Below are 109261 nucleotides of genomic sequence, written 5' to 3' on the forward strand. Positions count from 1 at the left end.
GGGAACGTGTCAGCCTGAAAGCGTGTGGGGCTGATGCCGGCATCCGCGAACGGGAAATGCAGGTGATTGTTGAGGTTCTTGAGGCGGATGCGCAGAGATTGCGGCCCGGGGTCGCCCTTGGCAAACTCGGGGTCGAAGTTGAGATGGGTGTCGTCGGCGAGGTGATAGAGTTCGCAATAGATCGCCAGGCGCGCCTGGGGCCAGACGTCGCGCAGGAACATCGATTCGCCCCAGCCGGGGTGGGCGAGGATGAGATCCGGCTCGAACCCTTTTTCCTTGAGCTGCCGCGCGGCGCGGTAGCACGCGTCGCCGCGGGTGACCTTGGTATCGAGGTCGACCAGCCAGGGGTGCAGGCGTTGGCCGTCGCGCTTGGGCAGCTTGTACGGCAGGATGCGGACGCCGTTCCAGTTGGCGGGTTTGTCGACCTTGAGTGTCAGCGCCACGCATTGGTGCCCGCGCGAGGCCAGAAGCGGCGCAAGGTGTTTGTACTGGCCGGGAAAATTCTGATGGATGAAGAGGATTTTCATGCAAATGCCTGCGCGTTTTTCCGGCTTATAGCTGCGGGGCGGAATTTTGCAAAATTCCGCGTCGGAAAATTTGAATTTTCCGGTCCGATTTCTTGCAAGAAACAGGTGGCGTTCGATTTTTGCCTGCTGCGCACTGGACCCTGCGGGCGCGGGGCCCTATCACGCTTTGGAGTTTGAGAAACGAGGGGCCGATCGGGTCATGTCGCGTTATTCCGCCGCTGATATCGAAGCAAGATGGCAAAAGGCCTGGGACGAGGCCGGGATTTTCCGGGCCGCGCGGTCGCAGGAGAAGCCGAAATACTACGTGCTGGAGATGTTCCCCTATCCCTCGGGGCGCATCCACATGGGGCACGTGCGCAACTATACAATGGGCGACGTGATCGCGCGCTACAAGCTGGCGACCGGGCACAGCGTGCTGCACCCGATGGGATGGGACGCCTTCGGGATGCCCGCCGAGAACGCCGCGATGGCGAGCGGGGGGCATCCCAAGGACTGGACCTATGGCAACATCGCCGACATGCGCGGGCAGATGAAGCCATTGGGCCTCAGCCTTGACTGGAGCCGGGAGTTCGCCACTTGTGACCCGGAATACTATGGCCAGCAGCAGGCGCTGTTCCTGGATTTCCTGGAAAAGGGGCTGGTTTACCGCAAGAACGCGGTCGTGAACTGGGACCCGGTGGACATGACCGTGCTGGCCAACGAGCAGGTGATCGACGGCAAGGGCTGGCGGTCTGGTGTCGAGGTCGAGAAGCGTGAGCTGACGCAATGGTTCTTCAAGATCTCCGATTTTTCGGGCGAGTTGCTCGAGGCGCTGGACGGGCTGGAGAACTGGCCCGCGAAGGTGCGGCTGATGCAGGAGAACTGGATCGGCAAGTCGCGCGGCATCGAGATTCCGTTCGCGCGGACGGATGCGGGCGACCCGATCATCTGTTACTCGACCCGGCCCGACACGATGCGCGGGGCGAGTTTCATCGCGATTTCGCCGGAGCATCCGGTGAGCCGTGAGCTGGCGAAGGACAATCCGGAACTGGCGGCGTTCATTGCCGAGACGCGCAAGATGGACACCACAGAGGCCGCGATGGAGAAGGCCGAGAAGAAGGGCATCGACACCGGGATCACGGTGCGTCATCCGGTCTGGCCCGACAAGGAACTGCCCGTCTGGGTCGGGAATTTCGTGTTGATGGATTATGGCACCGGCGCGGTCTTCGGCTGTCCGGCGCATGACCAGCGGGACCTTGATTTCGCGCGCAAGTATGGGCTTGAGGTGCGCAATGCCTTTTACCTGCCCGGGCAGGAAAAGGATGTCGAGACCGAGGCGCTGGTGCCCGCCAAGACCGAGACGGTGGTGTATATCGACCATTTCGCAGGTGTGGGTGAGGCCACCAGCCAGGAAGGCATCGACGCCACGATCGACTGGTTCGAGGAAAACGGGCTTGGCACGGGGCAGGTGAAGTACCGCCTGCGCGACTGGGGGCTGAGCCGCCAGCGGTATTGGGGCTGTCCCATTCCGGTTGTGCATTGCGAGGCCTGCGGCGTGGTGCCGGAGAAGAAAGCAAACCTGCCGGTCGAGCTGCCCTATGATGAGGGTGGCACGCCGATTGATTTTTCGATTCCGGGCAACCCGCTGGACCGGCATCCGACGTGGCGGGAGTGCAAATGCCCGAGCTGCGGCGCGGATGCGCGGCGCGAGACGGACACGATGGACACGTTCGTGGACAGCAGCTGGTATTTCGCGCGGTTCACGGCCCCGGATGCGGACACGCCGACGCGGATGGAGGATGCCGAGTACTGGATGAACGTGGACCAGTATATCGGCGGCATCGAGCACGCGATCCTGCACCTGCTGTATAGCCGGTTCTTCGCGCGGGCGATGCATATCTGCGGGCACCTGCCGGAAAAGGCGATCGAGCCGTTTGACGCGCTGTTCACGCAAGGGATGGTGACGCACGAGATCTACCAGACGAAGGACGCCAACGGCCGCCCGGTCTATCACCTGCCGGAGGACGTGACCGACGGCAAGCTGGCCGATGGCACCGAGGTTCAGATCATCCCCTCGGCCAAGATGTCGAAGTCGAAGAAGAATGTGGTCGACCCTGTCAACATCATCGAGGCCTTCGGTGCCGACACCGCGCGCTGGTTCGTGCTGTCGGATAGCCCGCCGGAGCGAGACGTGGAATGGACCGCCGCCGGGGCCGAGGCGACTTACAAACACCTGGCGCGGGTGTACCGGATCGTGTCGGAGATTGCCGGGGATACCAGCCCGGCCAATGCGTCCGAGGATGAGGCACTGGCAAAAGAAATGCACCGGGCGATTCATGACGTGACGGGCGGCGTGGAAAGCTTTGGCTTCAACGCGGCGATTGCCAAGCTTTACGGCTTTACCAATACGCTGGCCAAGTCCGGCGCGGGTGCGGAGGCGAAGAAGGAAGCGGCGAAAGTTCTGGCGCAGCTGATGTCGCCGATGACGCCGCACCTGTCCGAAGAGCTTTGGTCCGCGCTGGGCGGCGAGGGGCTGGTGGCGCAGGCGCCGTGGCCGGTGGCCGACGAGGCGATGCTGACCGATGACAACGTGACCCTGCCGATCCAGATCAACGGCAAGCGCCGGGCCGAGATCAGCGTGCCCAAGGACATGGACAAGGCAGAGGTTGAAAAAATTGCTCTGTCGCACGAAGCTGTGGCAAGGTCGCTGGATGGGGCCCAGCCCAAGAAGGTCATCGTCGTCCCCGGGCGGATCGTGAATGTCGTCGTTTAACCGTCGTTTCGTGTTGCTGGGCCTGCCCGCCGGGCTGGCCGCCTGCGGCTTTGCGCCAGCTTATGGCCCGGGGGGTGCGGCGCAGGGGTTGCAGGATGCCGTTCTGGTGGATGCGCCGGACAGTCGGCCGGGCTATCTGCTGACCCGCCACATCGAGGAACGGCTGGGGCGCGGCGAGCGGCAGGTTTACGGGCTGGGCTATTCAATCAATCTGACGGAAGAGGCCGTGGCGATCTCGCGCAGCAACGTGACGACTCGCTATAACCTGCTGGGCAACGTGAAATACGCGCTGCGCGATCTTCGCAGCAATGCGGTCGTCCTGAGCGGGCAGGCGGACAGCTTTACCTCGTACTCGGCCTCGGGCACCACCGTGGCGACGCAGGCGGCGCAGCGCGATGCCGAGGCGCGGCTGATGGTGATCCTGGCGGACCAGATCCTGAACCGGCTGACGGCCGAGGCCGGCAAGCTGCCGGCATGAAGCTGTCGCCCCGCGATGCGCCGGCCTATTTCGCACGGCCCGATCCCGACAAGACCGGCCTGCTGATTTATGGCACCGACGCGATGCGCGTGGCGCTGAAGCGGCAGGAGGTGATTGCGGCCCTTATCGGACCGCAGGGCGAGGAAGAGATGCGGCTGACGCGTATCCCGGCGGGCGATTTGCGCAAGGACCCGGCGATGCTGATGGATGCCGTCAAGGCGCAGGGGTTCTTTCCCGGCCCGCGCGTGGCCTTTGTCGAGGACGCCAACGAGACCGTGGCGCCGGTGGTGACGGCGGCGCTGGAGGATTGGCAGCCGGGGGATGCGCAGGTGGTGGTGACCGCCGGGAGCCTGAAGGCGACATCGAAGCTGCGCAAGCTGTTCGAGGGGCACAGGAACGCCTATGCGGCAGCCATCTATGACGAGCCGCCGGGCCGGGCCGAGATCGAGGCGATCCTGTCGAAGGCGGGTTTGCGGGATATCCCGCGCGAGGCGATGGCGGACCTGAATGCGCTGGCCCGCGCGCTGGACCCGGGCGATTTCCGCCAGACGATGGACAAGCTGGCGCTGTACAAGCGGGGCGATGACACGCCCTTGAGCGCCGCAGACATCGCCGCCTGTGCGCCGGTGTCGGTCGAGGCGGATCTGGATGACGTGCTGCATCTTGTGGCCGAGGCCAAGCCGGGCGAGATCGGGCCGGTGATGAAGCGGCTGCGGGCGCAGGGGGTGCAGCCGGTCGGCCTGTGCATGGCGGCGAACCGTCATTTCCGAACGCTGTTCGCGGCGGCCAGCGATCCGGGTGGGCCGGGGCAGGGCATCGCGCGGGTGCGCCCGCCGGTCTTTGGCCCCCGGCGTGACCGGATGCAACGGCAGGCGGCGCATTGGGGCGCGGCCAAGCTTGAAGAGGCGCTGGGCGTGCTGACCGACACGGACCTGCGCCTGCGCTCGGCGGGGCAGACGGCGCCGGACATGGCGCTGGTGGAGCGCGCGCTTATCCGGCTGGCGACGCTGGCGCAGCGGTAGGTTGGTTCAGGAGATCTCTGCGAACATGGCCAGCGTTTCGGCCTCGGTCATGCGCTTGTGGTCGCCCGCCAGCGCGTAGGCGTCGGGCTTGCGGTCGATGAAGATTTCCTCGGACAGGCTGATGCCGGAGGGATCGTCCAGAAGGCCAAGACCCACATGCATATCACCCTGCATCGGGCCCGGTGCGGTGACGCGGTAGAAGAGGTTCGTACCGCAGGTGGCACAAAAGCAGCGCTCGGCCCAGTCGGACGAGGTGTAGGCGGTGATGTTGTCCGCGCCGGTGATCGTGGCATCGCCTGCCTTGACGTGCAGTCCCAGGTAGACGCCGCCGGACCATTTGCGGCACATCCCGCAATGGCAGGCGCCGGTCGCGTCGGGGGCGTTGGCGATGTCGAGGGTCACGGCACCGCAAAGGCAGGTTCCGGATTTGTGCATGATGGGTCTCCACTCCAGGCTGGGGCAAGATAGGCGATCAGTATGACAGCAAATGTCAGCAGTGGAGTGGAATTTCGTTGCGCAGAGCCTGAACGCGGGCGAGCGTGAGGCAACATACGAGGGAGACGCGAGATGTACGAAGTGATCGGATCGAAGGCCAGCCGGGCGTTCCGCGTGCTGTGGATGCTGGAGGAGTTGGGCGTCGATTACGACCACACGCCTGCCGGGCCGCGCAGCGCCGAGGCGGTGGCGGCGAACCCGTCGGGCAAGATCCCCGCGTTGCGGGTGGACGGGGCGGTCGTGACCGAGTCGGTGGCGATCATGACGTATCTGGCCGACCGGCACGGGGCGCTGACCCATCCGGCGGGCACGCTGGAGCGGGCGCGGCAGGATGCGCTGACGCACCAGATCCTCGATGACGTTGATTGCAGCCTGTGGATGGCGGCGCGGCATACGTTTGTCCTGCCCGAGGACAAGCGGGTGGCGGCGGTCAAGGATACGCTGAAATGGGAGTACGCGGCCAATATCGCGCGACTGTCCGAGGCACTGGAGGGACCGTTTTTGATGGGCGGGGAGATGACGGTGCCGGATATTCTGCTGGTACACTGTTTGCGCTGGGCGGAGATCGCGAAGTTTCCCGGCCCCGGCGAGCTGCTTGGGGCGTATCGGGCGCGGCTGGAAGCGCGTGAGGCGTTCCGCAAGGTTTCGGAGATGGGGTAAGAGAGCGGCCGGTTCGAGTGGTGGGTTTCACCCACCCTACGGGCCGTGGAGCGCAATGTTGCGGGGGGGGGGGATCACAGGCCGCCGCCTTGCAGGTCTCGGGGGATGGGCGTAAGTGCGGATCATGCCCGGTTAGGAAACCCCGCGCCATGCAACTTTACCTGCCTATCGCCGAGGTCTCGGTCAATGGCCCGCTGCTCTTGTCGGTCGGTCTTGTCGTGGGGCTGCTGTCGGGAATTTTCGGAGTGGGCGGCGGGTTCCTGATCACGCCGCTTCTGTTCTTCCTGGGCATTCCGCCCGCGGTCGCGGTCGCGACATCCGCCAATCAGATCGTCGCCTCGTCGTTTTCGGGCATCTTCGCGCATATGCGACGCCGCACCGTCGATTTCCGCATGGGAAGCGCGCTTATGGCCGGGGGGCTCGTGGGGTCGACCGTGGGGGTCTATATTTTCAGCCTGCTGCGGCAGCTGGGTCAGGTCGATCTGCTGGTCAACCTGTTCTACGTCGTCTTCCTGGGCCTGATCGGAACGCTAATGTTCATCGAAAGCCTGCGCGCCATGCGCAGCGCCAAGGTCCAGGGGCCGAAGCGACGGCCGCAGCGCACGCGGCGCGACTGGGTGCATTCCATGCCGCTGCGCGTGCGGTTCCGGACCTCGGGCCTTTATATCTCGGTCTTCCCGCCGCTCATGGTCGGGTGCGGCGTCGGCGTTCTGTCGGCGATCATGGGGGTCGGTGGCGGTTTCGTCGTGGTGCCGGCGATGATCTATATCCTGGGAATGCCGACGAAGGTGGTGATCGGCACCTCGCTGTTTCAGATCATCTTCGTGTCGGCTTATACGACGATGATGCACGCCTATACCACGCAGACGGTGGACACGGTGCTGGCCGCGCTGCTGATCGTCGGTGGCGTGGTCGGCGCGCAGTTCGGCAGCATGATCGGGCAGGCCCTGAAGGCGGAACAATTGCGCATTCTTTTGGCCCTGCTGGTGCTGGCCGTCGGTCTGAAGCTGGGCCTTGATCTGGTGCTGGAGCCGTCGAACGTTTTCTCGATCGCCAGCGTGCGCGAGGGCTGAGCGCCGTGGAGACGCGGCTGGCCTAAGAACCGGTTACGCCTTCTGCGAAGCGTGCGGCGGCGCGGCCCGCCCAAAGCCCTGTCGCCAGGCACGCGGTCAGTAGGTAGCCGCCGGTGGGTGCTTCCCAGTCCAGCATTTCACCGGCGGCGAAGGTGCCGGGGCGGGATGTCAGCATCAGATCTTCGGTAACGGCGTCGAAGCGCAGGCCGCCGGCGGTCGAGATCGCCTCGTCCATGGGGCGTGGGGTCTTGAGCGGGACCGGCAGGGCCTTGATCAGCGGGGCGAGGTCGTCGGGCAGGGGCCGGGCGCATTCGTTCAGGAGGGCTTGTTCCACGGGTGCGAGGCGCAGGGTTTTGCGCAGGTGGTTCGACAGGCTGGCTTTGCCGCGCGGACGGCTCAGGCGTTTTCGGAGAGCTTCTAGTGATAGATCCGGGCGCAGGTCGATCGTGAGTGCCGCGCCTTCGCGTAGCGGGCGGGAGAGGGCGTAGAGTCCGCCGCCTTCGATGCCCTTGGCGGACAGGACGATCTCGCCGCGCGAGATATGCGTGCCGGCGTGAAGCGCGATGTTCTTCAATGGCTGGCCGAAATGGCGCTGCATGTGGGACGACCAGTCGACGGTGAAGCCCATGTTGGCGGGTTGGAATGCGGCGGTCTGGGCCGGCAGACGGGCCGCCCACGCGCCATCGGAGCCGAGGCGCGCCCAGCTGGCGCCACCGCAGGCCAGCACGGTGACCGTGGGTGTCAGCCGGTGCGGACCATCCGGCGTGTCGAACTCTACCGCATCGCCATTCCAGCCTGTCCAGCGCCAGCGGCGGTGCAGCGTCACACCCAGCCCTTCGAGGCGGGAGAGCCACGCGCGCAGGAGCGGCGAGGCTTTCATCGTGGTGGGAAAGACGCGGCCGGTTGTGCCGGTGAAGGTGGGCTGGCCCAGCGCCTCGGCCCAGCGGATGACATCGTCCGGCCCGAAGGCAGTAAGCATCGGGCGCAGGTGTGGCGCGGCTTCGGCATAGGCGGCGCGGCAGGTTTCCATATCCTCGGCCTTGGTGAGGTTGAGGCCGGATTTGCCGGCCATGAGAAATTTGCGGGCCGGGGACGGCTTGGCCTCGGCCACGGTGACGGGAACACCGGCCGAGGCGAGTGCGTCGGCGGCCATGAGACCGGCCGGCCCCGCTCCGATGACCAGCGCGTCGGTCATGCGCGGGTGGGTGTCGCCGTGCCGAGCCCCATGTCATGCACGACCAGCTGCGGGAAGGGGATTTCGATGTCATGTGCCTTGAGCGCGTTCCAGATGGCGGAAAGGACCTTCAGGGTGAAGCGGTTCTTACCGTCGTCAATGCCTTGCGCGACAAACGCGGGCGGGTTGTCCCAATCCATGGCAGCTCCCTTGCCATTCTTCGTGGTGCCTCCATCCTCTTGCCTGTCGTGGCAAAAAGATCAAGGAAAAGCGATGGACGACCCGGTTTGTCCGCTGTGTGGGCGGTCCATCCCGCCCGAGGCCAAGCAGAGCCTGCATCACCTGGTTCCCAAGCTGAAAGGCGGCAAGGGCGGGCCGGTCGTGCTGTTGCACCAGATCTGCCATAACGAGATCCACGGCACGCTGACAGAGGCGGAGCTGGCGCGGGACTATGCCACGGTCGAGGCGTTGCGGGCACATCCGCGCTTGGAGAAGTTCATCCGCTGGGTCGCCAAGCGCCCGCCCGGGTTTCATTCGAAAACACCGGGTGGGCGACGGAAACGTTGATCCTGCGCAAGGCGGGCGTGCCGGGATGCGGAATGCTTGGTGCGGGAGGATTTCACCATGACAGTCAAATATATCGAAGATGCCGATACGAAGACCGTCGAGTTGACGGTGTCGGGAATGGTCACGCGGGAGGATTACGACCGGATCGTCGACCGGATGCAGGGCTTTATCGACGCCCATGGGACGGTGAAGCTGATCGAGGTGATCGAGAGCCTCGACGGGTTCGAGCCCTCGGTGATCTGGCCGGGGATCAAGTTCGATTTCAGGAACCTGCGCCATATCAGCCATGTGGCGGTGGTGTCGGATATCGGCTGGATCGGGCCGGTCTCCAAGGCGGCGGGGGCGCTGATGTCGACCAAGCTGCGGACCTATGATCTGGACGATCTGGACGAGGCGCGGGAATGGATCGCGGCAGAGTGACTTGACCACGGGGCGGGATGGGCCACTCTTGCGGGCGTGGCAAACTGCGAGGGCAAGATGGATCTGACACGGCGGGAGGTGTTGGCGCTGGCGGGCGGACTGGCCGGGGCGCAGGTGGTGCCGGGGCCGGTGTGGGCCGGTGAGCCGGGTCGCGTTCTGACCGCGGCGCCCGCCGAAGTGCAGTTGGCGCCCGGTGATTTCCCGAAGACGCGCGTATGGTCCTACGGCGGGCAGGTGCCGGGGCCGGTGTTGCGCCAGCGGCAGGGTGAGATGTTCGAGGCTCGGCTGGTCAACGGGTTGAAGCAGGAAACGACCGTGCATTGGCACGGGGTGCGCCTGCCCAACGAAATGGACGGTGTGCCGGGCATGACGCAGGCGGCGGTGCGACGCGGCGAGAGCTTCGACTATCGCTTTGCCCTGCGGGATGCCGGGACGTTCTGGTACCATCCGCACGCCAATTCGCTGGAGCAGATCTCGCGCGGGCTGGCCGGGGTGCTGGTGGTGGACGAGGCAGAGCCGCCAGAGGTGGATGCCGAGGAGATCCTGGTGCTGGACGACTGGCGGCTGACCGAGGACGCGCAACTGCATCCCGAATTCGGCAACCGGCACGACATGTCCCATGCCGGGCGGCTGGGGAATTATATCACCGTGAACGGCGCGGGCGAGTTGCGCCGCAGCTATCCGAAGGGCGCGCGGCTGCGGGTGCGGCTGGTGAATGCGGCGACGGCACGGGTGTTCCGGCTGGTGTTCCAGGGGATGAACGCCTCGGTGGTGGCGCTGGACGCGATGCCACTCGAGGCGCCGGAGCGGATCGAACAGGTCGAGATCGGGCCGGCGCAGCGGGTGGACCTGATCGTCGATATCACTGCCGAGACGGGCGAAGAGGCGATCATCGGATCGGTGGAGCGGGACGGCACCTATGCGACGGTGTCCGTGTCGGTCGACGGCGCGGAACAGGCCGTGCGGGAGGCGCCGCAAGCATTGCCCCCCAACGACCTGCCCGTGCTTGAGGCCGAGGGCGCGCGGCAGGTGCCGCTCGTCATGGAGGGCGGCGCGATGCGGGGCCTGCCAGAGCGCGTCATGTGGCAAGGATCGAAGATGGAGGCGCGGCCGCTCTATGAGGCGGGGCAGTTCTGGGCCTTTAACGGGCAGGCCGGGATGGACGGGGAGCCGCTGATCCAGGCTGCATTGGGCGAAACGGTGCGGGTGCCGATGGAAAACCGGACAGCTTTCTCCCATTCGATGCATCTGCATGGGCAGCATTTCCGCGAAGTACTGCCTGAGGGCCGTGTGGGTCCGTGGCGTGATACGTTGGTGATCCATCCAGACGAGACACGCGAGATCGCCTTTGTCGCCGAGAACCCGGGCGACTGGATGTTTCATTGCCACATGGCCGCGCACCAGATGTCGGGCATGATGAATTGGATCCGGATCACGTAGGTGCCGTTTTCCACGCGGAAAACGGGATAGAAAATACGTATTTTCTAACCCGGAATTTACGTAAATTCCGGCCCGATCAGGAGCGGCAGAGGTGCTTTATGCCTGCCGTGTGGTCGGGGGCTGCGCCGAGCACGTCGGCGGCCAGGGTGCGCGCGGTGTCGAGCAGGGCATCGGGCTCGGTCACCTCGTCGATGAGGCCCCAGTGATGCGCGGTTTCCGTGTCGATCTTCTGTCCCGCCATCAGGATCATCTTGGCCCGCGACGGGCCGATCAGCCGCGTCAGCCGCCCCGGATCGGAAGGTTGCGGCAGGAAACCCAGTTTCATCACCGGATAGAACATCCTGGTGCCCGGCACGGCGATGCGCAGATCGCAGGCCAGCACCATGCCCATGGCCCCGCCCGCGACGGTGCCGTTGAGCGCGGCAATGGTCAGGCAGGGCAGCGCCGAGAGGGCGGCAGACAGGCGTTCCCACACCGGGTCGGTCGGCAGGCCGGACTTGGCGGCCTCGAGATCCATGCCCGCCGAGAACGCCTTGCCGCGGCCGGTCAGGACCAGTGCGCGGGCCTCGGTGGCGCCCTCGGCGATATCGGCCAACTCGGTCAGCATGGCGTAGGTCAGGGAATTGGCCTTGTCGGGCCGGTTCAGGGTGACGGTCCAGAGGCCGTCGTCGGATTTGTCGAGCTCGATCATTTGAGCCCTACCGCGAGACGGATATCCTCGTTGCGCAGGCTTATGTCTTGGCCGAGCCACCCATCGGCCTCCGCCGTGCACATCCAGGCCAGCGCCCGGGCGGGCCAGTCGGGCGGGATATGGTCGGACCAGTCGAGCTGAGCCACGGGGTTCATGCCGCTGGCCTTGATCTGGTGTTGCATGTCGGTGGCCACCGTGCCGGGCGACAGGCCCATGACGCGAATGCCGTGATCGCGGTTTTCCTTGTCGGCGGCGCGGGTCAGCATCAGTGCCGCGGCCTTGGACGCGCAGTAGTGGCTCCAGCCTTCGAGCGCGCTGGTTGCGGCGCCGGAACTGATGGTGATGATGGTGCCCGATCCGGCCTGTTTCATGACCGGCAGGGCGGCGCGCATGCCGTGGAAAACGCCCTTGAGATTGATGTCGATCACCTCGTCCCATGCGTCGGGATCGACGTCGGCGAGATGGGCTATGGGCTCGATCACGCCGGCGTTGCCGATCAGCACGTCGAGCCCGCCGAAGCGGTCGCGGGCGGCGGCCACGGCGGCGCTGACGTCGTCGTAGCGGCTGACGTCGCAGGTCACGGCCAGCGCACGATCACCGATTTCCGAGGCGATCTCCTGTATCGCGTCGGCGCTGCGGGCGGCGAGCACCACATTGGCCCCCAGCGACGCGAAATGGCGGGCGGCGGCGGCGCCGATGCCGCGGCTGGCACCGGTGACGAGGACAGTCTTGTCTTGCATGGGATTGAACCTTTTTCAGCTCTGCAGTGACGTATGTTCACGCCAGAGCTATCGCCTTGAACTGGCGAGGTCCAGCGCAAGGCCGGGATTCCCCCCCTTGACCCCGATTGCGCGACGGCGGAAGCTGGAGCAAAGCTGGGAATTTGAACACGAAAGGATTCTGCATGAAAGTTTTTGGCATGACGGGCGGCGCACGGTTTGGAACCGCGACGGCGATCGGGCTTGCGCTTGCGGCAGGCAGCGCGCAGGCGGATGTGACGCCGGCGGATGTCTGGGCGGACTGGCAAGGATATCTGGCCGCATCGGGTTACGAGGTCAGCGGCGAAGAAAACCAGTCCGGCGACGCGCTGACGGTGTCCAATATCACGATGTCGATGGCGATCCCCGAGGAAGACACGACGATTTCGGTCAACATGGGCGAGCTGACGTTTACCGATAACGGCGATGGCACGGTTTCGATCGCATTGCCGGCGTCGATGCCGATGAACGTGATGGTCTCGTCGCCCGATGCGGAAGATTTCAGCGTTGGTATGCAATACGACACGACAAGTCTGGAAATGACGGCGTCCGGCAACCCCGACGACCTGCTTTACAATTACACGGCAGATGAAGTCGCCGTGATCCTGAACGACGTTACGGTCGAAGGCGAGACGATGGACCTTGGCACTGTCGAGTTCCGGATCGCCGACGTCAGCGGCACGACGACGATGAAAATCGGCGACCTGCGCACCTCCGAACAGAAGATGACCACGGGGCCGGTGACCTATACCGTCGATATCGACGAGCCCGAAGGCGGTGGCGGCGAGATGATGCTGAAAGGTCAGTTCGCCGGCATGACGGTCGCGGCCAACGGGGCGCTGCCGCTGGAAATGGACCCCGCCAACATGGGGGCGTCGATCGAGAACGGCTTCGACGTGGACGCGACGGTCACCTATTCCGAGGGGTCGAGCGAGTTCACGTTCGTCGATCCGCCGCAAACCACCGAAGGCACCACCAGTTCGGACGGGGGCGAGATTACCGTTGCGCTGGGCGCCGATGGGCTGACCTATGACCTGTCGGCCAGCAACATGAACTTGAACATGGCCGGGGGCGACATCCCGCTGCCGGTCGAGGTCGCCTTTGGCACCGCCGCGTTCAACCTGACCATGCCTGTCGCCAAGAGCGAGGACGAACAGGATTTCGCCATGGGCCTGACGCTGGGCGATTTCACCATGTCGGACATGATCTGGGGCATTTTCGACCCCGCCGGCCAGTTGCCGCATGACCCGGCGACGATCGACCTCGATCTGACCGGGACGGCCAAGCTGTTCTTCGACCTGTTCGACCCCGAGCAGATGGAAGCGGCGGAAACCGGCGAGCTGGGTGTGCCGGGCGAGCTTAACACGCTGGACATCAACACCCTGACGGTCAGCGCCGCAGGTGCGGAATTGACCGGTGAAGGCGCGTTCACCTTCGACAATTCCGATCTGGAGACTTTCAACGGGATGCCGGCGCCGGAGGGGTCGGTCGACCTGAGTCTGACAGGCGCGAACGGGCTTCTGGACCAGCTGATCGCCATGGGCCTTGTCCCCGAGGAACAGGCTATGGGCGTGCGTATGATGATGGGCATGTTCGCGGTTCCCGGCGAGGGAGAGGACGCGCTGAACTCGACGATCGAGGTCAAGAGCGACGGACAGGTCCTGGCGAATGGGCAGCGTCTGCGCTGAACCCGACCGAGGCGAAGACATTTGCGGGGGCCGGATGATCCGGCCCTTCGTGCTTTTGACGATTGAGCTCTGATGAAAGGTGAGCCTGATGACGTATTCCCGTGTTTTCCCCGTGATCCTGAGTGCTTCGGCCGTCGCGCCGGTGGCGGCGTTGGCCGACGTGACGGCCGAGGACGTGCTGACCAACATGATGGCCCCGGCCCGGGCCTTTGGCTTCGAGGTCACTGCCGAGCCGGTGCGCGAAGGCGACAGCCTGCGGGTCGACAGCATGGTCATGACCTATGCGCTGCCGATGGATGCGGGTGTGGCGCGGCTGAGCACGGACGGGTTCACCTTGACCGAACAGGGCGACGGCAGCGTCGCGTTGAACTATTCCGACGGGATGACGGCCGAGGTCACCTTCACTTTGCCCGACGAGGGCAAGGTGATGTCCGCGACGCTGTCCTACGAAGGCTTCGACACGCCAACCGTTGCGACCGGAACACCGGGCCAGGTGACCTATGACGGGTCGTTCGAGAATGCGCGGTTCGCCTTGACCGACTTCACCGTGCCGGACGAAGGCGTGCTGGACGTGTCGGTCGAAGGCACTTTGACCGGGACCAGCCAATACGAGATCATCGAGGGGGATATCGTGAAGGTGTCGATGTCCACCACGTCGGACAGCATGACCTTCGATACGAAATTCAGCGATCCGCAAGGCGCGGTGTCGAGCGGGCAGCAAAAGATGACGGGCGGGACTTCGGAAGTGGAAATGGCGATCCCGGCCGGGCAGGTTGACCTGCTGAACCTGGACGACGCGCTGCGCGCCGGGCTGATGCTTGTGGCCAAGACCGGCGGCGTGCAGGTGGACGGCACCACCGTGACGACGGTCGAGGACATGGAGATGCGCCAGACCACCGCCTATACCATGGAGAGCAGCGATGTCGCGCTGAGCGAAGACGGGCTGTCGGTGGGCGGCGTCTATACCGATTTCGGGTTCGAGTTCGTGATGCCATCGGAGATGCCCTTTCCCATCGCGGGCCAGATCGCACGCAGTGAAGGCCAGATCACCGCGCCGGTGACCGAAACCGATGGCGCAGTGCCGGTGGAACTGCGCATGACGCTGGAAGAGGTGACGCTGGACGAGGCGATCTGGGCCCTGTTCGATGCGCAGGAACAACTGCCACGTGACCCGATGACGGTGGTGCTGGATCTGTCTGGCGAAGCCGCGCTGAGCCGCGATCCGCTGGATATCATGCGGATGATGGAAGTGTCCCCGACCGAGGAGACACTGGGGCGGATCGAGAACGTTCAGCTGAACGAACTGGCGGTGCGCGCCGTGGGCGCGGAGGTCACCGGCAGCGGTGCTTTCGAGATCGATAACGAGGATTACGAGACCTTCCCCGGCATGCCCGCGCCGAATGGCAGCGTCGATTTGCGCGTCGACGGTGCCAATGGCCTGATCGACACGCTGGTCGCGATGGGCCTTGTCCCCGAGGAGCAGGCCATGGGCACCCGCATGATGCTGGGCATGTTCGGCACGCCGGGCGAGGGCGAGGACGTGATCACCTCGACCATCGAGGTGACCGAGGATGGCCAGGTGCTTGCCAACGGCCAGCGGCTGCGGTGAGCCGATGAGGATGCGGCAGGTCCTTGCGGTGGCGGCGCTGTGTGCGCCGCAGGCCGCGCTTGCCGAGTTGACGGTCGAGGAGGCGTGGGGTGTCTGGACGGCCCAGTTCGAGGCTCTGGGCCTCGACTGGGAGGCCGAAGCGGTGCCCGAGGGCGATGCGCTGGCGGTGGGGCCGATCTTTCTGTCGATGCAGTTTCCGGGGCTTCCGCTGGAGATGAACCTGCAACTGCCCGGCCCGCGTTTCGTGCCCGATGCCGGGGAGGTAGCGGTGCAGTTGCCCACCTCCGAGGCCATGCCCTTCAGCGTGACCGCGATTGGCGACGCGGAAGAGGGATTCACCTCGTCCGGTGCGTTCGCCTGGCGGATGGAGGATGTCGGCGTGCGGATGCGGCAGACCGACGCCGGCGTTGAGACCCGCTGGAGCGGGACAAGCTTCGAGATCGACATGACCGAGTTCGGTATTGGCGGTCAGCCTTTTCCGGCTGAGTACCGGTACGTTCAATCCGGTTTCGACATCACGCAGACCAGCCGGATCGACGATGCTTGGCTGGACTTCACGCGCCGCGGCGTGGCCGGGCAGGTGGTGATCGATTACGGATATGGAGATGACACCAGCACGGAGGGCCTCGCCGGTACGTTGAGACGCGACGAGGTCGAAACCCTGACCGAGCTGCGGCTGCCGCGTGGCGGGCCTACGCTGGACGGCCTGCCGGAGCTTGCAGAGGCCGGCATGATGTTCCGGCACGAGGCAGCGGCCAAGTCAGGACACGACGAAGACGACGAATGGTATGCCGGCGAGTTGATCTCTTCCGGTGAGACCCGGTGGACCAACATCACGGGCATCTTCACGCTATCGGGCGATGGTTTGCGTGTCGTTTCGGATTCGGACGCGGCCGAGATGCAGATAACGGACGAACTGTTGGGACTGACAGTGGATGTGGAAGCGGCAAGGGTCCTGATGGATTTGGCGGTGCCGGTCTTGCGCGCGATCGAACCGCAGGATTACGCGCTGCGATTCGAGTTGGACGGGCTGAGTTTGTCCGAAGAAACCTGGTCCGCTTTCTTCATATCCGACGCGCTTTCGCGGCAGACGGCGGACCTGAAGGTCGATCTGGGCGGCAAGGCGATTCTTCTGGAGACTTTGTTCGACCTTGCCGCGTTGGGCCAATCATTCAACGGGCCCTTGCCGGTGTCGATCGAAACGCTGGACCTCAGGGCGCTGGAAGCCCGGTTCTGGGATGCGGAACTGACGGGAAAGGCTGCGGTGCGGTTCGATCACGGCGCGCGACGCACCTTCGACGGGTTCCCGGCGACCGAAGGGGACGCCACGTTCGAACTGACCGGCGTCCAGGGGTTGCTTGACCGTCTGACAGAGGCCGGCGTTCTGACGACCGATGACGCGATGTCGGCGCGGATGATGATGGGCATGTTCACCGCACCGGTGGATGGCGAGGACGACGCGGTGCGTGCCGAATTCGAGATCAAGCCGGACGGACAGGTGACTGTGAACGGCCAGCGCTTGCGCTGAACGCCTTGCGCCCATGGCTTGCGCCCGTTTCGGCAGCGCAGTAGATCGGACCCTGACAAAAATCCACACGCCTGCGCGGCGCCAGACCCGCGCAGCACACAGGAGAGCTTTATGCCCGTGACACCGGAAAATCTGACCGAAGCGCTTTTGGCGGCGGCGCACAAGGCCGGGGCCGACGCGGCGGATACGGTGGCCGTCGAGCGGCGATCCCAGAGCATCGGTGTCCGGGCCGGAACCTTGGAACAGGCGGAGCGGTCGGAAAGCGTCGAAGTCGGACTGCGTGTCTTCGTAGGGCAGCGGCAGGCCTGCGTCGGTGCGTCGGACACGCGGGAGGAAACCCTCGTGATGCTGGCGGAGCGCGCGGTGGCCATGGCCCGCGAGGCACCCCAGGATCCGTTCGCCGGGCTGGCGGACCCGGACCAGCTGGCGCAGAGCTGGGACGTCGCGGCGCTGGAACTGCACGACCCCGGTTCGGAACCGGCAGCGCCCGACATGCAGGAGGCCGCGTTGGCGCTGGAGGCCGTCGCGATGGCCGTGGATGGCGTGACCCAGGTTCAGGCGTCGGCCGATCACGAGGTCGAGCATATGCACATGGCGGCGACCAACGGCTTTTCCGGCGGGTTCACCAGCAGCGCCCGCAGCCTGAGCGCGGTTGCGATCGCGGGGCAGGGCACGGGGATGCAGCGCGACTATGACGCGGATACGCGCGTGTTCGCCGCCGACCTGCGGACGCCAGAGGAGATCGGGACGCGGGCGGGGGAACGTGCCGCTGCGATGCTGGACGCCAAGAAGCCTTATACCGGGTCCTATCCGGTGCTGTATGACGAGCGCGTGGCCGCGAGCCTGATCGGACACCTTCTGGCGGCGATCAACGGCGGCGCGGTGTCGCGCGGGGCGTCGTGGCTGATGAACCGGATGGGCGAGCCCGTGCTGCCCGAGGCGCTGTCGCTGATCGACGATCCGCTGCGCCCGCGCGCGCTTGGCTCGCAGCCTTTCGATGCCGAAGGGTTGCCGGTGGCAAAACGGGCGCTGGTCGAGAACGGCGTGCTGAAATCCTGGATTCTCGATCTGTCGACGGGGCGCAAGCTGGGGCTGCCGTCCACGGGTCATGCGCGGCGGGCGCCGTCCTCGGTGCCGTCGCCGCTGTCGACCAACGTGGCGCTGACGCAGGGCGACAAGAGCCGCGAAGAGTTGATGGCGGAGATGGGCACGGGCCTGTTGGTGACGTCGATGATCGGCTCGACGATCAATCCCAACACGGGCGACTATTCGCGCGGGGCGTCGGGGTTCTGGGTCGAGAACGGCGAGATCGCGTTCCCGGTGAACGAATGCACCATCGCGGGCAGCCTGCCGGACATGCTGCGCGGGATTATCCCGGCGAACGACGCGCGTCCCTGGAAGTCGCGTGTGGTGCCGTCGCTGCTGGTCGAAGGGTTGACCCTTGCCGGCAACTGAGCTGGATCTTCTGATCGCGGCGGCGCGGGCGGCGGGCGAGGTCGCCTGCCGTTATACCGGGCCCGAGGCGCGGGTCTGGGACAAGCCGGGGGGCGCGGGGCCTGTGACCGAGGCCGACCTGGCCGTGAACGAGGTGCTGGCCGAGCAGTTGCGCGGCGCCCGGCCCGAGTATGGCTGGCTGTCGGAGGAAAGCGCCGACACGCCCGAGCGGCTGTCGCGCGACCGGGTTTTCATCATCGACCCCATCGACGGCACGCGCAGTTTCATCGAAGGCACGCGGACCTGGGCGCACGCGCTGGCGGTGGTCGAGCGGGGCGAGGTGGTGGCGGGCGTGGTCTACCTGCCGATGCGGGACATGATGTATGCCGCCGCGGCCGGGCAGGGGGCGACACTGAACGGCAAACGCCTGAAAGTCAGTGATGCCGGGGCGCTGGACGGCAGCAGCATGTTGGCGGCGAAACCGAATTTCGACGCGCGGCACTGGCGCGCGGGACAGCCGCCCGGGATGGATCGAGGGTTCCGCCCGTCGCTGGCGTACCGGCTGGCGCTGGTGGCCGAGGGGCGGTTCGACGCGATGATGACCCTGCGCGGCGCGTGGGAATGGGACATCGCCGCGGGTGACTTGATCCTGCGCGAAGCGGGTGCCGTGACGTCGGACCGCGCGGGGCGGCCGCTGCGGTTCAACAACCCGATGCCGAAGCTCGACGGTGTTCTGGCGGCCAACCCGGTGGTGCATGGTGCGCTTCTGGAGGCGCTGGCGCCCGGGGCTGCGATCTGATCCGAGTGTGCGGCTGCGCCGCGCAGGTTTGGTTTTGTTCGAGTATTTTTGGAACGATGAAACGCCAGCTGAGCGACAGATTGGCGCGTTTCGCCGCTTGCAATCGAACCGCGCTCGGCACGACCTAGGTTCCCGTTTCCAAGATGGGAGACGGGATATGGACGGACAGACGATCGAGCACGACGCGCGGAACGCGGAATACCTGCGTCAGAAGGAGATTTACGAGCGCAGCATGGCGGGCCTGCGGCTGGAGCGGCGCAGGCGAGAGGCGGGGGGGCATGCGGTTATGGCCGTGGCCTACAGCCTTGAGGGTGCGAGCCGGAAGGAGACCCGGCTGGGCAAGGCCGTGACGGCGTCGAAATATGCACTCATCACCTTCGTGGCGGTGTTGCCGAACCTGGCGATGATCCTGATGCTGGCGGACTGACGCGCTTGGCGCTTGTACCGGGTGCGGCGCCGGTCTAGAGCCGGGGTATGACCCGTTCCGACAACCTGACCGGCGCCCTGTTGATGATGGCGTCGATGGCGTGTTTCACGTTCAACGACACCGCGATGAAGGCGATGGCGGGGGACGTGCCGCTGTTTCAACTGCTGCTGCTGCGCGGGATGGTCACGACGGTGCTGGTGGCCTGTATCGCGTGGCGCATGGGCGCGTTGCGCGCCCGCCTGCCGCGCCGGGACTGGGGGTTGATGGGCCTGCGCACAGGGGCCGAGGTGGGCGCGGCCTATTTCTTTCTGACGGCGCTGTTCAACATGCCGTTGGCCAACGTGACGGCGATATTGCAGGCCCTGCCACTGACCATCACGCTGGCCGCCGCGCTGTTCCTGCGCGAGCCGGTGGGATGGCGGCGGATGGTGGCGATCCTGATAGGCTTTGCCGGTGTGCTGCTGATCGTGCGGCCCGGGACGGACGACTTCAACTTCTATGCGGTCTACGCGCTGCTGGCGGTGGGCTGTGTCACTGTGCGGGACCTGTCGACGCGGCGGCTGTCGAAGGACACACCGTCGATGTTCGTCACGTTGCTGACATCCATCGCGACGATGACGATCTTCGGGCTTTTGAGCCTTGGCGTCGACTGGGCGCCGATGGGAATGCGAGAAGCCGGGCTGGTCGGAACCGCCTCGTTGTTCATCATCGGCGGGTATCTCTTTTCGATCATGGTGATGCGTGTGGGCGAGATCAGTTTCGTCGCCCCGTTTCGCTATACCGGCCTGCTGTGGGCGATGCTGCTGGGCTTCGTGGTGTTCGGGGAATGGCCCGCGACGCTGACCCTGCTGGGGGCTGCGATCGTGGTGGGCAGCGGGCTGTTCACGCTTTACCGGGAATCGCAGCTGGGGCGGAAAAGGCCGCTTGCACAGCCGCCTCGTCGACATTGAACCGTTCCTTGAAAAAGGCGCGCTGATCCGCGGTCAGGGGGGCAAGGCCCTTGGTGCTGGTGCGCGCATGGCTGTCGTTGTCGTCGTGCAGGGCGCGCAGGTACATGTGGGTCTCGGGCTCGATCAGGGTCGGCATGGAATGGTGCAGCTTGTGATGGCCGTAATTCATCACCGTCTTGGGGTCACCGGGGCGGAAGAGCACGGCCAGACCGCAGGCCAGGAACTGGCCCTGGATCTCGCGGGCGAGGATGCCGTCCGGGGTCAGCTTGACCGAATAGCCGCGGGAATATTCGATCACCATGTTCTGCCACCCGGCGCGTAGCTTGCCGGCCAGCCGGGCAGTGCGGCGGATGCCGCGAATGAAGTTGGTGCCGACGGCGTCGTCGTCATCGAGGCGGAACTGCAGGGATTCGTCGTCGTCGCCCTGGGCAAGCTCGTGCTGGATCGCCAGTTGCATGGCCGTGCGGTGCTTCATCGGTTCGGCCGTGACGATCTTGATCTGCTCGACGGGGGCGCAGATGTCGTTGAGCCGGTCCCACCAGGGCTTGGGCATCCGCTCTCCGGTCAGGACGATGAAGGTGAACCGCTTGTCCTTCTGCGCCGCTATGGAGGGCAGGGTGAGCGTCTCGAAGTGGCGAAAGCGCAGCTCCATCCGCTCGGGCGCGTAAAGGTAGGCCTCGCGCTCCTCGACGGTGTCGTGCATGCGTTTGAAGCCGCCGAGCGCGGGATAGGAAAAGCGGCATATACCGATTGCGCGCATGAAGCGGGGCACCTTCGAGACGTGGTGGCCGCATGGTTGCAAATGCGCGTGAGGCGGGCAAGCGCGAAACCGGGGTTGCCCGAGGCGGTGCCGGGCGTTAGGCCGAGGCGGCGGCGGGGTGACAGGTTTCCTGTTCCGCGCATCCGGGCTTTTCTGTCAGGGGTATACCGCGTCGTCATCCCGGGCGGATGGGAGTGTTGACAGCCGTCCCGACTCCCCCTATACGCCGCTCATCTCGACCTCGGGGGCCGCCCTGAATGTCGAACTCAAAATTCTAGTGGACAAGATCCGGGCCGTTTGAGTGCCCCGATCCTCTGGGAACCCGCCGCGTCGTTTACCTCGGAATGGAAACGATTGCGGTATTTGCGCATTGCGGACGCGTGATGTGCGAGGAACTGAAACCGCGCGGGGGTGACCCGGTGCAAACACATGTGTTGAGAGACGGGAAAGAGACCCTATGCCAACGATCCAACAGCTGATCCGCAAGCCGCGGCAGCCGAAAACAAGAAGCCAGAAGTCGATGCACCTGCAAGGGTGCCCGCAGAAGCGCGGCGTTTGCACGCGCGTCTACACCACCACGCCCAAGAAGCCGAACTCGGCCATGCGGAAGGTTGCCAAGGTGCGCCTGACCAATGGTTTCGAGGTCATCAGCTATATCCCCGGCGAAAGCCACAACCTTCAGGAGCACTCGGTGGTCCTGATCCGTGGCGGCCGTGTGAAAGACCTTCCCGGTGTGCGTTACCACATCCTGCGCGGTGTCCTGGATACCCAAGGCGTCAAGGACCGCAAGCAGCGTCGTTCGAAATACGGCGCCAAGCGTCCCAAGTAAGAGGAATTCGAGATGTCTCGTCGTCACGCCGCTGAAAAACGTGAAATTCTGCCCGACGCCAAGTATGGCGACCGGGTTCTGACCAAGTTCATGAACAACCTGATGATCGACGGCAAGAAGTCGGTCGCGGAGAAAATCGTCTACAACGCGCTCGATCGCGTCGAAGACAAGGTCAAGCGCGCCCCCGTGGAAATCTTCCACGAAGCGCTGGACAACATCAAACCGTCGGTCGAGGTCCGCTCGCGCCGTGTCGGTGGTGCCACCTACCAGGTGCCGGTCGAAGTTCGCCCCGAGCGCCGCGAAGCGCTGGCGATCCGCTGGCTGATCACCGCTTGCCGTGGCCGCAACGAGAACACGATGGAAGAACGCCTGGCCGGCGAACTTCTGGACGCCGTGAACTCGCGCGGGACCGCCGTCAAGAAACGTGAAGACACCCACAAGATGGCCGAGGCGAACAAAGCCTTCAGCCATTACCGCTGGTAAAACCCTAGAGGCATTTGCATCATGGCACGCGATTATCCGCTCGAACGCTACCGCAACTTCGGCATCATGGCCCATATCGACGCAGGCAAGACCACCTGCTCGGAACGGATCCTGTTTTACACCGGCAAATCCCACAACATCGGTGAGGTGCACGATGGTGCAGCCACCATGGACTGGATGGAGCAGGAGCAGGAACGCGGGATCACCATCACGTCGGCGGCTACCACTACCTTCTGGCAGTGGCAGGAAGACCCGACGAAAGAGGGCACCGACGACACCAAGTTCCGGATGAACATCATCGACACGCCCGGTCACGTCGACTTCACCATCGAAGTCGAGCGTTCGCTGGCGGTGCTTGACGGTGCGATCTGCGTGCTGGACGCCAACGCGGGTGTCGAGCCCCAGACCGAGACCGTCTGGCGCCAGGCCGACCGCTACAAGGTGCCGCGCATCGTCTTCGTCAACAAGATGGACAAGATCGGTGCCGACTTCTTCAACTGTGTCGCGATGATCGAAGACCGCACCGGCGCGAAAGCCGTGCCGATCGCCATGCCGATCGGTGCCGAGAACGAGCTGGAAGGCATCATCGACCTGGTGACCATGGAAGAATGGACCTGGAAAGGTGAAGACCTGGGCGCGTCCTGGACCCGTCAGCCCATTCGCGACGATCTCAAGCAGCTGGCCGACGACTGGCGCGCCAAGCTGATCGAGAACGCCGTCGAAATGGACGACGACGCGATGATGGAATACCTCGAGGGCAACGAGCCCGACATCCCGACCCTGCGGCAACTGATCCGCAAGGGCACCCTGTCGCTGAGCTTTGTTCCGGTCCTGGGCGGTTCCGCGTTCAAGAACAAGGGTGTGCAGCCGCTGCTGAACGCCGTGGTCGATTACCTGCCGAGCCCTCTCGACGTTGTGGACTACATGGGCTTTGCCCCCGATGACGAGACCGAGACCCGGAACATCGCCCGCCGCGCGGACGATTCCATGCCGTTCTCCGGCCTGGCGTTCAAGATCATGAACGACCCGTTCGTCGGTTCGCTGACCTTCACGCGCATCTATTCGGGTGTGCTGAACAAGGGCGACACGATCCAGAACTCGACCAAGGGCAAGAAAGAGCGCATCGGCCGCATGATGATGATGCACTCGAACAACCGCGAAGAGATCGAAGAGGCATTTGCCGGCGACATCATCGCGCTGGCCGGTCTGAAGGACACCACCACGGGTGACACGCTGAGCGATCCCAAGGAACTGGTGGTTCTGGAAACCATGACCTTCCCCGATCCGGTGATCGAGATCGCGGTCGAGCCGAAGACCAAGAACGACCAGGAAAAGATGAGCCAGGGCCTGGCCCGTCTGGCCGCCGAGGACCCGTCCTTCCGCGTCGAAACCGACATGGAGAGCGGTCAGACCATCATGAAGGGCATGGGCGAACTTCACCTCGACATCCTGGTCGACCGTCTGAAGCGCGAATTCAAGGTTGAAGCCAACATCGGTGCGCCGCAGGTGGCCTATCGCGAGACCATCAGCCACGAAATCGAACACACCTACACCCACAAGAAACAGTCGGGTGGTTCGGGTCAGTTCGCCGAGGTCAAGATGATCATCTCGCCGACCGAGCCGGGCGAAGGCTATTCGTTCGAAAGCCGCATCGTCGGTGGTGCCGTGCCGAAGGAATACATCCCCGGCGTCGAGAAAGGCATCGAGAGCGTGATGGACAGCGGCCCGCTGGCCGGCTTCCCGGTCATCGACTTCAAGGTCGCGCTGATCGACGGCAAGTTCCACGACGTGGACTCCTCGGTCATGGCGTTTGAGATCGCGGCACGGATGGGCATGCGCGAAGGTTTGCGCAAGGCCGGCGCGAAACTGCTGGAGCCGGTCATGAAGGTCGAAGTGATCTCGCCGGAAGAATACACCGGCAACGTGATCGGCGATCTGACCTCGCGTCGTGGGCAGGTTTCGGGACAAGAACCGCGCGGCAACGCCATCGCGATCAACGCGAACGTGCCACTGGCCAACATGTTCGGCTACATCAACACGCTGCGTTCGATGTCGTCGGGCCGCGCCCAGTTCACCATGCAGTTCTCGCATTACGAACCCGTCCCGTCGAACATCTCGGAAGAGATCCAGGCAAAATACGCATAACCCGGGTGGCGGGGTGAACCCCGCCCTACCCATCATCGTAGGGTGGGTGATAACCCACCATCCGCAAAGGAACAGGAGGCCATCATGGCAAAGGAAAAGTTTGACCGTTCGAAACCGCACGTGAACATCGGGACCGTTGGTCACGTTGACCACGGCAAGACGACGCTGACGGCGGCGATCACGAAGTATTTCGGTGACTTCCGCGCGTATGACCAGATCGACGGTGCGCCGGAAGAGAAAGCGCGCGGGATCACGATCTCGACCGCGCACGTTGAATACGAGACCGAGAACCGTCACTACGCGCACGTGGACTGCCCCGGCCACGCCGACTACGTGAAGAACATGATCACGGGCGCCGCCCAGATGGACGGCGCGATCCTGGTGGTGAACGCGGCCGACGGCCCGATGCCGCAGACCCGCGAGCACATCCTGCTGGCGCGTCAGGTGGGCGTGCCCGCGCTGGTGGTGTTCATGAACAAGGTCGACCAGGTCGATGACGAGGAACTGCTGGAGCTGGTCGAGATGGAAATCCGCGAGCTTCTGAGCTCGTACGACTTCCCCGGCGACGACATTCCGATCATCGCGGGCTCGGCGCTGGCGGCGATGGAAGGCAACAACCCGGAGATCGGCGAAGAGAAGATCCGCGAGCTGATGGCGGCTGTCGACGACTACATCCCGACGCCCGAGCGCGCCGTGGACCAGCCGTTCCTGATGCCGGTCGAGGACGTGTTCTCGATCTCTGGCCGCGGCACGGTTGCCACGGGCCGGATCGAGCGTGGCCTGATCAAGGTCGGCGAAGAGATGGAGATCGTGGGCCTGAACAAGAACAAGAAGACGACCTGCACCGGCGTCGAGATGTTCCGCAAGCTTCTGGACCAGGGCGAGGCCGGCGACAACGTTGGTCTGCTGCTGCGCGGTATCGAGCGTGACGGTGTGGAGCGCGGCCAGGTGCTGTGCAAGCCCGGTTCGGTTAACCCGCACACGAAGTTCGAGGCCGAGGCGTACATCCTGACGAAGGAAGAGGGTGGCCGTCACACGCCGTTCTTCGCCAACTACCGTCCGCAGTTCTACTTCCGCACGACGGACGTGACGGGCACGGTGACGCTGCCCGAGGGCACGGAGATGGTGATGCCGGGTGACAACCTGAAGTTCGAGGTCGAGCTGATCGCGCCGATCGCGATGGAAGACGGCCTGCGCTTCGCCATCCGCGAAGGCGGCCGCACCGTCGGCGCCGGCGTCGTGTCGAAGATCGTCGAGTGATCTGAGGCAAAGCGTCATCCCGGGCGCAACCCGGGGTGATACAGAATATCCGGGTGCTGACCTAGGTCGGCACCCGGCCCCACTTTAGGCGCGAAGAAGGGCGGCAATTCCGCTTCTCTTCCTCTCCGCTGGAACCCTGTTAGGGATAAGAAAAATGGCCGTAGCTAGCCAAAACATCCGTATCCGCCTGAAGGCGTTCGACTACCGTGTGCTGGACGCCAGCACGCAGGAGATCGTGAACACCGCCAAGCGGACCGGCGCAGACGTACGCGGGCCCATCCCGCTGCCGAACAAGATCGAGAAATTCACCGTTCTGCGTGGCCCCCACGTGAACAAGAAATCGCGCGATCAGTTCGAGATCCGGACGCACAAGCGTCTCTTGGACATCGTTGATCCCACGCCCCAGACCGTCGACGCGCTGATGAAGCTCGACCTGGCTGCCGGCGTGGACGTGCAAATCTCGGTTTAAGGAGGGCAGGACATGTTGCGCTCTGGTGTAATCGCAAAGAAAGTCGGCATGACCCGGCTTTTCATGGAAGACGGCAAGCAGGTTCCTGTGACCGTTCTTCAACTGGACAAACTGCAGGTCGTCGCCCAGCGTACGCCCGAAGAGCACGGCTATGCCGCTGTTCAGCTGGGTGCAGGGACCGCCAAGGCGAAACGGACGTCGAAGGCCCTGCGTGGCCACTTCGCCGTCGCCAAGGTGGAACCCAAGCGCAAGGTCGCGGAATTCCGCGTGGCGCCCGAGAACATGATCGACGTGGGCGAGGAAATCACCGCGAACCACTATTTCGAAGGTCAGTTCGTGGACGTTTCCGGCACCTCGATCGGTAAAGGCTTTGCCGGTGCGATGAAGCGGCACAACTTCGGCGGTCTGCGGGCCAGCCACGGTGTGTCGATCAGCCACCGCTCGCATGGCTCCACCGGCCAGTGTCAGGACCCCGGCAAGGTGTTCAAGGGCAAGAAAATGGCCGGTCACATGGGCGCCGCCCGCGTGACGACGCAGAACCTGCAAGTGGTGAAAACCGACGCCGACCGTGGCCTGATCATGGTCAAGGGCGCGGTTCCCGGCTCCAAGGGTGGCTGGGTGACGATCAAGGACGCGGTGAAGAAGCCGTTCCCGGAAAGCGCCATTCTGCCCGCCGCTCTGAAATCGGCCGCGGCCGAAGCAGAGAAAGCCGCTGAAGAAGCCGCAGCCGCCGCTGCCGCGGAGGCCGAGGCCGAAGCACAGCGCCTGGCCGAAGAGCAGGCAGCCCAGGAAGCGGCCGCCCTGCAGGAAGCCGAAGCCGAAATCGAGGCCGACAAGTCCGATGATGCCGGCGAAGAGAAGAAGGACGGTGAGGAATGAAACTCGACGTGATCAAACTGGACGGCGGCAAGGCTGGTTCGGTCGAGCTCTCGGGCGAGATCTTCGATCTCGATCCGCGTGCCGACATCCTGCACCGTGTCGTCCGCTGGCAGCGCAACAAGGCGCAGCAGGGCACCCACAAGGTCAAGACCCGGTCCGAGACCAGCTATTCGACCAAGAAGATCTACCGCCAGAAGGGCACCGGCGGCGCACGCCACGGTGACCGCAATGCGCCGATCTTCCGTAAGGGCGGCATCTACAAGGGTCCGGTCCCGCGCAGCCACGCGCATGACCTGCCCAAGAAGGTGCGTCAGCTGGGCCTGAAACACGCGCTGTCGGCCAAGGCCAAGGCGGGTGAGCTGGTCGTGATCGAGGCCGCCGAGGGTGCCGCCAAGACCAAGGAACTGGCCAAGCAGGTCAAGGACCTGGGCTGGAAGCGCGCACTGATCATCGACGGCGCCGAGGTGAACGAGGGCTTTGCCCGCGCCGCGGCCAACATCGACGGTCTGGACGTGCTGCCCAGCATGGGCGCGAACGTATACGACATCCTCAAGCGCGACACGCTCGTGCTGACCAAGGCGGGTGTCGAAGCACTGGAGGCTCGGTTGAAATGAGCGCGAAAGCAGAACATTACGATGTGATCCGCAAGCCGGTGATCACCGAGAAGGCCACGATGGCGTCGGAAGCGAACGCCGTTGTCTTCGAGGTGGCGATGGACGCCGCGAAACCCCAGATCAAGGAGGCCGTCGAGGCGCTCTTTGGTGTGAAGGTGAAAGCGGTCAACACGTCCATCACCAAGGGTAAGCAGAAGCGGTTCCGTGGCATCATGGGCCGCCGCAAGGACGTCAAGAAAGCTTACGTGACGCTCGAAGAGGGCAACACGATCGATGTGACGACCGGCCTCTGAGCCATGGTGGGTTGAAAACCCACCCTACGAGATTGGCCCCCGTCGAGAGATCGGCGGGGGTTTTCCGTTTGGCGCGCCGCGGCGTTTTATCGCCTTAAATCAGTGCGCGGACATGGGACTCCAGTGATTTTCATTGACGTGAATCACCTGAGCGCCCATATGGGCAGTGCTACGTTACTACCTATCGACCCTTTCTCCTTTACGGCGACTGGCTTTCGATCTTGTCATGACGCCGCCAAGCTGCCGCATACTGCGGGCAGCAACATCTAAAGGAGACACGGAAATGGCCAACGGCACCGTGAAATGGTTCAACACCACCAAAGGCTACGGCTTTATCGCACCGGAATCGGGCGGCAAGGACGTCTTCGTTCACATCTCGGCCGTCGAGCGTTCGGGCCTGACCGGCCTGGCCGACGATCAGAAGGTCACCTATGACCTGGAATCCGGCCGTGACGGACGCGAAAGCGCCGTCAACATCGCGCTGGCATAAGGCGCCTGGCGGCAACACCGCCGGCCTTTGAAAATCGTGAACCCCGGGCGCAGGCGTGGCCGGGGTTTTTCTTTGGGGGAAAGGCTTGACCCGAGGGGTGGTCTTTCGTAAACGACCCCATCCGCAAGGCCCCGGATTCGTCCGGGGCTTTGCCGTTGTTCGCAAGAACACCTGAACCGGGCACCTAAGGGGGCCTATAACCACGGTGGGTTTGAAACCCACCCTACATAGGTGGAGCTGGACATTCCGGTTTCGCCGTTTGCTAAACGGAAGACAGAAAGCATGGCACTCAAGTCGTACAAGCCGACGACGCCGGGCCAGCGCGGGCTGGTGCTGATCGACCGTTCGGAGCTGTGGAAAGGACGTCCCGTCAAAGCCCTCACCGAGGGTCTGACGAAATCGGGCGGCCGGAACAACACCGGGCGGATTACCTCGCGTCGTCGCGGGGGTGGCGCCAAACGCCTTTACCGGATCGTTGATTTCAAACGCAACAAGATCGACGTGGCCGCAACCGTCGAGCGGATCGAATACGACCCGAACCGGACGGCCTTTATCGCGCTGATCAAATACGAAGATGGCGAGCAAGCCTACATCCTTGCGCCGCAGCGCCTGGCCGTGGGTGACAGCGTCGTCGCCTCGCCGAAGGCAGACATCAAGCCCGGCAACGCGATGCCGTTCCAGGGCATGCCGATCGGCACGATCGTTCACAACATCGAGCTGAAGCCCGGCAAGGGCGGCCAGATCGCACGTGCCGCCGGCACCTATGCCCAGTTCGTGGGCCGCGACGGTGGCTATGCCCAGATCCGCCTGTCCTCGGGCGAGCTGCGCATGGTGCGTCAGGAGTGCATGGCGACCGTTGGTGCCGTGTCGAACCCCGACAACAGCAACCAGAACTACGGCAAGGCCGGCCGCATGCGCCACAAGGGCATTCGCCCGTCCGTGCGTGGTGTCGTCATGAACCCGATCGACCACCCCCATGGTGGTGGTGAGGGCCGGACCTCGGGTGGTCGTCACCCGGTGACGCCCTGGGGCAAGCCGACGAAGGGTGCGCGCACCCGTAACAAGAACAAGGCGTCGCAGAAGCTGATCATCCGCTCGCGTCACGCCAGGAAGAAGGGCCGTTAACACATGAGCCGCTCTGTATGGAAAGGCCCCTTCGTCGATGCCTACGTCCTGAAAAAGGCCGAAGCATCGCGCGAGTCGGGGCGCAACGAAGTCATCAAGATCTGGTCGCGCCGTTCGACGATCCTGCCCCAGTTCGTGGGCCTGACGTTTGGCGTGTACAATGGTCACAAGCATATCCCCGTCAACGTGTCGGAAGATATGATCGGTCAGAAATTCGGTGAATACGCGCCGACCCGTACCTATTACGGGCACGCCGCCGATAAAAAAGCGAAGCGGAAGTAAGTCATGGGCAAGGAAAAGAACCCCCGCCGCGTGGCTGACAACGAAGCGATGGCAAAACTGCGCATGCTTCGCACCAGCCCGCAGAAACTCAACCTGGTGGCCGCGATGATCCGTGGCAAGAAGGTGGACAAGGCGCTGAACGATCTGACCTTCTCGAAGAAGCGGATCGCGCAGGACGTGAAGAAATGTCTTCAGTCCGCCGTGGCCAACGCCGAGAACAACCACAACCTGGATGTCGACGATCTGATCGTGGCCGAGGCCTATGTGGGCAAGAACCTGATCATGAAACGCGGTCGCCCGCGTGCGCGTGGACGGTTCGGCCGCATTCTGAAGCCGTTCTCAGAGATCACCATCAAGGTGCGTGAAGTCGAGGAGCAAGCCTAATGGGTAACAAAGTCAATCCGATCGGCATGCGCCTGCAGGTGAACCGCACCTGGGACAGCCGCTGGTACGCCGACACCAAGGATTACGGTGATCTTCTGCTGGAAGACATCGCGATCCGTGATTTCATCAAGAAAGAGTGCAAGCAGGCCGGCATCAGCCGCGTGATCATCGAGCGTCCGCACAAGAAGTGCCGCGTTACGGTGCACACCGCGCGCCCCGGCGTGATCATCGGCAAGAAAGGCGCCGATATCGAGACCCTGCGCAAGAAGCTGGCGGCGATGACCGACAGCGAACTGCACCTGAACATCGTCGAGGTTCGCAAGCCGGAACTGGACGCGGCCCTGGTGGGTGAAAGCATCGCCCAGCAGCTTGAGCGTCGTGTGTCGTTCCGCCGCGCGATGAAACGTGCCGTGCAGAACGCCATGCGCATGGGGGCCCTGGGTATCCGGGTCAACGTCGCGGGCCGCCTGGGCGGTGCCGAGATCGCACGGACCGAATGGTACCGCGAGGGCCGGGTTCCGCTGCACACGCTGCGTGCCGACATCGATTACGCCAATATCGAGGCCAGCACACCCTACGGGATCATCGGCATCAAGGTCTGGATCTTCAAGGGCGAGATCATGGAACATGATCCGGCAGCCCGGGATCGCAAGGCGCAGGAACTTCAGGACGGCCCGGCACCTCGTGGTGCTGGTGGCGGCCGCCGCTGAGGAGGATGAGAAATGCTTCAACCAAAGCGCACTAAATTCCGTAAGATGTTCAAGGGCCGGATCAAGGGCGAGGCCAAGGGCGGCTCTGATCTGAACTTTGGCACTTACGGCCTGAAAGCGACCACGCCCGAGCGCGTGACCGCCCGTCAGATCGAGGCAGCCCGTCGTGCCATGACGCGTCACATGAAGCGTCAGGGCCGCGTCTGGATCCGGATCTTCCCGGACACGCCCGTGACCTCCAAACCCGTCGAAGTTCGGATGGGTAAAGGTAAGGGCTCGGTCGATTTCTGGGCCTGCAAGGTCAAGCCCGGCCGCGTGATGTTCGAGATCGACGGTGTCGGTGAGGCAGTTGCCATGGAGGCCCTGCGCCTCGCGGCGATGAAGCTGCCGGTCAAGACCCGCGTCGTGGTCCGCGAGGATTGGTAATCCAATCCTCACGAGTGCGGGAAAGCGATTGACGCAGTCACTTGCAGCCGCACCGCGGTAGAGAAAAAACACCCCCGTCGAGAGATCGGCGGGGGTTTCCATTTGGCAGGTATGGTGGGTTTCACCCACCCTACGGGAGGTCCCGGGTCAGGCCCGGGACGGGGGGGGGCGCGATGTGATATCACCCGCCCAGTATGCCGCGCACCTGGTGCGCGTAGGCCTCGTAGGTCATCGTCGCCTTGTTTCCCGCGACCCCGTCGTAATAGCTGCGGCCCGAGGGGATGGGCAGGCCGGCCCAGATCTTGGCGAGGTTCAGCATGAACGTGTCCACGGTCATTTCGCCCGCCTTGACCTTCATCAGCCCTGCGTCCCCCAGCAGCAGGTCGGCAAGCCGGTCCTGCACCGCAGGGCTGAACCGGGCGCTGGCGGGCAGATCGAGGCGCGCGGCGGAGTGGCGCAGCGTCGGTGGGATAAACTGGTACCGGCCGATGGCGTGGGGCTGGTCGGGGGTGGCCTCGATCCAGTCGTAGATGTCCTGCAGGGTCATGTCGGTGGGGCGGCGCGGTGGCTTGACGCGCGCGCCGTGCTGGACCGCATCATAGCCCGCGCGCCCGGCCTCGGCCCGCGCGATCAGGTCGCGCAGACGGGTGGCCTTGGTCCCGCCGTGGCGCAGGGGCGCATCGAGGCGGCCGGGCAGGGCGGCGAAGAGACCGCCGTCGGCCCTGTCGACAAAGAGGCTGGCGGAGGATAGGGCATCACGGGTGTCCGTTTGCATCGAGAAAAGCGGCTGACGCGCGGCGAAGAGGCTGCCGGTGGCTGGGTCCGCCGTAACGGGGCCGGCAAGGCCCAGGCCGACGCAGAGGCCGGACGCCGCGATGGTTCGGTTCATGCTTGCCCCCTTCTTGTGCTGGGGGCGTTATGGGGCAAAGACCTGAAGAAATCCTTGCCTTCGGCAGGACGCGCGATAAGACGCGGGCATGGCTGATATCAAATCTCTCTTCGTGACCCGCCTTTACCGTGCCGCCCTGTCGGAGCAGGGCCCCCGCATTGACCCGGATGAAATGGAGGCGTCGTGCTATGCCATCGCCGAAGATGACGAGGCGGGGCAGGAATGGTGCGAGGAGAACGGGTATCCGGGCTATACGTCCTATGCCTCGCTGACCGACCTGCCGTGGCGGTTTCCGATTTTCGCGGACCTCGTCAAATCGCTGGATGCGCATGTGGCGGCTTTTGCGGAAGACCTGGAGTTCGACCTGGACGGGCGGGAGCTGAAGCTGGAGGATATCTGGATCAACATCCTGCCCGAGGGCGGGACGCATTCGTCGCATCTGCACCCGCATTCGGTGATTTCCGGGACGACCTACGTGGCGATGCCGGACGGCGCCAGCGCGTTGAAGCTGGAAGACCCGCGTTCCGCCCGGATGATGGCGGCGCCCGGGCGAAAGAAGGACGCGCGGGAAGAGTTGCGGACCTTCATCTATGCCAAACCCAATGTGGGCGACGTGCTGCTTTGGGAAAGCTGGCTGCGGCACGAGGTGCCGATGAACATGTCCGAGGATGAACGGATCAGCGTGAGTTTCAACTACGCCTGGGGGTAGGCCCCGCCGATCGCGCGGCAGGGCCAGACAGTCAGGCCGCAGGCTGCGGCCAGCTGAATTCCGGTCGCAGGCCGTCATAGACGGGGCGGCCATCGTCGGGCTTGGCGTAGCCTTTGCTTTCGTCCCAGAACGCGTGATACGTCGCATCAGGGAAGGCCGCGTCGTCATAGCCCATGACGTTGGGCACGGCCACGCGGATACGCTTTTGCTTGTCATCCAGCATCAGCGCGGCTCCGCAATCGGCGCAGGTGCAGAGCTCCAGCGGGCCGTCGGGGTTGTCGGCGTTGAAGGGCTGGCGCTTCATCTCGCCGCCCTCGGCCTTGAGGTCGCCCCAGTTGAAGAAGGCCACGTGGGTCGTGTGCTGACCGGTGACGTTCTTGCAGACGTTGCAATGGCACTCGTGGTTGTCGATCGGTTCGGCGCTGGCGGTCACCTTGACGTGATCGCAGCCTCCTGAATACGGGCTGGACATAATATTCTCCTCCTCTGTTGTCCGGCGCAGGTGTTGCGCCGCGTGCACATCTCACGCTTTGAGAGGCCGACCTGACAAGTTAGACATAGGTGTCACGTGGAACTGTCGGCGCGGTCGGTTTGGCAGCGCGAAGCCGTTTCCGCAGTTATGTCAAACTTTCCCTTGCCCTGATGGGGAACCTCCCTTATACGGCCCCAATCCACGGGTCCCCGCGTTTCGCGGGGATTCGTTTTTGACATTCATCCACCGGGGAAACCGTGTGACCCTGAGCCATCGAGCAGGGGCCGGCCGGTGTTTTGAGAAGGGACGATGGCCATGAACGCCACCGAATTGCGTGACAAGACGCCGGACCAGCTTCGCGAGGAGTTGTCCAACCTGAAGAAAGAGCAGTTCAACCTGCGCTTTCAGGCAGCGACAGGGTCGCTGGAAAACCCTGCGCGGATCAGAACGGTCCGTCGCGATGTGGCACGTGTGAAAACCGTGCTGAACGAAAAAGCCGCCTCGGCTGCTGAATAAGGAGAGCCACCATGCCCAAGCGCATCCTGCAAGGCGTCGTGACCTCCGACGCAAACGCCCAGACCGTCACCGTTTCGGTCGAGCGTCGCTTCAAGCACCCGGTGCTGCAAAAGACCATTCGTAAGTCCAAGAAGTACCGGGCTCACGATGAGAAGAACGCTTTCAAGGTCGGTGACTCTGTTCGCATCATCGAATGTGCGCCGAAATCGAAAACGAAACGCTGGGAGGTTCTTGAGGCCTAGGCCAAAGAACCTTTCGGTTTGATCGAAACCATGGGGCCAAGACGCCGGAAAGGCTGACCCCTTAGGTCGGGAGAAACCTAATGATCCAGATGCAGACCAATCTGGATGTTGCTGACAACTCCGGCGCACGCCGGGTGCAGTGCATCAAGGTCCTGGGTGGTTCCAAGCGCAAATATGCGTCCGTGGGCGACATCATCGTCGTCTCGGTGAAGGAAGCCATCCCGCGCGGCCGCGTGAAGAAAGGTGACGTCCGCAAGGCCGTCGTCGTGCGCACCGCCAAAGAGATCCGCCGTGAAGACGGCACCGCCATCCGCTTTGACCGCAACGCCGCCGTGATCCTGAACAACGCAGGTGAGCCGGTGGGCACGCGTATCTTCGGACCGGTGGTTCGTGAACTTCGCGCGAAGAACTTCATGAAGATCATTTCGCTCGCCCCGGAGGTGCTGTGACATGGCTGCCAAACTGAAAAAAGGCGACAAGGTCGTCGTCCTGTCCGGCAAGGACAAGGGCAAGGAAGGCACGATCACGTCTGTCGATCCCAAGGCCGGCAAGGCCGTTGTCGATGGTGTGAACATGGCCATCCGCCACACCCGCCAGAGCCAGCAAAGCCAGGGCGGACGCCTGCCCAAGGCGCTGCCGATCGACATCAGCAACCTGGCCTTTGTCGACGCCAACGGCAAACCCACCCGCGTCGGCTTCAAGATGGAAGGCGACAAGAAGGTGCGTTACGCCAAGACCACGGGGGACGTGATCGATGCTTGATACTGAAAATTACACCCCGCGTCTGCGCCAACAGTTCCGCGACACCATCAAGGCGGCGCTGAAGGAAGAGTTCGGCTATACCAACGACATGCAGATCCCGCGCCTGGACAAGATCGTCCTGAACATCGGCTGCGGCGCCGAAGCGGTGAAGGATTCCAAGAAGGCCAAGTCGGCCCAGGAAGACCTGTCCACCATCGCCGGCCAGCACGCCGTTATCACGACGGCCAAGAACTCGATCGCCGGGTTCCGGGTGCGTGAAGGCATGCCACTGGGCGCCAAGGTGACCCTGCGCGGCAACCGCATGTACGAATTCCTTGACCGTCTGATCACCGTGGCGATGCCGCGGATCCGCGACTTCCGCGGTGTGTCGGGCAAGTCGTTCGATGGCAACGGCAACTATGCCATGGGCATCAAGGAGCACATCGTTTTCCCCGAAATCAACTTCGACAAGGTCGACGAAGTCTGGGGCATCGATGTCATCATCGCAACCACGGCGCCGACCGACGCTGAAGCCAAGGCGCTGTTGAAGCACTTCAACATGCCCTTCAACAGCTAATCGCGAGGAATTTGAAACATGGCTAAAAAAGCAATGATCGAACGCGAGAAGAAGCGTCAGCGCCTGGTGAAGCAATACGCCGCCAAGCGGGCCGCTTTGAAAGAGATCATCAACGACCAGGAAAAGCCGATGGAAGACCGCTTCCGGGCCTCCCTGAAATTGGCGCAACTGCCGCGCAACAGCTCGGCCACCCGCCTGCATAACCGCTGCCAGCTGACCGGCCGGCCGCATGCCTATTACCGCAAGCTGAAGATCAGCCGGATCGCCCTGCGCGACCTTGGCTCGTCGGGTCAGCTGCCCGGTATGGTCAAGTCGAGCTGGTAAGGAGGGATATGAGATGAACGATCCTATCGGCGATATGCTCACCCGCCTGCGGAACGCAGGTATGCGTGGCAAGTCCACCGTCATGGTCCCCGCCTCCAAGATGCGCGTGCGCGTTCTGGATGTGCTGGCCGACGAAGGCTACATCCGTGGTTACGAAAGCGCCACGGACGACAAGGGCCACCCGGCCCTTGAAGTGAGCCTGAAGTATTTCGAAGGCGCCCCCGTGATCCGCGAGATGAAGCGGGTCTCCAAGCCCGGCCGCCGGGTTTACATGGGCGTCAATGACATCCCGTCGGTCCGCCAGGGCCTGGGCGTGTCGATTGTCTCCACCTCCAAGGGTGTGATGTCGGACGCGAACGCGCGCAGCCAGAACGTTGGCGGCGAAGTGCTTTGCACGGTATTCTAAGGAGGCCTGTGTAATGTCTCGTATCGGTAAACAACCCGTGGCCCTGCCCGATGGCGTTTCCGCCACCGTTTCGGGCCAGACCATCGAGGTCAAAGGCCCCAAGGCGACCAAAAGCTTCACGGCGACCGACGACGTGTCGATCGAAGTGGGCGAGGGCGCCATCACGGTGACGCCGCGCGGCAAGTCAAAGCGCGCCCGTCAGCAGTGGGGCATGACGCGCACCATCGTCGCCAACCTGGTGCACGGCTCGCGCGAGCCGTTCAAGCAGGAGCTGGAGATCCGCGGCGTGGGCTACCGGGCTCAGATGCAGGGTAACATCCTGAAGCTGAACCTGGGCCTGAGCCACGATGTGGATTTCGAAGTTCCGGAAGGTGTGACTGTCACCGCGCCCAAGCCCACCGAACTGGTGGTCGAAGGCCACGACAAGCAGCTCGTCGGTCAGGTCGCGGCCAATATCCGCGACTGGCGGCGCCCCGAGCCCTACAAGGGCAAGGGCATCCGCTACAAGGGCGAGTACATCTTCCAGAAGGAAGGCAAGAAGAAGTAAGGACGCGAGAAAATGGCAAACAGCAAGAGACAACTGTTCCAGAAACGCCGTATGCGCGTCCGGAGCAAACTTCGCAAGGTCAATGCCGGCCGCCCCCGTCTTTCGGTGCACCGTTCGTCCAAGAACATGAGCGTGCAGCTGATCGACGACGTGAACGGCACGACCCTGGCCTCGGCCTCGACCCTGGAAAAGGATCTGGGCTTTGTCGGCAAGAACACGTTGGAAGCGGCGGCCAAGATCGGCGCGACCATCGCGGAACGCGCCAAGAAGGCAGGCGTGACCGAGGCGCAGTTCGACCGTGGTGGGTTCCTCTTCCACGGCCGGATCAAGGCGCTGGCAGATGCCGCCCGTGAGGGTGGCCTTAAGATCTAGGTGGGATGAAATCCCACCCTACGTGGTTTGCGTAGGGTGGGGCTTCGACCCACCAAAACGTTGCAGGCGGGTGAACCGCCTCGATGATCCGGACGCCCCATTGGCGGACTTGGATTGATACATCAAAGGGCAAAGGCCCGCAGAAAGGACGCCGCGTATGGCAAGAGATGACAATCGCCGTGGGGGTCGCGATCGCGACGAAACCCCGGAATTCGCCGATCGCCTGGTTGCGATCAACCGTGTTTCGAAAACCGTGAAGGGTGGTAAGCGCTTCGGCTTTGCCGCGCTCGTCGTCGTGGGCGACCAGAAGGGCCGTGTCGGCTTCGGCAAGGGCAAGGCCAAGGAGGTCCCCGAGGCCATCCGTAAGGCCACCGAGCAGGCCAAGCGCCAGATGATCCGCGTGCCGCTGCGCGAAGGCCGCACGCTGCACCACGACATGGAAGGTCGCTGGGGCGCCGGCAAGGTCGTCATGCGCACCGCGCCGACCGGTACCGGTATCATCGCCGGTGGTCCGATGCGGGCCGTGTTCGAGATGCTGGGCGTTCAGGACGTTGTCGCGAAGTCGACGGGCTCGCAGAACCCCTACAACATGATCCGTGCGACCCTGAACGGCCTGCAGAAAGAGACCAGCCCGCGCATGGTCGCACAGCGTCGCGGCAAGAAGGTCGCCGACATCCTGCCCAAGCGTGACGAGGCCCCGGCCGAGTCGTCCCACGTCGCAGAGGAGGCGTAAACCATGGCAAAGACCATCGTCGTCAAGCAGGTGGGCTCGCCCATCCGCCGCCCCGAGATCCAGCGCAAGACGCTGATCGGGTTGGGCCTGAACAAGATGCACCGGACCCGTGAGCTGGAAGACACGCCGTCGGTCCGTGGCATGATCAACAAGATCCCGCACCTTGTGGAGATCGTTGAAGAGAAGGGCTGAGGCCCCGGTGGGTTTTCACCCACCCTACGAGTTTGGCACCCCGGTCAGAGATGGCCGGGGTGTTTTTTTGTTTTAGGAGTGAAAGCTTGTTTTGAACCAGCGAGAAACGCTTCCGAGCCTATTGTGGGTACCTGCAGCCGAAATACTTTTGAAAATTCATAAAAGTACGTTCACTAACTCGCGCGATCTAATTCATCGATCATCGTGTGATCATAACCAATGTCGAGCAGGAGGGTCTTCACCCATTGTTCCATTTCATTTTGAGAAGGCAAACCTCCATTTGTTCTTATGAATTTATCAGCCTCAAGTTTAAGTGCTGTCCGAATTTGAGACTCAATTTCTGAGTTGCTGCTCTTGAGAAGGCGGCTTAGGCCGGTTGCATCGCGATCTACAACAACCGTATCTTCATCGATTTCCGCGGAAAGAAGCTGCAATTCTGGCAGTTTCACGTCAAATCCGCCGGGCGCGCTTTCGTTGCGAATTAGTTTCGCCAATTCAAGGTCGATACCGTACGAAAGAGTAACTGTTCCGTACGCGAGTGTTTGATCTTCGCCTAAGAAAGTTTCGCTGTCGTCTCGGGTCACGATTGAGTTTGTGACTATCCGTTGTGTCGTAAGCTTGGCCACTGTTTCGCTTCGGATCAACTGCGCGGCACCAGAATAGGTGGGAGGGCCGAAAACCGCATTGAAAGCAAGTGCACCGCATGCGCCTAGCGCGATGGCGCAAACCGAAAGACCGTACCAACGAAGCTTACTTGCCATCGGTTTCATCTAAATTGGAACAAACCGAAGTATTGCAAAGACTGCGACGACCATCAAAAGAATAGAAAGTAGTTTCACCTGAAGCGCTCCCAATACGACATATCGCTTCTAACCTAGATGCTGAGTTCTCTCTAGTTAATACTTCATGAATAATTCTTGTTGGAACTGGAAAAAAGCTGGAACAAGCGGTCACACCCTAACCAATCAGCGCGCATCCCAAGGTCTTGCGCAGCGCCTCGGTCAACTCGTCAACCGTATCGGTCGCCACGTACATGCCCCCGGTCTGGTCCGAGATGCAGCGGGCGATCGAGGAGCCGTCCGTGTAGATCCCGGCCTCGGGGCTGTCCCAGGCGAAAGGGTCGGCCACGACGCGGAAGCCGATGACATGCACGGTGAGGTTGGCGGAGGTGGCGGCAAGTTCGGCCCCGAGCGCGCAGGGTCGGCCGCCGCAGGTTTCGTTGCCGTCGGTCACCAGCACGACGATGCCCGGCGTGGTGGTGTGGTTCAGCACGCGGGCGGCCTCGGCCACGGCCTCGGTCAGCGGGGTCAGGCCGATCGGGTCCATCAGGTCGATGGCGTCGATGATGGGTTGGGCCGCGTCCGTGACAGGCGGGAATTTCAGGTTGATGCCATGGCAGGAGCCTTCGGGGCCGGGGCCATAGGTCAGAAGGCCTACGCGTCGCACCGGCGCGATCTGGGGCAGGACGCGGCGCAGGGCGGTGCGGGCGTCCTCGATCCGGGTGGGGGCGGTCTGGTCAAAGCCCACCTCGGCCATCGAGGCGGAGCCGTCAAAGACCAGCATCGCGTCGCGGCTGCAGTCCTGCGCCACGGCCCGCGGCACCGCGGGCAGGGCACAGGTCAGTACGGTAAGCGTTGTCAGCAGGACGCGTTTCATATTCAGATGAGACATCGCGGCGGGTCTGAAATCAAGACTGGCCCTTTTAAGGAGACACAAGATGTTCGTTAAGACGTTGGAAGAGGTTATCGGGACGGAGGACCACGCCAAGGGCGAGGCCTTTGAAAGCAGGCGACTTTTGCTGGCCCGGGACGATCTGGGCTATTCGTTTCACGACACGATCGTGAAGGCCGGAACCGTGCAGTTGCTGGAATACAAGGACCACATCGAGACCAATTATTGCATCGAGGGTAAGGGCGAGGTGGAGAACGAGACCACCGGCGAAGTGTGGCCGCTGGAGCCCGGCGTGATGTACGTGCTGGACCAGAACGATCCGCATATCGTGCGGGCGGAAACCAACCTGCGGTTCATCTGCATTTTCACGCCTGCCCTGACGGGACGCGAGGATCAGAACAAGACCGAGGCGGCGGGCGGTCCGGCGTGATGATGCGCGTCAATCACACAGGCGCGTATAGCTTTCGCGGGTGAAGTCGTAGCGCGAATTGATGCCATAGGGTGACGTGTAACCGTCCGACGTTCCAGTCGGTTCGCAGGCGTCATCGCCCAGGCGACAGTTGGGACGGATCTCGGTGCGGGAGACCTGGCAAAACACCTGTTCTTGGGTGCGAGGGGCCGCCGCTGTGTTCTGATCGAGGTCCATTTCGGTGAGGTCGACAAGGTGGCCTGCCTTGCGCCCGATACCACGCGTTTCAAATGTGAGCGGAGTTTCGAGGTGGAGGGTCTTCTGGCCGGCGAAGCGTTCCTCGGCGCTGTGCCAGACCGTTCCGTAATCGAAGCGCAGGCGATAGGTTCCGGGCGGCACGAGAACGCGGAAGAAGACGCCGCCGCGGATATAGGCGGCAAGAGCTTGGGTGTCGGTTTCGTTGTCTGTCAGCGTGACGATATAGTCCGCGCCGGGCGGGCTTTTGACCTGCAAAGGAAAGGTGAGGGGCAGGCCGGTGCGGTTCCACATCAGGCCGGGATCGGGCCGTCCGTCAGCAGCGCGGGCGGTGCCGGACAAAAGGCAGACAAGAGCGATGAGGGTAAGAACGGCGCGCATGGGATGAATGTAGGTGCGGGCGGCCGGAAGGGCAAAGGTTGCGTGGTGACTCGAACGTTAATGCCGCGAATACAGCGAAACCCACGTCGGTATTGCGTCGGTATTCCCATCGGTATCGCGACGGTGCCGGTGTCGGCCCCCGACCGATTAACGGACAGCGCGCTGCCCGTGGCGCCATTTGCCGCGTCGCGCCACGCTGGCTGCGGATTTCAGCAGGGTGCCGTGGCAAAAACTCGGCCCATCCCGGGATCGTGGTCGATGGTCTGTAACTGCCGCAGATGCACCGGTGCTCCGCCAGACGCATTTCTCGTTAACCGGGCTTTAAAGCCAATGCCCTAGAAATTCACATGGCGATCGGGGATTGAACCAGACCCGCATTTTGCGGTGACGCTGGGCCGCCTCATGCAAAGGCAAACGGGCAATGGCGAGCATTTATGACCTGCTCGAGGTCACGATCATCAGCGCGAACACGACCTATTCGGAGGAGAATGGGAACCTGCTTGGCGTGGTCGACGGCGCCAGCGGCACGGAACTGGACGACGGGGAATTCGACGAGGGCGACCTGATCTCGATTGGCGGGACGATCTATACCATCGATCTGATCCAGGAGCCGTCATCGTCAGGCAGTCTCCTGCTGGGTGACGGCAGCACGCGAAGCTTTGGCCCGCAAAACGAAGACAATCTGGATGTGATGTTCCTGACCGTGTCGAACGGGGGCACGACGCGGTATTTCATCCTGCCCAACGACAGTTATGGCGACCTGACCGTTCAGTCGGTGACGACCGGCGGGATCACCGATGTGGCCGGCAACGACGCGGCGGTGATCGGGACAACGGATGACGAGGTGAACGTGGTGTGTTTCGCCGCCGGGACGATGATCGCGGTGGCGGAGGGTGGCGCCCGGCCGATCGAGACGCTGGCGCCAGGGGATCTGGTGCTGACCGCCGATCACGGGCCGCGCCCGGTGCGCTGGCTCGAGCATCACGCGATCAACGCCGCGTCGCTGGCGCGAAACCCGCACGTGCGTCCGATCCGCATATCCGCCGGGGCGCTGGGGCAGGGCCTGCCCGACGCGCCGCTGGTGGTGTCGCCGCAGCATCGCATCCTTGTCAGATCGAAAATCGCGCAGCGGATGTTCGGCCAGTCCGAAGTGCTGTTGCCGGCGAAATTCCTGCGGGGCGTGACGGGGGTAGAGACGGACCCGCGCGACGGAGGTGTGGACTATTACCACGTGGTGATGGACCGGCACGAGGTGCTGTTCGCCAACGGTGTCGGCGCCGAGAGCCTTTATCGCGGGCAGGAAGCGATGAAGACGTTGCGCAGCGCGCAAAGCGCGGCGCTTGCAATGCTGGGTGCCAGTCGGACCGCGGCAAGGGGCGACGTGCCCGCGCGGCTGTTTGCGCAGGGCGGACGGGGCCGGCGGCTGGTGGAGCGGCATCTGAAGAATGCGCGCGCATTCGCTTGAATGAACTCGGTATTTGAGCGGGGGTATGGTGGGTTATCACCCACCCTACGGGACTATTCGCCGGAGGAGGGTTTGCCGCGGTCGGCGGAGATCACGCCGAAATCCTTGGAGGCCGAACCGCCACCTGCGATACTGAAATACCCTTCGGCGGCCAATCCGCGCTTGAGCAACTCGCGCACGGCCGCCGCCCGGCTGGGCATGTGGGCCTTGAACCGCCAGTCGTCGAGAGCCTTGAGCTCGTCGTCCGAGATCATGACTTGTAATCTTTCCAAGCGTTTGGAGTTGGAATCGGGCATCCTTCGATCCTTCCGAGATCTTGAATTCTTACTTAGGCCTATACTCAGCTTAGTCAAGCTGAGTGTGTTACTCAAGTTGAGCAGTATTTGCATTTTACTCTACTTGAGGAATGTTGTCATATTAAGGCAATGAAATCATTAGTAAATTTTCGGAATATGGTTATATGCTGCCTTATGAAGGCACATTCCGAAAATGAAGTTCAAAGTTTAGTTTCCCATCCGGACGCGCAGGCGGGCCGGGGCGATGATCTTGATTTGATGCAGCCGGACACTGAAAGCGACGGCAGCATCGCAACCGTCGCCGCGACACCGGTCGCGCCCGGCCATGGCGTGCTGCGGCGGGTCCTGGTGGTCGAGGACGACCCATTGATCGGCGAGGACATCGCGTGCACGCTGGACGAATGCGGGTTCAGCGTGGTTGGCCGGGTTCAGACGCTGAGCGATGCGCTGCGGTTTGTGCAAGATCGTTCCGGGCAGTTGGACTGCGTCGTGCTGGATATCGACCTTGGCGGGCAAAGTTGCCAACCGTTGGTGGCGTCGCTGGAGGCGCGAAAGGTGCCCTATGCGCTGGTCACGGCCCACAGCCCGGACGTGGTACACGAACTTGGGTTCCGGGCGCCAGTGATCGAAAAGCCATTCCAGACTGCGCACTTGTCGATGCAGCTTTCGGGGCTGTTTTCGCAAGAGCGGGCAGAGGCCTGACGCGACCGGGACATCGCCCCTTGATCGGCCGGCACAACGGGTCTATACGCCCCCGGTGGTCAGACATGACCCGATTCACATGAACCAAGACATGCCGTGGTTGGCCCTATCGCTTCGGGGGTCACATCCGGCTTAGGAGAAGCGACATGAAACTGAATGAACTGCGCGACAACGAAGGCGCGACCAAACGCAAGAAACGTATCGGACGTGGCCCTGGCTCTGGCATGGGCAAGACCGGTGGCCGTGGTATCAAGGGTCAGAAATCCCGTTCGGGCGTGGCGATCAACGGGTATGAAGGCGGCCAGATGCCGCTGTATCAACGGCTGCCCAAGCGCGGCTTCAACAAGCCCAACCGCAAGAAATTCGCCGTCGTGAACCTGGGTATGATCCAGAAATTCGTCGACGCCAAGAAGATCGACGCAGGGTCCACCATCACCGAGGACACGCTGGTTGAAAGCGGCCTGGTGCGCCGCAAGCTGGACGGTGTGCGCATCCTGGCGAAGGGTGAAGTGACGGCGAAGCTGACGCTGGACGTCACTGGCGCATCGAAATCGGCAGTCGACGCGGTCGAGAAAGCCGGTGGTTCGCTGAACGTGGCGAGCGCAAAGGCGGCTGAATAAGAGGTTGTGAGCGGGCGTCTCGCCCCTTACATACACCCCTAGTTTTCCTTATAAACGCCGCCTGGCCGGAAAACGGCCTAGGCGGCGTTTGCATAAAAAAGAGATCCGCATGGTATCTGCAGCAGAACAAATGGCGGCGAACACGAGCTGGTCCGCCCTGGGCAAGGCCACCGAGCTTCGCAAGCGCATCTTCTTCACCATCGGCCTGCTTATCGTCTACCGGATCGGGACCTATATCCCGGTGCCGGGCATCGACGGGGCAGAGCTGCGCAACTTCATGGAAGGCGCGGCATCGTCGATCGGCGGGATGCTGTCGATGTTCACCGGCGGGGCGCTGGGACGGATGGGTGTCTTCGCGCTGGGGATCATGCCCTATATCTCGGCCTCGATCATCGTGCAGCTGATGACGGCCATGGTGCCGGCATTGGAGCAGCTGAAGAAAGAGGGCGAGCAGGGGCGCAAGAAGATCAACCAGTACACGCGCTATGGCACGGTGTTCCTGGCCACGTTGCAATCCTATGGTCTGGCCGCGTCGTTGCAGGCGGGGGATCTGGCCTCGAACCCCGGGTTCTTCTTTATCGCAAGCTGCATGATCACGCTGGTCGGGGGCACGATGTTCCTGATGTGGCTGGGTGAGCAGATCACCGCGCGGGGCGTGGGCAACGGCATCTCGCTGATCATTTTCGTGGGCATCATCGCCGAGGTGCCCGCCGCGCTGGCACAGTTCTTTGCCAGCGGCCGGTCGGGCGCGATCAGCCCGGCGGTGATCATCGGCGTGATCGTGATGGTCGTGGCGACGATCGCCTTCGTGGTGTTCATGGAGCGGTCCTTGCGCAAGATCCACATCCAGTATCCGCGCCGCCAGGTGGGCATGAAGGTCTACGACGGCGGGTCGAGCCACCTGCCGGTCAAGGTGAACCCGGCGGGTGTGATCCCGGCGATCTTTGCGTCGTCGCTGCTGCTGTTGCCGGCCACGGTCAGCACCTTTTCGGGCAGCGATACCGGCCCGTTCATGTCGACCCTGCTGGCCTATTTCGGGCCCGGGCAGCCGCTCTACCTGGTGTTCTTCACGGTGATGATCGTGTTCTTCGCCTATTTCTATACCTACAACGTGGCGTTCAAGCCCGATGACGTGGCCGACAATCTGAAAAACCAGAACGGCTTTGTTCCCGGCATCCGCCCCGGCAAGAAGACGGCGGAATACCTGGAATACGTGGTGACGCGGATCCTGGTACTGGGCTCGGCTTACCTTGCGGCAGTTTGTCTCCTCCCGGAAATCCTGCGTGGACAGTTTTCCATACCTTTCTATTTTGGCGGCACTTCGGTCCTCATCGTGGTATCGGTGACCATGGACACGATCCAGCAGGTCCAGTCGCATCTTCTGGCGCACCAGTACGAGGGCCTGATCGAAAAGTCGCAGTTGAGCGGCAAGGGCCGTAAACGGTCGCGCAGAAAAGGGACAGGACGTCGATGAATATCATACTTCTCGGACCGCCGGGGGCCGGTAAAGGCACGCAAGCACACATCCTGGTCGAGGAGCGGGGCATGACCCAGCTTTCGACGGGCGACATGCTGCGCGAGGCCAAGGACAGCGGCACCGAGATGGGCAAGGTCGTGGCCGACGTGATGGCGCGTGGCGAGCTTGTGACGGACGAAATCGTGATCGGTCTCATTCGCGAGAAGATCAACGGCGAGAATGGTAGCGGCTTCATCTTTGACGGGTTTCCCCGGACGCTGGCACAGGCCGACGCGCTGGCGGAACTGCTGGCCGAGACAGGCCAGACCCTCGATGCGGTCGTGGAGATGCGGGTGGATGACGAGGCGCTGGTGCAGCGCATCACGGCACGCTCGACCTGTGGCGGGTGCGGCGCGGTCTATAACGACATCACCAAGCCGTGGCCCGCGGATGGCAAATGTGCCAATTGCGGCTCGACGGACGTGAAGCGCCGGGCGGACGACAACGAGGACAGCCTCAAGCAGCGGCTGATGGAGTACTACAAGAAGACCTCGCCGCTGATCGGGTATTACTATGCCAAGGGCGATCTGGAGACGATCGACGGGCTGGGCGAGATCGACGAGGTCAAGGCCCGCATCGCGGGCGCGTTGGAAGGCTGAACGCCGCCTGTGCGTCCGTGCCGAATGGCCTTTAAACCTTGAGGTTTTGCCGATATGCACAATTCTCTTGACAGAGGGTTGACGCCTCGGGCGTTTGCTTCTAGACGACACCATCTCTGACGAGAACATGATTCCGGCGCGGGTCGCGCCCGCCCGAGAATCGATCACCTGAATTCAGCTGCGGCCCGGAGCAATCGCCTCGGGCCTACGTTGTGAAAAAAGGGTCTGGAGCTACGGACCCGCAACGAAAGGACATGACACGTGGCACGTATCGCCGGCGTTAACATCCCGACCCACAAACGGGTCCCGATCGCCCTGACCTACATCACCGGAATCGGCCAATCCTCGGCCAAGGCCATCTGCGAGGCCGTCAATATCGACCTGACCCGCCGGGTCAACGAGCTGAGCGACACCGAAGTGGTCGCCATGCGCGAGCATATCGACGCCAACTACATGGTCGAAGGCGACCTGCGCCGCGAAGTGCAGATGAACGTCAAGCGCCTGATGGACCTTGGTTGCTATCGCGGCCTGCGCCACCGTCGGAACCTGCCGGTTCGCGGCCAGCGCACCCATACCAACGCACGCACGCGCAAAGGCCCCGCGAAGGCCATTGCCGGCAAGAAGAAGTAAGGGAGGGCTGACAGAATGGCACGAGATACCCGCCGGACCAAGAAGAAGGTCTCCAAGAACATTGCCACGGGCGTGGCGCATGTGAACAGCTCGTTCAACAACACCAAGATCCTGATCTCGGACGTGCAGGGCAACGCGATCGCGTGGTCCTCGGCCGGCACGATGGGCTTCAAGGGGTCGCGCAAGTCGACGCCCTATGCCGCCCAGATGGCCGCCGAAGATGCCGGCCGCAAGGCGCAGGAACATGGCATGAAGACGCTGGAAGTCGAAGTGCAGGGGCCCGGGTCGGGTCGCGAAAGCGCGCTGCGCGCCCTGGCTGCCGTCGGCTTCAACATCACGTCGATCCGCGACGTGACGCCGATTGCCCACAATGGTTGCCGCCCGCCGAAGCGTCGCCGGGTCTAAGACCGATTTTCTGGGTGGGGCCGCGTGAATTTTCACGGCCCCATTCCGTTATTTTGAAACCTCGAGCGTCTCGGAGGCCTATGGACATGGGGCCGGGGACAAGGATGGAGGGACCGCATGATCCATAAGAACTGGGCAGAATTGATCAAGCCGACGCAGCTTGAGGTGAAGCCGGGCAACGACCCGCTGCGCCAGGCGACCGTCGTGGCCGAACCGCTGGAACGTGGCTTTGGCCTGACGATGGGCAACGCGCTGCGCCGCGTGCTGCTGTCGAGCCTTCAGGGTGCGGCGATTACCAGCGTGCAGATCGACAACGTGCTGCACGAGTTTTCCAGCATTGCCGGTGTCCGTGAAGACGTGACAGATGTGGTGCTGAACCTCAAGGGTGTCGCAATCCGCATGGAAGTCGAAGGGCCCAAGCGCCTGTCGATCTCGGCCAAGGGGCCGGGCGTTGTGACCGCGGGTGACATCGCCGACAGCGCGGGCATCGAGATCCTGAACAAGGAACACGTGATCTGCCACCTCGACGAGGGCGCGGACCTGTTCATGGAACTGACGGTGAACCAGGGCAAGGGCTATGTCGCCGCCGACAAGAACAAGCCGGAAGACGCGCCGATTGGCCTGATTGCCATCGACGCGATCTATTCGCCGGTGGTGAAGGTCAGCTATGACGTGCAGCCTACGCGCGAAGGCCAGGTCCTGGACTATGACAAGCTGACGATGAAGCTGACGACCGATGGCTCGCTGACGCCGGAAGACGCCGTGGCCTTTGCCGCGCGTATCCTGCAGGATCAGCTGTCGATCTTCGTGAACTTCGAAGAGCCGGAATCGGCGCAGCGCCAGGACGACGACGACGGCCTGGAGTTCAACCCGCTGCTGTTGAAGAAAGTGGACGAGCTGGAACTGTCGGTGCGGTCGGCCAACTGCCTGAAGAACGACAACATCGTCTATATCGGCGACCTCATCCAGAAGACCGAAGCTGAGATGCTGCGCACGCCGAACTTTGGCCGCAAGTCACTGAACGAGATCAAGGAAGTGCTGTCGGGCATGGGCCTGCACCTTGGCATGGATGTCGAGGACTGGCCGCCGGACAACATCGAGGATCTGGCGAAGAAGTTCGAGGACCAGTTTTAAGAAGGTGGGGTGAAACCCCACCCTACGGGTTGCCCGCCCTAGGGCGGACAACTTTCGGGTGACGCGCCACTTTCCAAGCGACGCTTACCCCAAGGAGAGTCGGTGACACGCATCGCCGGCCGGACAAAGCAAAACCGCCCGTAGAGGGCAACAAACGGAGTAAGAAACATGCGTCACGCACGAGGCTATCGCCGCCTGAACCGCACCCACGAGCACCGCAAGGCGCTGTGGGCGAACATGGCCGGCTCGCTGATTGAACACGAACAGATCAAGACCACCCTGCCGAAAGCCAAGGAGCTGAAGCGGGTCGTCGAGAAGCTGGTCACGCTGGGCAAGCGCGGGGACGTCCACGCCCGCCGCCAGGCCGCCGCCCAACTGAAGCAGGACATGCATGTCGCCAAGCTGTTCGACGTGCTGGGCCCGCGCTACAAGGAGCGCCAGGGCGGGTACGTCCGCGTTTTGAAGGCGGGTTTCCGTTACGGTGACATGGCGCCGATGGCTATCATCGAATTCGTCGAGCGCGACCGCGACGCCAAGGGGGCCGCCGACAAGGCCCGCGTCGCCACCGAGGACATGGGCGGCGAGGCGTAAGCCCCGTTCATCTCGTCTGGAAACAGAAACGCCGCCGGAAATATCCGGCGGCGTTTTTCGTTCCGGGGCGCGGGCGATCAGGCGCCTTCGAGCTCTTTCTTGACCAGCTTTTCGATCTCGTCGACGGGATGCCCCGCGAGGTTCTTGGGGATCTCGCTGACCACTTTCGCCGTGACCTCCTTGTGCATGTCGTCGCGCAGGTGGCCCAGCACCTTGGGCGCGGCGACGAGGATCAGGCGGTCGTATTCACCCTTGTGCGCGGCCTGGTAGAGCAGATCGGACAGGTCGGCGGCGAAGCGTTCCTTTTGCAGTTCGTGCCAGTCGGTGTCGTCCATCGCGGACAACTGCCCGACCCCGGTGTCCTGCATCCGGCCGGGGCGGTTGGCCGATTGCTCGATATCCGAGGGGTTTTCCTGCTCCTCGGTATCCATGACCTCGAGGTTGGGATCCTGGTGATCGGTGAGGTTGCGCAGGAAAAGCGCCTTTTCGCTGTCGGTCACAACGACCCAGGTCCCTTGTTTGAGTTCAGTCATCGCGTTTCTCCTTGCCGGTGCCGTGATGGCCGCCCAGATTGCCTTCGCCCTTTTCGTCTTCCTTGGTGACGCGGGTTGCGCCGGCGTCGTCATTGGTCGCGCGTTTGAGCGAGTCGCGCGTGCCGACCTTGCGTTCCAGATTGCCGTCGGCGCGGCCTTGCTGGTCGGGGGTGGGGACGTCTTCGACGAACTCTTCGGTTTCGCTTTTGCCGTCCTTGGATCTGTATCTCTCTGCCATGGTGGTACCTCCTGTCAGGAAAACGCCTTGTGGGGCGGGGGGTTCCATCGGGCGGTGCGGGTGTCGGGGGCGGGAGCGAGGGGCCAGCCCCTCGCGCACCCCGGAGTATTTCGGGAACGATGAAGGGCGGGGCGTGGGTGCTTGCATCAAAGGCGCTGGGGGCGCATATCACGGGACATGGTGAGATGGATATATGCCCTTGTTCTGTCCGTGACGCTGGCGGTGCCGGCGGGGGCGGAGATGCGCGTGCCCGAGAGCCAGGGCGAGATCAGCATGGGCTTTGTGCCCGTGGTCAAGGCGGCCGCGCCGGCGGTGGTGAACATCTATGCGCGGCGGGTGGTGAACACGCGCTCGAGCCCGTTCCGGGGCGATCCGTTCTTCGAGGAATTCTTTCGCGATTTCGGCGGGCCAAGGCAGCGGGTGGAAAACTCGCTGGGGTCGGGGGTGATCCTGAGCGCGGACGGGATCGTGGTGTCGAATTACCACGTGGTGGGGATGGCGACGGACATTCGCGTGGTGCTGAACGACCGGCGGGAATTCGAGGCGCGGGTGCTGCTCTCGGACGAGGAAAGCGACCTGGCGATCCTGAAGCTGGAGGGCACGGCGGACATGCCGGCGCTGGAGTTGCGCGACAGTGACACGGTCGAGGTGGGTGAGCTGGTGCTGGCGATCGGCAACCCCTTTGGCGTGGGCCAGACGGTGACCAGCGGGATCGTGTCGGGGCTGGCGCGATCAGGCGCGGCCACCGGCAATGCGCGGGGGTATTTCATCCAGACCGACGCGCCGATCAACCCCGGCAATTCGGGTGGGGCGCTGGTGGATATTCGTGGCCGGCTGGTGGGGATCAACACGCGGATCCTGAGCCGGTCGGGCGGGTCGAACGGGATCGGCTTTGCCATCCCTGCCGCGCTGGTGGCGCAATTCGTGGCGCAAGCAGAGGCGGGAAACACCGCGTTCGAACGGCCCTGGGCCGGGATCAGCGGCCAGCCGGTGACGGCGGACATGGCCGAGGGGATGGGCCTGAATGTGCCGGGCGGCATCATCATTTCGCAGTTGCATCCCGCGAGCCCGTTTGCCGCGGCCGGGTTCCAGGCGGGCGATGTGATCACGGCAGTGGACGGGCAGGCGGTGAACGCGGCGCCGGAGATGATTTACCGAATGTCGGTGGCCGGGATCGGCGGCGAGACGCGGGTGACGCGCGTGCGGGACGGCGCTGCGGAGGATGTGGTCCTGCGGCTGGGGCCTGCACCGGAAGAGCCGCCACGGGAGGTGACGGAGACCGGGGCGCAAAGCGTCATCCCGGGAATGACGGTCGGCAACATCAACCCGGCCGTCATCGCAGAACTGGGCCTGCCACTGATGGCGGAGGGGGTCGTGGTGCTGGAGGCGGGGCGCGCGGGGCAGCGGGCCGGGCTGCGGCCGGGGGACATCCTGCGCGGGATCAATGGCGTGGATGTCGAGGCCCCTGGCATGGTCGAGCCGCTGCTTGAGGCGAGCGGACGGTGGCTGCGCCTGGACGTGCAGCGGGGCACGCAGCGCAGCACGCTGCGGTTCAGGCTGTAGCCATGGGGGATCTGTTCGATAGCGGCCCCGAAGCCAAACCGGAGGCTGGGTCCGACAAGGCGCATGACAGCGCACCGCGCCCGCTGGCCGACAGGCTGCGGCCCAAGGCGCTGGCCGAGGTGATCGGGCAGGAGAAGGTGATCGGGCCGGATGGGCCGCTGGGCGTGATGCTGGCCTCGGGCAGCCTGACGTCACTGGTGTTCTGGGGGCCGCCGGGGGTGGGCAAGACCACCATCGCGCGACTGCTGGCGGATGAGACGGACCTGCATTTCGTGCAGATCAGTGCGATTTTTTCCGGCGTGCCGGAGCTGCGCAAGGTGTTCGACGCGGCAAAGCACCGGCGGACGAACGGGCAGGGGACACTGTTGTTCGTGGACGAAATCCACCGCTTCAACAAGGCGCAGCAGGACGGGTTTCTGCCGCATATGGAGGATGGAACGATCCTGCTGGTGGGGGCCACCACGGAGAACCCGAGTTTCGAGCTGAACGCGGCCCTTCTGAGCCGGTCGCAGGTGCTGGTGTTGGAGCGGCTGACCCTGGCGGAACTGGAGCGACTGGCGCAGCGGGCCGAGAAGGAGCTGGACCGGGCGCTGCCGCTGGACGGCGCGGCGCGGGAGTCGCTGTTGGAGATGGCGGACGGGGACGGGCGCGCGCTGCTAAATCTGATCGAGCAGGTGGCGGCGTGGAAGACCGACACCAAGCTGGACACCAATGCCCTGACCGCGCGGCTGATGAAGCGGGCGGCGCAGTACGACAAGTCCGGCGACGCGCATTACAACCTGATTTCGGCGCTGCACAAATCGGTGCGCGGGTCGGACCCGGATGCCGCCCTCTACTGGTTTGCGCGGATGCTGGACGGGGGCGAGGACCCGCGATACCTGGCGCGGCGGATCACGCGGATGGCGGTGGAAGATATTGGCCTCGCCGATCCGCAGGCTCAGGCGGTTTGCCTGCAATCGTGGGAGACCTACGAGCGGCTGGGTAGCCCCGAGGGTGAACTGGCACTGGCGCAGGCGGTGACGTACCTGGCGCTGGCGCCGAAGTCGAACGCGGCCTACGTGGCCTACAAGGCGGCGATGCGCGCCGCCAAGAAAACCGGCAGCGAGCCGCCGCCCAAGCATATCCTGAATGCGCCCACCTCGTTGATGAAGGAGCAGGGCTACGGGTCAGGCTATGCCTATGACCACGATGCCGAGGACGCGTTTTCGGGGCAGAATTACTTTCCCGACACGATGGAGCGGCCCGAGCTGTACAAGCCGGTCGAGCGCGGGTTCGAGCGGGAGCTGGGCAAGCGGGTGGCCTATTTCGCAAGGCTGCGGGCACGCAAGGATGGCGATCGAGACTAGACGAATCCCACGCTGCGATTGTTGCTGGTACGCGGATATGTCGTTTTTTGAACAGTCGGTGATTGTCCCTTGCCGGGGCGTGAAAACGCCTTGATTGCAAGCGGTTCAACAGTGCTGGCTAGTGTTTTGAACGTGCGAAAAAAAATTGTGATGCGTCATATGAAGGCTGGAAGCGACATTTTTTTCGTGTTTTGGTAACATCATGTCGTAAATGAGCCGCCCGTTCAGGGGAAACGACGCAAAGCTGCTTCGAAGGGCCGCGAAAGATGGCCTGGGAACAGAATAGTCATAGGGAGACGTCATGACTGATATCAAGGATCAAATTCTGCTGGATCGACTGGCAGACGCGGCCCGCGAAGGGAAGATCTCGCGCCGGTCGTTCATGCACTACGCCGCCGCGGCGGGACTGACGACCACGGCCGCGACCGGCTTGTGGACCGGCGCCGCTAAGGCACAGCCGGCAAAGGGCGGTACGTTCCGCCTCGGGATGCACGACGGCAATACGTCGGATTCGCATGATCCCGGCACCTACGTCACCTTCTCGATGATCCAGGTGGCGCATACCTACCGGTCCTACCTGACGCTGATCGAGCCCGATGGCTCGCTCGGGCCGGACGTGGCCAGCGAATGGAGCGCGAGCCCGGACGCGAAGGAATGGACCTTCAAGATCAACGAGAACGCGACGTTCCACAGCGGCAACAAGGTGACCGCGAAGGACGTCATCGCGTCGATGAACCACCACCGGGGCGACGACACGACATCGGCCGCGAAAGCGCTGTTGTCGGACGTGCAGGACATCACGGACAACGGCGACAACTCGGTGACCTTCGTGCTGGGCACCGGCAACGCCGACCTGCCGTGGCTGATGACCGACTATCACCTGGCGATCGTTCCGGCCAACGAGGACGGCACGGCAAACTGGCAGTCGGGTGACGGCTGTGGCCCCTACAAGATGGAAGAGGCCGAGTTCGGCGTGCGCTACAGCCTGACCCGCCACGAGGGTTGGCACTTGGAAGGCGCGTATTTCGACGACCTGCAGCTGATCGTCCTGAACGACCCGAACGCGCGCCAGACGGCGCTGGTGACGGGCGATGTGGACGCGGTGACGCAGCTGGAGTTGAAGACGCTGGCGCTGCTGCAGCGCGACCCCAACATCGAAATCGACGACGTGCCGTCGGCGGCGGCCATCACCATGCCGATGCTGTGCGACACGGCACCGTTCGACAATGTGGACGTGCGCAACGCGCTGAAGCTGTCGATGAACCGGGACGAGCTGATCGAGAAGATCACCTTCGGCGCGGCCACCAAGGCGAACGATTTCCACCATTCGCCGGCGATGCCGTACTTCCCGGAAGGCATCGAGCAGCGTGAATATGATCCCGACCAGGCGAAATCGCTGCTGAAGAAAGCCGGCGCCGAGGACCTGACGGTGAACCTGAGCGTGGCCGACTCGGTCTTCTCGGGCGCGGTGGACATGTGTGTTCTTTACGCCGAGCACGCCAAGGCCGCTGGCATCACCATCAACGTCAACCGCGAGCCGAACGACGGCTACTATTCCGACGTGTGGCTGAAAAAGCCGTGGTGCGCGGTGCAGTGGGGCGCACGCCCGACGCCGGACGTGATGTACTCGCTGGCTTACAAGGACGACGCGGCCTGGAACGAGAGCCGGTGGCAGAACGAGCGGTTCAACGAACTGCTGCTGCAAGCCAAGGCCGAGCTGGATGACGAACTGCGTGCCGAGATGTACCGCGAGATGGCGATCCTGGCGAAGGACGATGGCGGTACCGTCATCCCGTTCTTCCCGAACTTCGTCTACGCGCGTCGCAAGAACGTGCAGCATGGTGAGAACCTTGCACCCAGCTGGCAGATGGACGGCGCGCGCGCCTGCAGCCGCTGGTGGTTCGCAGACGTATAAGAGGTTTTGCCCCGGCACCAAGGTGCCGGGGCAAACTTTTGGAGGGGGCGGGACACCGCCCCGTCCGGGCCGACGGGACGGCCGACAAAGCGCAGCAATAGCGCATGGGGCACGTCGCACCGTCATAACAAAATAAGCTGTGCGGATGCGGCCCATGGACGGGCAAGGCGGACGCCCAACAGCAGGAGGGACATATGGGAGACATCTTAACGCTTGTCGGCAAGCGTCTTGGTCTCGGATTGATCATCCTTTTGGTGATCTCGTTGATTATTTTCTTCATGGTCGAGCTTCTTCCCGGCGACATCGCGCAGGCGGTGCTGGGACAGTCGGCGACGCCGGAGAACCTTGCGGCGCTGCGCAGGGAAATGGGCCTCGACCAGCCCGCGATCGTCAGATATCTCGAGTGGCTCGGCCAGGCCGTCACCCTGGATTTCGGCAGCTCTATCGTGACCGACGCGCGAGTGACCGAGATCATCGGCGAGCGGTTCATGAACACGCTGTTCCTGGCGGCCTACGCGGCCGTGATCGCGGTGCCGGTGTCGATCATCCTCGGGGTGATCGTGGCGCTGTTGCGCAACTCGATCTTCGACCGGGTGGCCAACGTGGTCTCATTGTCGTTCATCTCGTCGCCGGAATTCTTCCTGGGCTACATCCTGATCCTGTATTTCGCGGTGAAGTGGGGCATGTTCCCGGCCATCGCGAGCCTGAGCGAGGGGATGAGTTTCCTCGATCTGCTGGAGCGCACCTTCCTGCCGGCGCTGACGCTGGTGCTGGTGGTCATGGCGCACATGATGCGGATGACCCGCGCGGCGATCATCAACCTGCTGGCCAGCCCCTATATCGAGATGGCGCGCCTGAAGGGCGCACCGCCCTGGAGGGTGATCGTGAAACACGCGCTGCCCAACGCCTGGGCGCCGATCATCAACGTGGTCGCGCTGAACCTTGCCTACCTGATCACCGGCGTGGTGCTGGTGGAAGTGGTGTTCGTCTATCCGGGCATCGGCCAGGCGCTGGTGGACGCGGTTTCCAAACGCGACTTCCCGGTAGTGCAGGCCTGCTGCCTGATCTTCGCGGCGACCTTCATTCTTCTCAACCTTGCAGCCGACGTTGGTGCGATCCTCACCAACCCGCGCCTGCGGCACCCGAAATAAGGAGGGCGGACCATGGTATTTGTAATCCTCTACTTCGCCCTGTTGCTTCTGCTGTCATGCGGGGCGGCTTATTACAACCAACGCTCGGCTTTCCTGTTGCTGTTCTCGCTGACGCTGGTGTCGCTGATCCTTGCGATCATCGGGGGCATTCCGGCGCTGCGCTTCGTGGCGATTGCCGCGGGACTGCTGCTGGGGGCGGGCATGATGTCCTATGCGTTCCGCGAGTTCCTGACGGCGCTGGCGAGCGACGAGATGGCCAAGGAGTTGCGCACCGCGCCGCTGACCGCGGCCTTCGGGATGTTCGTGATCTTCGTCGTGGCGATCATGGGCATCTTCGCCCCGGCCATCGCGCCGCATGGCGAGGCCGAGATCATCAGCCAGGCCTTCGCGCCGCCGGACAACAACATGCTGCTTGGCGCCGACCAGCTGGGCCGGGACATGTTCAGCCGCATCATCTATGGCGCGCGGAACACCGTGGCGCTGGCGCTGTGCGGCACGGTGCTTGCGTTCATCCTGGGCGCGATGGCGGGCCTGTTGGCGGCCACGAAAGGTGGATTCTTTGACGGCACGATGGGCCGGATCGCGGACGTGATCATGTCGATCCCGTCGCTGATCTTTGCCCTGCTGATGCTGTCGATCTTCGGCGGGTCGCTGGCCGCGCCTTCGACCAGCTTCTGGCTGCTGTTCGGATTTGCCGTGGTCGTGGGGGCGCTGTTCCTCATGGCGGCGGCGTATTCGGCGCTCAGCTGGGTGGTCGGCGCCGCGATTGTCGCCGGTGTCGCCTTTGCCTTTGCGCTGGCGGGCACGTCGCTGTTCGACGCCTCCGAGATCATCCTGATCCTGGTGGTCGCGATCATCTACTCGCCGCGGGTCTTCCGCCTGACGCGGGCGGTCGCGGGCAACGTGGTGGTGATGGACTATATCGAGGCCGCCAAGCTGCGCGGTGAAAAGAACTGGTACCTGATCCGGCGGGAGATCCTGCCCAACTCGACCGCGCCGCTGGTGGCGGAGTTCGGGCTGGAGTTCTGCTTCGTGTTCCTGCTGATCGCGGGGCTCAGTTTCCTTGGGCTTGGCATCCAGCCGCCTACGGCGGACTGGGGGTCGGTGGTGCGGGAGAACGCGACGCTGATTTCATTCGGTGAGATCACGCCGCTTATTCCGGCCGCGTCCATCGCGCTTTTGACCGTGGCGGTCAATTTCGTGGTGGACTGGATGCTGCACCGGTCCTCGGGCTTGAAGGAGTAAAACGACATGGGCTTGAAAAAAACAGATGTCCTTCTGAAAATCCGGGACCTGAAGATCCAGGGCTACTCGGACGAAACCTGGGTCGACATCATCAAGGGTGTCGACCTGACCCTGCACCGCGGCGAGGTGATGGGCCTGATCGGGGAATCCGGCGCGGGCAAATCCACCATCGGCGCGGCCGCGATGGGCTATGCCCGGGACGGCACGCGGATCGTGGAGGGCTCGTCGATCGAGTTCGACGGGATCGAGCTGACCACGTCGTCGGAGGCCGAGAAACGGGCGCTGCGCGGGTCGCGCATCGCTTATGTGGCGCAGTCGGCGGCGGCGTCTTTCAACCCGGCGCACAAGCTGATCGACCAGCACACCGAAGCCCCCGTGCAGTACCGCATCAAGAAGCGGCTGGAGGCGCAGGAGGACGCGATCGAGCTGTATGAACGATTGCGCCTGCCCAATCCGGGCGAGATCGGGTTTCGGTATCCGCATCAGGTGTCGGGGGGCCAGTTGCAGCGGGCGATGACGGCGATGGCCATGTCGTGCCGGCCTGACCTGATCATCTTTGACGAGCCGACGACGGCGCTGGACGTGACCACCCAGATCGAGGTGCTGGCGGCGATCCGCGATATCGTGGACCAGTTCAACACCGCGGCGATCTACATCACGCACGATCTGGCCGTGGTGGCGCAGATGGCCGACACGATCAAGGTGCTGCTGAAAGGCGAGGAGGTCGAGGAAGCGCCGACCGACCAGATGCTGGAAAATCCGCAGGAGGATTACACCAAGTCGCTCTGGGCCGTGCGCAGTTTCACCAGCCCGCAGAAGCATCGCCCGACGGATGGCACGCCGCCGCTGATTTCGGTCAAGAACGTGGATGCGTCCTATTCGAACGGGCCGAAGATCCTCGATGACGTGTCGTTCGACATCTACGAGGGGATGACGGTGGCCGTAGTGGGCGAATCCGGGTCGGGCAAGTCAACGACCGCGCGGGTGATCACCGGGCTGTTGCCGCCCTCGAAAGGCGAGGTGCTGTTCAAGGGCGAGCCATTCCCGGCGAGTTACAAGGACCGCTCGAAGGACCAGCTGCGGCAGTGCCAGATGATCTACCAGATGGCCGATACCGCGCTGAACCCCAAGGTGCAGATCTCGGAGATCATCGGGCGGCCGGCGCAGTTCTATTCGGGTCTGAAAGGCACGGCGCTGAAGACGCGGGTGGACGAGCTGCTGGACCTGATCGAGCTGGAGCCGTCGAAATACTACAACCGGTATCCGCCCGAATTGTCGGGCGGTCAGAAACAGCGGATCGGGATCGCCCGGGCGCTGGCGGCAGAGCCGACGTTCATCGTCTGCGACGAGGTGACATCGGCGCTGGACCAGCTGGTGGCGGAAGGGATTTTGCGGCTGCTGGACCGGCTGCAGAACGAGCTGAACCTGGCCTACATGTTCATTACGCACGACCTTGCCACGGTGCGGTCCATCGCCGACGAGGTGGTGGTGATGCAGAACGGGCAGGTGGTGGAACAGGGGCCGAAGGACGACATGTTCACGCCACCGCACCACCCCTATACCGACCTGTTGCTGAGCTCGGTGCCGGAGATGGATCCGAACTGGCTGACGACGCTCTTGGAAGAGCGCGGCGTCGACAATATCGGCGACGCGGCCTCCGCCAAGATCGACCCGGACGACGACAAGGTCGAGGGCACGCAGGTCTGAGACTGTGTGTCAGGAACAAAAAACGGCGCCCTGATGGGGCGCCGTTTTCTTTTGTAACATTCGCTTGCGGGGTTAGCCGGTGATGGCCATGCCCGACAGGATCATCGCGCCGACGATCAGGGCATAGACGATCACAACGGCTTGCCACGTTGCGCTGTGCGCCTGCAATTCGCGGATCAGTTGGTCACGGTTCATGGCGGGTATCCTTTTCAGAGACGCCAAAGACGTTAAACGAGTCTTACGTTCAACGCCGAAGGGATTGGTCGAGATGTTCTGGTGTGGCGCGGGCGCCGGGGTGTCGGGTTAGCTGATGATGGCCGAGGCCGACAGGATCAGCGTACCGACGAGGATACCGTACACGAGAACCACCGACTGCCAGGTGGCACTATGCATACGAAGTTCCCGGTTCAATTCATCGCGGGTCATGATGGCCTCCTTTGGCTGGCGGTCGTTTCATAGCGAACGCTTTCGTGCGTCCGTACCATCCACCTAGTCAAAAATTATGACGGCGCAATCCTTATTCGTCTCGGATTCTATGAAAATTTTGCATAGCCGATCTGGCCGCAGGACATGGCTGCGGAGGTTCTGAAAAGTTTTAATGTTTTCAGATCCTTGCGCGGAGGTGTCCCGCGCGAGGAAGTTTTACTCAGGCGGTGCCCTGTAGCGGCAATACCACAAGGTCACCTTCCTGCCGGGCCTTCATGGCCAGTGCGGCGGCATGAGCGGCGGCGGCAGTCGTGTAGTAGGGGATCTTGTCGTAAAGCGCAACCGAGCGAATCTCGCGGCTGTCTTCGACGGCTTGTATGCCCTCGGTTGTGTTCATGACAAGGCTGATCTGCCCATCCTTGAGCATGTCGACCACGTCGGGGCGGCCCTCGTAGACCTTGTTGACGACCTCGCAGGCGATGTCGTGGCCTTCGAGGAAGGCGGCGGTGCCGCGGGTGGCGACGATGGCGAAGCCCAGATCGACAAGGATCTGCGCGGTTTCCACCAGTTGGGGCGTCTTGTCATCGTCCTTGATCGAGAAGAAGACCTTGCCGCCTTCGGGGAATTCGACGCCGGCGCCCATCTGGGCCTTGAGGAAGGCGCGGGGGAAACTGACGTCCCAGCCCATGACCTCGCCCGTCGAGCGCATTTCGGGGCCGAGGATCGTGTCGACGCCGGGGAAGCGGGCGAAGGGCATCACCGCCTCCTTGACGGAGAACCACGGCATCGCCGGGTCGGCGAGCGTCATCTGGTCGGCCATGGGCAAGGTGCCCGGCTTGGTGTCCGACGGGTAGGCCCCGCGATGGGGGAAGGCCGAGAGCGGCTCGCCAGCCATGAGGCGGGCGGCGATGGAGGCGATGGCCGAGTCCGTGGCCTTGGCGACGAAGGGCACGGTGCGGCTGGCGCGGGGGTTCACCTCGATCAGGTAGATATCGTCGCCCTGGACGGCGAATTGCACGTTCATCAGGCCAACGACGTTGAGGGCCTTGGCGAGGGCGCGGGTCTGGGCGTCGATCTCGTCGATGATGGGCCGGGGCAGGGTGTGGGGCGGAAGGCAGCAGGCGCTATCACCGGAATGCACGCCGGCCTCTTCGATATGTTGCAGGATGCCGGCGACATGGACGTTTTCACCGTCCGACAGCGCGTCGACATCGCATTCGATGGCGCCCGAGAGGTAGCCGTCGAGCAGAACGGGGCTGTCGCCCGAGACGATGACGGCCTCGTTGATGTAGCGTTCCAGCTGGCCCATGTCGCGGACGATTTCCATGGCGCGGCCGCCCAGCACGTAGGAAGGGCGGATGACCAGCGGGAAGCCGATTTCCTCGGCGATGGCAAGCGCCTCGGCGTCGGAATGGGCGATACCGTTCTTGGGCTGCTTGAGGTTTAGCTGGTTCACAAGCGCCTGGAACCGCTCTCGGTCCTCGGCCAAGTCGATGGCGTCGGGCGTGGTGCCGAGGATCGGGATGCCCTCGGCCTCGAGGTCGTTGGCCAGTTTCAGGGGCGTCTGACCGCCGAACTGGACGATGACGCCGTGCAGCGTGCCGTTGTCCTGCTCGACGCGCAGGATTTCCATGACGTGCTCGAAGGTGAGCGGTTCGAAATAGAGCCGGTCGGAGGTGTCGTAGTCGGTCGAGACGGTCTCGGGGTTGCAGTTGACCATGATCGTCTCGTAGCCCGCGTCGGTCAGTGCGAAACAGGCGTGACAGCAGCAATAGTCGAACTCGATCCCCTGGCCGATGCGGTTGGGACCGCCGCCGAGGATGACGACCTTCTTGCGGTCTGAGGGCCGTGCTTCGCATTCCACCTCGCCCATCATCGGGGCCTCGTAGGTGGAATACATGTAGGGCGTCTGGGCCTCGAACTCGGCGGCGCAGGTGTCGATGCGCTTGAACACGGCGACGACGCCTTGCGCGTGGCGGGCGCGGCGCACGTCGGCCTCGGTAAAGCCCGTGAGCTTGGCGAGGCGGGCGTCGGTGAAGCCCATCATCTTGAGCCGGCGCAGGCCCTTTTCGTCGGTGGGCAGACCGTCCTGCCGCACGGCGTCCTCGGCCTCGACGATTTCGCGGATGCGGGCGAGGAACCACGGGTCGAACTTGGTGGCGGCGAAGATCTCGTCATCGGTCAGGCCGTGGCGCATGGCCTGGGCGATGGTGCGCATCCGGTCCGGGGTCTGCTGGCTGATCGCCTTGATGACGGCGGTTTTTTCCGGGGCTCCGTCGATTTCGATCTCGTCGAAACCCGTCAGGCCGGATTCCATCGACGCCAGCGCCTTTTGCAGGGATTCGTGGATCGTGCGGCCGATGGCCATGGCCTCGCCCACGGATTTCATCGCGGTGGTCAGGTAGGGCTGCGAGCCGGGGAATTTCTCGAAGGCAAATTTCGGAATTTTTGTCACGACATAGTCGATGGTCGGCTCGAAGCTCGCGGGCGTGACCTTGGTGATGTCGTTGTCCAGCTCATCCAGCGTGTAGCCGACGGCGAGCTTGGCCGCGATCTTGGCGATGGGGAAACCGGTGGCCTTGGAGGCCAGCGCCGAGGAGCGGGACACGCGCGGGTTCATCTCGATCACGACCATGCGGCCGTCTTCGGGGTTGATGGCCCATTGCACGTTGGAGCCGCCGGTTTCCACGCCGATCTCGCGCAGGACGGCGATACTGCCGTTGCGCATGATCTGGTATTCCTTGTCGGTCAGCGTGAGCGCGGGCGCGACGGTGATGGAATCGCCCGTGTGCACGCCCATCGGATCGACGTTTTCGATGGAGCAGACGATGATGGCGTTGTCGGCGCGGTCGCGGACGACCTCCATCTCGTATTCCTTCCAGCCCAGCAGCGACTCGTCGATCAGGATCTGGCTGACCGGAGAGGCGTCGAGGCCGGATTTGCAGTAATGCTCGTAATCCGCGCGGTTGTAGGCCACGCCGCCGCCGGTGCCGCCAAGGGTGTAGGCGGGGCGGATGATCGCCGGAAGGCCCACATGTTCGAGGGCCGCCATGCACTCTTCCATCGTTTCGGCGATGGTGGCCTTGGGGTTTTCAATACCCAGACGGTCCATCGCCTCGCGGAAGAGCTTGCGGTCCTCGGCCATTTCGATGGCTTCGCGGTTGGCGCCGATCAACTCGACGCCGAATTTTTCCAGCACGCCCATGTCGGCCACGGCGAGCGCGGTGTTGAGCCCGGTCTGGCCGCCCATCGTGGGCAGGAGCGCGTCGGGGCGTTCCTTTTCGATGATGCGGGCGACCACTTCGGGGGTGATGGGTTCGATATAGGTGGCGTCGGCCAGCCCCGGATCGGTCATGATCGTGGCGGGGTTGGAGTTGACGAGGATGACCCGGTAGCCTTCCTCGCGCAGGGCCTTGCAGGCCTGTGCGCCGGAATAGTCGAACTCGCAGGCTTGCCCGATGATGATGGGGCCGGCACCGATGATCATGATGGATTTGATATCGGTTCTTTTCGGCATGTGATCCCCCGGTGCGGCGCAAATTGTTGGCCTTATATTCATTACGCGGGACAGCGCAAGGGGCATCGGTGTTTGCACGCGATGCGACGTATTTCGCAGTGCACTCGGGGCCGCAATTGCATAGATAACCAGCCAAAGAGAGAGGACGTCTGGTGCGAATCCGTTTCGATCATGGCCCCGAGGGGAGCGAATGCGCGTTCGAGCGCCCGGTCGAGGTGATCTCGGCGTGGGAGGCGGAGGACGTGTCCGTGGCATTGGAGGCGATGGACTCGGCGCGGGACGCGGGCCTGTGGCTGGCGGGATTCGGCAGCTACGAGCTGGGCTATGCGCTGGAGCCGAAGCTGGCACCGCTGATGCCGGGGCGGCGGCGCGTGCCGCTGGTGCAGTTCGGCGTGTATGAGCGACCGGGGGCGGCGGCGCCGTTGCCGGAGCCTGCCGGGCGGCTGGACCATTTCGTACCGCTGTGGTCGGAAGCGCGGTACAAGCAGGCGTTCGACGCGGTGCACGCGCATATCTGCGCGGGCGACTTTTACCAGGCGAACCTGACATTCGCCTGCATGATGGAGGCGGTGGGCGCGCCGGGTGAGATTTACGCCGCGCTGGCCGCTGTGCAGCCGGTGCGGTTCGGCGCGCTGATCGAAGCCGAGGGGCTGCCCGCGATCCTGTCACGTTCGCCCGAGCTGTTTTTCCGCACCGATGGCGCGGGCCGGATCGAGACCAAGCCGATGAAGGGCACCCAGCCGCGCAGCGACGATGCGGACGAGGATGCGCGGCGTTGCCGGTTCCTGATGGAAGATGAAAAGAACCGGGCTGAGAACCTGATGATCGTGGACCTGTTGCGCAACGACTTGGGCCGGATCTGCGAGATTGGCAGCGTGAATGTGCCGGAACTGTTCACGGTGGAAAGCCTGACGACGGTGCACCAGATGACCTCGCTGATTCGGGGGCGGATGCTGGAAGGGACGACACTGTCGGGGGTATTCCGGGCGCTGTTTCCCTGCGGGTCCATCACCGGGGCGCCCAAGATGCGGGCCATGGAGATTCTGGCGGGGCTGGAGGACGGCGCGCGCGATGTCTATTGCGGCACCATCGGCTGGGCCGCGCCGGACGGGCGGTCGGAGTTCAACGTGGCGATCCGCAGTTTGCTTGTGGAGCACGGACGTGCGACGCTGAACGTGGGTGGCGGCGTGGTCTATGACAGCACCGCCGCGTCGGAATACGAGGAAGCCCTATGGAAAGCCCGCTTCGCCCGCCGGCTGATCACGGATTTCGCCTGATCGAGACCGGGTTGTGGACGCCCGGCGAAGGTCTGCGGCTGGCCGATTTTCATCTGGAGCGGCTGCGGACGAGCGCGGCAAGGCTGCGCATCGAGATCGAGGCGTTGGATGCGGCGCTTGCGGCGGTCGAGGCGGACCGGCCACGGCGGATGCGCCTGACGGTGGATGCGGGCGGGCAGGTGGAAATCACGCTGCATGATTTCACGCCCGAACCCGAGGGCCGCGCCTGGCGGCTGGCGGTATCCGAGACGCGGTTGATCGCGACCGATCCGTGGCTGACGGTCAAGAGCACTGAGCGTCACCTGTATGACCGGACGCGGGCCGATTTGCCCGAGGGGGTGGAGGAGGTGATCTTTCTCAACTCCGATGGCGCGGTTTGCGAGGGAACGATCACCAATATTTTTGTCGACCGTGGAGACGGATTGGAGACGCCATCGCTGAGTTCGGGCGTACTGCCCGGTGTGCTGCGCGCAAGCCTGATCGCGGAGGGCCGCGCGCGGGAGGCGGTGCTGACGCCGGACGACCTTGCCGGGGCGCGGTCGCTTTACGTGGGCAACGCGCTGCGCGGGTTGATCCCGGCGCGGCTGGTCTGAGGTCTATTCTGCGGCGTGGCGCAGCTCTTTGGCGGCGTCTTCGCTGTAGAGATAGTCGCGCGTGAGCGGCACGGCGTCCTGCTGGCGCGAGAGCTGGAACTGGAACACCACCTGGCTGTTGTGGCGGAACGTGGCCTCGCACGCGATGAGGTAGTAGCGCCACATGCGGCAGAACCGATCGTCATAAAGCTCGCGGACGCGGTCGATATTGGCCATGAAACGGTCGTACCAGTGGCGCAGGGTCTCGGCGTAATGCAGGCGCCAGACCTCGATATCGCAGGTGTGCAACGCGTTCACCTCGATGGCGCGGGTCGCCTCGGAGAGGGACGGGCAATAACCGCCGGGGAAAATGTATTTCAGGATCCACGGGTTGGTCGCGCCGGGCTCGTCGGTTTGGCCGATGGTGTGGATGAGGGCGACGCCATCCTCGGCCAGAAGGTCGTGCACGGTGCGGAAATACTCGCGGTAATGCGGCACGCCGACATGTTCGAACATGCCGACCGACACGATGCGGTCGAAGGTGCCGGTGACGGAGCGATAATCCATCAGGTGGAATTTCACCTTGTCGGACAGGCCCGCCTCTGCGGCGCGGCGGCTGGCCAGCGCGTGCTGTTCCTTGGACAGGGTCACGCCCACCACCTCTGCGCCGTAGTCGCGGGCGAGGGTGAGGGCCATGCCGCCCCAGCCGCAACCGATATCCAGTACGCGCATCCCCGGCTTCAGCAGAAGCTTGTCCGCGATGTGACGTTTCTTGGCCGCCTGCGCCTGTTCCAACGTCATGTCGGGGCGGGCGAAATAGGCGCAGGAATATTGCCGGTCTTCGTCCAGGAAGAGGTCGTAAAGTTCGCCCGAGAGGTCATAGTGATGGGCCACGTTGGCGCGTGCCCGCTTGGCGGGGTTGAATTGATTGATGTAACGACTGAGCTGTCGGTAGATGTCGAGCGGGCGGTGGAACCACGGCTTGCCCTGGGCCGCCATGTTTGACACGGCGAGCGTTAGAAAGCTGCGCAGGTCGTCGTCGGCTATGGTCAGCGTGCCGTCCATGTAAGCCTCGCCCACGGCCAGTTCGGGGGCCATGATGATCTTGCGTGGCAGCGCCGGATCGTGGAGCGTGATCGCAGCGGAGGGCGTGCCACCGTTCCCGTAACGGCGCGTGGTGCCGTCGGGGTAGGTCAGGCTGAAATCACCCTTCCGGAACAGATGTGTCACGAACACATCGAGAATCTTGGTCCACATGGCTCACCCCATTCTTGTCGCGCGCGTCAAGGCGCATCTGCTGGTGTGAAACCTGCCGGTGCCGCGGTTTTCCCGCGTATTTTCCGCTCGATAGCCGGAATCTTTGCGCAAAATTAACTTTCTGTAAATGTTTTAAGACGGGCCTCGGTTCCGCGCAGGCGGGAAATAGCCTTGCAGGCCTTGACTTTGCCGGCCCGCCAAGGTGTATCGGCGCGAACCGAATTGCACGCGAAATGGGCAGTTTCAGCCGCCCGGAGAGGACTTCATGCACGCATATCGCAGCCATACCTGCGCCGAGCTGACGAAATCGAATGTCGGGGACACGGTCCGCCTGTCGGGCTGGGTGCACCGGATCCGCGACCATGGCGGGGTGCTGTTCATCGATCTGCGCGATCATTACGGCATGACGCAGGTGCTGTGCGATCCTGACAGCGCGGTGTTCTCCGAGGTCGAAAAGCTTCGCAGCGAGTGGTGCATCCGCATCGACGGCGAGGTGAAGGCGCGGGATGAAAGCCTGGTGAACCCCAAGATCACGACGGGCGAGATCGAGGTTTTCATCCGCGACATGGAAGTGCTGGGCGGGGCCGGGGAACTGCCGCTGATCGTCTTCGGCGACCAGGAATACCCCGAGGAAACGCGGCTGCGTTATCGGTACCTCGATCTGCGCCGCGAGGCGATGCAGGAGAACATGAAACTGCGCTCGGACGTGGTGGCCAGCATCCGCAAGCGCATGTGGGATATCGATTTCCGCGAGTACCAGACGCCGATCATCACCGCGTCCAGTCCCGAGGGCGCGCGCGACTTCCTGGTGCCCTCGCGCCTGCACCCGGGCAAGTTCTATGCGCTGCCGCAGGCGCCGCAGCAGTTCAAGCAGCTGATCATGGTCAGTGGCTTTGACAAGTATTTCCAGATCGCGCCGTGCTTTCGTGACGAGGACCCGCGCGCCGACCGCTCGCCCACGGATTTCTACCAGCTGGACATGGAGATGTCGTTCGTCGAGCAACAGGACGTGTTCGACACGATCCAGCCGGTGATCAAGGGCCTGTTCGAAGAGTTCGGGGGCGGTCGTGCGGTTGACCAGCAATGGCCGCAGATTTCCTATCGCGATGCGGCGCTTTGGTATGGCACCGACAAGCCGGACCTGCGCAACCCGATCAAGATGCAGGACGTGAGCGAACATTTCCGCGGCTCGGGTTTTGCCATTTTCGCCAAGCTCCTGGAGCAGGACGGCACGGAAATTCGCGCCATTCCCGCGCCCTCGGGTGGCAGCCGGAAATTCTGTGACCGGATGAATGCCTTTGCCCAGAAAGAGGGCCTGCCGGGGATGGGCTATATCTTCTGGCGGGACCAGGGCGACGGGATGGAAGCCGCCGGGCCGCTGGCCAAGAATATCGGGCCGGAACGGACGGAAGCCATTCGCGAGCAGTTGGGCCTTGGCGTGGGCGATGCCGCGTTCTTCCTCGGCGGGAAACCGGCCGCGTTCGAGCGCGTGGCGGGCAAGGCGCGGGTGACGATCGGCGAGGAGCTTGGGCTGACCGACGAGAACCGCCTTGCCTTTGCGTGGATCGTGGATTTCCCGATGTACGAGGCGGATGAAGAGTCGGGCGAGATCGACTTTTCGCACAACCCGTTCTCGATGCCGCAGGGCGGGATCGAGGCGCTGGAGGGCGACCCGCTGGAGGTGCTGGGCTATCAGTATGACCTGAGCTGCAACGGCTATGAGCTGGTCAGTGGCGCGATCCGGAACCACAAGCTGGAGACGATGATCAAGGCGTTCGAGCTGGCGGGCTATGACGAGGCGGAAGTGCGCAAGCGGTTCGGCGGCATGGTCAACGCGTTCCAGTACGGCGCGCCGCCGCATGGGGGCTGTGCCGCGGGGATCGACCGGATCGTGATGCTGCTGGCCGACGAGCAGAATATTCGCGAGGTCATCATGTTCCCGATGAACCAGCGGGCCGAGGACCTGATGATGAACGCGCCGTCAGAGCCGACCAGCGACCAGTTGATGGAGTTGGGGCTGCGGGTGATCCCGCAGGAGGATTAAGCAGGCGCGGGGTGGGTTTTCACCCACCCTACGGGCGTGGTGAAAGGTCCCGGATCAAGTCCGGGACGGGGAATCGGCGCTTGCCGCCTCAGTCTTCCAGGCTGTCCTCGCGCTTGTCGTCGATCAGTTTGCGTTCCTTCGACTTGCGGTCTTCGAACCGCTGGCCATAGCCTTCGATCTCGTCTTCGGGGATCACTTCCTGGGCGCGGGCGAAGACCTCGTCCTCTTCCTCGTCCATGTGGTGTTCGTAATCGTGCTTCAGCGTCTTGAAGCGGTTGAGCCAGCCCGGTGACGCCATGTCGGTTTCGTTCAACTCTTCCATGATGTCGTCGAGTTGCTGGTGCTCGTGAACCGAGTGGCGGGCGGCGTCTTGGCCCCAAGTCTTGGAAATGAGCTTGGAGTAGAACGTCTCTTCCTCGGCCGCCGCATGGGATTTCACGTCTTCGTAGAATTCGGACCACGCGGATTTGCGGTCGTCGCTGTCGCCGGAGGTGTCTTCGATCCGGTTCAGCAGGTCGCGGTGATTGTCGTGATCGGCGCGGATGGCGTCGTAGATGCTGGGCATGGCGGGACCTTTCGGTTGGCTGTCTGCCGGCAACGCGCCGGGGGTGGCGGCGGTTCCGTGGGGTGCCGGCCCCGATTGTCGGGCGCATGGAAATCGTAAGGCAAGGCGTGTGAAATTCGGTAGGATGCGCCCATATGTGACGCATGACCGACCGTCGAGAGCTTGACAATGACCTTTGATCCCCCGCGTGCCGCGCGCCGTTTCGGGTGCGGCCTGTCGCCGGACATTCCCGCCCCTACGGACGCCGCCACAATGCTGGAGGCCGTGTCGGGGCCCGATGCGGCGGCACAGCGGTTTCCGGTCGATGGGTTCGACGTGGCGCGTGATCTCGATCTTGCGATCCATGAGCTGAGTCGCGCGGTGCGCAGCGCCGAAACCGACGCCGCGCGCGAGGAGGCCGCCGCGCGGCGCGGCAAACTGGGCCGGGAGTTTCGCGACACGCACATGGGCTGGTTTCGCCATACGCTGTTGCGGCGGGCGCTGACCGAGGACGGCTTTCGCGAGCGGCTGGCCTTTTTCTGGGGCGATCATTTCACCGCGCATTCCAAGGGTGGGCCGCTGCGCTATGCCCATGCCTGTTTTGTCGAGGACGCGGTTCGCCCCAACCTGGCGGGGCGGTTCGCCGACATGCTGATCGCGGCGGTGACACATCCTTTGATGCTGCTCTACCTCGACCAGGTGCGCTCGGCCGGGCCGAACAGCATTGCGGCCCAGCGGCACGGCGGGCAGGTCGGGCTGAACGAGAACCTTGCGAGGGAACTGATGGAGTTGCACACGCTGGGCGTGGGCGGGTCCTATGGGCAGGGGGATGTGCGCGACCTTGCGGCGCTTTTGACAGGGTTGTCCTATCGCAGGTCGGACGGGTTTGCCTTTCGTGCGCGCATCGCGGAGCCGGGCGTCCTGCCGTTCATGGGGCGCGCTTACGGAGGCGATACGCCGACGCTGGACCGCGTGGTGCAGGTGTTGGAGGACCTGGCCGCGCATCCTGACACGGCGGAACATATCGCCCGGAAGCTGGCGGTGCATTTTACCGGCGATACGCCCGATCCGGACATGGTACGCCGGATGCGGGATGCCTACCTGCAAAATGGCGGGCAGCTTGTGGCGGTCTATGCGGCGATGCTGGACCACCCTGCCGCGTGGCATGACGCGGCGGGCAACGTGAAGCAGCCGATCGACTTTGTCGGGTCGAGCCTGCGGGCGCTGGGGATCGCTCCGCGGCACCTGTCGGACGTGCCCCGCTTGTTGCGGCGCGATATGATGAACCCGATGACCTTGATGGGCCAGACTTGGGGCATGCCGCCCGGTCCGGATGGCTGGCCCGAGGCGGATAGCGCGTGGATCACGCCGCAGCGCATGGCCGCGCGGCTGCAATGGGGTATGACCGTGCCGTTTCGCGTGATGCGGTTGTTGCCGGACCCGAGAGAGTTCGTCGAGGTCGCGCTGGGCCCGGATGCGCCGGAGCCGGTGCGCTTTGCCGCGAAGGCGGCGGAAACACGCGCCGAGGGCGTGGGGCTGGTGCTGGCCTCGCCCGCGTTTCAGAGAATGTAGGACAGGAGACCCGAGCATGACCGATACCTCACGTCGCGCGTTCCTTGGCCGGAGCCTTGCGCTGGGCTGTTCGCTGGCGGCCAGCCCGCTGGTGACGCCGGTCACGATGGCGCGCGCGCCGTGGGACACGCGGCTGGTGGTGATCATCCTGCGCGGGGCGATGGACGGGCTGGACGTGGTGCGCCCGGTGGGCGATCCGGGCTATGCCGCGTTGCGCGGCGGGGCCGCGCCGCAGGGTGGGCTGGCGCTGGACGGTATCTTCGCGCTGCATCCCGAGTTGTCGGGGCTGATGCCGCTTTGGCAGAAGGGCGAGTTGGGGTTCGTTCACGCTGTCTCGACCCCCTACCGCGACAAGCGCAGCCATTTCGACGGACAGGACATCCTGGAGGCCGGCACGGGACAGGACGCGTTGGGTCGTGACCGAGACGGATGGCTGAACCGGATGTTGCAGGCGATGCCGGGGATCACCGCCGAGACGGCCTATGCGGTGGGGCGCGAGGACATGCTGATCCTGTCGGGCGACGCGCCGGTGGCAAACTGGTCGCCCGAGGCGGCGCTGGCGCTGAGCCCGCAGGCGCAGCGGCTGCTGGAGAGGGTGATGCATGACGACCCGCTGTTTCGGGCGACGATGGACGAGGCGATTGCCCTGTCGCAGACCGAGATGGCGGAGTTGGCGGGGGACGGCACGCTTGATACCGCTGACATGATGAACGCGATGCAGGAGAATATGCGTCCCACGCGCGACCGCGATCGGGTGGGCAGTGTCGCACGCTTCGCCGCCGAGCGTTTGCGGGGCGACAGCCGGATAGCGGCCTTTTCGCTGAACGGGTTCGACACCCATGCCCAACAGGAGCGGACCCTGCCGCGGGCACTGGCGCCGTTGCAGGAGGCGGTTCTGACCCTGCGCGACGAGCTGGGCGATGTCTGGGGCAAGACGGCGGTGCTGGCAATGACGGAATTCGGGCGCACGGCGCGGCTGAACGGCAGTCGGGGCACCGATCACGGCACGGCGGGGGCGATGCTGCTGGCGGGCGGGGCGATTCGCGGCGGTCACGTTCTGGGCGACTGGCCGGGGCTAGCAGAGGCGGACCTGTACCAACGCCGCGATTTGATGCCGACGCGGGACGTGCGCGCCATCGCGGGCTGGGCGATGCGCGGGCTGTTCTCGCTTGACCGGGCGCAGGTCGAGGGCACGATCTTTCCCGGGCTAGACATGGGCGCCGACCCGAAACTGATCCTCTGATGTTTCGCTTTCCTCTCAGCGCCTTGTCTGGCTATTGTCCGGTGGGAAAGATGAGGCGCAGATGACAGATGACCGCCCCGTGGGGCCGAAGATCCCCGATTGGACCGCGCCGCCGGTGCCGGACATGGCGCCGCTGGAGGGGCGCTACGTGCGGCTGGAGGCGCTGGAGGCGGACCGCCACGCCGCGATCCTGTTCAAGGCGTTCGACGGGCATGACCATGTGTGGGATTACATGCCGGTGGGGCCTTTCGCCTCGGCCGCGCAGTTTCACCGCTGGATGCGGGACGAGACGGCCAAGGACGCGATCCTGTTCTACGCGATCTACGACAAGGACCGGGGCGCCTATGGCGGGTTCGCGTCCTACCTGCGGATCAAGCCCGAGTCGGGGTCGATCGAGGTGGGGTTCATCGCCATGGCGCCGCAGCTTCAGCGGACGCGGGCGGCGACCGAGGCGATGTTCCTGATGATGCAATGGGCGTTCGAGGCCGGCTACCGGCGCTACGAGTGGAAATGCGATGCGCTGAACATGCCGTCGCGGCGGGCGGCGCAACGCTTCGGGTTTACCTTCGAGGGGGTGTTCGTGCAGGCCACGGTGGTCAAGGGCCGGAACCGCGACACCGCGTGGTTCGCCGTGATCGACAAGGACTGGCCGGCTTTGACGGAGGCCTACCAGTTCTGGCTGGCGCCGGAGAATTTTGACCAGGACGGTCGCCAGATCGAACGGCTGGCCGACCTGACGCGGCTGGTGCGGCGGGGCAGCGACCCGGCGCAAGGGGGCTAACGCGCCCCGGTTTGCAGGAGATCAGATGGCGACCCGCCGGCTGATCCGGTCGTGCACCAGGGCCGTCAGCGCCTTGACCGTGGCAGTGGGCGTGCGCCCGCGCGCGCGAAGTTCGGCCAGGTCGTTCGTGGCCTCCAACAGCGCGGTATCGTCGGCCGAGCGGGCAACGCCATCGAGAAACTGCGCCACGTAATCCAGCATCGGACCATCGCGGTGATCTTCCAGAAGGTTGGCGGCATGGTGCATGTCATCGCGATAGGCCATCGGGTCCGGCGTGATCCGAACCTGCGACACCGCCCGGGGGCCGGCGGGGCGAAAGGTTTCGGGCAGGGCCGCCAGCACGCCCTGCTGAAAGGCCGCGAGGCTGTCGAGCGGTTTGTCGAGAAAGCCGTCGGCGCCGGCATTGATCGCCTCGGCCGCCATGTCGGTATTGCCGCTGAGCCCCAGAAGGCCGGTCACGCGCGGAATGGCCGAGGCCAGTTCCGCGATCAGGTCGAGGCCGGAGCCGTCGGGCAGGCCCAGATCGACGATGACCACGGACGGGCGATAAACCGAAAGATGCCGGCGCGCCGAACGCAGGCAGTCGGCCCGCCGGATGCGCGCCCCGCTGCGCAGGCACATCAGGCGGATCGCTTCGCAGGCGTATCGGCTGTCCTCGACCACGAGTATGGTCAGGCCGAGAAGCGGGCGTCGCGCGGTCGGCGTGTTGGCAAGTGTCAGGCTGTCATTGTCATCCATTGTGCTGCTCCATTCCGGCACCAGGTGAGTCGAAGCTAGGCAGGGTTGGCTAACGAAGGGTTAAGCGGTCGGTGAAAATCTTCCGGATCGCGCGATCTTACGGGTTGCGTCGGCGTGTCGCTTGCCCCCGGCGCATGTGCGGCCCATAACGTGGGCAAGAATTGTCAGACCAAGGAGATCGCCATGATCGGACGCCTGAACCACGTGGCCATTGCCGTGCCCGACCTCGAGGCGGCGGCGGATCAGTACCGCACCGCGCTGGGTGCCGATGTGGGCGCGCCGCAGGACGAGCCGGATCACGGCGTGACGGTGATTTTCATCGAGCTGCCCAACACCAAGATCGAGTTGTTGTATCCGTTGGGTGAGGACAGCCCGATCAACGGGTTCCTGGAAAAGAACCCGGCGGGCGGCATTCACCATGTCTGTTACGAGGTGGAGGACATCATCGCGGCGCGCGACCACCTTAAGGAAAACGGCGCGCGGGTGCTGGGCAGCGGCGAGCCCAAGATCGGCGCGCATGGCAAGCCAGTGCTGTTTTTGCATCCCAAGGATTTCAACGGCTGTCTTGTCGAGCTGGAGCAGGTCTGATGGGGATTGCGTCGGGAATCGTTCTGTTTCTGGTGATCTGGTTCATGACCTTTCTGATCGCCTTGCCGATCCGCATCCAGACGCAAGGTGAGGCGGGCACCACGGTGGAAGGGACGCACAAGGGGTCCCCCGAAAAGCACCACCTGCGCAAGAAATTCATCATCGTGACGGCGGTGGCGTTCGTGCTTTGGGCGATTGCGGCCTATGTCATCCTTGGCGGGGTGATCACGGTGGAGGACATTGACTTTTTCGGCACCATGTCGGGGGCGCGCAATTAAATCGGCAAGGCCGTGGTGTCCTTGATTTCCTCCATCACGAAGCTGGCGGAGACGTCGCTCATCGGCACGCGGGCGACGAGCGTTTGGTAGAGCCGGTCGTAATCGGCCATATCGGCCACGCGGGCGCGGATCAGATAATCGAGATCGCCGGTCATGCGGTAGACGCCCTGAATCTCGGGCATGGCGCGGGTGGCGCGGGCGAAGGTTTCGAGCCAGTGCGCGTCGTGCTGGGCAGCGCGGACCTGGATGAAGACGGTCAGGCCGAGGTTCAGCTTGGCGGCATCCAGAAGCGTGACGCGGGCGCGGATGATGCCGGCCTCCTCCATCGTCTTGATGCGGCGCCAGCAGGCGTTGCGCGACAGGCCGACACGGGCGCCGATGTCCTCGAGCCCGAGGCTGGCGTCGCGTTGCAGTTCGCGCAGTATTTTCCGGTCAAAGCCGTCGATTTTCCACATGATTGAGTTTTAATGGGAAAGTTTCACGAATAAAAGCGAATTTGGCTGAAGATTGAAAAAATGTCTCGGGGTGATGCTGATAGATTGAGAAAAACCGATTAACAGGAGTTTCCCATGTTGGCCCGTCTTTTCCTTTCCCACCCGCAGAAGGTCGATGAGACCTATCTGGAACATGCCCGGTTCGCGGGATCGTTCAGCGTTAAACTGTTTGCCGCCGGGTTCTGTGCCCTGGTCCATGCGGTTCTGCCGTTCGCGTTCGAGAAGACAGCCAGCCGGATGATCGCGGAGATGTATGCCAGGACGCATGGGCGGGGGCAATAGCTGCGCAGGGGTGCGTGGGTTTCACCCACCCTACGGGTTTAATTGGCAATATAGCGTTCGCGGTTGTGGTTGAAGGTGATCACGAGATTCAGTACCAGCGCGCCCAGGAGCGACCAGCCCACCACGCTGAGCGGAAAGAGCAGGGCGGCGACGGTGAAGATCACCGCGTCCGTCATCAACTGCACGTAGCCGGCGCGAAAGCCGGTTTTTTCCTGCACCCAGAAGGCCACGACGCCCAAACCGCCAAGCGAGCTTTTGTGGCGGAACATGGCCAGCAGCCCCATGCCCACTGTCGCGCCGAAGATGACAGCGCCGAGGGCGGGGTGCAGGTGGTCGATGGTGAAGCCGAGTGGCAGGAGGTCGGTGACGACCGAGAGCAGCGCCACCGAGACGAGTGACTTCACGGTGAATTCCAGCCCGAGCTTGCCATAGGCCAGCGCGTAGAAGGGCAGGTTGATGAGGAGAAAGACCACGCCGAACGACCAGCCCGAAAGATAGCTGAGGATCACGGCCACGCCAGCGGTCTGGCCGGTGATGAGGCCCACGGTCGTCAGGATGTGGATGCCGACGCCGCAAAGCAGCACCCCTAGGGCGATGCCTTGGGTGTCTTCGATCGGGGAATGGGGTACGGTGGGCGGGTCTGTGGTGTCCATCCGGGTGAGATAGGGCAGGCAGGCTGTCATTTCCACGCAGATGTGCCGCGATGCCCGCGCCCGTCGGGCCGATGCCGGATAAAGTCGCGTATCGTTCAAAGGTTGGATTGGTCTTGAAAAAAGCCGCCCCGGTGTCGGACCGGGGCGGCTTTGATTTTACGAAAGACTGCCGGTTATGTGCCGATGATGCCGTTCAGCGTGGGGCTGGGGCGCATCACGGTGGCAAGCCGGCCTTCGTCGGGGTGGTAGTAGCCGCCGATGTCCGCCGGGCTGCCTTGGGCCGCGGCGAGTTCCGAGACGATCTGTTGTTCGTTCTCGGCCAGCGCCTTGGCCATCGGCGCGAATTCCTCGGCCAGCTTGGGGTCGTCGGTTTGCGCGGCCAGTGCCTCGGCCCAGTAGCGGGCGAACCAGTAGTGGCTGTCGCGGTTGTCCGGCTCGCCGACCTTGCGCGAGGGCGAACGGTTGTTGTCGAGGATGCCCTGGGTGGCTTCCTCGATGGTCTCGCCGAGGATCCGGGCGCGGGCGTTGTCCTTGGTCTCGCCCAGGAACTTGAAGCTTTCGCCCAAGGCGCAGAATTCACCCAAGGAGTCCCAGCGCAGGTGGTTTTCCGACTGCAACTGCTGGACGTGCTTGGGGGCAGAGCCGCCCGCGCCGGTCTCGAACAGGCCGCCGCCATTCATCAGCTTCACGATCGACAGCATCTTGGCCGAGGTGGCCAGTTCAAGGATCGGGAAGAGGTCGGTCAGGTAGTCGCGCAGGACGTTGCCGGTGATGGCGATGGTGTTTTCGCCCTTGGTGATGGTCTCAAGGCTGGCGCGGGTGGCCTCGCGCGGGGCCATGATCTCGAACTTGTCGGCGACGCCCTTTGCTTCCAGGATCGGCTTCACGAAGGAGATGAGCTCGGCATCGTGGGCGCGGTTCTCGTCCAGCCAGAAAATGGCGCGATAGCCGGTGGCCTTCTGCCGTTCGATGGCGAGGTTCACCCAGTCTTCGACGGGTGCCTTGCGGGTCGAGGCAGAGCGCCAGATGTCGCCTTTCTTGACCTCGTGCGAATGCAGCACGGTGCCGTCGTCGAGGATCATCTTGACGGTGCCGTCCTCGGGGATTTCGAACGTGGTGGGGTGGCTGCCGTATTCTTCGGCCTTTTGCGCCATCAGGCCCAGGTTTTGCACCGTGCCGGCGGTGGCCGGATCAAGTTTTCCGTTTTCCTTGAAGTACTTGATGGTCTCGTCATAGACCGGCGCATAGGAGCTGTCGGGGATGACGCAGACGGCATCGTGTTCCTTGTTGTCCGGGCCCCAGCCCTTGCCGCCCGAGCGGATGAGTGCGGGAATGGAGGCGTCGATGATGACGTCGGAGGGCACGTGCAGGTTGGTGATGCCGCGGTCGCTGTCGACCATGTACATCGGCGGGCGCGCCGCGCGGCAGTCCTCGATGGCGGCCATGATCTCGGGCTCGTCCTTCACGCGCTCCAGCAGGTCGCCCATGCCGGAGGCGGGGTTCACGCCCAGTTCCTTCATCCGGTCGCCGTATTTGTCGAACACCGGCTTTAGCCATTCGCGGACCGCGTGGCCGAAGATGATCGGGTCGGAGACCTTCATCATGGTGGCCTTCAGGTGGATGGAGAAGAGCACGCCCTCGTCCTTGGTCTTCTTGATCTCGTCGGCGAGGAAATCGTCGAGGGCGGACGCGCTCATGTAGGTGGCGTCGACGACGGTGCCGGCGGGGTAGCTGACGCCGTCCTTGAGGACGGTTTCGCCATTCGCGCCTTCAAGCACGATCCTGGCGGTGGCGGCGCCGTCCAGCGTGGCGGATTTCTCGTTAGAGAAGAAGTCATGGGCGTCCATCGAGGCGACGCGTGTCTTGCTGTCGGAGGACCAATCACCCATGCGGTGCGGGTTGTTCTGGGCGTATTTCTTGACCGGCGCGGCGGCACGGCGGTCGGAGTTGCCCTCGCGCAGGACGGGGTTCACGGCCGAACCCTTGATGGTGTCGTAGCGCGCGCGGACCTCTTTTTCCGCTTCGGTTTCGGGCGTTTCCGGGTAGTCGGGGATGGCATAGCCCTGGCCTTGCAGTTCGCGCACGGCCGCCACGAGCTGCGGCACGGAGGCCGAGATGTTGGGCAGCTTGATGACGTTGGCGCCGGGTTGCTTGACCAGCTCGCCCAAGGCGGCGAGGTCGTCGCTGACGCGCTGGTCTTCGCTCAGGTGATCGGGAAAGGTGGCGAGTATACGGCCCGCCAGCGAGATGTCGCGGGTGCCGACCGAGATATCGGCGGCGGTGGCGAAACTCTTCATGATGGGCAGGAGGGACGCGCTGGCCAGTTCGGGGGCCTCGTCGACCTTGGTGTAGACGATATCGGGATTGGAGGTGTCGGCCATCGGAAATACCTTTCGATCAGGACATGACAAAGCGTGAGTCTTGAGCGCGTCATAGACCATGAAAGCGGTTTTGACCAGACGGTATGCGACAGTATACCGAATAAATTGTCAGTGGTCAGAGCCCGGGGTTTGGGTCGCGGTCTAGCTTGCGCATGAACTGCGTCAGCAGGAGCGCGAGGCTGGCGAAGATCGCGACTCCGATCAGCAGGGGCATGGGCGTCCCGTTGAACGCAAGACCCACGGGCATGGCCAGCAGAATGGATCCGACCGTGGACAGTCCGGCGATAATCGAGGCCGCCATGCCCGCGATATGACCCAGCGGTTCGAGCGCCAGGGCGTTCAGGTTGCCCATCGTGAGGCCCAGTTGCAAAAAGACGATGACCTGCCAAACGAAGTAGAGTGCGAAGGGGCCGTTGCCGCCGTAACCGCCGAGGAAGGTCGCCAGAACGGCAAGTGTGACGACGGTTTCGATCACCAGGGCCATCTGGATCAGGCGGCGCATCCCGAGGCGCATGACGAGGGCGGCGTTGATGACGCTGCCCAAGGCGGCGACTGTCGCGACACCGGCGAACCAGTAGGGAAATTCCTCGGCGCGGCCATAGGTGATATCCATGATCTGCTGAATCGAGCTGATCGAGGCGAAGAGCATCGAAAGGCACAGCGTCTGCACGAGGATTGACAGGCGCGCCATCGGGTGGCGGATGACTTCGCCTGCCGAATGCAGCAGCTTGCGCGTCCGGAAGGGCACGCGTCGGTCGCGCGGAAGGGGCTCATGAAGGCGCAGCCACATCCAGAAAGTGCTGAGCGCGGCGAAGACGAGGAAGGACACGAAGATGCCGCGCCACGCGAAGACTGCAATGATCCCGGCGCCGGCCATTGGTGCAATTGCCGGAACGAGGGTGAAGACCAGCATGACGAAACTCATCAGCTGGGCCATTTCGCGCCCCTTGTAGATGTCGCGGATGATGGCGATGGCAATCACCCGCGCGGCTGCCGCGCCGAGGCCCTGTAACACGCGGGCCGCCAGCACGGTTTCCAGCGTGGGGGCCGCCAGCGCCAGGATCGCGGCGGCGCAGTAGAGGGCGGCTCCCCAGATGATGACGCGCTTGCGGCCATAAGCATCGGATAGCGCGCCGACGAAGAATGTGCCGACGCCGAGGCCCAGCACGAAACTGCCGATCACCAGCTGCGCCTGGTTGGGCGCGTCGGGCGACAGCTTGGCCCCGATTGCGGGCAGGGCGGGCAGCATGGCGTCGATACTATAGGCGACCGTGGCCACCAGCATCGCCATCAGCGCCACGAACTCGGCCCGGCCCATGACGGGCGCGGCGGGGGTGGCGGGGTGGTCGGTGGGAGCGGTCATGACCGGGCGCTATCACGGTGCCGGGATGTGCGCCAGAGCGAGGCGTGCACAGACAGGGGGCCGTTTTCGCACAGGCGCGTCAGTCGTCGGGGCGGCGGTCGATATTGGCTTGTGTGCCTTCCTCGTCCGAGGGGCGCGGCGGGCCGTGATGCAGCTTGCCCACCAGCCATTCTGTGTGTTCCTCGCGCTTGCGCATGGCGAAGGCGCCGATCTGCTGCACGGCGATGGCGAAGACGCCAAGGCCCACGAAGATGAAGACCGTTGTGCCGATCTTGCCCGCCGCAGTGGCCGGAACAAGGCTGCCGTAACCGACGGTGGACAGGGTGATGACGGTGAAGAAATAGCTGTCGAGCCAGCTCCAGCCTTCGACGTAGTGAAAGAAGACGGTGCCGCCGAGGATGATGGCGGGCAGGGTCGAGAGTAGCAAAAGAAGTCGCAATCCGCGCATGTCAGACCTCCATTCGGTGTCGCCCTCCCCAAAGGAACAGGGCCGCGGCGCGGATGGCAAGGGGGCAGGACGGTGTCGAGCGTCATGCCTCGGGCTGATTGCGCTCAGATGGCGGGGTCTTCATCGCTTTCGAGGTTCTCGACGATCTCGTCGATGACCTTGATCCAGAGGTCGGGAGACTGACAGCCCGGCACGGCATGCTTGCCCGCGACGATGAAGCAGGGCACGCCGGTCACGCCCATCTCGCGGAAGGCCTTGTCGCGGCCCGCGATGCCCTCGATATCGGCGTCGGAGGCCAGCAGTTTCTGAACCACCGCGGCGTCCATCTCGGCACTGTCGGCGATATCGCCCAGAACCTCGGGGTCGCTGATATCGCGTCCGTCCTCGAAATAGGCGCGGAAGAGCGACATGGCCACGGCCATCTGGCGGCCTTCGATGCCCGCCCAGTGGATCAGGCGGTGAGCGTCCATGGTGTTGGGCGTGCGCGTGATCTTGTCGAAATTGATCGTCAGCCCCTCCGCCTCGGCCCGTTCGGCGATGGGGGCATAGGCCTGAACCGCGCCGTCCTTACCGCCGAACTTTGCTTCGAGGTACTCACGCCGGTCCATGCCCTCGGGCGGCATGTCGGGGTTGAGCTGGAACGGGTGCCATTCGATCTCGAACGGGTGGCCGGGGCGTTCGGCCAGCGCCTTGTCGAGGCAGGCCTTGCCGATATAGCACCACGGGCAGATCGGGTCGGAGACGATATCAAGCTTGACCATGCAGGTCCTTGTAGATCGGCCGCAGCGCGCGGCGCAGGAGTTTTCCGTTGGCGCCCGTGGGCAGCGCGTCGAGGTGGAAGAAGCCACGGGGGCGCTTGTAGGCGGCGAGGTTGTCGTTGACATAGGCCTTGAGCACGTCCTCGGCAACCGGGGCGGGCGCGGTGTAGAAGGCCATGATAAGGCGGGCGTCCTGTTTGACCTCGATCTCGGTCACGGCGGATTGGGTGATGTCGGGGTGGGCGTTCAGGACCGCCTCGACCTCCATTGGGGACACGCGGAAGCCGCCGGCGTTCATCATGTCGTCGGAGCGGCCGAGGTAGGTGATATCGCCTTCGGGAGACATCACGCCCTGGTCTCCGGTCAGGAACCAGTCGCCCTGAAAGCGGTCTGCGGTCTCGTCTGGTTCGCCCAAGTAGCCCAGCATGAGGCCGGGGTCGGAGCGGTGGATGGCGATGGTGCCTTCCTCGCCCACGGGCACCGCGCCGTCTGGGCCGATCAGCGCCACGTTGCGGCCCGGCTGGGGGCGGCCTAGCGTGCCGGGGGCAGCGGGGTGATCGGGGCAGCCCGAGATGAAGGTGGAGCATTCGGACATGCCGTAAGCCTCGAAGAGCGGCGTGCCGGTGGCGTCGCGCCAATGGGCGTCGATTGTGGCCGAGAGCTTTTCGCCCGCGGTCAGGCCGTGGCGGAGTTTCGGCAGGTCGAGTGTTTTGCCGGGCGTGACGAACTTGCGGAAGACGCCGGGGGCGGCGGCGAAGATGGTGGCGTCGTGGCGTTTCATCAGCAGGGGCAGCTGATCGGGCGTGACGGAGGTGGCCGGGATGAGGGCGGTGGCGCCTGCCGTCCACGGGTCCATCAGGCCGGTGCCGAGCGTGTAGGTCCAGTTGAAGGCACCGGCATGCATCAGGCGGTCGTCCTGGCGCAGGCCGTACCAGCCGTCGACCATCATCTGCCGCGCCCAGATGGCGCGGTGGGCGTGCATCACCGCGCGGGGCGTGCCGGAGGTGCCGGAGGTGTAGATGATATAGGCCAGCCGGTCGGGGTCGCCCATGTCGAAGTCTGCCGGGGCATTGTCGTGCATGGCGCGCAGGGCGTCGGTGTCGATGACGGGAATATCCGTGTCGGGGCAAGGGATGTCCGTGCCGCGCAGGATGGCTTTCGGTTCCGTGGTCTTGAGGATGCTGGCGACTTCGCGCTCGGTCAGTTGCGAGGAGGTGGGGATCGGCACGAGGCCCACGGCGATGGCGCCGAGATAGGCGATGGGGAAGTCGACGGTGTTGCCGAGGCGCATGAGGACACGGTCGGCGGGCTGAAGGCCGTGCCCCAAGAGGCCCGCGCCGGTGCCGAGGACGGCGGATTTCAGACGCGCGAAGCTGTAGCGTTCGGAGCCCGAGAGCCCGAGGATGGCCAGCGCGACCTTGTCGGGCAAGTCGTCGGCATGGCGCAATACATGAGCGGCCAGGTTGAAGGGCGCGGGGCAGGGCGGAAAGGCGGTGGTGTCGGTCTCGGAGCGCATGGCGGGAGGATTATGGCTGCCACCGCCAAGTTGCAAGCCATGGCGGTGCTGCGTATAGCGTAGGACATGGAAGACAGATCGCCCGTGAGCCTGATCAGGTTGGCCCGCGAAAGCGGGGAAGAGGACGCGGCACAGCCGTTGAACCTGGCCGAACGGGTGCGCGATTTGCGCAAGTCGCGGGGCTGGACGCTGGAACAGGCCGCCAAGCAGGCGGGGCTGGCGCGGTCCACCCTGTCGAAGATCGAGAACGGGGTGATGTCGCCCACTTACGATGCGTTGAAGAAGCTGGCGGTGGGGCTGGAGATCTCCATCCCGCAGCTGTTCACGCCGCCGCAACGCGAACAGGTCAGTGGCCGGATGGCGGTGACCAGGCAAGGGCAGGGCACGGCGCAGGCGACCACGACCTATGAGCATGAACTCTTGGGCGATGCGCTGTTGAAGAAGCGGATGCTGCCCTATCGCGCCCGGATCCGGGCACGGTCGGTCGAGGAGTTCGACGGCTGGGTGCGCCATGACGGCGAAGAGTTCATGTATGTCCTGACGGGGGTTGTCCGGCTGTACACCGAGTTCTACGAGCCGATCGAGATGCGCCGGGGCGACAGCGCCTATTACGACGCCACCATGGGCCACAACGTGGTGTCGGTGAGCGACGAGGATGCGACGATCCTGTGGGTGACGTCGCTGGCGTGATGGCGATGGTGCGCGTGGGGGGACGCGTGGGCTTTCGCCCACCCTACAAGGCCGTTACTCGCGCTTTTGTGATCTCAGCGCGGACGCATTTGCCCGTGGCCAAATGACCCGTGGCCTGTTCCTCGGGACCGGCTGCCCTAATTCGCCCAATTAACCCGGTGAAATGGCCCGTGCGTGCGCGCGGTGCCCGATATCGGCGCGTTACCGTTCGGAGGTAGATGAATTGGGTAAGGTTTTCAGGGTCGTAATAGGCCTTTGCGTTGTGGCCATCTGCGCCGCTGCGGGGATCTGGGGCACGCAGCAGATCCTGTCGCAAGGCGGATCGGGTGAGGCCGCCTCGGCGCCGCCCGCAGTTCGCGTGGAAGTGACCCGGCCCGAGACGCGGCAGATAGAAGACCGGGTGAGCGGGGTCGGCACACTGATCCCGGTGCGTTCGGTCGAGCTGGTACCGACATCCGCCGGGCGCGTTACAGGTGTGCCAGTGTCATCGGGCGAAGAGGTGACCGAAGGTGAGGTCATCGTGCAGTTGGACGAACGTGCGGCCCGCGCGGCGCTGGCCGAGGCCGAGGCCACATATGCCGAGGCCGAGGACGCATTTCGCCGCGTTGAGGAACTGACCGACAACAACGCCGCTGCCGAGGCGCGGCTGGAAGAGGCGCGGGCGGCCTATCGTCGGGCAGAGGCGGCGCTTATGATGACCCGGGCCGACCTCGAAGACCGGACGCTGTTAGCGCCGTTTGACGGGGTGCTGGGCCTGATTGATATCGAAACGGGGACGTTTCTGAGCGAAGGCATGGCCGTCACGCGGCTGGCGGATATCAGCACGATGGAACTGACGGTGTCGCTGCCCGAGCGGTATTTCGACCGGATCAGGGTTGGGCAGGCCGTGAACGTGACGACGCCAGCCTATCCGGATGCGGAATTCGACGGAGAGGTCACTGTGCGGGCGCCGGAAGTCAACCTGGAGACCCGCAGTTTCAACATCCGTGCCGAGATCGACAATGCCGACGGGCGACTGGTGGGCGGCATGTTCGCTGATGCCGAGATCGTTCTGGACACCTATGAAGGGCTGGCGATTGCCGACGATGCGATCATCAGCGAGGGACTGGCGAGCTATGTCTACACAGTGGCTGACGATGCTGCCGTGCGCACCGAAATCGAGCCGGGGCAGTCGCTGGGTGCGATGACCGAAGTGCGCGACGGGCTGGCGTTGGGGGACCGCGTGGTCGTCGCGGGATGGGACAACCTGTCGGACGGGGCCTCGGTCGACGTGGCCGAAGAGGTGGACGAGAGTGGCGACGCCGCATCCCAGGGCGATGCAGGGGCCAACACGCAATGACGCTGCCCGATCTGTGCATCAAGCGGCCCGTGCTGGCGACCGTCCTGTCGATCCTGATCATCGTGGTGGGCATTGCCGGGCTGACCCGAATGCCGGTGCGGGAATTGCCGGACACGACGACGGCCGAGGTGACGGTGAGTGTACCCTATATCGGGGCCGGTCCCGGTGTGGTGGACAGCGAATTGGCGACGGTTGTCGAAGGCGCGTTGTCGACGGTGTCGGGCATCGACAGCATGAACACCGAATCCGAGTTGGGCGGTCTGCGCACGGTCATCACGTTCCGGCAGGGGCGCGATATCGACCAGGCGGCTGCGGATGTGCGCGCGGCGGTCGAGGGCGTGGCGGGCGATCTGCCGGAAGAGGCCGAGGAGCCGGAGGTGGAAAAGAACGACAGCCAGGGCGACCCGATCCTGTGGATGACCCTGACGTCCGAGACCCTGTCCGCCTCGGAACTGACGGATTACGCAGACCGGTTCATCACGGACCGGCTGGAGACGCTGAGTGGCGTGGCGGCGGTGCAGATATACGGCGACCGGGCCTATGCGATGCGCGTCTGGCTGGACCCGCAGGCGATGGCGGCGCGGGGCGTGACCGCGAACGAGATTGCCGACGCGTTGCGGGCCAACAACCTGGAACTGCCGGCGGGCACCATCGAGAACGAGGCTCGGACATATCTGTTGCGCACCGAGACGCGGCTGTCGAGCGTCGAGGAATTCGAGGACCTGATCGTGCGGTCGGACGAGAATGGCCGGGTGCTGCTGGGGGACGTGACGCGGATCGAGCTGGGGGTCGAAAGTGACGACAGCGAATTTCGCGCCAATGGCGAGACGGCACTGGGTTTGGGCGTGCTGCGGCAATCCTCGGCCAACACGCTGTCGATTTCGGCCGCGGTTGGCGAGGAAGTGGAGCGGATCGCGGCTGACCTGCCCGGTGGGACGGCTTTGCAGATCACCTCGGACGACGCGGATTTCATCTCGAATTCGATCCGGCAGGTTTTGACCACGCTGGCCATCGCCGTGGGCATCGTGGTGGCGGTGATCTACGTCTTTTTGACCTCGATCCGGACGACGGTGATCCCGGCGGTGACCATCCCTATCGCGCTGCTGGGGGCCTGTGCGGGGATCGCGCTGGCCGGGTTTTCGATCAATATCCTGACGTTGTTCGCGCTGATTCTGGCCATCGGGCTGGTGGTGGATGACGCCATCGTCGTGCTGGAGAATATCGAGCGCAAGGTGGAGGAAGGCGAGGACCCCAGGCAAGCGGCGCGCACCGGGGCGAACCAGGTGTTCTTTGCCGTGGTGTCGACCTCGGCGGTGCTGATCTCGGTCTTCGTGCCGCTGTCGTTGCTGGAAGGGGAGCTTGGCAAGCTGTTCCGGGAATTCGGCGTCACGCTGGCCATCGCGGTGGCGCTGTCGACCTTCGTGGCGCTGACGCTGTGCCCGGTGATCGCCAGCAAGCTTTTGAAGAAAGGCATGAACGACACGTGGTTCACGCGCGGTGTGAAGCGGGTCACAAAGAGCACCTCGGAGGGCTATCGCAACCTGCTGACGCGCGCGATCGGTGCGCCCTTGGTGGTGCTGGCGATTGCGGCGGGCCTGACAGGAATGTCGTGGACGCTGTACCAGCAATTGCCGTCGCAGCTGACTCCGGCATCGGACCGGGGTATTTTCTTCGTGTCGATCCAGGCACCGCCGGGATCTGCCCTGCCACTGACCGACAATGCGGTGAGCCAGGTCGAGGATCTGATCGCGCCTTACCGCGAACAAGGCGTGGTGGAGGACACCATCGCCATCGTCGGGCAATACGGCGAGTCGGGCCGCGCCTTCGTGGTGGCGGTGATGTCGCCTTGGGCCGAGCGCGAGATGGGGCCGCGCGATGTTCTGGCCGAGCTGCGGCCTGAATTCGGCAAGATCACCCGCGCCAGCGTGCGAGCCTTCGCGCCATCGGGTCTTGATGCCGGGAGCGGCTCGGGGCTGGAGGTGATCGTGACGGGGCCGAGTTTCGAGGATGCCGCCGAGTTTTCGCGGCAGATGGAAGAGGCGATGCGCGCCAGCCCCGACCTGACCGGGGTGCGGCGGGATTACGAGATCAACACGCCGGGGTTCGATATCAGTGTGAACCGGGCGATGGCGCGGCAGATCGGGGTCGAGGCGCGGGATATCTCGGACGCGGTGCGCACCTTCTTTGCCTCGGCGGAGGTGACGGAGTTCATCTCGCGCGACCGGCAGTACCCGGTGATCCTGCAGGCGCCGGACGATCGGCGAACCAACACCGCGGATCTGACGGGCGTGAACGTGCGGACCGAGACCGGCGAGCTGGTGCCGCTGGACGGTCTGGTGAGGCTGGAGCGGCGCGCGTCGGTGCGGGCTTACAACCGGTACAACCGACAGCCCTCGGTCGAGATCAGCGCGTCGCTGGCGGAGGGCGTGGACCTCGGCTCGGCCATCGCGACGGTCGAAGAGATTGCCGAGGACATGCCCTCGGCCATGCAGATCAGCTATTCGGGGCAGGCGGAAAGCTATCAGGAGACCTCGGGGGGCATCGCGCTGACATTCGCACTGGCGCTCTTGATCGTGTTCCTGGTGCTGGCGGCGCAGTTCGAGAGCTTCATCCAGCCGGTGGTGATCCTGTTGTCGGTGCCGCTGGCCGTGGCGGGGGCGTTGCTGACGCTGTTCGCGCTGGGCGAGGCGATCAACATCTACACGCAGGTGGGGATGGTGATGCTGATCGGGCTGATGGCCAAGAACGGTATCCTGATCGTGGAGTTTGCCAACCAGTTGCGCGAGGAAGGCCGCAACGTGCGTGAAGCGGTGATCGAGGCGTCGGCGGTTCGGTTGCGACCGATCCTGATGACGGTGATGTCGACAGTGTTGGGGGCCGTGCCGCTGGTGCTGTCCACCGGTGCCGGGGCGGCCAGCCGGTTTTCCATCGGCATCGTGATCATCGGCGGGTTCATGTCGGCCTCGGTGCTGACACTGTTCCTGACGCCTGTGCTGTACGATCTGCTGCAAAAGGACCGCGACGAGGCCGATGCGCCCGAGGGAGCGAGCGCCCAGCCGGCGGAATAGCGGCGCGATTCGACCGGTCATAGGCGGGTTGCGCCACACCGGGATTTCGGTCCAAATGTTGGATGCGTCACTTGGTAGGCGGCGCATTCGGCTGGTGTTTCGATGATCGTACCATTCCTTCTGTTGTTCCTGTCCATCGGCGGCATTCTCCTGTCGGCGATGGTGCCCGGGTGGAGCGATGTGATCCTGCTGGCCGGACCGTGCGCGGTTGCCAGCGCTCTTTTGCTGATCGTAGAGGCGCTGCGGCGGCGCACGGAACGGGGCAAGCGTTGGGTCGTGCTGGATGGCTCGAACGTCATGCACTGGAAAGACAGGTCGCCGGATCTGGATACGGTCCGCGAAGTGGTCGATCACCTGTCATCCGAAGGTTTCACGCCGGGCGTCGTGTTCGATGCCAACGTGGGCTACAAGGTGGGTGACAGATTCCTGGGCGACAGGGAGCTTGCGGGCCTGATGGGGTTGCCGCAGAAGCGCATCATGGTCGTGCCGAAAGGGCAGCCGGCGGATCCGACGATTTTGACGGCGGCGCGGGATATGAACGCGCGGATTGTCACGAATGATCGGTTTCGCGACTGGAACGAGGACTTTCCGGAAACGCGGGAGCCTGGCCGGTTGATACGGGGCGGGTACAGGCGCGGCAAGCTGTGGCTGGATTTGGGCGACGGCGCCGGTTGAACGCGCCCCGATCAGCCGGCCGATTTGGCAATACGGTGATAGATATGGGTGAAGGTCGCCGCGCCCAGGATCGGGATCACGAGGTTCAGCAAAGGGATCGACAGGGGCAGGGCCATGAGCGTGCCGGCCATCCAGATCGTGCCGCGATGTTCCTTGCGCAGCACCTTGGCGTTGGCGCGGCCGACGCGGCGCATGGCGGCCAGCTGGAAATACTCCATACCCAGCAGATAGCCGTTCACGCCCCAGAAGATGAACGGTGTGGCCGGCGGAAAGAGCGCGTAAAGGATGAAGGCCAGCAGGTTGGCCGCGATGATGACGCCCAAGAAGTTCACGCTGTCCTTCAGGCCGTCGAAGAAGGGCACTGGCGGGACGGCTGGCAGGTTGGGATAGTGCCGGTCCTCGACCGCCTGTGCGACCGTGTCGAGGAAGAGCGAGGTGATGGCCGAGGCGACGGGCACCATCAGGAAGACCGACAGGATTAGCATGAGGAAGAAGCCGGACCAGCCGAGCAGGTCGTCGATCCAGTTCACCTCGCCGATAAGAGGTAGCGTTGTACTGTCGCCGGTGGCCCACTGGATGAACATCAGGAAGGCGGCGGTAACGGCGACGAGCAGCAGAAACGAGAGCGCCACGCCCAGCCAGAAAACCTTGCGAAAACGCGGATCGCCCAGCTGACCGAGCGCCTTGAAGAAGGCTGTGAAGATCATTCGGTGACCCAGGTGGTGATACTGTCGATATCCGGGCGCGGGCGTTCGGGCGGGGCCGATGTTTCGGTGCCGAGAAAGATCAGGCCGGCGATGCTTTCGTTGTCGGCAAGCCCGAGGCCCTGGCTGATGAACTCCCGGTCATGGGTGGCCCAGCCCGTGAGCCAGTTGGCGCCCCAGCCCGAGGCCAGCGCGGCGTTCAAAAGCGCGAGGCAGACCGCGCCGGCGGAATAGGTCTGTTCGATGGCGGGGATCTTGTCGGACGGTTTGCGCACCTCGACGACGGCGACGGCAAGCTGGCCGTCCTCGTATTGCTTGGCGGCCTTGGCGATATCCTCTTCCGACTTGCCCAGGACGGCGCCGCGGTCGCGGACAAGCGTGGCAAGGCGTGGCATGGCGGCACGATCCAATACGATGAAGCGCCACGGTTCCAGCTTGCCATGATCGGGCGAGCGGGCGGCGGCTGTCAGGATCGGGCGAAGCTCTTGCGCCGTGGGCGCCGGGCCTGTCAGCGTCTTCGCCGGGCGCGAGCGGCGGGTGAGAAGGAAGTCCATCGCGGCGGAATTGGGAGCGGGCATGGCGGGCTTTCGTTGCGTCTTGGATGTTGTGGCATATTTCGGGCGGCGCGGTGCGGGCGTCAACCCTTTTGCCGCGAACGGTCAGGCCCCGAGAATGATGCGATTATTTCTTACCGCGCGACAGGCTATAAACCCCCTCGGGCAGGTTGAGGGCGGCGCCCAAATCCTGCAACTGGGTCATCGACAACGTCACCTTCTGCACCCGGTCGGTGCGCGGGTCGAGCTGTTCGATGGTCACGCATTCCTCGAAGGCGTTGATGGTGACGTCCTCCTGCAAGGGCGTGCTGCCCTCGTCGATCAGGGTGACAACGGTGGCGTCGAATTCGTGTTCTATCGAAAACATGCCGCCAGCCTAGCGTGTGCGGCGCAAAGCGCAATCGGCTTTGCACCGCGCGTGTGCGTGAGGGGGACTGGCCCTCGGCGCAAACCCTGCTAGAACTATGGCAAAGGGAGCAATTGCAGGTGAGACAGATGCGGTGGAAGGTTCTGATTTGTGCGGTTTTCCTGGCGGGTTGCGAGGTCACGACGACGGGCGGCGACGCGCCGCAGCCCCGGCCGACGGGCCAGCAGCAACAATCGGTCAAGGCGCCCTCGGGAACGCAGCTGTCGCGGTTCCGGCAGGTCGTGGCCCGGGTCGAGCCGGTGGCCGAGCGTGAATGCCGGGCGCGCGGCGGCAACGTGAACTGCGATTTCAACGTGGTGCTGGATGATCGCCCGGGCCGCCCGCCCAACGCGTTTCAGACGCTGGACCGCAACGGTCGGCCGATTCTGGCGTTTACCGCATCGCTGATCGCAGATGTGCGCAACGAGGACGAACTGGCCTTCATCTTCGCGCATGAGGCGTCGCACCATATCCGGCGGCACATACCGCGCCAACAGCAGAGTGCCGCGGCGGGGGCCATCCTGCTGGGCGGGTTGGCGACGCTGGCCGGGGCCGGGACGGGCGCCGTGGATGCGGCGACGAACGTGGGCGCCTCGGTGGGCGCGCGCAGCTATTCCAAGGAATTTGAGCTTGAGGCCGACGCGCTGGGGACCATCATCGCCAAGAAATCGGGCTATAACCCGCTCCGGGGCGCGGAATATTTCACGCGCATCCCGGACCCGGGCAATCGGTTCCTGGGCTCGCACCCGCCCAACGCGCAGCGAATCGACACGGTGCGCCGTGTGAATTCACAACTCTGACGGGGTGACATGCTGCAACTGACCGGCGTGATTTCCGACCGGGGGTCGAAATACGCCGTGTCGGGTGGCGCGGCGCGGGACCGCGCGGCTGTGGACGCCTTCCTGAAAGAGCTGAAACGGGACAAGAAATTCGCCAAGGCGACCCATAACACCTGGGCGATGCTGGATGCCGAGGGCACGGCGCTGAAATCCGATGACGGCGAGGCCGGGGCAGGCATGGTGATCGTGCGGATGCTGGAACGGGCCGACCTGCGCGAACACGTGATCGTGGTCACGCGCTGGTTCGGTGGCAAGCATCTGGGCGGGGACAGGTTTCGGCACGTGCAGGACTGCGTGACGACCTACATGGAGGCGCTGGAGCGCGCTTGATGCAGATCAAGGCGCGCCCGCTGATTGCGCGACAAGCTTTGCCGTGGAAGTGCCCCCCCTTGACCCGGCAATGAAGCCGTAAGGGTCGATGGCACTCACGCGACAGGAGAGCGCAATGCCGCAGACGAAAACGATCAAACGTCATACTGATCTTGTTGACCGTATGGCCAGTACGCTTGGCCTGGACCTGGAGGAAGAGGTTTATGCGGGGCAACTGGATCCTGAAACGCTGTGCGACGCGGTTCTGCGATGCACGGGCTGTGCGGATCCCGATGGCTGCGAAGCCTGGATGTCGGCACAGGCCAGCCCGGTGGACGCGACCCCGATCATGTGCCGCAACGGCGAGGTTTTTGCCGCATTGAAGGCGGGACTGCGGATCTGAGCCGTCGCGCTTGTGGCGCTACTCTAGAGTGGTGCTATGCTGGTTGCCATAGCGCCCGAGATGCCGAGAAAGCAGCAGGCGGTGGCTATTAGCACGCAGGCATGCCAGATCGCGTTGCTGAATTTCAGCGTGTCCCAGCAGTAGAATACCACCGCGCCGGAATAGATGATGCCGCCTGCGAAGATCAGTGTCAGGCTGTTGGCCGGAAGCGACGGCCAGAGCGGGACGATGATAATCAGGCCCAGCCAGCCCAACAGGACCTGAGGCAACCAGTGCGTGCTCATTTTTCCGCGTTCGGCCAGGAGTTTGCGCACTGCGCCCGAGAGTGCGAGGAACCACACCACCGTCAGCACGGTATAGGCGAAAGGTGTGTTCAGCAGCACGGCAAGCGGCGTGATCGTGCCCGCGATCTTGACGTAGATGGCGGCGTGGTCGATCCGGCGCAGAAGCGGACGGAAGGGCGTATGCGCGGCGAGGTGATAGGCGGCCGAGGCGCTGAGCATCAGGATCATGGCAACGCCGTAGACGACGGCCGCCGTCATCGTCCCCACCGTCTGCTGACCCGCGTTGGCGGCGATCAGGAACGCGACCGCAACAAGTGCACTGCCAACCCCGAGCACGTGCACGGCGCCATCGGCGATCCGCTCTGCGCGTGTGTAACTGGGGTAGGACATGTCGCGGTCCTCCGGCCTGTGGGTGTCCCGTGGTTCCGTGTCGATCATGACACTGAGATGTCTCTATTATGTTTCAGTTTTAGGGGGTTTCGTTCAAAATTTATGTGACAAGACCGTAACCAAAATGGAAACAAGGACCCGGTTGGGCCCTTGTTTGTCGTCTTTACAAGGGGTTAGCGGGTTTGGAGGCGCTCGAGATACACCACGGTGGCTGCCGCGACGATGCCGTAGATCACGTGCCCCACCAGCGCCACCCAGGTGATTCCGGTGAAATTCAGGAAAAACGGCAGGCCGGCGATGCTGGTGATGCCGCCGATGGCGAACACCCAAAGGCCGACGCCGTAAATGGCCGAGGCCGGAAGCCAGTGAAGGCCGGGCAGAACACGCTTCAGCGCCGGACGCGCGATGAAGAGCCAGCCGATGGGATAGGCCAGCAGGCCGACGAAAAAGAGGTGCATCAGGTGGCCGTAAGGCGCGGCATTAGGCAGACCCAACGAGCCGAGCAGGCTGCGGGCAAGGCCCACGGGGGCGAGATTGGCCAAGCCGAGGATCGGCGAAAGCGCTTGGCCGAAAAGGTCGAAGGCGACGGTGCCGGCGGCACCGGACAGCAGGATGAGCAACGCCGTGTCGACGGAAACGGCGGGAAGTGCACGGGGGGTGTCGGTGGTCAGGGAGGTCATGGATCGGGGTCCTTGTCAGGCTGAGGTTGCGTCGGTGCGGCCAAGCTGCGGCGGCACAAGATGACAATCAACTGACAGGCCCGTGAGCACACGGAGTGGTGTAAATACTTGTGAATGTTGAAATATTTCAGAATTTCACGAGGGCGTCAGGCGACCCGTGAAACCTGTAACACTAGAGGCGTCGCCCCCAGAGGTCATATTCCCCGGCCTCGTCCACCTCGACCGTGACGATCTCGCCCACGTTCAGGCCCTCGGTATTCTCATCGATGAAGAGACAGCCGTCGATTTCCGGCGCGTCGGCCTTGGTGCGGCAGGTGGCAATGCCGTCCTCGTCGATATCATCGACGATCACCTCTTGCACGGACCCAACCTTGGCGGCCAGTTTATCCACAGAAATCGCCTGCGCCTTTTCCATGAAGCGATCCCAGCGGTCCTGCTTGACCTCTTCGGGCACATGGTCGGGTAGATCGTTGGATCGCGCACCCTCGACATTCTCGTACTTGAAGCAGCCGACGCGGTCGAGCTGTGCCTCGTCCAGCCAGTCGAGCAGGGTTTGGAATTCGGCCTCGGTTTCGCCGGGATAACCGACGATGAAGGTCGAGCGCAGCGTCAGGTCGGGGCAGATCGCGCGCCAGGCGGCGATTTCATCGAGGGTTTTCGCCCCGGCGGCGGGACGGGCCATGCGTTTCAGAACGTCCGGGTGGGCGTGCTGGAACGGAATGTCGAGATAGGGCAGCACGCCGTTGTCCGGGTTTGCCATGAGCGGGATGAGATCGCGCACATGGGGGTAGGGATAGACGTAATGCAGCCGGACCCACGCGCCGAGCTCTCCGAGTGCCTTGGACAGATCGACGATATGGCTGCGCAGATCGCCATCCTTCCACGGGTTCACGTCATACTTGCGGTCCAGTCCGTAAGCGCTTGTGTCCTGGGAGATAACCAGAAGCTCGCGCACGCCATTCTCGACCAGCTTTTCGGCCTCGCGCAGAATGGCGTGACCGGGGCGCGAGGCAAGACGCCCGCGCATGTCCGGGATGATGCAGAACTTGCACTTGTGGTTACAGCCCTCTGAAATCTTGAGGTAACTGTAGTGGCGGGGTGTCAGCTTGACGCCGGCCTCGGGCAGAAGGTCGATGAAAGGGTCGGGAGCAGGAGGCACGGCGGTGTGCACTGCGTCGAGCACCTGTTCATATTGGTGCGGGCCGGTCACGGCCAGAACGCGGGGGTGGGCGCCGGTGATGTACTCGGGCTCGGCACCGAGGCAGCCCGTGACGATGACACGGCCATTCTCGGTAAGCGCCTCGCCGATGGCGTCCAGGCTTTCGGCCTTGGCGCTGTCGAGAAAGCCGCAGGTGTTCACGATCACCGCGTCGGCCCCGGAGTAGTCGGGTGAGATACCGTAGCCCTCGGCCCGCAGGCGCGTCAGTATGCGCTCGCTGTCCACCAGCGCCTTGGGACAGCCCAGCGACACCATGCCGATCACCGGCTGGCCCTTGCGGGGACTTTCGGTGACGCGGGCCTTCGCAAGATCGGGGCGCAGATCGGGTGGGTTGGTGCTCATTCGGCGCGATATAGTCCCAAAAGGCCACCCGATAAAGCGGAAAAGCTGTTGTTGGGCGCAAGGCCTGCGCCTAGTCTGAAAAGAAAACGGTGGAGAGCGGTATGCGGTGGCTCATTCGCATTTTCATGATCGTACTGGTGTCGGCGACGCTGGTCGTAGCGGCAGTGTTTTTCCTGCCCGGAGAGCGCGTCGCGGGCATCGCGGCGGACCAGTTGAGCCGCATGACGGGCCGCCAGGTGACGATGAGCGGCGAGACGACCATCAGCTTCTGGCCCATCCTAGGCGTCAGCACCGGCGCGGTCACGGTCGCCAATGCGGATTGGGCCGGGGAGGCGCCGATGTTCCGGGCCGACAGCCTGAAGATCGGGGTGGAGCCGCAAGCGCTGTTCGGAGGGGATATTCGGATTACCGGGCTGGAGGCCGTGGGCCCGCAGATCAACCTGCGCCGAGCCAAGGATGGGCGCGTCAACTGGGAACTGAACGTGGAGGGCGTGGCACCGTCCGGCCAGGGGCAGGGCGGTGCAGAAGGCGGGGCACCGGCGCGGTCGAACCGCCTGTCGCTGACGCTGGACCGGGCGCTGATCGAGAATGCCTCGCTGGTTTTTGTCGACGAGGTGGACGGCACCACCGTGCGCCAGTCTGGCGTGGATTTCGATTTGCGCTGGCCGGATTACGAAGGGGCCGCGGATTTCGACCTGACTTTGAGGCCCGGCGGCGAGGTGGTGGAGATATCCGGCACGCTGGAGCGCGTGGGGCATTTCATCGACGGCGGCGTGTCGGACTTACAGGCGCGAATTTCGACCAAGGCGGGCACGGCCAGCTTTGCCGGGCGCGGGGGATCGGCGCCGGAGGCGGCGGGAAAGCTGACTGCGGATCTGAAGAACACATCGGACTTCATGGCGTTGATCGGGCAGGGGCCGATGGACATCCCCGATGGGCTGGGCCGTGTTGCAACGCTGGAGACGGACCTGATCTTCAAGGACGACCGGCTGTCGCTACGCAACACGGTACTGGGGCTGGACGGTAACCGGTTTACCGGAGCGGCGGACGTGGATCTGGGCGAGGACCAACCGCGCCTTAACGTGCAGCTTAATGCAGGTGCTCTGGACCTGACTGGATTGAGCGCCGACGACGCCGGGGGCGAAGACGGCAATGGCAACACAGGCAGCGGCAACAGTGGTGGCGCGGCAAGTGGCGGATGGTCAAAAGCACCGATCAACGCGTCCGGGCTGGCGGCGGTGAATGGAGAGTTCGCGCTGGTCGCAGACAGCATCGACCTCGGTGATTTCAAGCTGGGCAAGGTGCGGACGCTTGCCACGCTCGATCGCTCGCGGCTGGTTTTTGGCCTGCGCGAGGTGCGCGCCTATGACGGGCTGATCACCGGGCAGTTCGTGATGAACAATCGCTCGGGTCTGTCGGTGGGCGGCGACATGATCGCCACGGGAGTCAACCTGAAGACATTTCTGGACGACGCGATGGATATCTCGCGCTTCGAGGCGAAGGCCGATGGTGAGGTGGATTTCCTCGGCGTCGGCGAAAGCGTGCACGCGATCATGAATTCGCTGAGCGGCGGCGGCGCGTTCAAGACCGGGCGCGGCGTGATCTCGGGCTTCGACCTCGACCGGCTGATGCGGTCGGGCAGCGGCACCGGGGGCACCACGGTGTTCGACACGCTTCATGCGACGTTCACGATGGATGAGGGCAACCTATTCAACGACGACCTGACGCTGAAACTGCCGCAGGCGAGTGCGGCGGGCGAAGGTCGCGTGGGGCTGGGCGCACGGGATATCGACTATCTGTTCACGCCACGACTGCTGGATGGCGGCAGCCGCGACGGGCTGGCCATTCCGGTGAAGATCCGGGGGCCGTGGGCCAACCCGAAGATCACGCCGGACCTGGAAGCGGCGATTGACCTGAACTTCGAGGAAGAGAAGAAGGAACTGGAGCGTCAGGCCCGCGACGAGATCGAACGCGAGGTCGAAAAGCAGCTTGGGATCGAGCGGCAGGAGGGCCAGTCGCTGGAGGATGCGGCGAAGGACGCGCTGGAAGACGAGCTGGAACGCGGCCTGCTGAAGCTGTTCGATTGACGATGCGGGAGCCGCAGCCTAGGAGCGGGTCATGACACTCAATTCCGTGACCGAAGACTTCATCGCTCACCTGCGCGGCGTGCTGCCCGAGGCGGCATTCCGCGAGGTGATGCCGTCCTACCTGGAAGAGCCGCGCGGGCGTTGGCAGGGGCAGGCGGGCGTACTGGTCGCCCCCGGCAGTACCGAGGAGGTCGCGGCCGTGGTGCGGGCCTGTGTGGACGCTGGTGTGCCGGTGGTGCCTTATGGCGGCGGCACGGGGCTCGTCGGTGGACAATTGTCGCCCGAGGGGCCTGCGCCGGTCCTGCTCAGCCTGGAGCGGATGCGCGCGGTGCGAGGGGTCTGGCCCGAGGAAAACGTGATGGTGGTCGAGGCGGGCGCCATCCTTCAGGATATCCATGCCGAGGCGGACGCGGTGGACCGGTTGTTTCCCTTGTCGCTGGCCGCCAAGGGAAGCGCGCGAATCGGCGGAAACCTGGCGACCAATGCGGGCGGTGTGAACGTGCTGCGCTATGGCAACGCGCGGGATCTTTGCCTGGGGCTGGAGGCGGTGCTGCCGGACGGGACGGTCTGGCACGGGCTGAAGCGGCTGAGGAAGGACAACACCGGCTATGACCTGCGCAACCTGCTGATCGGGTCCGAGGGTACGCTGGGCGTGATCACCGCCGCGGCGCTGAAGCTGTTCCCCAAGCCCGCCGGAGAAGGCACGGCGCTGATGGTGGTGGACAGCCCCGAGGCGGCGCTGCGCCTGTTGTCGATGGCGCGCGATCACATGGGCGAAGGGGTGTCGGCGTTCGAGTTGATGCACAGGGCAGGCTTGGATTTCCTGGCAGAGACCATGCCGGACATGCGTTTGCCCTTCGCCGAGCCGCCCGAGTGGTTCGTCCTGATCGATATCGGGCTGGCCAAGGGTCTTGATCCGGCAGAGGCGCTTGAGACACTTTTTGTCGAGGCGGCGGAGGCCGGACTGGTGAGCGACGGCATGATTGCCCAGTCCGAGGCGCAACGGCAGGAGTTCTGGGAGGTGCGGGAGACGATCCCGGAGGCGAACCGGCGCATCGGAGCGATCAGCAGCCATGACATTTCCTTGCCGCTGAGCGCCGTGCCGGGTTTTATTCAGAAAGGCAACGCGAACCTGAAGAAGTTGGGACCGTTCCGGATCAACTGCTTCGGGCATCTGGGCGACGGAAACCTGCATTACAACGTTTTTCCGCCCAAAGGCGAGACGCGCGAGGCCTACACGGACCAGCGCGACGCCATCAAGCGGCTGGTGCATGATCTGGTGCACGAGATGGACGGTTCGGTGTCCGCCGAGCACGGGATCGGGCGGCTGAAGGTCAATGACCTTGAGCGCTATGGCGATCCGGCCAAGCTGGCGGCGATGCGGGCGATCAAGGCAGCGCTGGACCCCGGAGGCATCATGAATCCCGGCGCGATTCTAAAGGCTTCATCGGATCGACAGTGAGTATTTTTGGAACAGTGAAAGCCAGGCGGGCGCTTCTGCTTCACTGTTCTTCAAATACTCAAACGCCGCGGTTCGACAGGCGCTGCCGCGAGGGTCAGTGCGTCACGATGCAATTCTTCTCCGAGGAGGATGGAAGGACGACGAGATATCCTGCGCGCCGCAAGCGCTCTGCCAGGTCACTCGTCGAGGCTGCCGTGAATGGCGAACTGCTCGAGCCCGGCATCCTGCGCGGCGATGGCGCGGTAGGTTTCGCGTACGCCGGCCTCGGTGAGTTCACGCGCGACCGTCAGGAGCGTGTTGGGGTCGTGCTCGTCGCACATCTCGATCATCTGGGCGATCTCGTCAGCCGCCACCGGGCGCGCGGCGTCGATGTCGGGCGCGCCGTAGACCGAGACGAAATGCTGCGCCAGCGCGTCGGTCACGGCGGCGCGTTCGGGCTCTTCGATCTGCGTGACGGCCACGAAGGTCACGCGTCCGAAGGTTTCCAGCCCCAGCCAGCCGTTCGAGAACGCCTGGCGTTGCTTGCCGCTGAGGTCAGCCTCGGACCAGTTGGAAAACTCGAACCCGCCGGAGATGCACCATTCGCCGGTGCGGGCGGGCGAGGGATAGACGCGCGTGTCGCTCTCGTCGAAGTGGATGGCGCGGGCGAGTTTCATGTCTCAGTCTCCAGCACGGTGCTGAGCGGGATCAGGCGGGTCTCGCCCCCGGTCCGCAGCAGCATTCCGAAATTTTCGTCGACGCCCATGAAGGTTCCGGTCTGGCCGTCGATGGCGATGTCTTCGCCGATGCCGTGCGCGAGGCCGCGCCATTCGGCATGCAGGGTGCGGGGGCCGTCGTCTTCCCAGCGGGTGATCCAGACCAGCGTGTGGCGCGCCCAGCCTTCCAGCAACGCCACCGGATCCACGTCGGCGCAGCCTTCCTCATAGAGCGCGGTGCGGTCGGGGGCGTCGCCCGGCACGGCATCGGTCAGCATCAATGGCAATTCCAGCCCCACCACCAGCCAGCCGGGCATGGCGGCGGGATCGGTCGTGCCGGCCATGACGCGCAGGCGGCCGCAAGCGGCGCCGTTCACGCGTAGACCGCCCGCCCATTCCAGGTGGACGGCCACTTCGGGCGGTGCAATTGCGCCGAGCGCGTTCTGAAAACCGACGCCGCACGTGGGTAGCATGGCCATGGCCTGTTCCAGCGGCACCTCGGGTGCCATGATCAGCGCCGCGGCCAGCCGGTTGGCGCCGACGTTATGAACGATGGTCCCGGCATCGCAGCCAAGGGCCGCCATGGCGCAGGCTTTCTCGAACGGGTCGATACCTGCGTCCACGCCATGCCCCTGCATCAGCGGCGGGAAGGCCGGGTCTCGCGTCATGCCACGCCCTGTGCCACCAGCGCCCGCGCGATATCACGGAAGGCCTGCGACTGCGGTGCGTCGGGCTTGGACACCACGATGGGTGCGCCGCCATCAGAGGCCATGCGGATGTCGATATGCAAGGGCACCTCGGCCAGCAGGGGCACGCCCATTTTCTGCGCCTCGGCAGCGACGCCGCCATGGCCAAAGACGTGTTCCTCGTGGCCGCAGTTGGAGCAGATATGTGTCGACATGTTTTCGATCATGCCGAGGGTCGGCACCTTAAGCTGGTTGAACATGTCGATCCCTTTGCGCGCGTCCAGCAGGGCGACGTCCTGAGGGGTGGAAACGATGATCGCGCCGTCCACTTGTGCCTTTTGCGCCAGCGTCATCTGCACGTCGCCGGTGCCGGGCGGCAGGTCGACGATCAGCACGTCAAGCGCGCCCCATTGCACCTGCATCAGCATTTGTTGCAGGGCACCCATGAGCATCGGCCCGCGCCAGACCACGGCCTGATCTTCGTTCGTCATGAGGCCCAGCGACATCATGGTGACGCCATGATTGCGCATCGGCAGGATCGTCTTGCCATCGGGCGAGGCGGGCCGTCCGGAAACGCCCAGCATCCGGGGCTGCGAAGGGCCATAGACATCGGCATCCAGCAGGCCGACGCGGCGGCCCTCGGCGGCCAGCGCACAAGCGAGGTTGGCCGAAACGGTCGACTTGCCCACGCCGCCCTTGCCGGAAGCGATGGCGATGATGTGGTCGACGCCGGGGACGCGCTGCGGGCCTTGCGGCTCGGCAGGTTTGCTTTTCGTCTGGAGGTCCGGCGGCGCCTTGGCGGAGTGTGCGGTCAGCACGGCGGACACGTCCGTCACGCCCTCCACGCCGCGCACGGCCTCCTGCGCCTCGGCCAGCACAGGCTCGTAGGCCTTTGACTTCGCGGGGTCGATCTCGAGCACGAAGCGGACGGTGCCGTCCTCGACATTAAGGCCGCGGGTCACGCCCGCCGACACGATGTCGTCGCCCGAAACCGGGTCGTTCACGTTCTTCAGCGCGGCGAGCACGCTTTCCCTTGTTGCCGTCACGTTCACCCGCCCTTGATCGTGCCGGTGACCACGTGTTCGACATCGAGACCGTCCACGGTCAGCACGACCTTGGCCTCGAACGTCTTGCCCTCGGTGCCGTCGGCGTTGCGCATGGCGTCCTCGATCGCCTGCTGCGAGGTTACGCCGACCTGCTTGAGGAACTTGCGCATGGACATGTTGAAATCGTCGCTCATTTTACTCTCCTTTTTTCAAGAGTGTTGACGCGTGGCCCGCGTGCTTCCTAGGCTTGGGCCATGCGCGGGCAAATGTTAACCCTTATTGGCGTGATTGTGGTGGTCTGTCTCGGGATGTCCACCACTGAAGGGCGCGCGGCGGAGAATTTTCGCCTTGGTGCGCCGCCACCGCTGACCGAAAGCGGGTTGCTGGACTACGTGTTGCCGCGGTTTTCGCTGAAGACAGGAATAAGGGTCGAGGTCGTGGACCTCAATGAGGGCGGCGATATCCTGCTGGCGCCAGATGCCGAGGGGCCGAGGGTGTTCGACGGGCCGCAAGCGAAGTGGCGGATGCAGATCAATACGCCCAGCCACGACGGTGCGGTCGCATTTGCAGACTGGCTGACCTCCGAGATCGGCCAACGGACGGTGACCAGCTATGAGGTCGATGCCACGGCGCCGTTCGGTCTGCCGAAAGCGGACAGGCAGGAGGTGGCCGAGGTCAGTTTCGACGGGGATGCGGGTCTTGGGCACGACCTGTCGGTGGCACATTGCGCCCGGTGCCACGCGGTGAGCGAGGCAACGCGGATGAATGCCATGGCCTCGACCCCCAGTTTCGCCGTGCTGCGGGCGATGGCGGACTGGGATCGGCGCTTCCAGACATTTTATATCCTGAACCCGCACCCGGCCTTTACCCAGGTCGAGGACGTGACCGAGCCGTTTCCGATCAACCGTCCGTCGCCGATCGCCCCCATGGAGATCACCATAGACGATTTGCAGGCCATCCTGGCCTACGTGTCCGGTGTAGAGCCGGCCGACCTTGGGGCACCGATCGAGCATCAGTGATCCCGGCGTTTCGAGAAGTAGTCGTCGGTGGTGCGGACCTGCGGGCGTTCGCCGCCCGCGAAGGGGTTGTCTTTTGAGTGAAACTGCGCCTTTACCCGGCAGTCGTCGCACATCTGGATCAGCCGCGCCGCCGACTCGTTGCCGAACATGGAGTGTTTGCCAGCCAGTTTCTCGGTGATCCGGTCGATGGTGGATTTCACGCCGAAGGGCACGCCGCATTCGATGCATTGGGCCGGTTCTTCCTCGTTTAGCACGACCTGGCCCATGGCTTCGTCCGCGAGGTTCAGGCGCGGCTCGTAGCCGATGGCGTCCTCGGGGCAGATGTTGGCGCAAAGGCCGCATTGCAGGCAGGCGTCCTCCTGGAAACGCAGCTCGGGCTTGTCGGGGTTTTCGACGAGCGCCCCGGAGGGACAGAGCGAGACGCAGGAAAGGCAGAGCGTGCAAGCGTCGGTGTCGACCAGAACGGCGCCGTAAGGAGCGTCGTCGGGCAGGGGCAGAACCGTCTCGTCGCCATGCAGCGCCTTGGCGGCAAGGCGCGTGACCTGACGGCGGCTGCCCATCGGAAGGACGGGTTCGGTCACCGGAGCCGGGCGGGCCGAGTCGGTATAAAGCGAGTCGCAAAGCGCATCGGGCTCGGCCACGTCGAGCAGGGCAATGCGGTTATCGCCCGCGATGGCTCGGGCCAGGGGGATTTCCCGGTCGAGCGCGTCGCGTTCCGTGGTGGGCGACAGCAGGATCGTCACGTCTGTGAACCCAGAGGCGAGGGCCGCCAGCATCTCGGCATGGCCGAAGCCCGAGAGCGCGGGCACTTCCAGCGGGATGACGTCGGCGGGCAGGCCGCGGGAATAGCGGGCGGCGAGGCTGATCATCTGCTGGCCGTGGCTGTCGTCGCAGACCAGCAGGCGCGGGGCGGTGCCGCCGGCCTTGCGGAAGGTCGCGGCGAGGGTCTGGATGCGCCGGAAGAGCGTGGCGGGCGCGGGCGCATCGTAGGAAATGGCGCCGGAGGGGCAAAGCGCCGAGCAGGCGCCGCAGCCCGCGCAGACCATCGGATCGACGGTGACATGCTCGCCCGCGGGGGAAATCGCGCCGGTGGGGCAGACGTCGAGGCAGTTGGTGCACCCGACTTGCTGGGCGCGGGAATGGGCGCAAAGCAGTGGTTCGACCGCCACGTAGAGCGGTTTCTCGAAGGTGCCGATCAGCTGGCTGGCCTCGAGAATGGCGTCGGCCAGGGCCGGAATGCTGCCGGGATCGGGGCGCAGGTAGCCTTCGCGTTTTTGCGGTGCGGGAAAGAGGGGTGTACCGCCGGTCAGGTCGAGGATCACGTCGCATTCCGTGTGCGCGCCGTCCCGTGGGGCGGTCCATGTCAGAGCGCCACGGCCGGACGGGTCCACCTGGTGCAGCGCGTCGATCTGGACAGAGAAGCCGCCCAAAGCGCCTGTGGCGCGTTTCAGCTTGCCGCGAATGACGTCGTATTCCGTTGGGTCGGGGGCATCGGCGTCATCTGTCATAAGAACGGTGACGCCGAGAATATCCTTGAGTTTGTCGGCGGCGGCCAGGGCCGTGTCCGCGGGGCCTATGATCAGGCACAAACCCTCGGACATGACGTCGACGGATTTGCCCGAAGGCACGTCCAGCGTCGCCTCGGCCAGGAGGGCGGCCATTTTGGGTAGTTTGCTGGCGGGGTCATCGGACCACCCGGCCCGGTCACGCAGGTCGGTGACCGGCGGCTCGGGCGTGTCCATCTCGGCGGCCAGTTCGGCGAAGAGGCGCCGTTCCTGGCGACAGCAGAGGATGGCGTCACCCGAGGCGATGGCCTGTGCGGTGGCGTCGGTCTGGGTGGTGCAGAGGCCGGAATGAACCGCGCTGCAGGTGAGGCCCGTGGCGGCTTCGAGCGCGTCCTTGTCAAGCTCTTGCGAGCCCGCACAATTACACAGAATCAGTTGCTTAGTCATGATTTGCCCCGGCTTTCACTGGCGGGCCGCGCCGTGGTTCGGCGCGACGAGCTGATGGATTGCAATGCAGTTCTCTCCTCATGAACCTGCACGGGCCTTAGGCCCCCTTTTCCGACAAGCACGGTCAGGAATTCGGGGCATTTGGCCTGCGATTCTTCTGCCCTTCGCGACGCTGTTGCAAGCAGGAAACCTGAGCATTTTTCTCGTCCGGTCATTCTGTCCGTCACCCTTCCGAATTCGGTCTATGGCTACCCAAATTGTCCAGATTTGCGTTTCGTCCACAATTGCATGCTTTTTTTCTTTGAGGCGCCGGTGCAGTTGGCACAGGATGAGACCACGGGAGGATACCAGCCACACATGATCCATAATCCGGACATGTACGCCACTATGCCTTTGGGGATCGTCATGCGCCGCACGCCGGGCGTGACGCGCTGGGCCGCGTGGGCGTGGAGGGCCGTGGCGGTTCTGCCGGGGGCCGGCCCGGCCGCGTGGCGCGTGCTGCGCGAAGAGGGCGATGTCACCGAGTATCATGCCGCGACCATGACGCTGGAACTGCACGGGGCGGAAACCGAAAGCTACCTGCACGGTCTGTCGGCGCAGGTGCCCTCGGTCTACGCGGTGTTCCGCAAGACCGGCTCGGGAGAGTGCCCGCTGGAGGCGGTGCTGGTCACGGCCTCGCCCTACGAGGCGCAGGATTACGAGGATAACGGCGAGGATATCGTCGAGAAGATCCCGATGCCCGAAGGGCTGATCGCCTGGGTGCGTGATTTCGCGCACGCCTACCACACCGAAGAGGAATTCAAGAAACGCCGCCGCGACCGGGTGAAGGTCGATGCGCATGTGGACGGGATCGGCGACCCGCGGATCGTCCAGCAGCGTGACATCTACCGTTCGCCCACGCTGCGGCGGAAAGGGCGAATGCAATGAGCGCACGCGAGGATTTCTGGTCGCGCCGCAAGGCGCGGGTCGCGGCTGAGGATGCCGCCGCAGTCGAGGCGCGTGAAGAGGCGCAGCGGGCAGAGGCGCGCGCATCGCTTGAAGAGAAAAGCGATGCCGAGGTGCTGGAATTGCTTGGCCTGCCCGATCCCGACACACTGAACCGTGGCGATGATTTCAGTGCCTTCATGGCCGAGGCGGTACCGGACCGCATCCGCCGCTGGGCGCTGCGGCGGCTGTGGGGCACGAACCCAGCATTGGCCAACCTGGACGGGCTGTTGGATTACGGCGAGGACTTTACCGACAAGTCGATGGTGATCGAGAACATGCAGACCGCCTATCAGGTGGGCAAGGGCATGCTGACCCATGTGCAGAAGCTGGCCCGAGAGGCCGAGGCGCTGAGCGCGTTGACCGATACTGAGACCGAGGCCGAGAATGAGGCCGGCACCGGCGCAGTGGAACCGGATGTCGAAGAACAGGGCGAAGAGACGGACCCGCCCGAGTTGGCCGAGGCCGCGCCGGTCTACAGTTATGAGACCGCCACAGAAGAGGCGGACGCGTGGGCCGCCCCGCCGCGCCGCCGGATGCAGTTCACCTTCGATGACACGGCGGAGCCGAGCACATGAGCAAGCAGGAGACGGTCATGACCACAGAGGCACGTGCCCAGATCGCGGAGGAGGACCGGCTGCGCGCCGATCTTTACGATTTCCTGGGCGTGTTGCTGGCGGCCCCGCCGTCCGAGGCCCTGCTGGCGCAAACGGCCAGCCTGTCGGGCGACAACGAAACCGACCTCGGCGTTGCGGTCGCGGCGCTGTCGCGCATCGCCAAGCACACCAAGCCGCAGGCGGTGGAGCGCGAGTTCAACGCGTTGTTCATCGGGCTGGGGCGCGGCGAGCTTCTGCCCTATGCCAGTTACTACCTGACGGGGTTCCTGAACGAGAAGCCGCTGGCGAGCCTTCGGCGGGACATGGCGGCGCGGGGCATGACCCGGGCGCAGAACGTATACGAGCCCGAGGACAACATCGCGTCGTTGATGGAGATGATGGGCGGGCTGATCACCGGGCGGTTCGGCAAGCCGGCCAACCTGAGCGATCAGAAGACGTTCTTCAACACGCATATCGGCCCATGGGCCGGTCACTTTTTCACGGATTTGGAGGCCGCGAAGAACTCGGTTCTCTATGCCTCGGTCGGCGCTGTCGGCCGGGTGTTCATGGAGATCGAGGCGGAAGGTTTCCGGATGAGCGCGGAGGGATCCGCATGAACCGGCAGGGCGACCTGTCAACACCAGAGAGGAGGACTCTCATGAGCGAGAAAACGCAAGGCAACAGCCGTCGCGATTTTCTGAAAATGGCCGCCGCAGGCGCGCCCGCGGTCGCGGTCGCAACGGCAGCCAGCACCGGCACTGCCGAAGCGGTGGAACCGGACCTGTCATCGGACAAGATGCAGGACACCGCGCACACGCGCGCATACTTCGATAGCGCCCGGTTCTGACGAACCGGACGTGATCACTTGACCTGCCGGCGACTGGTTGCGGGACGCCCGACTGTCGGTGGATAACCTTAGTACCCAGCAATCCCAATCGGGAACGCTCGGGAGGAGAGAGAAACATGCTTAGGAAAAAGACCAACGGGGTTGCGCGACGCCCCCAGCGGACAAGTATCCTGTCTGAGGTCGGGGGAAAGACCATCGACCGCCGCGCGTTCTTGCGCGGTTCTGGCCTGGCCATCGGTGGCCTGGCCGCGATTGGCGCAACGGGGGGCAGTGTCACCCGGGCCAACGCGCAATCGTCCGCAGCGGCGGCGGTTGAGACAGTCAAATCGGTTTGCACGCACTGCTCGGTCGGCTGCACGGTCGTGGCCGAGGTGAGCGACGGCGTCTGGGTGGGCCAGGAGCCCGGCTGGGACAGCCCGTTCAACCTGGGTGCCCACTGTGCAAAGGGCGCCTCGGTGCGTGAGCACGCCCATGGCGAGCGCCGCCTGAAATACCCGATGAAGAAAGAGGGTGGCGAGTGGAAGCGCATCAGCTGGGAACAGGCGATCAACGAGATCGGCGACGGCATGATGAATATCCGGGAAGAAAGCGGCCCGGACAGCGTCTACTGGCTGGGCTCTGCCAAGCATAACAACGAACAGGCCTACCTGTTCCGCAAGTTCGCCGCCTACTGGGGCACGAACAACGTGGATCACCAGGCCCGTATCTGTCACTCGACCACGGTTGCAGGTGTTGCCAACACCTGGGGCTATGGCGCGATGACCAACAGCTACAACGACATCCACAATTCCCAGGCGATCTTCATCATCGGCGGAAACCCGGCGGAGGCACACCCCGTCAGCCTGCTGCACGTGCTGAAGGCCAAGGAGCAGAACAACGCGCCGCTGATCGTGTGCGACCCGCGCTTCACGCGCACGGCCGCCCACGCGGACGAATATGTCCGGTTCCGTCCGGGCAGCGACGTGGCGCTGGTATGGGGTATCCTGTGGCACATCTTCGAGAACGGGTGGGAAGACAAGGAATTCATCCGCACCCGCGTCTGGGGGATGGACCAGATCAGGGACGAAGTGTCCAAGTGGACGCCAGAGGAAGTGGAACGTGTGACCGGCACACCCGGCAGCCAGCTTGAGCGGGTTGCACGCACGCTGGCCAACAACCGCCCCGGCACCGTGATCTGGTGCATGGGTGGCACGCAACATACCAACGGCAATAACAACACCCGCGCCTACTGCATCCTGCAACTGGCCCTTGGCAACATGGGCACGTCGGGCGGCGGCACCAACATCTTCCGCGGGCACGACAACGTTCAGGGCGCGACGGACCTTGGTGTTCTGAGCCATACGTTGCCGGGCTATTACGGCCTGTCGGCTGGTGCATGGGGCCACTGGGCCCGTGTCTGGGGTGAAGACCCCGAGTGGCTGGCCAGCCAGTTCGTCACGACCAAGACCAAGGACGGCAAGGACACGAGCCTGCAGAACCTGTCGGGCATCCCCGTCAGCCGCTGGATCGACGGCGTGCTGGAAGACCCCGAGAACATGGACAACCCCAACAAGGTGCGTGCCATGGTCCTGTGGGGTCACGCGCCGAACTCTCAGACCCGGATGACGGAAATGAAGACCGCGATGGAGCAGTTGGACATGCTGGTCGTGGTCGACCCGTATCCGACCGTTTCGGCCGTGCTGCATGACCGGACTGACGGTGTTTACCTGCTGCCGGCCTGTACGCAGTTCGAGACCTATGGCTCGGTCACCGCATCGAACCGCTCGATCCAGTGGCGGGAAAAGGTGGTCGATCCGCTCTTCGAATCGAAAACCGACCACGAGATCATCGGGCTTTTCGCACAGAAGTTCGGCTTCCACGATCGGATGTTCCGCAATATCGGCATCGAAGATGACGGCGTGACGCCGAACATCGAGGACACGCTGCGCGAGATCAATCGCGGCATGTGGACCATCGGCTACACGGGGCAATCGCCCGAACGGCTGAAGATGCACATGGAGAACCAGCACACGTTCGACCGCACCACGTTGAAGGCGGTTGGCGGTCCCGCTGATGGCGACTATTACGGTCTGCCGTGGCCAAGCTGGGGCACACCGGAGATGAAGCACCCCGGTACGCCGAACCTCTATGACATGTCCAAGCCGGTGGCCGAGGGTGGTCTGACCTTCCGCGCGCGTTTCGGAGTGGAGCGGGACGGTGACAACCTGCTGGCCGAGGGCGTCTACAGCGTCGGCTCGGAAATCCAGGACGGGTATCCCGAGTTCACCTACCAGATGCTTGTCGACCTGGGTTGGGACAGTGACCTGACCGAGGAAGAGAAGCGCGTCATGGGCCGCGTGGCCGGCGTCGAGGGCATCGACGAGGACGCTTCGGTGGGCAACCAGGACGACGGCGAGGAAGCACAGAACGCGACCGAGGGGGGGCAGACCGAGGAGGTGCAGGACACCGCCGAAGGTCAGAACCTGTCGCAGCCCAATGGCGAGCAGGGCTCTGACGAAGAGGTCGGTGAACAGGCGATGTCGCCCTTCCCGTCGGACTTCAACGAGAAGGTTTCGGCCGTCAACTGGAAGACCGACCTGTCGGGCGGTATCCAGCGGGTCGCGATCGCGCATGGCTGTGCGCCCTTTGGCAACGCCAAGGCCCGTGCCGTCGTGTGGACTTTCCCCGACCCGGTGCCGTTGCACCGCGAGCCGCTCTATACCTCGCGGCGCGATCTGGTCGAGGACTATCCGACCTACGAGGACCGGCATGCGTATCGCCTGCCGACGCTTTACGCCTCGATCCAGAAGAACGACTTTTCGAAGGACTTCCCGATTGTCCTGACATCCGGTCGTCTGGTCGAGTACGAAGGCGGCGGCGACGAGACGCGGTCGAACCCGTGGCTGGCCGAGCTGCAGCAGGACATGTTCGTGGAAATCAATCCGCGTGACGCCAACAACCTTGGTGTGCGGGACGGCGAGCAGGTCTGGGTCGAAGGGCCCGAAGGCGGCAAAGTCAAGGTCATGGCCATGGTGACAAACCGGGTGGGCGAAGGCGTGGCCTTCATGCCGTTCCACTTTGGCGGTCACTTCCAGGGGGAGGACCAGCGGAGCAAGTATCCCGATGGCGCCGACCCCTATGTCCTGGGTGAATCCACCAACACCGCCCAGACATACGGCTACGACTCGGTAACCCAGATGCAGGAGACGAAGGCGACTCTCTGCAAGATCTCAGCAGCATAAGGAGAAGATGGAATGGCTAGAGCTAAATTCCTGTGTGACGCCGAACGCTGCATCGAGTGCAACGCCTGCGTGACCGCGTGTAAGAACGAGCATGAGGTGCCGTGGGGCATCAACCGGCGCCGCGTGGTGACCATCGAGGATGGCAACCCCGGTGAACGCTCGATCTCGGTGGCCTGCATGCATTGTTCCGATGCGCCGTGCATGGCGGTCTGTCCGGTAGACTGTTTCTACCAGAGCGAGGAAGGCGTCGTCCTTCACTCCAAGGACCTGTGTATCGGTTGCGGCTATTGCTTCTACGCGTGCCCGTTCGGCGCGCCGCAATTCCCGCAGGCCGGCAACTTCGGATCGCGCGGCAAGATGGACAAATGTACCTTCTGCGCCGGCGGTCCCGAAGAGAACAACAGCCAGGCCGAGTTCAACAAGTACGGACGCAACCGGATCGCGGAAGGCAAGCTGCCTATCTGCGCCGAGATGTGTTCGACCAAGGCGCTGCTGGCCGGCGACGGGGACGTGGTCGCGAATATTTATCGCGAGCGTGTCGTCTCCCGTGGCTTCGGCTCGGGCGCCTGGGGCTGGGGCACGGCCTATGACCAGAAGGGCGGCTGATCGTCTTTCGACGTCACCTTGAGACCAAGCGAAAGAGGCGGGTGTGTCCCGCCTCTTTCAGCCCGTCCCGGAAGAGGGAATGCGATGAGTATCTTGAGAAACGCACTTTGACCCGTGTGGCGGCACGCCGCAAAGTCCGTTTCCCAGAATATTCGCAATGCACCGCGTAGAGGTGAGGCCCGCGAAACCGGGCAGGGTAGAAAGGAAAAGACATGCACAAGCTGTTGCTGATTTGTCTTCTGAGCGTGACGATGCTGGCCGCTCCGGGCGTGCAGGCGCAGGAGGCAGGCGAGTTGACCGCGCCCGAGGCCACGCAGACCGACCGTTCGGCCACGGGCGGCGCGCAGACGCTGGAAGATATCCTGGCCCGGCAGCGGGGCGAGGAGGTGCCGGACCGCGCACGTGCGGGCGAAGACCCCGACAGCGCGGGTGCCATGGTAGGACAGCTTGGAGCGCTTGGTGGCTCGTCGGATGCCGACGTTTGGAGCGCGCTGCGCTATGGGACCGCTGACGTGACCGTGTCGTCGGGAGGCGCGCCGTCCCGGGTTTTGATCCAGGACAATGGCATGTGGTGGCTGAATTTCCGTCAAGGGCCGCTGATCAAGTATGGCGGCTGGCTGCTCTTGGGGACGATCGCGCTCTTGGCGCTGTTCTTCCTGATCCGGGGCCGCATCCGCATCGACGGCGAAAAGA

123 protein-coding genes (2 of these 123 running past the window's edge) are annotated in these 109261 nt (G+C 64.0%); 84 read left to right on the forward strand and 39 right to left on the reverse strand.

The features are described from left to right. Positions 1-527, reverse strand: the beginning of a protein-coding gene (locus C2I35_RS05920) for a glycosyltransferase (RefSeq protein WP_103762111.1). Its footprint begins 721 nt before the window's first position; 527 of the gene's 1248 nt are visible here — the first part of the coding sequence; the start codon lies at positions 525-527; its stop codon lies beyond the left edge, outside the window. On the opposite strand from C2I35_RS05920, the gene C2I35_RS21815 reads away from it, so the two are divergent. From C2I35_RS21815 to holA, 4 genes are read left to right on the forward strand one after another with little or no spacing between them, the layout of a single operon-like run. Next, positions 507-704, forward strand: coding sequence for a hypothetical protein (locus C2I35_RS21815; protein ID WP_146049976.1), 198 nt, complete (start codon positions 507-509; stop codon positions 702-704). The genes C2I35_RS05920 and C2I35_RS21815 overlap by 21 nt on opposite strands. Before the next feature lie 22 nt (positions 705-726). Next, positions 727-3279, forward strand: coding sequence for a leucine--tRNA ligase (leuS, locus tag C2I35_RS05925; RefSeq protein ID WP_103762112.1), 2553 nt, complete (start codon positions 727-729; stop codon positions 3277-3279). After that, entirely contained in the window at positions 3266-3757 is a 492-nt protein-coding gene (gene lptE / locus C2I35_RS05930; RefSeq protein WP_103762113.1) for an LPS assembly lipoprotein LptE, read from the forward strand. Before leuS ends, lptE begins: the two co-directional genes overlap by 14 nt. Then, a complete protein-coding gene (gene holA, locus C2I35_RS05935; RefSeq protein WP_103762114.1) occupies positions 3754-4779 on the forward strand; it encodes a DNA polymerase III subunit delta in 1026 nt (341 codons plus the stop codon). Before lptE ends, holA begins: the two co-directional genes overlap by 4 nt. 6 nt (positions 4780-4785) lie before the next feature. On the opposite strand, the gene C2I35_RS05940 is transcribed toward holA, so the two are convergent. Then, positions 4786-5214 carry a GFA family protein gene (locus C2I35_RS05940; protein ID WP_103762115.1) on the reverse strand — a complete coding sequence of 143 codons (429 nt, stop codon included), beginning with the start codon at positions 5212-5214 and terminating at the stop codon, positions 4786-4788. Between the two features lie 132 nt (positions 5215-5346). Here C2I35_RS05940 and C2I35_RS05945 point away from each other — a divergent pair, with 132 nt between their 5' ends. Together C2I35_RS05945 and C2I35_RS05950 are read left to right on the forward strand one after the other, a co-directional pair. After that, positions 5347-5934, forward strand: a complete 588-nt coding sequence (locus C2I35_RS05945) for a glutathione S-transferase family protein (RefSeq protein WP_103762116.1) — start codon at positions 5347-5349, stop codon at positions 5932-5934. A gap of 149 nt (positions 5935-6083) precedes the next feature. Further along, complete coding sequence (locus C2I35_RS05950; protein ID WP_103762117.1) at positions 6084-7007, forward strand: sulfite exporter TauE/SafE family protein; 924 nt, start codon at positions 6084-6086, stop codon at positions 7005-7007. 22 nt (positions 7008-7029) lie between these two features. On the opposite strand, the gene C2I35_RS05955 is transcribed toward C2I35_RS05950, so the two are convergent. After that, positions 7030-8202: a TIGR03862 family flavoprotein gene (locus C2I35_RS05955; protein WP_103762118.1), complete on the reverse strand. Its 1173-nt coding sequence runs from the start codon at positions 8200-8202 to the stop codon at positions 7030-7032. Next, positions 8199-8381: a hypothetical protein gene (locus C2I35_RS05960; protein WP_103762119.1), complete on the reverse strand. Its 183-nt coding sequence runs from the start codon at positions 8379-8381 to the stop codon at positions 8199-8201. Before C2I35_RS05960 ends, C2I35_RS05955 begins: the two co-directional genes overlap by 4 nt. A 73-nt stretch (positions 8382-8454) precedes the next feature. Between C2I35_RS05960 and C2I35_RS05965 the strand changes: the two genes are divergently transcribed. From C2I35_RS05965 to C2I35_RS05975, 3 genes are read left to right on the forward strand one after another with little or no spacing between them, the layout of a single operon-like run. Then, the gene (locus C2I35_RS05965) at positions 8455-8748 is read left to right on the forward strand and encodes an HNH endonuclease (RefSeq protein ID WP_103762120.1); all 294 of its coding nucleotides are present in this window, start codon (positions 8455-8457) and stop codon (positions 8746-8748) included. A 57-nt stretch (positions 8749-8805) separates the two neighbouring features. Next, entirely contained in the window at positions 8806-9168 is a 363-nt protein-coding gene (locus C2I35_RS05970) for a SpoIIAA family protein (protein ID WP_103762121.1), read from the forward strand. A 57-nt stretch (positions 9169-9225) separates the two neighbouring features. Further along, the gene (locus tag C2I35_RS05975) at positions 9226-10608 is read left to right on the forward strand and encodes a multicopper oxidase family protein (RefSeq protein WP_103762492.1); all 1383 of its coding nucleotides are present in this window, start codon (positions 9226-9228) and stop codon (positions 10606-10608) included. A gap of 76 nt (positions 10609-10684) precedes the next feature. Here C2I35_RS05975 and C2I35_RS05980 read toward each other — a convergent pair whose 3' ends face one another. Beyond that, complete coding sequence (locus tag C2I35_RS05980; RefSeq protein ID WP_103762122.1) at positions 10685-11299, reverse strand: enoyl-CoA hydratase/isomerase family protein; 615 nt, start codon at positions 11297-11299, stop codon at positions 10685-10687. Then, positions 11296-12039, reverse strand: coding sequence for an SDR family oxidoreductase (locus tag C2I35_RS05985; protein WP_103762123.1), 744 nt, complete (start codon positions 12037-12039; stop codon positions 11296-11298). Before C2I35_RS05985 ends, C2I35_RS05980 begins: the two co-directional genes overlap by 4 nt. 164 nt (positions 12040-12203) lie before the next feature. Here C2I35_RS05985 and C2I35_RS05990 point away from each other — a divergent pair, with 164 nt between their 5' ends. The 7 genes from C2I35_RS05990 to C2I35_RS06020 all read left to right on the forward strand — a co-directional run bounded on the left by C2I35_RS05990 (position 12204) and on the right by C2I35_RS06020 (position 20492). Then, positions 12204-13745 carry a DUF2125 domain-containing protein gene (locus tag C2I35_RS05990; protein ID WP_103762124.1) on the forward strand — a complete coding sequence of 514 codons (1542 nt, stop codon included), beginning with the start codon at positions 12204-12206 and terminating at the stop codon, positions 13743-13745. A gap of 88 nt (positions 13746-13833) precedes the next feature. Continuing rightward, positions 13834-15354, forward strand: coding sequence for a DUF2125 domain-containing protein (locus tag C2I35_RS05995; RefSeq protein ID WP_103762125.1), 1521 nt, complete (start codon positions 13834-13836; stop codon positions 15352-15354). 10 nt (positions 15355-15364) lie between these two features. Continuing rightward, on the forward strand, positions 15365-16882 hold the full coding sequence (locus C2I35_RS06000) for a DUF2125 domain-containing protein (protein ID WP_103762126.1): 1518 nt from the start codon (positions 15365-15367) through the stop codon (positions 16880-16882). Between the two features lie 111 nt (positions 16883-16993). Further along, positions 16994-18337, forward strand: a complete 1344-nt coding sequence (locus C2I35_RS06005) for a TldD/PmbA family protein (protein ID WP_103762127.1) — start codon at positions 16994-16996, stop codon at positions 18335-18337. After that, on the forward strand, positions 18324-19115 hold the full coding sequence (locus C2I35_RS06010; protein ID WP_103762128.1) for an inositol monophosphatase family protein: 792 nt from the start codon (positions 18324-18326) through the stop codon (positions 19113-19115). The genes C2I35_RS06005 and C2I35_RS06010 overlap by 14 nt, the downstream gene beginning before the upstream one ends. 157 nt (positions 19116-19272) lie before the next feature. Continuing rightward, a complete protein-coding gene (locus tag C2I35_RS06015; RefSeq protein WP_103762129.1) occupies positions 19273-19542 on the forward strand; it encodes a hypothetical protein in 270 nt (89 codons plus the stop codon). 47 nt (positions 19543-19589) lie between these two features. After that, positions 19590-20492, forward strand: a complete 903-nt coding sequence (locus C2I35_RS06020) for a DMT family transporter (RefSeq protein WP_103762130.1) — start codon at positions 19590-19592, stop codon at positions 20490-20492. Here C2I35_RS06020 and C2I35_RS06025 read toward each other — a convergent pair. Beyond that, positions 20425-21252: a glycosyltransferase gene (locus tag C2I35_RS06025; protein WP_103762131.1), complete on the reverse strand. Its 828-nt coding sequence runs from the start codon at positions 21250-21252 to the stop codon at positions 20425-20427. The two genes, C2I35_RS06020 and C2I35_RS06025, sit on opposite strands and share 68 nt — an antisense overlap. A gap of 457 nt (positions 21253-21709) precedes the next feature. Between C2I35_RS06025 and rpsL the strand changes: the two genes are divergently transcribed. The 14 genes from rpsL to rplP all read left to right on the forward strand — a co-directional run bounded on the left by rpsL (position 21710) and on the right by rplP (position 31641). Beyond that, positions 21710-22081 (forward strand): 30S ribosomal protein S12, encoded by a 372-nt coding sequence (gene rpsL, locus C2I35_RS06030; RefSeq protein ID WP_103762132.1) that lies wholly within the window; start codon positions 21710-21712, stop codon positions 22079-22081. A 12-nt stretch (positions 22082-22093) separates the two neighbouring features. Further along, positions 22094-22564: a 30S ribosomal protein S7 gene (gene rpsG / locus C2I35_RS06035; RefSeq protein ID WP_057796812.1), complete on the forward strand. Its 471-nt coding sequence runs from the start codon at positions 22094-22096 to the stop codon at positions 22562-22564. 21 nt (positions 22565-22585) lie between these two features. Further along, the gene (fusA, locus tag C2I35_RS06040) at positions 22586-24709 is read left to right on the forward strand and encodes an elongation factor G (protein ID WP_103762133.1); all 2124 of its coding nucleotides are present in this window, start codon (positions 22586-22588) and stop codon (positions 24707-24709) included. Positions 24710-24793: 84 nt separating this feature from the next. Beyond that, complete coding sequence (gene tuf, locus C2I35_RS06045; protein ID WP_103762095.1) at positions 24794-25969, forward strand: elongation factor Tu; 1176 nt, start codon at positions 24794-24796, stop codon at positions 25967-25969. A 154-nt stretch (positions 25970-26123) separates the two neighbouring features. Next, the gene (rpsJ, locus tag C2I35_RS06050) at positions 26124-26438 is read left to right on the forward strand and encodes a 30S ribosomal protein S10 (RefSeq protein WP_103762134.1); all 315 of its coding nucleotides are present in this window, start codon (positions 26124-26126) and stop codon (positions 26436-26438) included. A gap of 12 nt (positions 26439-26450) precedes the next feature. Further along, positions 26451-27317, forward strand: a complete 867-nt coding sequence (gene rplC / locus C2I35_RS06055; protein WP_103762135.1) for a 50S ribosomal protein L3 — start codon at positions 26451-26453, stop codon at positions 27315-27317. Further along, positions 27314-27931: a 50S ribosomal protein L4 gene (gene rplD, locus C2I35_RS06060; protein WP_103762136.1), complete on the forward strand. Its 618-nt coding sequence runs from the start codon at positions 27314-27316 to the stop codon at positions 27929-27931. The genes rplC and rplD overlap by 4 nt, the downstream gene beginning before the upstream one ends. Continuing rightward, complete coding sequence (locus C2I35_RS06065) at positions 27928-28224, forward strand: 50S ribosomal protein L23 (protein ID WP_103762137.1); 297 nt, start codon at positions 27928-27930, stop codon at positions 28222-28224. The genes rplD and C2I35_RS06065 overlap by 4 nt, the downstream gene beginning before the upstream one ends. 283 nt (positions 28225-28507) lie before the next feature. Continuing rightward, complete coding sequence (locus tag C2I35_RS06070; RefSeq protein WP_057794967.1) at positions 28508-28714, forward strand: cold-shock protein; 207 nt, start codon at positions 28508-28510, stop codon at positions 28712-28714. Positions 28715-28996: 282 nt separating this feature from the next. Further along, complete coding sequence (rplB, locus tag C2I35_RS06075; RefSeq protein WP_103762138.1) at positions 28997-29839, forward strand: 50S ribosomal protein L2; 843 nt, start codon at positions 28997-28999, stop codon at positions 29837-29839. Between the two features lie 3 nt (positions 29840-29842). Continuing rightward, entirely contained in the window at positions 29843-30121 is a 279-nt protein-coding gene (rpsS, locus tag C2I35_RS06080) for a 30S ribosomal protein S19 (protein WP_057794973.1), read from the forward strand. A 3-nt stretch (positions 30122-30124) separates the two neighbouring features. Next, entirely contained in the window at positions 30125-30505 is a 381-nt protein-coding gene (rplV, locus tag C2I35_RS06085) for a 50S ribosomal protein L22 (protein WP_103762139.1), read from the forward strand. After that, positions 30505-31215, forward strand: coding sequence for a 30S ribosomal protein S3 (gene rpsC, locus C2I35_RS06090; RefSeq protein ID WP_103762140.1), 711 nt, complete (start codon positions 30505-30507; stop codon positions 31213-31215). The genes rplV and rpsC overlap by 1 nt, the downstream gene beginning before the upstream one ends. A gap of 12 nt (positions 31216-31227) precedes the next feature. After that, positions 31228-31641 carry a 50S ribosomal protein L16 gene (gene rplP, locus C2I35_RS06095; RefSeq protein WP_103762141.1) on the forward strand — a complete coding sequence of 138 codons (414 nt, stop codon included), beginning with the start codon at positions 31228-31230 and terminating at the stop codon, positions 31639-31641. A gap of 181 nt (positions 31642-31822) precedes the next feature. Here the strand turns inward: rplP and C2I35_RS06100 are convergent, their stop codons facing one another. Continuing rightward, positions 31823-32530, reverse strand: coding sequence for a lysozyme family protein (locus tag C2I35_RS06100; RefSeq protein ID WP_103762142.1), 708 nt, complete (start codon positions 32528-32530; stop codon positions 31823-31825). Positions 32531-32618: 88 nt separating this feature from the next. On the opposite strand from C2I35_RS06100, the gene C2I35_RS06105 reads away from it, so the two are divergent. Next, positions 32619-33239 (forward strand): 2OG-Fe(II) oxygenase family protein, encoded by a 621-nt coding sequence (locus C2I35_RS06105; RefSeq protein ID WP_103762143.1) that lies wholly within the window; start codon positions 32619-32621, stop codon positions 33237-33239. Between the two features lie 31 nt (positions 33240-33270). Here C2I35_RS06105 and C2I35_RS06110 read toward each other — a convergent pair whose 3' ends face one another. Continuing rightward, positions 33271-33711 (reverse strand): GFA family protein, encoded by a 441-nt coding sequence (locus C2I35_RS06110; RefSeq protein WP_103762144.1) that lies wholly within the window; start codon positions 33709-33711, stop codon positions 33271-33273. A gap of 315 nt (positions 33712-34026) precedes the next feature. Between C2I35_RS06110 and rpmC the strand changes: the two genes are divergently transcribed. The 11 genes from rpmC (at position 34027) to rpmD (ending at position 38361) form a co-directional block, all read left to right on the forward strand. Then, positions 34027-34227, forward strand: coding sequence for a 50S ribosomal protein L29 (gene rpmC, locus C2I35_RS06115; RefSeq protein ID WP_057794983.1), 201 nt, complete (start codon positions 34027-34029; stop codon positions 34225-34227). Positions 34228-34238: 11 nt separating this feature from the next. Beyond that, positions 34239-34469, forward strand: a complete 231-nt coding sequence (rpsQ, locus tag C2I35_RS06120; RefSeq protein ID WP_103762145.1) for a 30S ribosomal protein S17 — start codon at positions 34239-34241, stop codon at positions 34467-34469. Between the two features lie 80 nt (positions 34470-34549). Continuing rightward, positions 34550-34918 carry a 50S ribosomal protein L14 gene (rplN, locus tag C2I35_RS06125; RefSeq protein ID WP_103762146.1) on the forward strand — a complete coding sequence of 123 codons (369 nt, stop codon included), beginning with the start codon at positions 34550-34552 and terminating at the stop codon, positions 34916-34918. Position 34919: 1 nt separating this feature from the next. Beyond that, on the forward strand, positions 34920-35231 hold the full coding sequence (gene rplX / locus C2I35_RS06130; protein ID WP_057794992.1) for a 50S ribosomal protein L24: 312 nt from the start codon (positions 34920-34922) through the stop codon (positions 35229-35231). Then, complete coding sequence (gene rplE, locus C2I35_RS06135) at positions 35224-35787, forward strand: 50S ribosomal protein L5 (RefSeq protein WP_103762147.1); 564 nt, start codon at positions 35224-35226, stop codon at positions 35785-35787. The genes rplX and rplE overlap by 8 nt, the downstream gene beginning before the upstream one ends. Before the next feature lie 18 nt (positions 35788-35805). Beyond that, positions 35806-36111: a 30S ribosomal protein S14 gene (gene rpsN / locus C2I35_RS06140; RefSeq protein ID WP_103762148.1), complete on the forward strand. Its 306-nt coding sequence runs from the start codon at positions 35806-35808 to the stop codon at positions 36109-36111. A 13-nt stretch (positions 36112-36124) separates the two neighbouring features. Further along, positions 36125-36517, forward strand: a complete 393-nt coding sequence (rpsH, locus tag C2I35_RS06145) for a 30S ribosomal protein S8 (protein WP_103762149.1) — start codon at positions 36125-36127, stop codon at positions 36515-36517. 13 nt (positions 36518-36530) lie between these two features. Continuing rightward, positions 36531-37064 (forward strand): 50S ribosomal protein L6, encoded by a 534-nt coding sequence (gene rplF, locus C2I35_RS06150; protein ID WP_103762150.1) that lies wholly within the window; start codon positions 36531-36533, stop codon positions 37062-37064. A gap of 12 nt (positions 37065-37076) precedes the next feature. Then, positions 37077-37436 carry a 50S ribosomal protein L18 gene (gene rplR / locus C2I35_RS06155; RefSeq protein ID WP_103762151.1) on the forward strand — a complete coding sequence of 120 codons (360 nt, stop codon included), beginning with the start codon at positions 37077-37079 and terminating at the stop codon, positions 37434-37436. Positions 37437-37593: 157 nt separating this feature from the next. Continuing rightward, complete coding sequence (rpsE, locus tag C2I35_RS06160; protein ID WP_103762152.1) at positions 37594-38169, forward strand: 30S ribosomal protein S5; 576 nt, start codon at positions 37594-37596, stop codon at positions 38167-38169. A gap of 3 nt (positions 38170-38172) precedes the next feature. Next, positions 38173-38361 carry a 50S ribosomal protein L30 gene (gene rpmD, locus C2I35_RS06165; RefSeq protein ID WP_057795009.1) on the forward strand — a complete coding sequence of 63 codons (189 nt, stop codon included), beginning with the start codon at positions 38173-38175 and terminating at the stop codon, positions 38359-38361. 173 nt (positions 38362-38534) lie between these two features. On the opposite strand, the gene C2I35_RS06170 is transcribed toward rpmD, so the two are convergent. Both C2I35_RS06170 and C2I35_RS06175 read right to left on the reverse strand, forming a co-directional pair. Beyond that, the gene (locus tag C2I35_RS06170) at positions 38535-39122 is read right to left on the reverse strand and encodes a DUF4230 domain-containing protein (RefSeq protein WP_170067133.1); all 588 of its coding nucleotides are present in this window, start codon (positions 39120-39122) and stop codon (positions 38535-38537) included. Between the two features lie 196 nt (positions 39123-39318). Next, positions 39319-40032: a vWA domain-containing protein gene (locus tag C2I35_RS06175; RefSeq protein ID WP_245890416.1), complete on the reverse strand. Its 714-nt coding sequence runs from the start codon at positions 40030-40032 to the stop codon at positions 39319-39321. Between the two features lie 46 nt (positions 40033-40078). On the opposite strand from C2I35_RS06175, the gene C2I35_RS06180 reads away from it, so the two are divergent. Further along, the gene (locus C2I35_RS06180) at positions 40079-40462 is read left to right on the forward strand and encodes an ectoine synthase (RefSeq protein ID WP_103762154.1); all 384 of its coding nucleotides are present in this window, start codon (positions 40079-40081) and stop codon (positions 40460-40462) included. Between the two features lie 9 nt (positions 40463-40471). On the opposite strand, the gene C2I35_RS22300 is transcribed toward C2I35_RS06180, so the two are convergent. Beyond that, positions 40472-41077 carry a hypothetical protein gene (locus C2I35_RS22300; protein WP_211286114.1) on the reverse strand — a complete coding sequence of 202 codons (606 nt, stop codon included), beginning with the start codon at positions 41075-41077 and terminating at the stop codon, positions 40472-40474. Between the two features lie 421 nt (positions 41078-41498). Here C2I35_RS22300 and C2I35_RS06190 point away from each other — a divergent pair, with 421 nt between their 5' ends. Further along, on the forward strand, positions 41499-42542 hold the full coding sequence (locus C2I35_RS06190) for a Hint domain-containing protein (RefSeq protein ID WP_103762155.1): 1044 nt from the start codon (positions 41499-41501) through the stop codon (positions 42540-42542). Positions 42543-42595: 53 nt separating this feature from the next. On the opposite strand, the gene C2I35_RS06195 is transcribed toward C2I35_RS06190, so the two are convergent. Continuing rightward, a complete protein-coding gene (locus C2I35_RS06195) occupies positions 42596-42838 on the reverse strand; it encodes a hypothetical protein (RefSeq protein ID WP_103762156.1) in 243 nt (80 codons plus the stop codon). A 258-nt stretch (positions 42839-43096) separates the two neighbouring features. Here C2I35_RS06195 and C2I35_RS06200 point away from each other — a divergent pair, with 258 nt between their 5' ends. The 8 genes from C2I35_RS06200 to rplQ all read left to right on the forward strand — a co-directional run bounded on the left by C2I35_RS06200 (position 43097) and on the right by rplQ (position 49035). Further along, positions 43097-43540, forward strand: a complete 444-nt coding sequence (locus C2I35_RS06200) for a response regulator (RefSeq protein ID WP_170067134.1) — start codon at positions 43097-43099, stop codon at positions 43538-43540. 146 nt (positions 43541-43686) lie between these two features. Continuing rightward, positions 43687-44160, forward strand: coding sequence for a 50S ribosomal protein L15 (gene rplO, locus C2I35_RS06205; RefSeq protein WP_103762158.1), 474 nt, complete (start codon positions 43687-43689; stop codon positions 44158-44160). Between the two features lie 109 nt (positions 44161-44269). Then, entirely contained in the window at positions 44270-45634 is a 1365-nt protein-coding gene (gene secY / locus C2I35_RS06210) for a preprotein translocase subunit SecY (protein ID WP_103762159.1), read from the forward strand. Next, positions 45631-46275 carry an adenylate kinase gene (locus C2I35_RS06215; protein WP_103762160.1) on the forward strand — a complete coding sequence of 215 codons (645 nt, stop codon included), beginning with the start codon at positions 45631-45633 and terminating at the stop codon, positions 46273-46275. Before secY ends, C2I35_RS06215 begins: the two co-directional genes overlap by 4 nt. Positions 46276-46536: 261 nt before the next feature. Continuing rightward, the gene (rpsM, locus tag C2I35_RS06220; RefSeq protein WP_103762161.1) at positions 46537-46905 is read left to right on the forward strand and encodes a 30S ribosomal protein S13; all 369 of its coding nucleotides are present in this window, start codon (positions 46537-46539) and stop codon (positions 46903-46905) included. Between the two features lie 15 nt (positions 46906-46920). After that, positions 46921-47310 carry a 30S ribosomal protein S11 gene (gene rpsK, locus C2I35_RS06225; protein WP_007817184.1) on the forward strand — a complete coding sequence of 130 codons (390 nt, stop codon included), beginning with the start codon at positions 46921-46923 and terminating at the stop codon, positions 47308-47310. A 117-nt stretch (positions 47311-47427) separates the two neighbouring features. Continuing rightward, a complete protein-coding gene (locus C2I35_RS06230; RefSeq protein ID WP_057795023.1) occupies positions 47428-48444 on the forward strand; it encodes a DNA-directed RNA polymerase subunit alpha in 1017 nt (338 codons plus the stop codon). Positions 48445-48612: 168 nt separating this feature from the next. Next, entirely contained in the window at positions 48613-49035 is a 423-nt protein-coding gene (gene rplQ, locus C2I35_RS06235) for a 50S ribosomal protein L17 (RefSeq protein WP_103762162.1), read from the forward strand. Between the two features lie 77 nt (positions 49036-49112). On the opposite strand, the gene C2I35_RS06240 is transcribed toward rplQ, so the two are convergent. Further along, entirely contained in the window at positions 49113-49568 is a 456-nt protein-coding gene (locus C2I35_RS06240; protein WP_103762163.1) for a host attachment family protein, read from the reverse strand. Then, complete coding sequence (locus C2I35_RS06245) at positions 49561-49806, reverse strand: hypothetical protein (RefSeq protein WP_103762164.1); 246 nt, start codon at positions 49804-49806, stop codon at positions 49561-49563. Before C2I35_RS06245 ends, C2I35_RS06240 begins: the two co-directional genes overlap by 8 nt. A 177-nt stretch (positions 49807-49983) precedes the next feature. Between C2I35_RS06245 and C2I35_RS06250 the strand changes: the two genes are divergently transcribed. The 6 genes from C2I35_RS06250 (at position 49984) to C2I35_RS06275 (ending at position 58733) form a co-directional block, all read left to right on the forward strand. Then, positions 49984-51369, forward strand: coding sequence for a trypsin-like peptidase domain-containing protein (locus C2I35_RS06250; protein ID WP_103762165.1), 1386 nt, complete (start codon positions 49984-49986; stop codon positions 51367-51369). A gap of 2 nt (positions 51370-51371) precedes the next feature. Next, positions 51372-52715 carry a replication-associated recombination protein A gene (locus tag C2I35_RS06255; protein ID WP_103762166.1) on the forward strand — a complete coding sequence of 448 codons (1344 nt, stop codon included), beginning with the start codon at positions 51372-51374 and terminating at the stop codon, positions 52713-52715. A gap of 301 nt (positions 52716-53016) precedes the next feature. After that, positions 53017-54630, forward strand: coding sequence for an ABC transporter substrate-binding protein (locus C2I35_RS06260; RefSeq protein WP_103762167.1), 1614 nt, complete (start codon positions 53017-53019; stop codon positions 54628-54630). A 194-nt stretch (positions 54631-54824) separates the two neighbouring features. Next, positions 54825-55781, forward strand: coding sequence for an ABC transporter permease (locus C2I35_RS06265; RefSeq protein ID WP_103762168.1), 957 nt, complete (start codon positions 54825-54827; stop codon positions 55779-55781). Positions 55782-55793: 12 nt separating this feature from the next. Beyond that, positions 55794-57026: an ABC transporter permease gene (locus C2I35_RS06270; protein ID WP_103762169.1), complete on the forward strand. Its 1233-nt coding sequence runs from the start codon at positions 55794-55796 to the stop codon at positions 57024-57026. 6 nt (positions 57027-57032) lie between these two features. Continuing rightward, complete coding sequence (locus tag C2I35_RS06275) at positions 57033-58733, forward strand: ABC transporter ATP-binding protein (protein ID WP_103762170.1); 1701 nt, start codon at positions 57033-57035, stop codon at positions 58731-58733. Positions 58734-58805: 72 nt separating this feature from the next. On the opposite strand, the gene C2I35_RS22575 is transcribed toward C2I35_RS06275, so the two are convergent. The 3 genes from C2I35_RS22575 to carB all read right to left on the reverse strand — a co-directional run bounded on the left by C2I35_RS22575 (position 58806) and on the right by carB (position 62676). Continuing rightward, entirely contained in the window at positions 58806-58928 is a 123-nt protein-coding gene (locus C2I35_RS22575; RefSeq protein ID WP_261391616.1) for a hypothetical protein, read from the reverse strand. A gap of 108 nt (positions 58929-59036) precedes the next feature. Then, positions 59037-59159, reverse strand: a complete 123-nt coding sequence (locus tag C2I35_RS22580) for a hypothetical protein (RefSeq protein WP_274592583.1) — start codon at positions 59157-59159, stop codon at positions 59037-59039. 220 nt (positions 59160-59379) lie between these two features. Further along, positions 59380-62676 (reverse strand): carbamoyl-phosphate synthase large subunit, encoded by a 3297-nt coding sequence (gene carB / locus C2I35_RS06280; RefSeq protein ID WP_103762171.1) that lies wholly within the window; start codon positions 62674-62676, stop codon positions 59380-59382. 152 nt (positions 62677-62828) lie between these two features. Between carB and C2I35_RS06285 the strand changes: the two genes are divergently transcribed. Both C2I35_RS06285 and C2I35_RS06290 read left to right on the forward strand, forming a co-directional pair. After that, on the forward strand, positions 62829-63953 hold the full coding sequence (locus C2I35_RS06285) for an aminodeoxychorismate synthase component I (RefSeq protein ID WP_103762172.1): 1125 nt from the start codon (positions 62829-62831) through the stop codon (positions 63951-63953). Beyond that, a complete protein-coding gene (locus C2I35_RS06290) occupies positions 63908-64546 on the forward strand; it encodes an aminotransferase class IV family protein (RefSeq protein WP_103762494.1) in 639 nt (212 codons plus the stop codon). Before C2I35_RS06285 ends, C2I35_RS06290 begins: the two co-directional genes overlap by 46 nt. 3 nt (positions 64547-64549) lie before the next feature. Here C2I35_RS06290 and C2I35_RS06295 read toward each other — a convergent pair whose 3' ends face one another. Beyond that, positions 64550-65782: an SAM-dependent methyltransferase gene (locus C2I35_RS06295; protein ID WP_103762173.1), complete on the reverse strand. Its 1233-nt coding sequence runs from the start codon at positions 65780-65782 to the stop codon at positions 64550-64552. A gap of 265 nt (positions 65783-66047) precedes the next feature. On the opposite strand from C2I35_RS06295, the gene aspS reads away from it, so the two are divergent. Further along, complete coding sequence (gene aspS, locus C2I35_RS06300; protein WP_103762174.1) at positions 66048-67826, forward strand: aspartate--tRNA ligase; 1779 nt, start codon at positions 66048-66050, stop codon at positions 67824-67826. Positions 67827-67914: 88 nt separating this feature from the next. Here aspS and C2I35_RS06305 read toward each other — a convergent pair whose 3' ends face one another. After that, the gene (locus C2I35_RS06305; RefSeq protein WP_103762175.1) at positions 67915-68391 is read right to left on the reverse strand and encodes a hemerythrin domain-containing protein; all 477 of its coding nucleotides are present in this window, start codon (positions 68389-68391) and stop codon (positions 67915-67917) included. A gap of 168 nt (positions 68392-68559) precedes the next feature. Between C2I35_RS06305 and C2I35_RS06310 the strand changes: the two genes are divergently transcribed. The 3 genes from C2I35_RS06310 (at position 68560) to C2I35_RS06320 (ending at position 71966) form a co-directional block, all read left to right on the forward strand. Then, positions 68560-69942 carry a DUF1800 domain-containing protein gene (locus C2I35_RS06310; protein ID WP_103762176.1) on the forward strand — a complete coding sequence of 461 codons (1383 nt, stop codon included), beginning with the start codon at positions 68560-68562 and terminating at the stop codon, positions 69940-69942. Between the two features lie 16 nt (positions 69943-69958). Then, a complete protein-coding gene (locus tag C2I35_RS06315) occupies positions 69959-71185 on the forward strand; it encodes a DUF1501 domain-containing protein (protein WP_103762177.1) in 1227 nt (408 codons plus the stop codon). Positions 71186-71246: 61 nt separating this feature from the next. Beyond that, entirely contained in the window at positions 71247-71966 is a 720-nt protein-coding gene (locus C2I35_RS06320) for a GNAT family N-acetyltransferase (RefSeq protein ID WP_103762178.1), read from the forward strand. Between the two features lie 21 nt (positions 71967-71987). Here C2I35_RS06320 and C2I35_RS06325 read toward each other — a convergent pair whose 3' ends face one another. Next, the gene (locus C2I35_RS06325; RefSeq protein ID WP_103762179.1) at positions 71988-72704 is read right to left on the reverse strand and encodes a response regulator; all 717 of its coding nucleotides are present in this window, start codon (positions 72702-72704) and stop codon (positions 71988-71990) included. Between the two features lie 183 nt (positions 72705-72887). On the opposite strand from C2I35_RS06325, the gene mce reads away from it, so the two are divergent. Both mce and C2I35_RS06335 read left to right on the forward strand, forming a co-directional pair. Then, positions 72888-73292, forward strand: coding sequence for a methylmalonyl-CoA epimerase (mce, locus tag C2I35_RS06330; protein WP_103762495.1), 405 nt, complete (start codon positions 72888-72890; stop codon positions 73290-73292). Beyond that, complete coding sequence (locus C2I35_RS06335) at positions 73292-73570, forward strand: DUF1467 family protein (RefSeq protein ID WP_103762180.1); 279 nt, start codon at positions 73292-73294, stop codon at positions 73568-73570. Before mce ends, C2I35_RS06335 begins: the two co-directional genes overlap by 1 nt. Here C2I35_RS06335 and C2I35_RS06340 read toward each other — a convergent pair. Continuing rightward, positions 73567-74025: an Lrp/AsnC family transcriptional regulator gene (locus C2I35_RS06340; protein ID WP_103762181.1), complete on the reverse strand. Its 459-nt coding sequence runs from the start codon at positions 74023-74025 to the stop codon at positions 73567-73569. The genes C2I35_RS06335 and C2I35_RS06340 overlap by 4 nt on opposite strands. Positions 74026-74139: 114 nt before the next feature. On the opposite strand from C2I35_RS06340, the gene C2I35_RS06345 reads away from it, so the two are divergent. Continuing rightward, positions 74140-74346: a DUF6356 family protein gene (locus C2I35_RS06345; protein ID WP_103762182.1), complete on the forward strand. Its 207-nt coding sequence runs from the start codon at positions 74140-74142 to the stop codon at positions 74344-74346. Between the two features lie 38 nt (positions 74347-74384). On the opposite strand, the gene C2I35_RS06350 is transcribed toward C2I35_RS06345, so the two are convergent. The 6 genes from C2I35_RS06350 to C2I35_RS06375 form a co-directional block, all read right to left on the reverse strand. Next, positions 74385-75029 (reverse strand): YitT family protein, encoded by a 645-nt coding sequence (locus C2I35_RS06350; RefSeq protein ID WP_245890442.1) that lies wholly within the window; start codon positions 75027-75029, stop codon positions 74385-74387. Between the two features lie 143 nt (positions 75030-75172). Continuing rightward, positions 75173-77380 carry an NADP-dependent isocitrate dehydrogenase gene (locus tag C2I35_RS06355; RefSeq protein WP_103762184.1) on the reverse strand — a complete coding sequence of 736 codons (2208 nt, stop codon included), beginning with the start codon at positions 77378-77380 and terminating at the stop codon, positions 75173-75175. Between the two features lie 115 nt (positions 77381-77495). Beyond that, on the reverse strand, positions 77496-78743 hold the full coding sequence (locus C2I35_RS06360) for an MFS transporter (protein WP_245890417.1): 1248 nt from the start codon (positions 78741-78743) through the stop codon (positions 77496-77498). Between the two features lie 79 nt (positions 78744-78822). After that, positions 78823-79191, reverse strand: coding sequence for a potassium channel family protein (locus C2I35_RS06365; RefSeq protein WP_103762185.1), 369 nt, complete (start codon positions 79189-79191; stop codon positions 78823-78825). 104 nt (positions 79192-79295) lie between these two features. Continuing rightward, positions 79296-79952 (reverse strand): DsbA family oxidoreductase, encoded by a 657-nt coding sequence (locus tag C2I35_RS06370; protein WP_103762186.1) that lies wholly within the window; start codon positions 79950-79952, stop codon positions 79296-79298. Next, entirely contained in the window at positions 79939-81465 is a 1527-nt protein-coding gene (locus tag C2I35_RS06375; RefSeq protein ID WP_103762187.1) for a class I adenylate-forming enzyme family protein, read from the reverse strand. The genes C2I35_RS06370 and C2I35_RS06375 overlap by 14 nt, the downstream gene beginning before the upstream one ends. Positions 81466-81531: 66 nt before the next feature. Between C2I35_RS06375 and C2I35_RS06380 the strand changes: the two genes are divergently transcribed. From C2I35_RS06380 to C2I35_RS06395, 4 genes are all read left to right on the forward strand, one after another. Further along, positions 81532-82155, forward strand: a complete 624-nt coding sequence (locus tag C2I35_RS06380) for a helix-turn-helix domain-containing protein (RefSeq protein WP_103762188.1) — start codon at positions 81532-81534, stop codon at positions 82153-82155. Between the two features lie 262 nt (positions 82156-82417). After that, positions 82418-83494, forward strand: a complete 1077-nt coding sequence (locus C2I35_RS06385) for an efflux RND transporter periplasmic adaptor subunit (RefSeq protein ID WP_170067135.1) — start codon at positions 82418-82420, stop codon at positions 83492-83494. Next, positions 83491-86562: an efflux RND transporter permease subunit gene (locus C2I35_RS06390; protein ID WP_170067136.1), complete on the forward strand. Its 3072-nt coding sequence runs from the start codon at positions 83491-83493 to the stop codon at positions 86560-86562. Before C2I35_RS06385 ends, C2I35_RS06390 begins: the two co-directional genes overlap by 4 nt. A gap of 102 nt (positions 86563-86664) precedes the next feature. Further along, positions 86665-87237, forward strand: a complete 573-nt coding sequence (locus C2I35_RS06395) for an NYN domain-containing protein (protein WP_103762191.1) — start codon at positions 86665-86667, stop codon at positions 87235-87237. Between the two features lie 11 nt (positions 87238-87248). Here C2I35_RS06395 and C2I35_RS06400 read toward each other — a convergent pair whose 3' ends face one another. The 3 genes from C2I35_RS06400 to C2I35_RS06410 form a co-directional block, all read right to left on the reverse strand. Further along, the gene (locus C2I35_RS06400) at positions 87249-87944 is read right to left on the reverse strand and encodes an EI24 domain-containing protein (RefSeq protein WP_103762192.1); all 696 of its coding nucleotides are present in this window, start codon (positions 87942-87944) and stop codon (positions 87249-87251) included. After that, the gene (locus C2I35_RS06405) at positions 87941-88519 is read right to left on the reverse strand and encodes a nitroreductase family protein (protein WP_103762193.1); all 579 of its coding nucleotides are present in this window, start codon (positions 88517-88519) and stop codon (positions 87941-87943) included. Before C2I35_RS06405 ends, C2I35_RS06400 begins: the two co-directional genes overlap by 4 nt. Positions 88520-88622: 103 nt before the next feature. Then, the gene (locus C2I35_RS06410) at positions 88623-88862 is read right to left on the reverse strand and encodes a DUF8831 family protein (protein ID WP_103762194.1); all 240 of its coding nucleotides are present in this window, start codon (positions 88860-88862) and stop codon (positions 88623-88625) included. 128 nt (positions 88863-88990) lie between these two features. Here C2I35_RS06410 and C2I35_RS06415 point away from each other — a divergent pair, with 128 nt between their 5' ends. The 3 genes from C2I35_RS06415 (at position 88991) to C2I35_RS06425 (ending at position 90452) form a co-directional block, all read left to right on the forward strand. Then, on the forward strand, positions 88991-89701 hold the full coding sequence (locus C2I35_RS06415; protein ID WP_103762195.1) for a M48 family metalloprotease: 711 nt from the start codon (positions 88991-88993) through the stop codon (positions 89699-89701). 9 nt (positions 89702-89710) lie between these two features. After that, a complete protein-coding gene (locus tag C2I35_RS06420; protein ID WP_103762196.1) occupies positions 89711-90070 on the forward strand; it encodes a YigZ family protein in 360 nt (119 codons plus the stop codon). A gap of 115 nt (positions 90071-90185) precedes the next feature. Then, positions 90186-90452: a DUF6455 family protein gene (locus C2I35_RS06425; protein WP_245890418.1), complete on the forward strand. Its 267-nt coding sequence runs from the start codon at positions 90186-90188 to the stop codon at positions 90450-90452. A 23-nt stretch (positions 90453-90475) separates the two neighbouring features. Here C2I35_RS06425 and trhA read toward each other — a convergent pair whose 3' ends face one another. From trhA to rimO, 3 genes are all read right to left on the reverse strand, one after another. Beyond that, entirely contained in the window at positions 90476-91174 is a 699-nt protein-coding gene (trhA, locus tag C2I35_RS06430; protein WP_103762198.1) for a PAQR family membrane homeostasis protein TrhA, read from the reverse strand. 125 nt (positions 91175-91299) lie between these two features. Further along, a complete protein-coding gene (locus C2I35_RS06435; RefSeq protein ID WP_103762199.1) occupies positions 91300-91806 on the reverse strand; it encodes a hypothetical protein in 507 nt (168 codons plus the stop codon). A 172-nt stretch (positions 91807-91978) separates the two neighbouring features. Continuing rightward, a complete protein-coding gene (gene rimO, locus C2I35_RS06440) occupies positions 91979-93367 on the reverse strand; it encodes a 30S ribosomal protein S12 methylthiotransferase RimO (protein WP_103762200.1) in 1389 nt (462 codons plus the stop codon). A 101-nt stretch (positions 93368-93468) separates the two neighbouring features. On the opposite strand from rimO, the gene C2I35_RS06445 reads away from it, so the two are divergent. Further along, positions 93469-95454 carry an AsmA family protein gene (locus C2I35_RS06445; protein ID WP_103762201.1) on the forward strand — a complete coding sequence of 662 codons (1986 nt, stop codon included), beginning with the start codon at positions 93469-93471 and terminating at the stop codon, positions 95452-95454. Between the two features lie 31 nt (positions 95455-95485). Then, entirely contained in the window at positions 95486-96916 is a 1431-nt protein-coding gene (locus C2I35_RS06450; protein ID WP_103762202.1) for an FAD-binding oxidoreductase, read from the forward strand. Between the two features lie 176 nt (positions 96917-97092). On the opposite strand, the gene C2I35_RS06455 is transcribed toward C2I35_RS06450, so the two are convergent. Genes C2I35_RS06455 through C2I35_RS06470 form a run of 4 tightly spaced genes read right to left on the reverse strand, consistent with a single transcriptional unit; the run spans position 97093 to position 99537 of the window. Beyond that, a complete protein-coding gene (locus C2I35_RS06455; protein ID WP_103762203.1) occupies positions 97093-97572 on the reverse strand; it encodes a DUF6505 family protein in 480 nt (159 codons plus the stop codon). After that, positions 97569-98279 carry a biotin/lipoate--protein ligase family protein gene (locus C2I35_RS06460; RefSeq protein ID WP_103762204.1) on the reverse strand — a complete coding sequence of 237 codons (711 nt, stop codon included), beginning with the start codon at positions 98277-98279 and terminating at the stop codon, positions 97569-97571. Before C2I35_RS06460 ends, C2I35_RS06455 begins: the two co-directional genes overlap by 4 nt. Beyond that, the gene (gene apbC, locus C2I35_RS06465; RefSeq protein WP_103762497.1) at positions 98276-99343 is read right to left on the reverse strand and encodes an iron-sulfur cluster carrier protein ApbC; all 1068 of its coding nucleotides are present in this window, start codon (positions 99341-99343) and stop codon (positions 98276-98278) included. The genes C2I35_RS06460 and apbC overlap by 4 nt, the downstream gene beginning before the upstream one ends. Positions 99344-99345: 2 nt before the next feature. Beyond that, on the reverse strand, positions 99346-99537 hold the full coding sequence (locus tag C2I35_RS06470) for a DUF6494 family protein (RefSeq protein WP_103762205.1): 192 nt from the start codon (positions 99535-99537) through the stop codon (positions 99346-99348). Positions 99538-99609: 72 nt separating this feature from the next. Between C2I35_RS06470 and C2I35_RS06475 the strand changes: the two genes are divergently transcribed. Then, positions 99610-100362 carry a substrate-binding domain-containing protein gene (locus tag C2I35_RS06475; protein WP_245890419.1) on the forward strand — a complete coding sequence of 251 codons (753 nt, stop codon included), beginning with the start codon at positions 99610-99612 and terminating at the stop codon, positions 100360-100362. Here C2I35_RS06475 and C2I35_RS06480 read toward each other — a convergent pair. Beyond that, positions 100356-102314 carry a 4Fe-4S binding protein gene (locus tag C2I35_RS06480; protein ID WP_103762207.1) on the reverse strand — a complete coding sequence of 653 codons (1959 nt, stop codon included), beginning with the start codon at positions 102312-102314 and terminating at the stop codon, positions 100356-100358. The two genes, C2I35_RS06475 and C2I35_RS06480, sit on opposite strands and share 7 nt — an antisense overlap. Before the next feature lie 357 nt (positions 102315-102671). On the opposite strand from C2I35_RS06480, the gene C2I35_RS06485 reads away from it, so the two are divergent. The 7 genes from C2I35_RS06485 to C2I35_RS06515 form a co-directional block, all read left to right on the forward strand. Then, positions 102672-103241 carry a DUF3305 domain-containing protein gene (locus C2I35_RS06485; protein WP_245890420.1) on the forward strand — a complete coding sequence of 190 codons (570 nt, stop codon included), beginning with the start codon at positions 102672-102674 and terminating at the stop codon, positions 103239-103241. Continuing rightward, entirely contained in the window at positions 103238-103876 is a 639-nt protein-coding gene (locus tag C2I35_RS06490) for a DUF3306 domain-containing protein (protein WP_103762208.1), read from the forward strand. The genes C2I35_RS06485 and C2I35_RS06490 overlap by 4 nt, the downstream gene beginning before the upstream one ends. Next, positions 103873-104511, forward strand: coding sequence for a TorD/DmsD family molecular chaperone (locus tag C2I35_RS06495; RefSeq protein WP_103762209.1), 639 nt, complete (start codon positions 103873-103875; stop codon positions 104509-104511). The genes C2I35_RS06490 and C2I35_RS06495 overlap by 4 nt, the downstream gene beginning before the upstream one ends. A 41-nt stretch (positions 104512-104552) precedes the next feature. After that, positions 104553-104741 (forward strand): ubiquinol-cytochrome c reductase iron-sulfur subunit N-terminal domain-containing protein, encoded by a 189-nt coding sequence (locus C2I35_RS06500; protein ID WP_103762210.1) that lies wholly within the window; start codon positions 104553-104555, stop codon positions 104739-104741. A 116-nt stretch (positions 104742-104857) separates the two neighbouring features. Beyond that, a complete protein-coding gene (locus C2I35_RS06505) occupies positions 104858-107962 on the forward strand; it encodes a formate dehydrogenase subunit alpha (protein ID WP_103762211.1) in 3105 nt (1034 codons plus the stop codon). Positions 107963-107974: 12 nt separating this feature from the next. Then, on the forward strand, positions 107975-108568 hold the full coding sequence (gene fdh3B, locus C2I35_RS06510; RefSeq protein ID WP_103762212.1) for a formate dehydrogenase FDH3 subunit beta: 594 nt from the start codon (positions 107975-107977) through the stop codon (positions 108566-108568). 212 nt (positions 108569-108780) lie between these two features. After that, positions 108781-109261 carry the 5' portion of a formate dehydrogenase subunit gamma gene (locus tag C2I35_RS06515; protein WP_103762213.1) on the forward strand. Its footprint extends 752 nt past the window's final position, so the window shows 481 of its 1233 coding nt (coding positions 1-481); its start codon is at positions 108781-108783; its stop codon lies off the right edge, out of view.

It is taken from the genome of Roseovarius confluentis (genome assembly GCF_002917925.1).
Taxonomy (GTDB): Bacteria; Pseudomonadota; Alphaproteobacteria; order Rhodobacterales; family Rhodobacteraceae; genus Roseovarius; species Roseovarius confluentis.

What these genes read in the sequence shown, in the direction of transcription:
- C2I35_RS21815 (WP_146049976.1), top strand. Translation starts at nt 507, where the DNA reads ATGGATGAAGAGGATTTTCATGCAAATGCCTGCGCGTTTTTCCGGCTT.
- leuS (WP_103762112.1), top strand. Translation starts at nt 727, where the DNA reads ATGTCGCGTTATTCCGCCGCTGATATCGAAGCAAGATGGCAAAAGGCC.
- lptE (WP_103762113.1), top strand. Translation starts at nt 3,266, where the DNA reads ATGTCGTCGTTTAACCGTCGTTTCGTGTTGCTGGGCCTGCCCGCCGGG.
- holA (WP_103762114.1), top strand. Translation starts at nt 3,754, where the DNA reads ATGAAGCTGTCGCCCCGCGATGCGCCGGCCTATTTCGCACGGCCCGAT.
- C2I35_RS05940 (WP_103762115.1), bottom strand. Translation starts at nt 5,214, where the DNA reads ATGCACAAATCCGGAACCTGCCTTTGCGGTGCCGTGACCCTCGACATC.
- C2I35_RS05945 (WP_103762116.1), top strand. Translation starts at nt 5,347, where the DNA reads ATGTACGAAGTGATCGGATCGAAGGCCAGCCGGGCGTTCCGCGTGCTG.
- C2I35_RS05950 (WP_103762117.1), top strand. Translation starts at nt 6,084, where the DNA reads ATGCAACTTTACCTGCCTATCGCCGAGGTCTCGGTCAATGGCCCGCTG.
- C2I35_RS05955 (WP_103762118.1), bottom strand. Translation starts at nt 8,202, where the DNA reads ATGACCGACGCGCTGGTCATCGGAGCGGGGCCGGCCGGTCTCATGGCC.
- C2I35_RS05960 (WP_103762119.1), bottom strand. Translation starts at nt 8,381, where the DNA reads ATGGATTGGGACAACCCGCCCGCGTTTGTCGCGCAAGGCATTGACGAC.
- C2I35_RS05965 (WP_103762120.1), top strand. Translation starts at nt 8,455, where the DNA reads ATGGACGACCCGGTTTGTCCGCTGTGTGGGCGGTCCATCCCGCCCGAG.
- C2I35_RS05970 (WP_103762121.1), top strand. Translation starts at nt 8,806, where the DNA reads ATGACAGTCAAATATATCGAAGATGCCGATACGAAGACCGTCGAGTTG.
- C2I35_RS05975 (WP_103762492.1), top strand. Translation starts at nt 9,226, where the DNA reads ATGGATCTGACACGGCGGGAGGTGTTGGCGCTGGCGGGCGGACTGGCC.
- C2I35_RS05980 (WP_103762122.1), bottom strand. Translation starts at nt 11,299, where the DNA reads ATGATCGAGCTCGACAAATCCGACGACGGCCTCTGGACCGTCACCCTG.
- C2I35_RS05985 (WP_103762123.1), bottom strand. Translation starts at nt 12,039, where the DNA reads ATGCAAGACAAGACTGTCCTCGTCACCGGTGCCAGCCGCGGCATCGGC.
- C2I35_RS05990 (WP_103762124.1), top strand. Translation starts at nt 12,204, where the DNA reads ATGAAAGTTTTTGGCATGACGGGCGGCGCACGGTTTGGAACCGCGACG.
- C2I35_RS05995 (WP_103762125.1), top strand. Translation starts at nt 13,834, where the DNA reads ATGACGTATTCCCGTGTTTTCCCCGTGATCCTGAGTGCTTCGGCCGTC.
- C2I35_RS06000 (WP_103762126.1), top strand. Translation starts at nt 15,365, where the DNA reads ATGCGGCAGGTCCTTGCGGTGGCGGCGCTGTGTGCGCCGCAGGCCGCG.
- C2I35_RS06005 (WP_103762127.1), top strand. Translation starts at nt 16,994, where the DNA reads ATGCCCGTGACACCGGAAAATCTGACCGAAGCGCTTTTGGCGGCGGCG.
- C2I35_RS06015 (WP_103762129.1), top strand. Translation starts at nt 19,273, where the DNA reads ATGGACGGACAGACGATCGAGCACGACGCGCGGAACGCGGAATACCTG.
- C2I35_RS06020 (WP_103762130.1), top strand. Translation starts at nt 19,590, where the DNA reads ATGACCCGTTCCGACAACCTGACCGGCGCCCTGTTGATGATGGCGTCG.
- C2I35_RS06025 (WP_103762131.1), bottom strand. Translation starts at nt 21,252, where the DNA reads ATGCGCGCAATCGGTATATGCCGCTTTTCCTATCCCGCGCTCGGCGGC.
- rpsL (WP_103762132.1), top strand. Translation starts at nt 21,710, where the DNA reads ATGCCAACGATCCAACAGCTGATCCGCAAGCCGCGGCAGCCGAAAACA.
- rpsG (WP_057796812.1), top strand. Translation starts at nt 22,094, where the DNA reads ATGTCTCGTCGTCACGCCGCTGAAAAACGTGAAATTCTGCCCGACGCC.
- fusA (WP_103762133.1), top strand. Translation starts at nt 22,586, where the DNA reads ATGGCACGCGATTATCCGCTCGAACGCTACCGCAACTTCGGCATCATG.
- tuf (WP_103762095.1), top strand. Translation starts at nt 24,794, where the DNA reads ATGGCAAAGGAAAAGTTTGACCGTTCGAAACCGCACGTGAACATCGGG.
- rpsJ (WP_103762134.1), top strand. Translation starts at nt 26,124, where the DNA reads ATGGCCGTAGCTAGCCAAAACATCCGTATCCGCCTGAAGGCGTTCGAC.
- rplC (WP_103762135.1), top strand. Translation starts at nt 26,451, where the DNA reads ATGTTGCGCTCTGGTGTAATCGCAAAGAAAGTCGGCATGACCCGGCTT.
- rplD (WP_103762136.1), top strand. Translation starts at nt 27,314, where the DNA reads ATGAAACTCGACGTGATCAAACTGGACGGCGGCAAGGCTGGTTCGGTC.
- C2I35_RS06065 (WP_103762137.1), top strand. Translation starts at nt 27,928, where the DNA reads ATGAGCGCGAAAGCAGAACATTACGATGTGATCCGCAAGCCGGTGATC.
- C2I35_RS06070 (WP_057794967.1), top strand. Translation starts at nt 28,508, where the DNA reads ATGGCCAACGGCACCGTGAAATGGTTCAACACCACCAAAGGCTACGGC.
- rplB (WP_103762138.1), top strand. Translation starts at nt 28,997, where the DNA reads ATGGCACTCAAGTCGTACAAGCCGACGACGCCGGGCCAGCGCGGGCTG.
- rpsS (WP_057794973.1), top strand. Translation starts at nt 29,843, where the DNA reads ATGAGCCGCTCTGTATGGAAAGGCCCCTTCGTCGATGCCTACGTCCTG.
- rplV (WP_103762139.1), top strand. Translation starts at nt 30,125, where the DNA reads ATGGGCAAGGAAAAGAACCCCCGCCGCGTGGCTGACAACGAAGCGATG.
- rpsC (WP_103762140.1), top strand. Translation starts at nt 30,505, where the DNA reads ATGGGTAACAAAGTCAATCCGATCGGCATGCGCCTGCAGGTGAACCGC.
- rplP (WP_103762141.1), top strand. Translation starts at nt 31,228, where the DNA reads ATGCTTCAACCAAAGCGCACTAAATTCCGTAAGATGTTCAAGGGCCGG.
- C2I35_RS06100 (WP_103762142.1), bottom strand. Translation starts at nt 32,530, where the DNA reads ATGAACCGAACCATCGCGGCGTCCGGCCTCTGCGTCGGCCTGGGCCTT.
- C2I35_RS06105 (WP_103762143.1), top strand. Translation starts at nt 32,619, where the DNA reads ATGGCTGATATCAAATCTCTCTTCGTGACCCGCCTTTACCGTGCCGCC.
- C2I35_RS06110 (WP_103762144.1), bottom strand. Translation starts at nt 33,711, where the DNA reads ATGTCCAGCCCGTATTCAGGAGGCTGCGATCACGTCAAGGTGACCGCC.
- rpmC (WP_057794983.1), top strand. Translation starts at nt 34,027, where the DNA reads ATGAACGCCACCGAATTGCGTGACAAGACGCCGGACCAGCTTCGCGAG.
- rpsQ (WP_103762145.1), top strand. Translation starts at nt 34,239, where the DNA reads ATGCCCAAGCGCATCCTGCAAGGCGTCGTGACCTCCGACGCAAACGCC.
- rplN (WP_103762146.1), top strand. Translation starts at nt 34,550, where the DNA reads ATGATCCAGATGCAGACCAATCTGGATGTTGCTGACAACTCCGGCGCA.
- rplX (WP_057794992.1), top strand. Translation starts at nt 34,920, where the DNA reads ATGGCTGCCAAACTGAAAAAAGGCGACAAGGTCGTCGTCCTGTCCGGC.
- rplE (WP_103762147.1), top strand. Translation starts at nt 35,224, where the DNA reads ATGCTTGATACTGAAAATTACACCCCGCGTCTGCGCCAACAGTTCCGC.
- rpsN (WP_103762148.1), top strand. Translation starts at nt 35,806, where the DNA reads ATGGCTAAAAAAGCAATGATCGAACGCGAGAAGAAGCGTCAGCGCCTG.
- rpsH (WP_103762149.1), top strand. Translation starts at nt 36,125, where the DNA reads ATGAACGATCCTATCGGCGATATGCTCACCCGCCTGCGGAACGCAGGT.
- rplF (WP_103762150.1), top strand. Translation starts at nt 36,531, where the DNA reads ATGTCTCGTATCGGTAAACAACCCGTGGCCCTGCCCGATGGCGTTTCC.
- rplR (WP_103762151.1), top strand. Translation starts at nt 37,077, where the DNA reads ATGGCAAACAGCAAGAGACAACTGTTCCAGAAACGCCGTATGCGCGTC.
- rpsE (WP_103762152.1), top strand. Translation starts at nt 37,594, where the DNA reads ATGGCAAGAGATGACAATCGCCGTGGGGGTCGCGATCGCGACGAAACC.
- rpmD (WP_057795009.1), top strand. Translation starts at nt 38,173, where the DNA reads ATGGCAAAGACCATCGTCGTCAAGCAGGTGGGCTCGCCCATCCGCCGC.
- C2I35_RS06170 (WP_170067133.1), bottom strand. Translation starts at nt 39,122, where the DNA reads ATGGCAAGTAAGCTTCGTTGGTACGGTCTTTCGGTTTGCGCCATCGCG.
- C2I35_RS06175 (WP_245890416.1), bottom strand. Translation starts at nt 40,032, where the DNA reads ATGTCTCATCTGAATATGAAACGCGTCCTGCTGACAACGCTTACCGTA.
- C2I35_RS06180 (WP_103762154.1), top strand. Translation starts at nt 40,079, where the DNA reads ATGTTCGTTAAGACGTTGGAAGAGGTTATCGGGACGGAGGACCACGCC.
- C2I35_RS22300 (WP_211286114.1), bottom strand. Translation starts at nt 41,077, where the DNA reads ATGCGCGCCGTTCTTACCCTCATCGCTCTTGTCTGCCTTTTGTCCGGC.
- C2I35_RS06190 (WP_103762155.1), top strand. Translation starts at nt 41,499, where the DNA reads ATGGCGAGCATTTATGACCTGCTCGAGGTCACGATCATCAGCGCGAAC.
- C2I35_RS06195 (WP_103762156.1), bottom strand. Translation starts at nt 42,838, where the DNA reads ATGCCCGATTCCAACTCCAAACGCTTGGAAAGATTACAAGTCATGATC.
- C2I35_RS06200 (WP_170067134.1), top strand. Translation starts at nt 43,097, where the DNA reads ATGCAGCCGGACACTGAAAGCGACGGCAGCATCGCAACCGTCGCCGCG.
- rplO (WP_103762158.1), top strand. Translation starts at nt 43,687, where the DNA reads ATGAAACTGAATGAACTGCGCGACAACGAAGGCGCGACCAAACGCAAG.
- secY (WP_103762159.1), top strand. Translation starts at nt 44,270, where the DNA reads ATGGTATCTGCAGCAGAACAAATGGCGGCGAACACGAGCTGGTCCGCC.
- C2I35_RS06215 (WP_103762160.1), top strand. Translation starts at nt 45,631, where the DNA reads ATGAATATCATACTTCTCGGACCGCCGGGGGCCGGTAAAGGCACGCAA.
- rpsK (WP_007817184.1), top strand. Translation starts at nt 46,921, where the DNA reads ATGGCACGAGATACCCGCCGGACCAAGAAGAAGGTCTCCAAGAACATT.
- C2I35_RS06230 (WP_057795023.1), top strand. Translation starts at nt 47,428, where the DNA reads ATGATCCATAAGAACTGGGCAGAATTGATCAAGCCGACGCAGCTTGAG.
- rplQ (WP_103762162.1), top strand. Translation starts at nt 48,613, where the DNA reads ATGCGTCACGCACGAGGCTATCGCCGCCTGAACCGCACCCACGAGCAC.
- C2I35_RS06240 (WP_103762163.1), bottom strand. Translation starts at nt 49,568, where the DNA reads ATGACTGAACTCAAACAAGGGACCTGGGTCGTTGTGACCGACAGCGAA.
- C2I35_RS06245 (WP_103762164.1), bottom strand. Translation starts at nt 49,806, where the DNA reads ATGGCAGAGAGATACAGATCCAAGGACGGCAAAAGCGAAACCGAAGAG.
- C2I35_RS06250 (WP_103762165.1), top strand. Translation starts at nt 49,984, where the DNA reads ATGGTGAGATGGATATATGCCCTTGTTCTGTCCGTGACGCTGGCGGTG.
- C2I35_RS06255 (WP_103762166.1), top strand. Translation starts at nt 51,372, where the DNA reads ATGGGGGATCTGTTCGATAGCGGCCCCGAAGCCAAACCGGAGGCTGGG.
- C2I35_RS06260 (WP_103762167.1), top strand. Translation starts at nt 53,017, where the DNA reads ATGACTGATATCAAGGATCAAATTCTGCTGGATCGACTGGCAGACGCG.
- C2I35_RS06265 (WP_103762168.1), top strand. Translation starts at nt 54,825, where the DNA reads ATGGGAGACATCTTAACGCTTGTCGGCAAGCGTCTTGGTCTCGGATTG.
- C2I35_RS06270 (WP_103762169.1), top strand. Translation starts at nt 55,794, where the DNA reads ATGGTATTTGTAATCCTCTACTTCGCCCTGTTGCTTCTGCTGTCATGC.
- C2I35_RS06275 (WP_103762170.1), top strand. Translation starts at nt 57,033, where the DNA reads ATGGGCTTGAAAAAAACAGATGTCCTTCTGAAAATCCGGGACCTGAAG.
- C2I35_RS22575 (WP_261391616.1), bottom strand. Translation starts at nt 58,928, where the DNA reads ATGAACCGTGACCAACTGATCCGCGAATTGCAGGCGCACAGCGCAACG.
- C2I35_RS22580 (WP_274592583.1), bottom strand. Translation starts at nt 59,159, where the DNA reads ATGACCCGCGATGAATTGAACCGGGAACTTCGTATGCATAGTGCCACC.
- carB (WP_103762171.1), bottom strand. Translation starts at nt 62,676, where the DNA reads ATGCCGAAAAGAACCGATATCAAATCCATCATGATCATCGGTGCCGGC.
- C2I35_RS06290 (WP_103762494.1), top strand. Translation starts at nt 63,908, where the DNA reads ATGGAAAGCCCGCTTCGCCCGCCGGCTGATCACGGATTTCGCCTGATC.
- C2I35_RS06295 (WP_103762173.1), bottom strand. Translation starts at nt 65,782, where the DNA reads ATGTGGACCAAGATTCTCGATGTGTTCGTGACACATCTGTTCCGGAAG.
- aspS (WP_103762174.1), top strand. Translation starts at nt 66,048, where the DNA reads ATGCACGCATATCGCAGCCATACCTGCGCCGAGCTGACGAAATCGAAT.
- C2I35_RS06305 (WP_103762175.1), bottom strand. Translation starts at nt 68,391, where the DNA reads ATGCCCAGCATCTACGACGCCATCCGCGCCGATCACGACAATCACCGC.
- C2I35_RS06310 (WP_103762176.1), top strand. Translation starts at nt 68,560, where the DNA reads ATGACCTTTGATCCCCCGCGTGCCGCGCGCCGTTTCGGGTGCGGCCTG.
- C2I35_RS06315 (WP_103762177.1), top strand. Translation starts at nt 69,959, where the DNA reads ATGACCGATACCTCACGTCGCGCGTTCCTTGGCCGGAGCCTTGCGCTG.
- C2I35_RS06320 (WP_103762178.1), top strand. Translation starts at nt 71,247, where the DNA reads ATGACAGATGACCGCCCCGTGGGGCCGAAGATCCCCGATTGGACCGCG.
- C2I35_RS06325 (WP_103762179.1), bottom strand. Translation starts at nt 72,704, where the DNA reads ATGGATGACAATGACAGCCTGACACTTGCCAACACGCCGACCGCGCGA.
- mce (WP_103762495.1), top strand. Translation starts at nt 72,888, where the DNA reads ATGATCGGACGCCTGAACCACGTGGCCATTGCCGTGCCCGACCTCGAG.
- C2I35_RS06335 (WP_103762180.1), top strand. Translation starts at nt 73,292, where the DNA reads ATGGGGATTGCGTCGGGAATCGTTCTGTTTCTGGTGATCTGGTTCATG.
- C2I35_RS06340 (WP_103762181.1), bottom strand. Translation starts at nt 74,025, where the DNA reads ATGTGGAAAATCGACGGCTTTGACCGGAAAATACTGCGCGAACTGCAA.
- C2I35_RS06345 (WP_103762182.1), top strand. Translation starts at nt 74,140, where the DNA reads ATGTTGGCCCGTCTTTTCCTTTCCCACCCGCAGAAGGTCGATGAGACC.
- C2I35_RS06350 (WP_245890442.1), bottom strand. Translation starts at nt 75,029, where the DNA reads ATGACAGCCTGCCTGCCCTATCTCACCCGGATGGACACCACAGACCCG.
- C2I35_RS06355 (WP_103762184.1), bottom strand. Translation starts at nt 77,380, where the DNA reads ATGGCCGACACCTCCAATCCCGATATCGTCTACACCAAGGTCGACGAG.
- C2I35_RS06360 (WP_245890417.1), bottom strand. Translation starts at nt 78,743, where the DNA reads ATGACCGCTCCCACCGACCACCCCGCCACCCCCGCCGCGCCCGTCATG.
- C2I35_RS06365 (WP_103762185.1), bottom strand. Translation starts at nt 79,191, where the DNA reads ATGCGCGGATTGCGACTTCTTTTGCTACTCTCGACCCTGCCCGCCATC.
- C2I35_RS06370 (WP_103762186.1), bottom strand. Translation starts at nt 79,952, where the DNA reads ATGGTCAAGCTTGATATCGTCTCCGACCCGATCTGCCCGTGGTGCTAT.
- C2I35_RS06375 (WP_103762187.1), bottom strand. Translation starts at nt 81,465, where the DNA reads ATGCGCTCCGAGACCGACACCACCGCCTTTCCGCCCTGCCCCGCGCCC.
- C2I35_RS06380 (WP_103762188.1), top strand. Translation starts at nt 81,532, where the DNA reads ATGGAAGACAGATCGCCCGTGAGCCTGATCAGGTTGGCCCGCGAAAGC.
- C2I35_RS06390 (WP_170067136.1), top strand. Translation starts at nt 83,491, where the DNA reads ATGACGCTGCCCGATCTGTGCATCAAGCGGCCCGTGCTGGCGACCGTC.
- C2I35_RS06395 (WP_103762191.1), top strand. Translation starts at nt 86,665, where the DNA reads ATGATCGTACCATTCCTTCTGTTGTTCCTGTCCATCGGCGGCATTCTC.
- C2I35_RS06400 (WP_103762192.1), bottom strand. Translation starts at nt 87,944, where the DNA reads ATGATCTTCACAGCCTTCTTCAAGGCGCTCGGTCAGCTGGGCGATCCG.
- C2I35_RS06405 (WP_103762193.1), bottom strand. Translation starts at nt 88,519, where the DNA reads ATGCCCGCTCCCAATTCCGCCGCGATGGACTTCCTTCTCACCCGCCGC.
- C2I35_RS06410 (WP_103762194.1), bottom strand. Translation starts at nt 88,862, where the DNA reads ATGTTTTCGATAGAACACGAATTCGACGCCACCGTTGTCACCCTGATC.
- C2I35_RS06415 (WP_103762195.1), top strand. Translation starts at nt 88,991, where the DNA reads ATGCGGTGGAAGGTTCTGATTTGTGCGGTTTTCCTGGCGGGTTGCGAG.
- C2I35_RS06420 (WP_103762196.1), top strand. Translation starts at nt 89,711, where the DNA reads ATGCTGCAACTGACCGGCGTGATTTCCGACCGGGGGTCGAAATACGCC.
- C2I35_RS06425 (WP_245890418.1), top strand. Translation starts at nt 90,186, where the DNA reads ATGCCGCAGACGAAAACGATCAAACGTCATACTGATCTTGTTGACCGT.
- trhA (WP_103762198.1), bottom strand. Translation starts at nt 91,174, where the DNA reads ATGATCGACACGGAACCACGGGACACCCACAGGCCGGAGGACCGCGAC.
- C2I35_RS06435 (WP_103762199.1), bottom strand. Translation starts at nt 91,806, where the DNA reads ATGACCTCCCTGACCACCGACACCCCCCGTGCACTTCCCGCCGTTTCC.
- rimO (WP_103762200.1), bottom strand. Translation starts at nt 93,367, where the DNA reads ATGAGCACCAACCCACCCGATCTGCGCCCCGATCTTGCGAAGGCCCGC.
- C2I35_RS06445 (WP_103762201.1), top strand. Translation starts at nt 93,469, where the DNA reads ATGCGGTGGCTCATTCGCATTTTCATGATCGTACTGGTGTCGGCGACG.
- C2I35_RS06450 (WP_103762202.1), top strand. Translation starts at nt 95,486, where the DNA reads ATGACACTCAATTCCGTGACCGAAGACTTCATCGCTCACCTGCGCGGC.
- C2I35_RS06455 (WP_103762203.1), bottom strand. Translation starts at nt 97,572, where the DNA reads ATGAAACTCGCCCGCGCCATCCACTTCGACGAGAGCGACACGCGCGTC.
- C2I35_RS06460 (WP_103762204.1), bottom strand. Translation starts at nt 98,279, where the DNA reads ATGACGCGAGACCCGGCCTTCCCGCCGCTGATGCAGGGGCATGGCGTG.
- C2I35_RS06470 (WP_103762205.1), bottom strand. Translation starts at nt 99,537, where the DNA reads ATGAGCGACGATTTCAACATGTCCATGCGCAAGTTCCTCAAGCAGGTC.
- C2I35_RS06475 (WP_245890419.1), top strand. Translation starts at nt 99,610, where the DNA reads ATGTTAACCCTTATTGGCGTGATTGTGGTGGTCTGTCTCGGGATGTCC.
- C2I35_RS06480 (WP_103762207.1), bottom strand. Translation starts at nt 102,314, where the DNA reads ATGACTAAGCAACTGATTCTGTGTAATTGTGCGGGCTCGCAAGAGCTT.
- C2I35_RS06485 (WP_245890420.1), top strand. Translation starts at nt 102,672, where the DNA reads ATGATCCATAATCCGGACATGTACGCCACTATGCCTTTGGGGATCGTC.
- C2I35_RS06490 (WP_103762208.1), top strand. Translation starts at nt 103,238, where the DNA reads ATGAGCGCACGCGAGGATTTCTGGTCGCGCCGCAAGGCGCGGGTCGCG.
- C2I35_RS06495 (WP_103762209.1), top strand. Translation starts at nt 103,873, where the DNA reads ATGAGCAAGCAGGAGACGGTCATGACCACAGAGGCACGTGCCCAGATC.
- C2I35_RS06500 (WP_103762210.1), top strand. Translation starts at nt 104,553, where the DNA reads ATGAGCGAGAAAACGCAAGGCAACAGCCGTCGCGATTTTCTGAAAATG.
- C2I35_RS06505 (WP_103762211.1), top strand. Translation starts at nt 104,858, where the DNA reads ATGCTTAGGAAAAAGACCAACGGGGTTGCGCGACGCCCCCAGCGGACA.
- fdh3B (WP_103762212.1), top strand. Translation starts at nt 107,975, where the DNA reads ATGGCTAGAGCTAAATTCCTGTGTGACGCCGAACGCTGCATCGAGTGC.